Source organism: Cupriavidus sp. 05L310 (genome assembly GCF_056398185.1).
The window spans coordinates 1-112,627 of record NZ_JBFTOX010000017.1 but is presented as its reverse complement, the minus strand read 5'-3'; the positions used below and the strand labels follow the sequence as shown (position 1 = coordinate 112,627).

At 65.0% G+C, this 112,627-nt stretch carries 99 protein-coding genes, 1 tRNA gene and 1 pseudogene (1 of these 101 cut by a window edge); 56 read left to right on the top strand and 45 right to left on the bottom strand.

The window, feature by feature from the left end; translation table 11 throughout:
* The 5 genes from AC1DS6_RS14795 to AC1DS6_RS14775 all read left to right on the top strand — a co-directional run.
* A protein-coding gene (locus AC1DS6_RS14795) for an ArsR/SmtB family transcription factor (RefSeq protein WP_045239210.1) crosses the window boundary here: on the top strand, window positions 1-262 show its 3' portion. The gene continues 23 nt to the left of window position 1, outside the view; only the last 262 of its 285 coding nucleotides appear in the window; the start codon falls outside the window, past its left edge; the stop codon is at window positions 260-262.
* A 159-nt stretch (window positions 263-421) separates the two neighbouring features.
* Window positions 422-1,030, top strand: coding sequence for a 2OG-Fe(II) oxygenase (locus AC1DS6_RS14790; RefSeq protein ID WP_477102657.1), 609 nt, complete (start codon window positions 422-424; stop codon window positions 1,028-1,030).
* Between the two features lie 63 nt (window positions 1,031-1,093).
* Window positions 1,094-1,810 carry a Crp/Fnr family transcriptional regulator gene (locus AC1DS6_RS14785; RefSeq protein ID WP_441626454.1) on the top strand — a complete coding sequence of 239 codons (717 nt, stop codon included), beginning with the start codon at window positions 1,094-1,096 and terminating at the stop codon, window positions 1,808-1,810.
* A gap of 612 nt (window positions 1,811-2,422) precedes the next feature.
* Window positions 2,423-2,641, top strand: coding sequence for a hypothetical protein (locus AC1DS6_RS14780; protein ID WP_441626452.1), 219 nt, complete (start codon window positions 2,423-2,425; stop codon window positions 2,639-2,641).
* Window positions 2,642-2,776: 135 nt separating this feature from the next.
* On the top strand, window positions 2,777-3,631 hold the full coding sequence (locus AC1DS6_RS14775) for a LysR family transcriptional regulator (protein ID WP_441626450.1): 855 nt from the start codon (window positions 2,777-2,779) through the stop codon (window positions 3,629-3,631).
* Window positions 3,632-3,643: 12 nt separating this feature from the next.
* Here the strand turns inward: AC1DS6_RS14775 and AC1DS6_RS14770 are convergent, their stop codons facing one another.
* Window positions 3,644-4,648 (bottom strand): zinc-dependent alcohol dehydrogenase family protein, encoded by a 1,005-nt coding sequence (locus tag AC1DS6_RS14770; RefSeq protein WP_477102656.1) that lies wholly within the window; start codon window positions 4,646-4,648, stop codon window positions 3,644-3,646.
* Window positions 4,649-5,037: 389 nt separating this feature from the next.
* Here AC1DS6_RS14770 and AC1DS6_RS14765 point away from each other — a divergent pair, with 389 nt between their 5' ends.
* From AC1DS6_RS14765 to groL, 3 genes are all read left to right on the top strand, one after another.
* Window positions 5,038-6,186: a YebO family protein gene (locus AC1DS6_RS14765; RefSeq protein ID WP_477102655.1), complete on the top strand. Its 1,149-nt coding sequence runs from the start codon at window positions 5,038-5,040 to the stop codon at window positions 6,184-6,186.
* 364 nt (window positions 6,187-6,550) lie between these two features.
* Window positions 6,551-6,841, top strand: a complete 291-nt coding sequence (groES, locus tag AC1DS6_RS14760; RefSeq protein WP_006160236.1) for a co-chaperone GroES — start codon at window positions 6,551-6,553, stop codon at window positions 6,839-6,841.
* 40 nt (window positions 6,842-6,881) lie between these two features.
* The gene (groL, locus tag AC1DS6_RS14755; RefSeq protein ID WP_150988476.1) at window positions 6,882-8,525 is read left to right on the top strand and encodes a chaperonin GroEL; all 1,644 of its coding nucleotides are present in this window, start codon (window positions 6,882-6,884) and stop codon (window positions 8,523-8,525) included.
* Between the two features lie 132 nt (window positions 8,526-8,657).
* Here the strand turns inward: groL and AC1DS6_RS14750 are convergent, their stop codons facing one another.
* The 14 genes from AC1DS6_RS14750 to AC1DS6_RS14685 all read right to left on the bottom strand — a co-directional run bounded on the left by AC1DS6_RS14750 (window position 8,658) and on the right by AC1DS6_RS14685 (window position 22,081).
* Entirely contained in the window at window positions 8,658-9,446 is a 789-nt protein-coding gene (locus AC1DS6_RS14750; protein ID WP_477102654.1) for a metallophosphoesterase, read from the bottom strand.
* Between the two features lie 118 nt (window positions 9,447-9,564).
* Window positions 9,565-10,236, bottom strand: coding sequence for a methyltransferase family protein (locus AC1DS6_RS14745; protein WP_477102653.1), 672 nt, complete (start codon window positions 10,234-10,236; stop codon window positions 9,565-9,567).
* A 50-nt stretch (window positions 10,237-10,286) separates the two neighbouring features.
* Window positions 10,287-11,777 carry a vWA domain-containing protein gene (locus AC1DS6_RS14740; protein WP_477102652.1) on the bottom strand — a complete coding sequence of 497 codons (1,491 nt, stop codon included), beginning with the start codon at window positions 11,775-11,777 and terminating at the stop codon, window positions 10,287-10,289.
* Window positions 11,778-11,797: 20 nt separating this feature from the next.
* Window positions 11,798-12,430 (bottom strand): TadE family protein, encoded by a 633-nt coding sequence (locus tag AC1DS6_RS14735; protein ID WP_477102651.1) that lies wholly within the window; start codon window positions 12,428-12,430, stop codon window positions 11,798-11,800.
* Entirely contained in the window at window positions 12,430-12,891 is a 462-nt protein-coding gene (locus AC1DS6_RS14730) for a TadE/TadG family type IV pilus assembly protein (protein WP_477102650.1), read from the bottom strand. Before AC1DS6_RS14730 ends, AC1DS6_RS14735 begins: the two co-directional genes overlap by 1 nt.
* Before the next feature lie 57 nt (window positions 12,892-12,948).
* Entirely contained in the window at window positions 12,949-13,905 is a 957-nt protein-coding gene (locus tag AC1DS6_RS14725) for a type II secretion system F family protein (protein WP_477102649.1), read from the bottom strand.
* Window positions 13,906-13,954: 49 nt separating this feature from the next.
* The gene (locus AC1DS6_RS14720; RefSeq protein ID WP_477102648.1) at window positions 13,955-14,929 is read right to left on the bottom strand and encodes a type II secretion system F family protein; all 975 of its coding nucleotides are present in this window, start codon (window positions 14,927-14,929) and stop codon (window positions 13,955-13,957) included.
* A gap of 31 nt (window positions 14,930-14,960) precedes the next feature.
* Entirely contained in the window at window positions 14,961-16,316 is a 1,356-nt protein-coding gene (locus tag AC1DS6_RS14715) for a CpaF family protein (protein WP_477102647.1), read from the bottom strand.
* 64 nt (window positions 16,317-16,380) lie between these two features.
* Entirely contained in the window at window positions 16,381-17,592 is a 1,212-nt protein-coding gene (locus AC1DS6_RS14710) for a CpaE/TadZ family protein (protein WP_477102646.1), read from the bottom strand.
* Window positions 17,593-17,667: 75 nt separating this feature from the next.
* Window positions 17,668-17,976, bottom strand: coding sequence for a hypothetical protein (locus tag AC1DS6_RS14705; protein ID WP_477102645.1), 309 nt, complete (start codon window positions 17,974-17,976; stop codon window positions 17,668-17,670).
* A 38-nt stretch (window positions 17,977-18,014) separates the two neighbouring features.
* Window positions 18,015-19,943, bottom strand: coding sequence for a type II and III secretion system protein family protein (locus AC1DS6_RS14700; protein ID WP_477102644.1), 1,929 nt, complete (start codon window positions 19,941-19,943; stop codon window positions 18,015-18,017).
* Window positions 19,944-20,009: 66 nt separating this feature from the next.
* Window positions 20,010-20,861, bottom strand: a complete 852-nt coding sequence (gene cpaB / locus AC1DS6_RS14695) for a Flp pilus assembly protein CpaB (protein ID WP_477102643.1) — start codon at window positions 20,859-20,861, stop codon at window positions 20,010-20,012.
* Between the two features lie 396 nt (window positions 20,862-21,257).
* A complete protein-coding gene (locus tag AC1DS6_RS14690) occupies window positions 21,258-21,785 on the bottom strand; it encodes an A24 family peptidase (protein WP_477102642.1) in 528 nt (175 codons plus the stop codon).
* 107 nt (window positions 21,786-21,892) lie between these two features.
* A complete protein-coding gene (locus AC1DS6_RS14685; protein WP_477102641.1) occupies window positions 21,893-22,081 on the bottom strand; it encodes a Flp family type IVb pilin in 189 nt (62 codons plus the stop codon).
* Between the two features lie 1,261 nt (window positions 22,082-23,342).
* Between AC1DS6_RS14685 and AC1DS6_RS14680 the strand changes: the two genes are divergently transcribed.
* Window positions 23,343-24,431: a YjgN family protein gene (locus AC1DS6_RS14680; RefSeq protein WP_477102640.1), complete on the top strand. Its 1,089-nt coding sequence runs from the start codon at window positions 23,343-23,345 to the stop codon at window positions 24,429-24,431.
* A gap of 77 nt (window positions 24,432-24,508) precedes the next feature.
* A complete protein-coding gene (locus AC1DS6_RS14675; RefSeq protein ID WP_441626412.1) occupies window positions 24,509-25,669 on the top strand; it encodes a M48 family metallopeptidase in 1,161 nt (386 codons plus the stop codon).
* Here the strand turns inward: AC1DS6_RS14675 and AC1DS6_RS14670 are convergent.
* Window positions 25,666-26,670 (bottom strand): LysR substrate-binding domain-containing protein, encoded by a 1,005-nt coding sequence (locus AC1DS6_RS14670; RefSeq protein ID WP_441626411.1) that lies wholly within the window; start codon window positions 26,668-26,670, stop codon window positions 25,666-25,668. The genes AC1DS6_RS14675 and AC1DS6_RS14670 overlap by 4 nt on opposite strands.
* Before the next feature lie 77 nt (window positions 26,671-26,747).
* On the opposite strand from AC1DS6_RS14670, the gene AC1DS6_RS14665 reads away from it, so the two are divergent.
* From AC1DS6_RS14665 to AC1DS6_RS14655, 3 genes are all read left to right on the top strand, one after another.
* On the top strand, window positions 26,748-28,052 hold the full coding sequence (locus tag AC1DS6_RS14665; protein ID WP_477102639.1) for an MFS transporter: 1,305 nt from the start codon (window positions 26,748-26,750) through the stop codon (window positions 28,050-28,052).
* A gap of 192 nt (window positions 28,053-28,244) precedes the next feature.
* Window positions 28,245-30,542, top strand: a complete 2,298-nt coding sequence (locus AC1DS6_RS14660; RefSeq protein ID WP_477102638.1) for a spermine/spermidine synthase domain-containing protein — start codon at window positions 28,245-28,247, stop codon at window positions 30,540-30,542.
* 49 nt (window positions 30,543-30,591) lie between these two features.
* Window positions 30,592-31,560, top strand: coding sequence for a phosphatase PAP2 family protein (locus tag AC1DS6_RS14655; RefSeq protein WP_477102637.1), 969 nt, complete (start codon window positions 30,592-30,594; stop codon window positions 31,558-31,560).
* Window positions 31,561-31,599: 39 nt separating this feature from the next.
* Here the strand turns inward: AC1DS6_RS14655 and AC1DS6_RS14650 are convergent, their stop codons facing one another.
* The 3 genes from AC1DS6_RS14650 to AC1DS6_RS14640 are packed head-to-tail and all read right to left on the bottom strand — an operon-like array spanning window position 31,600 to window position 33,612.
* The gene (locus AC1DS6_RS14650) at window positions 31,600-32,103 is read right to left on the bottom strand and encodes a TPM domain-containing protein (RefSeq protein ID WP_441626407.1); all 504 of its coding nucleotides are present in this window, start codon (window positions 32,101-32,103) and stop codon (window positions 31,600-31,602) included.
* Between the two features lie 6 nt (window positions 32,104-32,109).
* Window positions 32,110-32,976 carry a TPM domain-containing protein gene (locus AC1DS6_RS14645; RefSeq protein ID WP_477102636.1) on the bottom strand — a complete coding sequence of 289 codons (867 nt, stop codon included), beginning with the start codon at window positions 32,974-32,976 and terminating at the stop codon, window positions 32,110-32,112.
* Between the two features lie 15 nt (window positions 32,977-32,991).
* Entirely contained in the window at window positions 32,992-33,612 is a 621-nt protein-coding gene (locus AC1DS6_RS14640; protein WP_441637096.1) for a LemA family protein, read from the bottom strand.
* Between the two features lie 436 nt (window positions 33,613-34,048).
* Between AC1DS6_RS14640 and dapA the strand changes: the two genes are divergently transcribed.
* Window positions 34,049-34,969 carry a 4-hydroxy-tetrahydrodipicolinate synthase gene (dapA, locus tag AC1DS6_RS14635; RefSeq protein WP_441637094.1) on the top strand — a complete coding sequence of 307 codons (921 nt, stop codon included), beginning with the start codon at window positions 34,049-34,051 and terminating at the stop codon, window positions 34,967-34,969.
* A 44-nt stretch (window positions 34,970-35,013) separates the two neighbouring features.
* Here the strand turns inward: dapA and hemL are convergent, their stop codons facing one another.
* Window positions 35,014-36,303, bottom strand: coding sequence for a glutamate-1-semialdehyde 2,1-aminomutase (hemL, locus tag AC1DS6_RS14630; RefSeq protein WP_441637092.1), 1,290 nt, complete (start codon window positions 36,301-36,303; stop codon window positions 35,014-35,016).
* Window positions 36,304-36,518: 215 nt separating this feature from the next.
* Between hemL and AC1DS6_RS14625 the strand changes: the two genes are divergently transcribed.
* From AC1DS6_RS14625 to AC1DS6_RS14600, 6 genes are all read left to right on the top strand, one after another.
* A complete protein-coding gene (locus AC1DS6_RS14625; protein WP_006159034.1) occupies window positions 36,519-36,689 on the top strand; it encodes a rubredoxin in 171 nt (56 codons plus the stop codon).
* 419 nt (window positions 36,690-37,108) lie between these two features.
* Window positions 37,109-37,609 carry a response regulator gene (locus AC1DS6_RS14620; RefSeq protein WP_441637090.1) on the top strand — a complete coding sequence of 167 codons (501 nt, stop codon included), beginning with the start codon at window positions 37,109-37,111 and terminating at the stop codon, window positions 37,607-37,609.
* 32 nt (window positions 37,610-37,641) lie between these two features.
* The gene (locus tag AC1DS6_RS14615) at window positions 37,642-38,010 is read left to right on the top strand and encodes a response regulator (RefSeq protein ID WP_035859363.1); all 369 of its coding nucleotides are present in this window, start codon (window positions 37,642-37,644) and stop codon (window positions 38,008-38,010) included.
* Between the two features lie 57 nt (window positions 38,011-38,067).
* Window positions 38,068-38,637 (top strand): chemotaxis protein CheW, encoded by a 570-nt coding sequence (locus AC1DS6_RS14610; protein ID WP_441637088.1) that lies wholly within the window; start codon window positions 38,068-38,070, stop codon window positions 38,635-38,637.
* Between the two features lie 62 nt (window positions 38,638-38,699).
* A complete protein-coding gene (locus AC1DS6_RS14605; RefSeq protein ID WP_477102635.1) occupies window positions 38,700-40,868 on the top strand; it encodes a methyl-accepting chemotaxis protein in 2,169 nt (722 codons plus the stop codon).
* A gap of 70 nt (window positions 40,869-40,938) precedes the next feature.
* On the top strand, window positions 40,939-47,133 hold the full coding sequence (locus AC1DS6_RS14600) for an Hpt domain-containing protein (RefSeq protein WP_477102634.1): 6,195 nt from the start codon (window positions 40,939-40,941) through the stop codon (window positions 47,131-47,133).
* Between the two features lie 529 nt (window positions 47,134-47,662).
* Here AC1DS6_RS14600 and AC1DS6_RS14595 read toward each other — a convergent pair.
* From AC1DS6_RS14595 to AC1DS6_RS14585, 3 genes are all read right to left on the bottom strand, one after another.
* A complete protein-coding gene (locus AC1DS6_RS14595) occupies window positions 47,663-48,967 on the bottom strand; it encodes an MFS transporter (RefSeq protein ID WP_441631119.1) in 1,305 nt (434 codons plus the stop codon).
* A gap of 186 nt (window positions 48,968-49,153) precedes the next feature.
* A complete protein-coding gene (locus AC1DS6_RS14590) occupies window positions 49,154-49,396 on the bottom strand; it encodes a hypothetical protein (RefSeq protein ID WP_035859752.1) in 243 nt (80 codons plus the stop codon).
* The gene (locus AC1DS6_RS14585) at window positions 49,389-50,825 is read right to left on the bottom strand and encodes an aldehyde dehydrogenase family protein (RefSeq protein WP_447429303.1); all 1,437 of its coding nucleotides are present in this window, start codon (window positions 50,823-50,825) and stop codon (window positions 49,389-49,391) included. The genes AC1DS6_RS14590 and AC1DS6_RS14585 overlap by 8 nt, the downstream gene beginning before the upstream one ends.
* 188 nt (window positions 50,826-51,013) lie before the next feature.
* Between AC1DS6_RS14585 and ppa the strand changes: the two genes are divergently transcribed.
* Both ppa and AC1DS6_RS14575 read left to right on the top strand, forming a co-directional pair.
* A complete protein-coding gene (gene ppa, locus AC1DS6_RS14580; protein ID WP_035859760.1) occupies window positions 51,014-51,541 on the top strand; it encodes an inorganic diphosphatase in 528 nt (175 codons plus the stop codon).
* Between the two features lie 195 nt (window positions 51,542-51,736).
* Window positions 51,737-52,291, top strand: coding sequence for a cytochrome b (locus AC1DS6_RS14575; protein WP_441631114.1), 555 nt, complete (start codon window positions 51,737-51,739; stop codon window positions 52,289-52,291).
* 29 nt (window positions 52,292-52,320) lie between these two features.
* Here AC1DS6_RS14575 and AC1DS6_RS14570 read toward each other — a convergent pair whose 3' ends face one another.
* The gene (locus tag AC1DS6_RS14570) at window positions 52,321-53,487 is read right to left on the bottom strand and encodes a GNAT family N-acetyltransferase (RefSeq protein WP_441631112.1); all 1,167 of its coding nucleotides are present in this window, start codon (window positions 53,485-53,487) and stop codon (window positions 52,321-52,323) included.
* Window positions 53,488-53,795: 308 nt separating this feature from the next.
* Between AC1DS6_RS14570 and glnK the strand changes: the two genes are divergently transcribed.
* The gene (gene glnK, locus AC1DS6_RS14565; RefSeq protein ID WP_441631110.1) at window positions 53,796-54,134 is read left to right on the top strand and encodes a P-II family nitrogen regulator; all 339 of its coding nucleotides are present in this window, start codon (window positions 53,796-53,798) and stop codon (window positions 54,132-54,134) included.
* A gap of 72 nt (window positions 54,135-54,206) precedes the next feature.
* Here glnK and AC1DS6_RS14560 read toward each other — a convergent pair whose 3' ends face one another.
* The 3 genes from AC1DS6_RS14560 to trxB all read right to left on the bottom strand — a co-directional run bounded on the left by AC1DS6_RS14560 (window position 54,207) and on the right by trxB (window position 56,652).
* Window positions 54,207-54,848, bottom strand: a complete 642-nt coding sequence (locus tag AC1DS6_RS14560) for a trimeric intracellular cation channel family protein (protein WP_441631108.1) — start codon at window positions 54,846-54,848, stop codon at window positions 54,207-54,209.
* Window positions 54,849-54,861: 13 nt separating this feature from the next.
* The gene (locus AC1DS6_RS14555; RefSeq protein WP_441631106.1) at window positions 54,862-55,536 is read right to left on the bottom strand and encodes a Smr/MutS family protein; all 675 of its coding nucleotides are present in this window, start codon (window positions 55,534-55,536) and stop codon (window positions 54,862-54,864) included.
* Window positions 55,537-55,704: 168 nt separating this feature from the next.
* Window positions 55,705-56,652 carry a thioredoxin-disulfide reductase gene (gene trxB, locus AC1DS6_RS14550; RefSeq protein ID WP_441631104.1) on the bottom strand — a complete coding sequence of 316 codons (948 nt, stop codon included), beginning with the start codon at window positions 56,650-56,652 and terminating at the stop codon, window positions 55,705-55,707.
* A gap of 170 nt (window positions 56,653-56,822) precedes the next feature.
* Between trxB and AC1DS6_RS14545 the strand changes: the two genes are divergently transcribed.
* The 4 genes from AC1DS6_RS14545 (at window position 56,823) to AC1DS6_RS14530 (ending at window position 61,585) form a co-directional block, all read left to right on the top strand.
* Window positions 56,823-59,150 carry a DNA translocase FtsK gene (locus AC1DS6_RS14545; RefSeq protein ID WP_441631102.1) on the top strand — a complete coding sequence of 776 codons (2,328 nt, stop codon included), beginning with the start codon at window positions 56,823-56,825 and terminating at the stop codon, window positions 59,148-59,150.
* Between the two features lie 131 nt (window positions 59,151-59,281).
* The gene (gene lolA, locus AC1DS6_RS14540) at window positions 59,282-59,920 is read left to right on the top strand and encodes an outer membrane lipoprotein chaperone LolA (protein WP_045237963.1); all 639 of its coding nucleotides are present in this window, start codon (window positions 59,282-59,284) and stop codon (window positions 59,918-59,920) included.
* 8 nt (window positions 59,921-59,928) lie between these two features.
* On the top strand, window positions 59,929-60,351 hold the full coding sequence (locus tag AC1DS6_RS14535) for a hypothetical protein (RefSeq protein WP_441631100.1): 423 nt from the start codon (window positions 59,929-59,931) through the stop codon (window positions 60,349-60,351).
* A gap of 199 nt (window positions 60,352-60,550) precedes the next feature.
* Window positions 60,551-61,585, top strand: a complete 1,035-nt coding sequence (locus AC1DS6_RS14530) for a Fe(3+) ABC transporter substrate-binding protein (RefSeq protein ID WP_276286312.1) — start codon at window positions 60,551-60,553, stop codon at window positions 61,583-61,585.
* 49 nt (window positions 61,586-61,634) lie between these two features.
* Here AC1DS6_RS14530 and AC1DS6_RS14525 read toward each other — a convergent pair whose 3' ends face one another.
* Window positions 61,635-62,300 carry a hypothetical protein gene (locus AC1DS6_RS14525; RefSeq protein WP_441631096.1) on the bottom strand — a complete coding sequence of 222 codons (666 nt, stop codon included), beginning with the start codon at window positions 62,298-62,300 and terminating at the stop codon, window positions 61,635-61,637.
* Between the two features lie 219 nt (window positions 62,301-62,519).
* Window positions 62,520-64,172, bottom strand: a complete 1,653-nt coding sequence (locus AC1DS6_RS14520; protein ID WP_477102633.1) for an ABC transporter permease — start codon at window positions 64,170-64,172, stop codon at window positions 62,520-62,522.
* Between the two features lie 201 nt (window positions 64,173-64,373).
* On the opposite strand from AC1DS6_RS14520, the gene AC1DS6_RS14515 reads away from it, so the two are divergent.
* The 6 genes from AC1DS6_RS14515 (at window position 64,374) to AC1DS6_RS14490 (ending at window position 70,378) form a co-directional block, all read left to right on the top strand.
* Complete coding sequence (locus AC1DS6_RS14515; protein WP_477102632.1) at window positions 64,374-65,474, top strand: ABC transporter ATP-binding protein; 1,101 nt, start codon at window positions 64,374-64,376, stop codon at window positions 65,472-65,474.
* Window positions 65,475-65,571: 97 nt separating this feature from the next.
* Window positions 65,572-66,621, top strand: coding sequence for a TRAP transporter substrate-binding protein (locus AC1DS6_RS14510; RefSeq protein ID WP_477102631.1), 1,050 nt, complete (start codon window positions 65,572-65,574; stop codon window positions 66,619-66,621).
* Window positions 66,622-66,728: 107 nt separating this feature from the next.
* Window positions 66,729-68,090 (top strand): replication-associated recombination protein A, encoded by a 1,362-nt coding sequence (locus AC1DS6_RS14505; protein ID WP_441631088.1) that lies wholly within the window; start codon window positions 66,729-66,731, stop codon window positions 68,088-68,090.
* Between the two features lie 157 nt (window positions 68,091-68,247).
* Window positions 68,248-69,552 (top strand): serine--tRNA ligase, encoded by a 1,305-nt coding sequence (gene serS, locus AC1DS6_RS14500; RefSeq protein ID WP_441631086.1) that lies wholly within the window; start codon window positions 68,248-68,250, stop codon window positions 69,550-69,552.
* Between the two features lie 79 nt (window positions 69,553-69,631).
* Window positions 69,632-69,721, top strand: a tRNA-Ser gene (locus AC1DS6_RS14495).
* Between the two features lie 66 nt (window positions 69,722-69,787).
* Complete coding sequence (locus AC1DS6_RS14490; RefSeq protein WP_477102630.1) at window positions 69,788-70,378, top strand: recombinase family protein; 591 nt, start codon at window positions 69,788-69,790, stop codon at window positions 70,376-70,378.
* Between the two features lie 11 nt (window positions 70,379-70,389).
* Here AC1DS6_RS14490 and AC1DS6_RS14485 read toward each other — a convergent pair whose 3' ends face one another.
* Entirely contained in the window at window positions 70,390-70,680 is a 291-nt protein-coding gene (locus AC1DS6_RS14485; protein WP_477102629.1) for a hypothetical protein, read from the bottom strand.
* A gap of 389 nt (window positions 70,681-71,069) precedes the next feature.
* Window positions 71,070-71,927, bottom strand: coding sequence for a rolling circle replication-associated protein (locus AC1DS6_RS14480; protein ID WP_477102628.1), 858 nt, complete (start codon window positions 71,925-71,927; stop codon window positions 71,070-71,072).
* A gap of 633 nt (window positions 71,928-72,560) precedes the next feature.
* On the opposite strand from AC1DS6_RS14480, the gene AC1DS6_RS14475 reads away from it, so the two are divergent.
* The gene (locus AC1DS6_RS14475; RefSeq protein ID WP_477102627.1) at window positions 72,561-72,863 is read left to right on the top strand and encodes a hypothetical protein; all 303 of its coding nucleotides are present in this window, start codon (window positions 72,561-72,563) and stop codon (window positions 72,861-72,863) included.
* 160 nt (window positions 72,864-73,023) lie between these two features.
* Here AC1DS6_RS14475 and AC1DS6_RS14470 read toward each other — a convergent pair whose 3' ends face one another.
* From AC1DS6_RS14470 to AC1DS6_RS14440, 7 genes are all read right to left on the bottom strand, one after another.
* Window positions 73,024-74,262, bottom strand: coding sequence for a zonular occludens toxin domain-containing protein (locus AC1DS6_RS14470; protein WP_477102626.1), 1,239 nt, complete (start codon window positions 74,260-74,262; stop codon window positions 73,024-73,026).
* Window positions 74,259-74,576 (bottom strand): DUF2523 family protein, encoded by a 318-nt coding sequence (locus tag AC1DS6_RS14465; protein WP_441601616.1) that lies wholly within the window; start codon window positions 74,574-74,576, stop codon window positions 74,259-74,261. Before AC1DS6_RS14465 ends, AC1DS6_RS14470 begins: the two co-directional genes overlap by 4 nt.
* The gene (locus tag AC1DS6_RS14460; protein WP_477102625.1) at window positions 74,576-75,961 is read right to left on the bottom strand and encodes a virulence factor TspB C-terminal domain-related protein; all 1,386 of its coding nucleotides are present in this window, start codon (window positions 75,959-75,961) and stop codon (window positions 74,576-74,578) included. The genes AC1DS6_RS14465 and AC1DS6_RS14460 overlap by 1 nt, the downstream gene beginning before the upstream one ends.
* Window positions 75,962-76,159: 198 nt before the next feature.
* Window positions 76,160-76,408, bottom strand: coding sequence for a major capsid protein (locus AC1DS6_RS14455; protein WP_477102624.1), 249 nt, complete (start codon window positions 76,406-76,408; stop codon window positions 76,160-76,162).
* A gap of 3 nt (window positions 76,409-76,411) precedes the next feature.
* Window positions 76,412-76,642, bottom strand: coding sequence for a phage coat protein (locus AC1DS6_RS14450; RefSeq protein ID WP_477102623.1), 231 nt, complete (start codon window positions 76,640-76,642; stop codon window positions 76,412-76,414).
* The gene (locus AC1DS6_RS14445) at window positions 76,642-76,863 is read right to left on the bottom strand and encodes a hypothetical protein (protein ID WP_477102622.1); all 222 of its coding nucleotides are present in this window, start codon (window positions 76,861-76,863) and stop codon (window positions 76,642-76,644) included. Before AC1DS6_RS14445 ends, AC1DS6_RS14450 begins: the two co-directional genes overlap by 1 nt.
* A gap of 247 nt (window positions 76,864-77,110) precedes the next feature.
* Window positions 77,111-77,437 carry a hypothetical protein gene (locus AC1DS6_RS14440; protein WP_477102621.1) on the bottom strand — a complete coding sequence of 109 codons (327 nt, stop codon included), beginning with the start codon at window positions 77,435-77,437 and terminating at the stop codon, window positions 77,111-77,113.
* A gap of 150 nt (window positions 77,438-77,587) precedes the next feature.
* Here AC1DS6_RS14440 and AC1DS6_RS14435 point away from each other — a divergent pair, with 150 nt between their 5' ends.
* The 3 genes and pseudogenes from AC1DS6_RS14435 to AC1DS6_RS14425 all read left to right on the top strand — a co-directional run.
* Entirely contained in the window at window positions 77,588-77,839 is a 252-nt protein-coding gene (locus tag AC1DS6_RS14435) for a hypothetical protein (RefSeq protein ID WP_477102620.1), read from the top strand.
* 147 nt (window positions 77,840-77,986) lie between these two features.
* Entirely contained in the window at window positions 77,987-78,856 is an 870-nt protein-coding gene (locus AC1DS6_RS14430; protein WP_477102619.1) for a DUF1653 domain-containing protein, read from the top strand.
* A gap of 3 nt (window positions 78,857-78,859) precedes the next feature.
* Window positions 78,860-79,660: pseudogene (locus tag AC1DS6_RS14425) on the top strand (phosphatase PAP2 family protein); the annotation flags it as partial.
* A gap of 157 nt (window positions 79,661-79,817) precedes the next feature.
* Here the strand turns inward: AC1DS6_RS14425 and paeA are convergent.
* Both paeA and AC1DS6_RS14415 read right to left on the bottom strand, forming a co-directional pair.
* Window positions 79,818-81,131: a polyamine export protein PaeA gene (gene paeA / locus AC1DS6_RS14420; RefSeq protein WP_441631082.1), complete on the bottom strand. Its 1,314-nt coding sequence runs from the start codon at window positions 81,129-81,131 to the stop codon at window positions 79,818-79,820.
* 95 nt (window positions 81,132-81,226) lie between these two features.
* Complete coding sequence (locus AC1DS6_RS14415) at window positions 81,227-82,180, bottom strand: LysR family transcriptional regulator (RefSeq protein ID WP_441631080.1); 954 nt, start codon at window positions 82,178-82,180, stop codon at window positions 81,227-81,229.
* 132 nt (window positions 82,181-82,312) lie between these two features.
* Between AC1DS6_RS14415 and AC1DS6_RS14410 the strand changes: the two genes are divergently transcribed.
* From AC1DS6_RS14410 to AC1DS6_RS14395, 4 genes are all read left to right on the top strand, one after another.
* Window positions 82,313-83,575: a D-amino acid dehydrogenase gene (locus AC1DS6_RS14410; protein ID WP_441631078.1), complete on the top strand. Its 1,263-nt coding sequence runs from the start codon at window positions 82,313-82,315 to the stop codon at window positions 83,573-83,575.
* 98 nt (window positions 83,576-83,673) lie between these two features.
* Window positions 83,674-84,585 carry a glutamate/aspartate ABC transporter substrate-binding protein gene (locus tag AC1DS6_RS14405; RefSeq protein WP_441631076.1) on the top strand — a complete coding sequence of 304 codons (912 nt, stop codon included), beginning with the start codon at window positions 83,674-83,676 and terminating at the stop codon, window positions 84,583-84,585.
* A gap of 142 nt (window positions 84,586-84,727) precedes the next feature.
* Window positions 84,728-85,525, top strand: a complete 798-nt coding sequence (locus AC1DS6_RS14400) for a transporter substrate-binding domain-containing protein (RefSeq protein ID WP_441631074.1) — start codon at window positions 84,728-84,730, stop codon at window positions 85,523-85,525.
* A 107-nt stretch (window positions 85,526-85,632) separates the two neighbouring features.
* Complete coding sequence (locus AC1DS6_RS14395; RefSeq protein ID WP_441631072.1) at window positions 85,633-86,292, top strand: amino acid ABC transporter permease; 660 nt, start codon at window positions 85,633-85,635, stop codon at window positions 86,290-86,292.
* A gap of 974 nt (window positions 86,293-87,266) precedes the next feature.
* Here the strand turns inward: AC1DS6_RS14395 and cphA (AC1DS6_RS14390) are convergent.
* Entirely contained in the window at window positions 87,267-89,837 is a 2,571-nt protein-coding gene (gene cphA / locus AC1DS6_RS14390) for a cyanophycin synthetase (protein ID WP_441631070.1), read from the bottom strand.
* Window positions 89,838-89,857: 20 nt separating this feature from the next.
* Window positions 89,858-92,494, bottom strand: coding sequence for a cyanophycin synthetase (gene cphA / locus AC1DS6_RS14385; RefSeq protein ID WP_477102618.1), 2,637 nt, complete (start codon window positions 92,492-92,494; stop codon window positions 89,858-89,860).
* A 240-nt stretch (window positions 92,495-92,734) separates the two neighbouring features.
* Between cphA (AC1DS6_RS14385) and AC1DS6_RS14380 the strand changes: the two genes are divergently transcribed.
* Window positions 92,735-95,035: a cyanophycin metabolism-associated ABC transporter gene (locus AC1DS6_RS14380; RefSeq protein WP_441631067.1), complete on the top strand. Its 2,301-nt coding sequence runs from the start codon at window positions 92,735-92,737 to the stop codon at window positions 95,033-95,035.
* A 14-nt stretch (window positions 95,036-95,049) separates the two neighbouring features.
* A complete protein-coding gene (locus AC1DS6_RS14375; protein WP_441631065.1) occupies window positions 95,050-95,520 on the top strand; it encodes a cyanophycin metabolism-associated DUF1854 family protein in 471 nt (156 codons plus the stop codon).
* 45 nt (window positions 95,521-95,565) lie between these two features.
* Here AC1DS6_RS14375 and AC1DS6_RS14370 read toward each other — a convergent pair whose 3' ends face one another.
* Window positions 95,566-96,426, bottom strand: a complete 861-nt coding sequence (locus AC1DS6_RS14370; RefSeq protein WP_441631063.1) for a hypothetical protein — start codon at window positions 96,424-96,426, stop codon at window positions 95,566-95,568.
* A gap of 461 nt (window positions 96,427-96,887) precedes the next feature.
* Between AC1DS6_RS14370 and AC1DS6_RS14365 the strand changes: the two genes are divergently transcribed.
* The 6 genes from AC1DS6_RS14365 to AC1DS6_RS14340 all read left to right on the top strand — a co-directional run bounded on the left by AC1DS6_RS14365 (window position 96,888) and on the right by AC1DS6_RS14340 (window position 102,251).
* Entirely contained in the window at window positions 96,888-97,481 is a 594-nt protein-coding gene (locus AC1DS6_RS14365; RefSeq protein ID WP_441631061.1) for a TetR/AcrR family transcriptional regulator, read from the top strand.
* Between the two features lie 151 nt (window positions 97,482-97,632).
* Window positions 97,633-98,022: a hypothetical protein gene (locus AC1DS6_RS14360; protein WP_441631059.1), complete on the top strand. Its 390-nt coding sequence runs from the start codon at window positions 97,633-97,635 to the stop codon at window positions 98,020-98,022.
* A gap of 7 nt (window positions 98,023-98,029) precedes the next feature.
* Window positions 98,030-99,154, top strand: coding sequence for an ABC transporter permease (locus tag AC1DS6_RS14355; RefSeq protein ID WP_477102617.1), 1,125 nt, complete (start codon window positions 98,030-98,032; stop codon window positions 99,152-99,154).
* 10 nt (window positions 99,155-99,164) lie between these two features.
* On the top strand, window positions 99,165-99,914 hold the full coding sequence (locus AC1DS6_RS14350; RefSeq protein ID WP_477102616.1) for an ABC transporter ATP-binding protein: 750 nt from the start codon (window positions 99,165-99,167) through the stop codon (window positions 99,912-99,914).
* Window positions 99,901-100,815 carry an HlyD family secretion protein gene (locus AC1DS6_RS14345; protein WP_477102615.1) on the top strand — a complete coding sequence of 305 codons (915 nt, stop codon included), beginning with the start codon at window positions 99,901-99,903 and terminating at the stop codon, window positions 100,813-100,815. Before AC1DS6_RS14350 ends, AC1DS6_RS14345 begins: the two co-directional genes overlap by 14 nt.
* 32 nt (window positions 100,816-100,847) lie before the next feature.
* Window positions 100,848-102,251 carry an efflux transporter outer membrane subunit gene (locus tag AC1DS6_RS14340; protein ID WP_477102614.1) on the top strand — a complete coding sequence of 468 codons (1,404 nt, stop codon included), beginning with the start codon at window positions 100,848-100,850 and terminating at the stop codon, window positions 102,249-102,251.
* An 885-nt stretch (window positions 102,252-103,136) separates the two neighbouring features.
* Here AC1DS6_RS14340 and AC1DS6_RS14335 read toward each other — a convergent pair.
* Both AC1DS6_RS14335 and AC1DS6_RS14330 read right to left on the bottom strand, forming a co-directional pair.
* Window positions 103,137-103,694, bottom strand: a complete 558-nt coding sequence (locus tag AC1DS6_RS14335; RefSeq protein ID WP_477102613.1) for a hypothetical protein — start codon at window positions 103,692-103,694, stop codon at window positions 103,137-103,139.
* Between the two features lie 246 nt (window positions 103,695-103,940).
* Entirely contained in the window at window positions 103,941-104,495 is a 555-nt protein-coding gene (locus tag AC1DS6_RS14330) for a hypothetical protein (protein WP_477102612.1), read from the bottom strand.
* Between the two features lie 1,549 nt (window positions 104,496-106,044).
* On the opposite strand from AC1DS6_RS14330, the gene AC1DS6_RS14325 reads away from it, so the two are divergent.
* The 7 genes from AC1DS6_RS14325 (at window position 106,045) to AC1DS6_RS14295 (ending at window position 111,960) form a co-directional block, all read left to right on the top strand.
* Window positions 106,045-106,359, top strand: coding sequence for a helix-turn-helix transcriptional regulator (locus tag AC1DS6_RS14325; RefSeq protein ID WP_477102611.1), 315 nt, complete (start codon window positions 106,045-106,047; stop codon window positions 106,357-106,359).
* Window positions 106,360-106,408: 49 nt separating this feature from the next.
* Window positions 106,409-106,798 (top strand): hypothetical protein, encoded by a 390-nt coding sequence (locus AC1DS6_RS14320; RefSeq protein ID WP_477102610.1) that lies wholly within the window; start codon window positions 106,409-106,411, stop codon window positions 106,796-106,798.
* Between the two features lie 392 nt (window positions 106,799-107,190).
* Window positions 107,191-107,379, top strand: coding sequence for a hypothetical protein (locus tag AC1DS6_RS14315; RefSeq protein ID WP_477102609.1), 189 nt, complete (start codon window positions 107,191-107,193; stop codon window positions 107,377-107,379).
* Entirely contained in the window at window positions 107,372-107,689 is a 318-nt protein-coding gene (locus AC1DS6_RS14310; RefSeq protein WP_477102608.1) for a thioredoxin domain-containing protein, read from the top strand. The genes AC1DS6_RS14315 and AC1DS6_RS14310 overlap by 8 nt, the downstream gene beginning before the upstream one ends.
* Window positions 107,686-108,051: a hypothetical protein gene (locus AC1DS6_RS14305; protein WP_477102607.1), complete on the top strand. Its 366-nt coding sequence runs from the start codon at window positions 107,686-107,688 to the stop codon at window positions 108,049-108,051. Before AC1DS6_RS14310 ends, AC1DS6_RS14305 begins: the two co-directional genes overlap by 4 nt.
* A gap of 113 nt (window positions 108,052-108,164) precedes the next feature.
* On the top strand, window positions 108,165-111,086 hold the full coding sequence (locus AC1DS6_RS14300; RefSeq protein ID WP_477102606.1) for a DUF927 domain-containing protein: 2,922 nt from the start codon (window positions 108,165-108,167) through the stop codon (window positions 111,084-111,086).
* Between the two features lie 118 nt (window positions 111,087-111,204).
* Entirely contained in the window at window positions 111,205-111,960 is a 756-nt protein-coding gene (locus AC1DS6_RS14295; RefSeq protein WP_477102605.1) for a DUF4393 domain-containing protein, read from the top strand.
* The last annotated feature ends 667 nt before the right edge of the window (window positions 111,961-112,627 follow it).

The following is a 112,627-nucleotide window of genomic DNA, read 5'->3' as shown; positions in this document are numbered from 1 at the left end:
ACTGACCTACGCGCTGCTGGCGGTGCCGGCGCGCGCCGCCATCTGCCGCGCGCTGCTGGATGCGGGTGACGCTGGCATGCCGGCCTCCGAACTGGCCGTCGTGGCCGGGCTGAGCCTGCCGCGCGCCAGCCATCACTTCCAGGAGCTGACGCAGGCCGACGTGCTGGCGCTCATCATCCGGGACCGGCAGGTGATCTATGCACTCAAGGCACGGCGCGCGGTGAGCCTGGCGCTGGAGTATCTCGACAGTAGCGGACTCTAGTCGCTCCCGGCCCACACCAGTTGTTCAGCCGGCGCCGGTCAAGCTGTCCGGCGCAGGATGCGTGCCGAATTCGCGCGCCGTCTCGCGGGCAAGCGCGTGCGGCGCGCTTTGGTTTTTTGTCTCGTTGTTTATGTTGTTCCGTATTGAAATCAGGTATCTATGTCCGCACTGGAAAGTCTGTTTGTCGCCCTCGAAGAGCGGGGCTGGGCTGTTTCCGACGACCTTATCGACAGCACGCTGGCCGCGCGGCTGCATGACGAGAGCCGCGCTGCGTGGGAGGCCGGCCTGTTCCACCCGGCCCGGATCGGGCGAGGCGAAGAGACGGCACGCGACGCCGGCATTCGCGGCGATTCGATCCTGTGGCTCGACGATGCGCCTGCCGGCACGGCCAGGCAGGATTTCCAGGCGTGGGCGGTGGACTTTCGCGCGGATTTGAACGCCAGGTACTTCCTGGGTTTGAAGCGCGAGGAATTTCACTTCTCTCACTATCCCGTGGGCACGGCCTACAAGAAGCACATCGACCAGCATCGTGCGACCCTCCACCGGAAGATTTCGCTGGTGCTGTATCTCAATCCGCAATGGGACGAGCACGACGGCGGCGAACTCGCTCTCTACGCCCGGGACGGCGATGCCGCCGCACTGCACCGCGTGCTGCCGAAGCGCGCGCGGCTGGTGGTGTTTCGCAGCGACCTGGTCCCGCATGAGGTGCTGCCCTGCCACAAGACCCGCTGGGCGCTGACCGGCTGGTTTCGCACCGATCCCGCGTAGAACGCGCTTTATGTTCCAGGGGCTGCCGTCCCGCCAGCAAGTGTCCAATCCGAGCCCATGCACATGAGCCCACACCCGCAGTCGCACGAAGGCCATGCCGCCGCCAGCGGGCAGTTTTCCGCCGGGCTGGAAGCCCTGCTCAGATCGCATGCCATGCGCCGCCAGTTGGCGAAGGGCGAGGTGCTGTTCACCTACGGCTCCAACCCGGATGCGCTCTTCTGCGTCGAGCGCGGCGCCATCAAGGTCAGCAGCACGGCGCAAAACGGGCGCGAGGCTGTCCTCAGCCTGCTCGAAGCGGGGCAGTGGTTTGGCGAGGTCTCGCTGTTTATCGATGCGCATCGCGTGTACGACACCCGCGCCGCCGAGGCGAGCGAAGTGCTGGTGATTCCCGCGGCCACCTTCCATGCGCTGATTGCACGGGAACCGCGCTTGCTGATGGAATTCACGCAACTGATCTGCCGGCGCTACCGTAGCGCGCTGGAATGGATCGATGAGGTGATCCTGATGCCGTTCCCGGTGCGCCTGGCGCGGCGCCTGCTTGCCGTCGAGCACGCGCACGCGCTGTCGGCGCAAGGCATGCAAACGCAGGGCGGGCGCCCCGCGCTGAAGCTGTCCCAGGAGGAGCTGAGCCACATGCTCGGCGTGTCTCGCCAGAGCGTCAACCGGCAACTCAAGGACTGGGAGAAGCAGGGGGTGCTGCGCCTGGAATACGGACGCCTGATCCTGTGCGACAAAGCAGCGCTGCAGGCCATCGGCAGCGAGGCCGCGCCGGCACCATAGGCGTGGGCGGCATGGGCGGCATGTGCGGTGCGCATCCGCAACCGGCATCGCGCATCGTCGCAACATTGAAATAACCGGCGGCTAAGATCCGGCGGGGCCAGCAGATACTTCTCCCTCACGGGGATGGCAGGTTTTTTGACGAAATCCGTGTCTGCCTGGCCCCGCCCTCCTTGCTGTTGCGCGCTATTTCGAAGATGGGAGTTGCGCGCCGGCCTATTGGCGATCGTCCGCGGTCCCGGGATTGTTGCGTTTTCTGACGGTTGTTTTATTGCACCGCAAAATGTGTCCCGTTGGCCTTTATATAACGCGATACGGTATCCAGCGCCTATAATTATTGTGCGTCGCAGCAGTTCGCATGCGACCCTCGGAAGCCAGGATGGAGCGCGGCACGAAGCCACTGGTTTTCCGTCCTCCCGGCTTGTTCATGCATGCGCGCATGGCCACTACACGCCATGGCAGTGCCGGCGGCCTGCGTGTGCCGGTTTCCATCGCCCATCGCCGCAATGTGACGCCCGCCGGTCTCCACAAGACCCGTTCCGCGGCCGTGGCCGACCATCCGGACCTTGGCCGTCCATCAGCAATTAGCGATCAACAATCAGCAAGAGGAGCGCAATGTTGCCGTGTGAGCGATGCGAGCGCCAGGCCGGCAGGCCAGGACACCTGCCGCCCCACCCGGACCTGGAGGCCGCGCGGACAGACGCGCCGGCGGTGGGTGGCGCGGCCTATGTCTATCGATGCCGCCAGTGCGGCCATACCATGGTGCTGCGCAGCCCCAGCCCGGAAGTGCCGGACTATTGGGCGCTGGGCGGCGACGAGGCGCCCAGCGCCTGAGCGCCTGTCGGCAGGGCCGCCGCTCACCCTGTTGTTGGCGCCGCGGCGCCGTGCCATCATCGCGCAGCCGCGGGCGATGTCCTTGCCGCGCCGCATTCAACTGCCTCTCAACTTCAAGGCCGGCAAATTCCGCAGATGGATTGGAGCGATATCAAAGTCTTCCTGGCGATTGCCCGCGCCGGCACCCTCGGCGGCGCCGCGCGCATGACCGGGCAGACCCAGCCGACCATGGGGCGCAGGCTCAAGGCGCTGGAGGAGGCCGTCGGGCACGCCTTGTTCCAGCGCACCAGCGAGGGTTTCGTGCTGACCGACGAGGGCGCTGCCGTGCTCGCCCACGCGGAGCGCATCGAGGAGGAGGCCATTGCCTTCGAGCGCCAGTTGTCGGGCCAGGCGCGGGAACTCGATGGCATGTTGCGGATTTCGTCGTCGGACTGGTTTGGCGTGCACATGCTGACGCCAGTGATCGCGGACTTTATCCGCGCCCATCCGCGCGTCGCGGTGGAACTGGTGACCGATGCGCGCCTGCTCAGCCTGGCACGCCGCGAGGCCGACCTGGTGTTCCGCATCCGCGCGTTCGACGAACCCGATGTCGTGCAACGCAAGCTGATGCAGATGGACTACGCGCTCTACTCGGCGCCCGGTGTGGCGCCGCCGCGCCCCGGCGATGGCGAGGGCCATGCCCTGCTGACCCTGGATACCGGCCTGGCCGACCTGCCCGACGTGGCCTGGATGCGCAAGCTCCTGCCCGGGGCCAGGGTGGCGTTCGGCAGCAACAGCCGCGAGGCGCAGGCAAAGATGTGCGCGGCCGGCGCCGGGCTGGCGGTATTGCCCTGCCTGCTGGCCGAGCGCGTCGGAGGCCTGCAGGCCATCGATATGGGCGAGCCGCCGCCGCGGCGCGATGTATGGGTCGGCTATCACCGCGACCTGCGCCGGCTCGGACGGCTGCGTGCCTTCCTCGATGCCACCATCGAGCGCCTCGGCGGTGGCTAGCGCGGCGCGCGCTCAGTCCTTCGCAATTTCCACCACCAGCTTGCCGCTGGCCGTACCGTTTTCGATGGCCTGGTGCGCTTCGATCGCGTTGCCGAGATGCAACTCGCGCGGGTCGAGCCGCATGGTGAGCTTGCCGGCTTCGGCCAGCCGGGTGGCTTCGCGCAGGATTTCGCCATGATGGGCGCGGCCCTTGCCGGTCAGCAAAGGCATCAGTGTGAACACGCCCGAATACGTGGCGGCGCGGAACGACAGCGGCGCCAGCGAGTGCGTGCCCCAGCCCAGGCAACTGACCACATGGCCGCCATAGGTGCGCGCGGCCCGGAAGGCACTGTCCAGCACCGCGCCGCCCACGGTGTCGTAGACCACGTCGAAGCCTTCGCCTGCCGTATGTTCACCGACATACTGTTCGACCGATGCCGTCGCGAAGTCGATCGCGGTGGCGCCATAGCTTTCGATGATCTCCCGATGGCGGGCCGATCCGGTGGCATAGACCTGCGCGCCGAGCGCGCGTGCGATCTGTACCGCGATGTGCCCGACGCCGCCCGCACCGCCATGCACCAGCACCTTCTGCCCGGCCTGCACCCGCGCCCGGTCGACCAGGCCTTCCCACGCGGTGATGAACACCAGCGGCAACGCGGCGGCTTCGCGCATCGATAAATTGACGGGCTTGGGCGCCAGCAGGTCGGCATCCACCGCCGCGTACTGCGCGAGCGAGCCTTGCAGGCCGCCCACGCCGCCGGTCATGCCATAGACCTCGTCGCCGGGGGCAAAGGCCGTCACACCCGGTCCGACGGCTTCGACCACGCCAGCCATATCCAGCCCCAGCACGGCCGGCAAGGGGTGGCGGGCGTGCGCCGCATTGCCGGCGCGGATCTTGGTGTCGAGCGGGTTGACGCCGCTGGCGAGGATGCGCACCAGCACTTGGCCGGGGCCGGCCTCCGGCCTGGTCAGCCGGACGGTCGAGAACGGCGAGCCGGCGGCTTCGACGATGAGGGCCAGCATGGAGGCTTGTGACATGGTGAACTCCCGAAAGGAATGTCGTGGGTTGGTGTCACCATTCTTGGTTATGCGCAAATTTTCGTAAATCAACTAATTTGCACATGTTTCATGCGTATCTGCATGACTGTGGGTGCGGCTCGGGGCTGAATCAGGGCGTTGCCGCTCAACCTCACGCCTCCGGGCACAGGCTTGCGTGCGGAGGCAATCATTCGGACTTGCACAGGCATGGCTGACTCATCACCCGCGTACGTCCTGTCATTCTGTTGATCCCAATCAAACTGTCCCGTGTACCGCCTCCTACCGTTACCTTGCGGCGCGTCATTCCCGCGTTGCCTGCGGTGTTTCGGGGGGCGCCGATTCGCATTACAGTATCCAGGGGCGTGAATGGAGCAATGAGTGCAATGAGGATGAGGTTAGCGATTTGGCTCGTAGTGATAGCCGTTCTGTTGCCGGAGGGGGCCGTCGCCGTCGACTTCGGCAGCAAGGGCGGGCCTGAGCCTGCCAACATCGACAAACTGACCGATCTCCTTCGCGAGGATCCCTATGATCTGGAGTTGCTGATCAGTTTTGGCACCTCCAAGGGCGGGTCGGCTGGCCATCTCGCCTTGGCGATCCGGGACGATGCGCCTGGCGACGATCTGGTCTACTCGGCCAACTTCTATGCCGACCGTACACGTAAGCACCAGAGCGGCTTCTACACCTCGGATCTGATGGTTGGCATCCCGAAGAAAGAGTACTTGTTCAAGACTGTCTCCTCGATCGCGGAAACGGCCTCGTTTGGCCTGGACTTCGGCGAGATCTACAAGCGCTCGGTCATCGGCGTGCGCGTCCGTGGCATACCGGCCAGCGACAAGGAGGCCTTGGTGGCTTACTTCAGGCGCATCAATGACGACTATCACCAGCGCGCCAGGAATACCGAGTATCACCGCGGCGAGATCAAGTACGACTACATGCGCCTCAACTGCGCCAAAACCGTCGGCGCCGCATTCAAGTTCGGGGCGGGCTACAAGGACCTGGAGGTCACCAGTGCCAAGGTCCTGTCCGGACGGCGGGTGGTGGCGGCCGCCACGGCCAACCTCCCCACCGAGATGGCGATGAAGCTCATCAAGGAGTGGGGCAAGCGCGGGTACGGCATGGACGTGGTGCTGTACAAGAAATACGGCGGCTCGACCTATATGGATCCGCACGAGGACGAAAAGGTGGCCTTCAAGGACCTGCCCAATCGTTTCCCCTCGGTCCTGTCCATGGATTTCCGCAGGGAGCAAGGCGCCTACGAGGACTTCGACAACCTCTTCGCCATGTATCTCCTCTACAACCTGGGCAAGTACAGCGTACGCGTGAACGAGCAGACGAGGCTGCTTGAGATTGAGAAGGACAAGCGACCAATGGCCTACCCGGAGGCAGCCAGACTTGCCACTCAGAGCGCCAGGTCGGACAGCGAGAATTTCCGCCGCCGCATCCCGTTTAGCCAGAGAGGGACAAGGATCGGGGAAACGCCGGATAACACGCACCTCTACGATTTCACTGACAAGGATGCCAGGACGGCGAAGCCCTAGAGATTAAAGCCACAGTCAGCCAGTCCACATGAAATTCCATGGTTGCCTCCCGGCGGCGCCAGCGCGCGGCTGTGCCGCCATTCCTCATAAGCCTCTGTATTTAAATGAGAATCTTGAAAGCCTGGCTGCGCCTCTGGCTGCGCGGGTTCAAGGTTGAACGAACTTCGGCATGAAGAATTTTGCCGGAGGAAGGGTAAACACGTATCAAGTCGCTGACTTGAAAACGTAAACCCCCGTCCCTATAATTAGCACTCGTCGGGCATGAGTGCTAACAGGCCTCGCCCGGCGCACCAATTCTGCTGGCCGTTAGTGCTGGCGGCCAATTTTGTGAACCTGAAATCACTTTTTGTACCAAGGAGTCCGTATGAATCTGCGTCCTTTGCACGACCGCGTGATCGTCAAGCGTCTGGACAATGAAACCAAGACCGCTTCCGGCATCGTGATTCCCGACAATGCTGCCGAAAAGCCTGATCAAGGTGAAGTGCTGGCCGTGGGCCCCGGCAAGAAGGACGACAAGGGCGCTTCGATCGTCCTCGACGTCAAGGTGGGTGACCGCGTGCTGTTCGGCAAGTATGCCGGCCAAGCCGTGAAGGTGGATGGCCAGGAACTGCTGGTCATGCGCGAAGAAGACATCATGGCTGTGGTGAACAAGTAATCCACGCACCCCATTCGTACCGATTTAGGAGATTCAGAACATGGCAGCTAAAGACGTAGTATTCGGCGACGCCGCCCGTGCCAAGATGGTCGAAGGCGTGAACATTCTCGCCAACGCAGTCAAGGTTACCCTGGGCCCGAAGGGTCGTAACGTTGTGCTGGAGCGCAGCTTCGGCGGCCCGACCGTGACCAAGGACGGCGTGTCCGTGGCCAAGGAAATCGAGCTGAAGGACAAGCTGCAGAACATGGGCGCGCAAATGGTCAAGGAAGTGGCTTCCAAGACCAGCGACAACGCCGGTGACGGTACCACCACCGCAACCGTGCTGGCCCAGTCGATCGTGCGCGAAGGCATGAAGTACGTTGCCGCCGGCATGAACCCGATGGACCTGAAGCGCGGCATCGACAAGGCTGTGGTGAACGCGGTCGAAGAGCTGAAGAAGCTGACCAAGACCACCACCACCAGCAAGGAAATCGCCCAGGTTGGCTCGATCTCCGCCAACAGCGACGAAGTGATCGGCAAGCTGATCGCTGAAGCGATGGACAAGGTCGGCAAGGAAGGCGTGATCACCGTGGAAGACGGCAAGTCGCTGGCCGACGAACTGGAAGTCGTGGAAGGCATGCAGTTCGACCGCGGCTACCTGTCGCCGTACTTCATCAACAACCCGGAAAAGCAAGTTGTCGCCCTGGACAACCCGTTCGTGCTGCTGTTCGACAAGAAGATCTCGAACATCCGCGACCTGCTGCCGGTGCTGGAGCAAGTGGCCAAGTCGGGCCGCCCGCTGCTGATCATCGCTGAAGACGTCGAAGGCGAAGCCCTGGCGACCCTGGTGGTGAACAACATCCGTGGCATCCTGAAGACCGCCGCTGTCAAGGCTCCGGGCTTCGGCGACCGCCGCAAGGCCATGCTGGAAGACATCGCCATCCTGACCGGCGGCGCAGTGATCGCCGAGGAAATCGGCCTGACGCTGGAAAAGGCAACCCTGCAAGAACTGGGTCAAGCCAAGCGCATCGAAATCGGCAAGGAAAACACCATCATCATCGACGGCGCCGGCGACGCAGCCTCGATCGAAGCACGCGTGAAGCAGATCCGTGCCCAGATCGAAGAAGCGACCTCGGACTACGACCGTGAAAAGCTGCAAGAGCGCGTGGCCAAGCTGGCCGGCGGCGTTGCAGTGATCAAGGTTGGCGCAGCCACCGAAGTCGAAATGAAGGAAAAGAAGGCACGTGTGGAAGACGCACTCCACGCAACCCGCGCAGCCGTGGAAGAAGGTATCGTCCCCGGCGGCGGTGTGGCCCTGCTGCGCGCTCGCGCTGCCATCGCCAACCTGACCGGCGACAACGCTGACCAGAACGCCGGCATCAAGATCGTGCTGCGCGCCATGGAAGAGCCGCTGCGCCAGATCGTGCTGAACGCTGGCGAAGAAGCTTCGGTCGTCGTGGCCAAGGTCATCGAAGGCAAGGGCAACTACGGCTACAACGCCGCCACCGGCGAGTACGGTGACCTGGTGGAAATGGGCGTGCTGGACCCGACCAAGGTGACCCGCACCGCGCTGCAGAACGCTGCTTCGGTCGCTTCGCTGATGCTGACCACGGATTGCGCCGTGGCAGAACTGCCGAAGGACGAGTCGGCTCCGGCAATGCCGGGCGGCATGGGTGGCATGGGCGGCATGGACGGCATGATGTAAATCTGCCGGCCTGCCAACCTGGCAGCCTGCTTTATCCGCATTACCTGTAGTAACAAAAACCCCCGCTGGCGCGAGCCGGCGGGGGTTTTTGCTTGTGCGCCGGTTGCCGCGCGGGCGACCGCTCCGGCGGCGTCAGAGTTCCACCGTGTAGCACCAGTCGAAAGCCGGGTTCTCCAGTTCGCCGGTCTTGCGGCGCACATAGCCGCGTGGGTTGCACACCACGCGGGCGTTTTCGAGGCGGTAGTCGAACCCTGTATGGGTATGTCCGTGGACCCACAGGTCGGCCTGCGCGATCAGGTCAGGCCGGCGCGAGATAAAGCCGCTGGAGACCAGGTCGTGGGAAAAGCGCGGGTCGAGGCTGCCGAGATCGGGGGCGTGGTGGGTCACCACCACCGTCTTGCCTTCGAAGGGCGTGGCGAGTTGCACGGCCAGCCAGGCGCTGGCCGCCTCGTGCCGCGCCAGTGCGTCGGCGGTGGTGAAGCGGCGCCGCTGGCCGTTAGCGTCCTCGACCTCGATCAGGCGATGGTCGACCATCACGCCGGCGCAGGCCAGCATCGACTCTTCGCGCCGGGCGGTGCCGAACAACGCGTAGTCGGTCCACCAGGTGGTGCCGATCACGCGGACCGGATTGCCCGCGAGGCTATCGAAATGGGCCACGGTATCGTTGAGCACCCGCACGTGCAGCGCCTCGCGGGCGGCTTCTTCCATTGCCGCATCCACCGGCCCGAAGGCACTCTCGTAGTATTCGTGATTGCCCGGCACATAGACCACCGGCCCGGAAAAAGTGCGCGCGGCCCAGTCGACGCCGGCACGGCCGTTGGCGATATCGCCGGCCAGCACCACCAGGTCGGCGGGGCAGGCGGGCACCGCCGCCGGCACATCGTGCTCGAGGTGCAGATCGCTGAGGATGCGGATTCTCATGCTGGCTCCATGCAATCCGTGCGCTGGCTCCGGGCACGGTTATGCGTGGATTCTTCAGAAAAGAGCGGGCCCGGTCAAGGCCGGGCTGTTAGGCGAACGCCAGGCACGGGCCCTGCGCTCAGAACAGACCCGGCAAGATGCGAAAGCGTACCTTGTCCCGATACGAACGATACGCGGGATCGTCGGACAGGAGTTTTTCCTCGCGCGCGACCCGGACCCCCTGCAGTACGAACTGCCCGGCATAGACAAGCAGGTTCTGCAGCCCAAAGTTCACAAGGAGGAAGCCGATGTCTGCAACGAGGTAGCCAAGATAGATCGGATGCCGCACGAAGCGATAAGCGCCGCGCGACACAATCCCGCGATTGGCGGGCAATATGCCGAACGACAAACGTAGCGACATCTTGGCGAAGATCTGCCACGCAAGCCCCGCGATCTGTAGCCCGGCACCGACCGCTTCGGGCACGATCCGCGTACCCGGAGCGAGCTGGACGGCAAGGAAGTAATAGCTGCCGCACAGCGAGCAGAGTATGGCGACAGGACTCCAGTCACGCCGGGCAGGTATCCGTACTATCAGCGACAGGCCAACCGTCAGGATCTCCGCCACCACGATGAGCAGCAGAGTAATACGCGTCGGGTCGGCGAGCCAGTGCTTGATCGCCACGCAGGCGAACATCACCAACAGGAACGCGGTACCGCCTCGCAGGCAGATCTCCAACGCTGCCTCGCGAAAACGCAGCAGCATCGGCACCACCGGCTCCCTCACAAGCTGGACGGTTTTACTGTCGAACATGATGCCCCTCGGGTTCCACTGCCAGTTGGCCCAATGCGCTGCGGAAACGCCTACTTGGAAATTCGCAGGATTTCTGATGCGAGTTTCGAAAAACACGGCTTGAGACCGCTGATGTTGGCGGCGTAGCAATAGATGCCCGCGGGCTGCTTGCTGTTGTACAGAGTGGCATCCGGTGTGTTCGCCATGTTCTTCAGCAGCGCTTCGTTGAAGCCGCCATTGCCATCCAGGCCGAGGGTGAAGATGTACACGTTGTTGTCGCGCAAATAGGACGCCATCTCCATCGCCACGTTCTGTGAAGCGTTACCGAGGTTCGTCGCGTTAAAGGTAGCCGCCACCGGCAAACCGGAGTTGGTGTTTGCCTCGCTGCCGACCACCTTGAACTTCAGCGTCGGATTTGTCTCCTGGCGTACGTCATAGGTCGGTGTCATGGCGGTCGGCCCGTAGGCGACAGTCGTGGTTGTTTGTGTATAGGTCCCTGCCTTGTTGCCGTTCCCGAGGCTTCCCGAGGTGTCGGTTGATGAACTCATCGCACATGGGCTCGGCATGGAAGCGGACTGCTTGTCGGGGTAATACAGTCCCGTGGGCGGGTTCGATGAGGCGCTGGCGCCCCCCGCGCAGGTCTTGTTGGCATTCACCGTGTTGCTGGTGTTGTTGACGGTCTGGGTGGTCGTGCACGTCTTGTTTTTGCCGTTGGTGCAGGTGACGACGTTGGTTGTCGTAGTCACGTCCGTGCGGGTACCCATGTTGTAGCTGGCGGCCAGCGTATTGGGTTCGCCATCCGAGAAGAACACGACAACGCGCAGGCTGGAACGGTTGGCCGTCGGAATCAAGTCGAGCTGCGCGCGCGCCTGGTACAACCCTTCCGCATAGTTGGTGGTGCCACCACTGGTCAGCTTGCTGATCGTGCTCTCCATGGTTGTGCGATCGAAGCCGCGCTGCGTCGTTTTGATTGCAATATCGGACACCGCACCGGCCGAAAAATGTACCAGGCCCACCCGGTCCTCGGTCGGGCTGAACTGATCCAGGAACGTGTTGGCGTTGCTCTTCACCGTGCTCCACACCGGGCCCATCGACCCCGACGAGTCAATCACGAAAATCAGGTCGAGATCCTTTCGGATCGACTGTGAAGTGGCGGCAACGGCGATATTGCTGAAGCCGAGCACCTTCATCAGCGTCAGCGGCATGGTTGCCGTCGCGGAAACCCCAATGGTGACTGCGCCAAGGGTTGGGGTGTCGAACTGTACCGAGGTCGTATCCAGCGTCGGTGTCGCACGCAGGTAGCCTGTGGGGAAGTTGGTGTTGAAGAAGTCCTGGGCGGCCTGTCGGGCGTTCGCGGTCTGGTCGGCCTGCGTACTGCCGCTGGTGACCGCCCTCGCTGCGGCGACGGCGGCGGAGTCGACTGCTGCGTTCAGCCTGGCCTTGATCACGTAGGCCATGCCAGCATCAATGGCGAGCCCGACGGTTCCCAGCAGCGCGATCATTAGCGCGGCAGCGATGAGGGTGATTTGTCCCCGCTGCTTGCCAGCATGTTGCTTCCTCATGGTTGCTCCTTGCCGTTGCGTCAGAATGAGGTGGCCGAATACAAATTGGGGCCGATATCCGGCATCTTCAGCACACCCATCGTCAGTCCCTTGAAGAACATGTCGAAGTTGTAGTAGGACTCGACCACGAAGACGATTTCGCCGTCGTTAAGCAGGCCGGCCATCGCATTAGCCGTGGGCGAGGAGGTGCCGCCGGTGGGCAGGCCGCTGCAGCTTCCGTCGCTCGCCCATGAGCCGCTGCCGGTGCCGCAGTTCCACACCTGGCTCCCTGGTACCGTGCCGCCCAGGGACCAGCCGCCTGTCCAGCGATACTGCTCAAGCACGATATTGCGCACGCAGCCTTTGCCGGCGCAGGTCTCGGCATTGCCCATGATCTTGGTGATGTAGATCATGCCGCGCTGGCTCATCTTCAAAGGCGGCGTGGTCTGGGCCAGCGTGTTCATGATGACCTGCGGTGTATAAGCCGAACTGCGCGAAGCCAGGTTGGCGCCCTCGCGCGTAAGGTTGACCAGGATCAGATTGGCCTGGATCGCCCGCGCGAAGTCGATCACCGGTAGCGTAAGGAAAATGAAGATGGGCAGCAGGATGCCGAACTCGATGCTGGCGATGCCGCGCGCGGCGCGCCTGCGGGGCAGTGGGCGGGTGCGTTTCATCAGAAGGCCTCGTTGCGCATGGTGGCAGCCACGCTGAAGTTGTACTTGCCGCCCGTGGATTTGAAGAAGGCTGCGACCATCGGCGTGAGCAGCGGCCACGAGCAGTTGACTTCGATCACCACGATGTCGCCGGCGCCGCCAAACATGCTGTTGCCATTGCTCTGGCTGGTACCGTTGACCCAGGTGCTGACCGTGGCGTTTGACATGTCGTAGACGCCCAGCGAACTGTCATGGATTTTCGCCAGCACGGCCTGGTAGCGCTGTGGCGAACTGCTCTGCCCGGTGATGGCGTAGCGTGCCCCTTCGCGCACGGCATGCTGCATGGTCAGATTGGCCCACATCATCGCGCTGAAGTCGACGATGGAGAACAGCAGGAGGAAGAAGAGCGGGGCCACTAGCGCAAACTCCACTGCGCTGGCCCCCCGCTGCCACCGTGATCTCTTGATTCCCTGGGTATGCATGGCTTAACCCCTTGTCTGTTCCTACGCTGCCGGTCTGGAGCACATGGCTTGTTCCCGTCAGCCGGAAGTACCCATCATGTAGGGGAACAGCGATCGATAGAACTGAATGGCGGGGGAGCCGAGCAGCACGACAAACAGCGACGGAAGGATAAAGAAGATCAGCGGAAAGAGTAGCTTGACAGAGATTTTCGCTGCACGTTCCTCGGCGTACTGGCGCCGCTTTACGCGTAGTGTATCGGCATGCACGCGTAGCGAATCGGCGACGCTGGTGCCGAAGCGGTCGGCCTGGATCAGCATGCTGACCAGCATGTCGACGTCTTCCACGCCGGTGCGCAGCGCGAGGTTGCGCAGTGCCTTCTCCCGCGAAAGGCCAGCGCGCAGTTCCAGCACAAGCAACTCGAGCTCCTCCGCCAGCGCGCCTTGCTGGCCGCGCAGTTCGTCCACCACCTTGAGCAGCGCCGCGTCGAGCGCGAGTCCTGCCTCGACACATACAGTGATCAGGTCAAGGGCATCGGGGAAGGTCTCGAATATTTGCTGCTTGCGTTGCGAGACGCGCCTGCGCAAGACCAGGTCAGGCAGGTAGAAGCCGGCAATGGCGATGGCCAGAAGGGCAGTGGGCAGCAGACGGGGGTTGTCCTCGCTGATTACTCCGCCCGTCAGCAAGAACAGCAGCAGCGGGAACGCCAGGGCCAGCGCCGTCTTCGCGGCAAAGTAGAGCGGAATGGCAGAGGAGTTGCGCCAGCCGGCGTTCATGAAGCGCGTGCGCATTGCGGAACCGTCCCAACCCTCCTTGGGTACCGCGAGCTTGGCCAAGGGCTTGGACACACGTTCCAGCTTGTGCATCCAGTTGTCCTGCAGCACTGACGGCGTACCGTCGCTGCCGGTAGCGGCCCTGGTTACCTGGGAGATGCGCCGCCGCAGTTCGTCGCGCTGCAGCAATGTCATGGCGGCCAGCGTTATGCCAAAGGCTAGCAGGAAAGTGAAGACCAGGATGAGAATTTGCTCGAGTCTCATGATTATGCTGGGCGGCGCCCATCCTCTTTCATGTTGGAACCGGCTATGCCTAGACGTGGATGCGTACGATCTTGCGCATCCATATCAGGCCAAGCATCATCAGGCCAACGGCATAGCCCACGATCCACGGGCCTACGGGATCTGTCGCCAGGGGCGTGAGGAACTCCGGGTTAAGCAGATACATTGCGCCAGCCAGGCCAAAGGGCAGCACCGACAGGATCACGCCGGAAAGGCGGCCCTCGGCCGAAAGCACGCGGACCTGGCCCATCAGCTTCATCCGCTCGCGGATGATGTGGCTGACGTTGCCGAGGATCTCCGCCAGGTTGCCGCCGGACTCGCGCTGGATCAGTACAGCGATCACCAGGTAGCGCAGGTCGGGCAGTGGCGCGCGGGAGGCCATGTTGTTCAAGGCGTCCTGCATCGAGGCCCCATAGTTGATCTCGTCGAAGGTAAGACGGAACTCGGCGCCCAGCGGGTCTGGCAATTCATCGCCGGCCATGTCGAGCGCACTGGAGAAGGAGTGGCCGGCACGCAGCGCGCGGCTCATCAGGTCGGCTCCCTCTGGAAGCTGTGCTTCGATCTGCTGCAGCCGACGGGTGCGGCGCTTGTTCACGAACCAAAGTGGTACCGGCAGCCAGCAAAGGGCCGCGACACTCGCCGGCAGGGCGGGCACGGCCAGGAATATGGCCGTGAGATACAGCGCCGCCGCGGGCAGCAAGGTGAAGCCGAGGAAGGTTGACACGTTCCAGTAGAGGCCGGACTGCATCAGCAACTGGTCCAGCGCGCGGACGCGCGGCAGCTTGCGCAGCAAGTTCGCGACGAACGCCGAACGGCTGAGCGTGCGTTCCTTCATGATGGACGAAGGCTCATGCTGCCAGGCCGCCTCTGCCACAGAGCGCAGGCGACGGCCCAGGCGTCGCGCGCCGGTGCTGTGCTTGCCTTGCCACCACAGGTAGGTGGTGACGATCAGCAGCACGATGGCGATGAAGAGCGCGAGGGCGAAGCCAGCGAGGGTTGTGTTCATGATTTGATCTCCTGCGCAGAGGGCGGGTGGCTCATACCTCGAAGCGGAGTGAGGGCTCGAACAACCGATCCGGCAAGCTCAGGCCGAAGGCCTGCAGGCGTTCGCAAAAATGGGGTCGCACGCCGGTGGCGCAGAAATGCCCTTTGACACGCCCCTCCGTATCCACTCCCGTGCGCTTGAACGTAAAGATCTCCTGCATATTGACGATGTCGCTTTCCATGCCGGTAATCTCCTGCACGCTCATCAACTTGCGCCTGCCGTCGGTCAGCCGCGACACCTGCAGGATCACGGTGATGGCCGAAGTGATCTGCTGCCGCATGGTCTTGGGCGGCAGCGATAGGCCGGACATGCTGACCATGTTTTCGAGCCGGGTCAGTGCGTCGCGAGGCGTGTTGGCGTGGATGGTGGCGAGCGAACCTTCGTGCCCGGTGTTCATGGCATGCAGCATGTCGAGTGCTTCGGCGCCACGGACTTCGCCAAGGATGATGCGGTCCGGGCGCATCCGCAGCGCGTTCTTGACCAGCGCCCGCTGTGTGATCTCGCCTTTGTCCTCGATATTTGGCGGCCGTGTCTCCAGGCGCAGCACGTGGTCTTGCCTCAACTGCAGTTCCGCCGCGTCCTCGATGGTGACGATGCGTTCGCTCGCCGGGATGAAGCCCGATAGGATATTGAGCATGGTGGTCTTGCCGCTGCCGGTGCCGCCCGAGATGAGGATATTCAGCTTGGCCTTGACCATGGCTTCGATCAGTTGAGCCATCGGTGGCGTGAGCGTCTGCAATTCCACCAGATCCTTGACCATCAGCGGATTGACGGAGAAACGCCGGATCGACAACAGCGGGCCGTCTACCGCCGAGGGCGGGATAATGGCATTGACACGCGAGCCATCGGGAAGCCGAGCGTCCACCATCGGGCTGGATTCATCGATGCGCCGCCCCACGCGTGACACGATCTTGTCGATGATCTTCATCAGGTGGGCGTCATCGTGGAAGGTGACGGCCGTCAGTTCGAGCTTGCCGCGGCGTTCCACGTAGACTTGTTTTGACGTATTGACCAGGATGTCGGAAACGGTGGGATCGCTGAGCAGCGGTTCTAGCGGTCCGAAGCCCAGCATCTCATCGCGCACGTCCGATACCAGGCGCTTGCGTTCGGTCTCATTGATGGGCACGTTGCGCTCTTCGATAATGCGCTCGACCATCAGTGCCAGTTCGCGGCGCACCTGCTCCGGCGTGAGGCGCTGCAGCTTTTCCAGTTCCACACGCTCGATGATGGCCTCGTGGATCTCAATCTTTAGCTGCTGGTAGGCGGCATTCGCGGTGGTGCTGACGGGGCCGACCCGCTCTGCCACGGTCTCGCCGGCCTTTTCAATGAGTTGTTCGCGCAGTGACATATTGATTCTCCGCAGGGCGCCGTGCGCCTATGATCGTACCGGGCTGAGCGTTGCCGCCGCGTGGCTATGCATGCTTTTCGATGGACTGGACTTGGGTGGCCCGGCGGTTGCGATGGCCCAGCAGCTTTTGCAGCAGGCCCTCCTTCTTCTTCACGGCACTCGGGTAGACGCCATCGGCCATCTGCAGCAACTCGCGCGAGATCGGGTTGCGCTCGGCCAACTGCAGTATGGGCACGCCCTGGTTGCTCGAGTCTCGGGCCGCCTTTGGATCGGACGGCAGCATGTGCGCAATTTTTGCGCCAAGCGTGTCTTCCATCGTGCGCAAGCTGACTGCCGAATGCTTCTCGTACTCGTTGATCACGATGTACAGGCGGTCGGACGGGTAGCCTAGCGAGTGAAATATCTCCATCAGGTGCCGTCCGGCGCGCAGGTACGGCAGACTAAGCTGCATGACCGGATAAATCCTGTCGCTGTGGTCCAGCACCATAATCGTGGAAGGGTTGATGTCCTGGCCGACGTCGAAGATGATGACGTCGTATACCGGTCTCACCAGGTCGAGGATGCTCTCGATATGGGCAGCCTTGATGTCTCCCGCTTTCACCGGGTCGCCGGCACCAGCGATGACATCAAAGTTCGGATGCGCGTGGGTGATGCAGGCGTCGAGCAGGGCAAGGTCCAGCCGGTCCACCTGCTGGCAAATGTCCGTCAGCGTAGCCGGAGGTGCCTTGTCGGTAACCAGGAAGGCGGCATCCCCGAACTGCTGAACCAGGTCCACGAGCAGCACGCGCTTGCCGTGGTTGGCTGCGATGGCATAGCCAAGGTTGGCCGCAACGAACGTGGTGCCGCTCCCGCCTTTGCATGAGACGAAGGTCAGCGTGCGGGCCTCCGTCTCGGTGCCTCCCTGCGATTTGACGGCCAGTCGTTCCAGCTCCTCATTGAATTCGCGCGAATCCAGCGGCCAGCGCAGTACGCTGCGAACGCCCATTCGCATGGCGCGCATCAGCAGCTCAGTGGATGGCGACGGCGTGACCAGGATGCAGGGAACATCGCCGGGTTCGGGAAAGCGCTGGCGCAAGCGCTCCAGCACGTTGATGCTGAAATCGTCGGCCAGCAAGATGAGGAAGTCGGATGGGTGGATCAGCCCTGCCATGCCGAGCGCCTTCTCCGGGTCGGCGCAGACCAGTTGCACCTGCCGGTGCGTGATGACCTGTCCTGCCATCGCGGACATCTGCCGGGCCCGCGTCTCGTCGGCCGAGACCAGAATGAGCTTTGCCATCTCGATTTCTCCCAAATTTCGGTTTGCCTTGGCGGCATGCGGCGGTGTCCTGGGCCGGCGCGTGCCGCCACGCGGTCAGGGCGCGGAGCCAGAGGCCGAGCTGCCCACCCCGACCGCGTAGGCATTGCTGTCGACTGGCGGATTGCGGAACGATGTGTTGTAACGGTCCATGGCGTAGGTGGCGCTGCGTGCGTCGACGCCGGTCACCGGGTCCGTGTTCATCGAGGCGTCCGGGTTGAGCGTCTGCATGGCGCGCACGGTCCGCACGGCATCGCCGAAGCGCGTGTCATACACCGGCGTGGTGGTCATGCAGCCGGCCAGGCCGGCGACGAGGGCGACGGCGGCAAGCCGGGTGGAGGTGGCAAGGAGGTTCCGGATCTTCATGATATTCCCCTGTTCATTGCGGTCCGCCGGTACCGGGCTCACAGCGCGGAGCCGGAGGCCGGCGCTGGCGCCGCGGCTGCCGTGGGCAAGGGCGCGTCGGCGGTTGCGGGTGATGCCGTGTCGCTGCCGGTCCTTGTCGGCAAGGCATTGCTCGAAGGCACGAGGGCGCGGGCCGCGGCGGTGTCGCGGCCACTGCCTGCGGGCGAGGTGCTGGTGGTCGGCGCGACCGGGGCAGGTGCCATCGGTGCGGTCGGGGCACCAGTCGGTGTCTGCGGAGCGGGCATTCCCGGCGGCATGCCCTGCGGATTGTCGACCACAGGATGGCCTTCCATGTTGCCGTTGATGAAGACCTCGCCGCGAGTCGATGGCCCGAAGGAGTCGGTCGGCATCGGGAAGTTGGCCGGCAGCGGCTTGACCAGGCGAGGCGTGACCACGAACAGCAGTTCGCTCTTGTCCTGCTGGAAGTTGGTGCTGCGGAACAGGTTGCCCAGCACAGGCAGCTCGCCTGCGCCCGGCAGCGCCTTCAGGCTACCCGTGACGCTGCTCTTGATCAGGCCGCCAATGGCAAAGCTCTGGCCGTCCATCACCTGCAGCGTGGTGGACGCGCGGCGGGTCGTGATCAGCGGCAGGATGGTGGTGCCGGCAAGGTTGGGCGCGGTGAGCGCTACCCCGGTCGGCGAGAGCTCGGAGACTTCCGGGGCCACCTTCAGGTTGATGCGCCCGTTGGCAAGCACGGTTGGCGTGAAGCGCAGGCCGACACCGAAGGTTTCCTCTTGCAGGGTGATGGTGGTACCGCCGGCGCTGGAGGCTTGCGGCACTGGTATAAACACCTTGCCGCCTGCGAGGAAGCTCGCCTCCTGGCCGCTGATGGCCATCAGGTTGGGTTCAGCCAGGATCTTGAACAAGCTGTCGCCCTTCTGCGCATCGATCTGGAAGTTGAAGGGCAGGTTGTTCGACTTCATGCCGGAGATCACTCCCGCGCCGCCGGAGAGAAAATTGGCCAGCAGGCCAAAGGTCCAGCTGCCGAAGGCGCCGTTCAGGTTGGCTGCGGCGCCGAGTTGGTCGATCAGCGTCTTCGACACCTCAGCGACCTTGACTTCCAGCATCACCTGTTGGGGCGAGTCCACCGTCATCATATTGATGATGCGTGGACTGCGCAGCGGCTGCCCGCCGTTGGCGCCGGCGCCGAGCATGCCGAGTCCGCCCATGCTGGTGCCGGCCATGGCCAGCATCGGATTCTGGCCCACGGGGGCGCCTATCTGCTGCTGCGGCGCTTGCAGCGGGCTGCGGGTCTGCCGCGCGACGAAGGCGTTGGCGATGTCGATTACCATCTGCGCCACAGTGGAATCGGGCACGTTGCCGCTCAACACCAGGCTATCCGCGGCAGAGGCGACACGCACCTGCCTGGCTTGGGGCAGCAGTTCGTGCAAGGTCGACTGCAAGCCGCCGGGGTCTGCGCCCACGGTCACATCAATCACCGTGCAACCGCCGCTCTTGCCCTGCACGATCATGTTCGTCGTGCCAACGTCCAGGCCGAGCAGGTAGAGGGTTTGTGGCGACACCAGCATGGCTTGCACCACGCTGGGGTTGCCTAGCGTGCGTGTACGAACGGGCTCCGGCAGAGACAGCATGCGGGACTTGCCGACCGGCACGATCACCTGTTGTGGCTCGCGCGCTGCGCTGCTGCAGTTGGGTCCGCGGCTAATGCCGGTATCGCTGGGTGGCGGGGGTACGCTGGCCGCGCCAATGGTCAATTGGATCGGGCCGTTGGCGGCCAGCTTCATGGCCTGCGGATTGGCGGCTGCCGGCTGGCCGGCAGCCGCGGCATCGGCTGCCTGGGCTTGCTCGCTGGCCAGCCAGATGCTGGATAGCGACAGCACGGCCAGCGTGATGAGGCTCCGTCGTGTGGGGCCGCTGCGAGCCGCGCAGGTGCGAAGGCTGCCCTCCTGGTGGTGGTATCGGTCCATTTGAATTCCCCCCGGTTGTTGACCCTGGTGAAGGGGTCGGCAATTTGCAATCTCAACGTCTGTGCATCAGAAGCATTCTTGGTTTTGCTGCATGCCACTGATGACGCCTACACAGTTGGTGGCGATCTTCTTTTCCGTTATGCGGTGCACGACCTGGACGGCTTTGGCCACCACCGGCACGGCCACGGCGGCTTTGATCACGGGTTCGTTGAGGAGGCTGCGCTTGGTGGCGCCCGCGGTGTCGACGGGGCGCGGATCGATCTGGTTGCGCAATACCAGCGAGAGCGTGCCCACGCTGCGCGCCAGATCGAGCTTCTCGGCTTCGTCGGGCGAGACTTCCAGCGTCACGGCGTTGACCACCTTGGGCTTGGTCTCATCGCGATTGACCTCCTGCGCGATGGCAAGGACCAGGATCTTTTCCAGCACGATCTTCGAAATGGACTGCTCGTTTTGCGCCGAGGCATCACCCTTGTTCGCATCTTTCTGGGTGTTCACGATGATGTCGACGAAGCTGCCGGGCAGTGCGAAGCCCGCTACGCCAACCACGTCGTTGACGCGCACGGTGATGGCGCGCTTGCCTTCGGCGATCACCGCCGAGAGTCCGCCGCGGGTGCCGACGGGCGTTAGCTTGGATTCCAGGATGGGCTCGCCACGCATGACGCTGGATTTGGTCACTCGCCCATCGATCAGCTTCTGCTCGGTCAGGGCTCCCGGCGGCAGGCTGTCGCGCGGCCAGTCGACGGTCTTGACGAACTCCGGAGCGAGCCGCTGCCCCAGATTGATGTCCGTGGCTGCCACCACGACCTTGGTCACGCTGCCGGAGCTTTGCTGCATCATCCAGCGCGAGGCCAGCACGACCGCGGCCAGGCCGGCCAGGGCCGCCACCAGCAGCATCACGATTGCGCGTACGTTTCTCATTTGATGGTCCTCCCCAGTGTGAATCGCGGCATCGGCGCGGCCAGGCTAGGCACGAGCGCGCCCCCTTGGCGGCTACGCCAAGCTCCATGTCTTCCAAACCGTGTGGCAGTGTTCAGTGGCGGGCGAAAATGCAGTGTCCCTGGCGGCGAGGTCGTCGGTCACCCAGCCGCGTGTTGACGCCGGTCTTTTCCTGCTGGCGCGGGACTTGTCGTGCTCCACGTGATGCCGCCAGTGGCAGGGTGTTGCGAGCTTGCCGAGGTGTCTTGCACCGGCGCCGCTGCGCAGGCGCGGATGAGGCCGAGACAGCCGATGTGTGCTCGTACATGATTCTTCTCTCCCTTTCCGGCCCGCTCGCGGGGCCTGTGTACTTATGTTCTGGGCACACCGATCCGCGCTTCAGAGCGTGCCTGTCATCACCAGTAGTACGCCCCCGGCCAGCGCCACGGCGTAGGGCAGGCGCGCAGTTGTCTGCGTTTTGGCCGTGTCTGCCGCGGTGGCGCGCCAGCTGAATGGCAGCCACAGCAGCAGCGCGGACAGGCCCGCGAGGGTCTGGCGCGCGTTTTTGCGCGCCACCATGATGGCCAGCGCCATCACGCCTCCGACCAGAAAGCTCGCCAGGACAATCTGTAGCGCCGGCTGTACGCCCACGAAGGCACCGATGCTAGCCATGAGCTTGGCGTCGCCGGCGCCGACGGCGCCCGCGAGATAGAGCACCAGGAACGGAGCCAGTCCGGCAAGAGCGCCAGTTAGCCATGCGCGCGAGCCGCCGCTGGCGCCATGTTCGAAAACCTGCAGCAGGAGTGCCGCGAGCAAGCCCGTTGCGACCAGCCAGTTGGGAATGCGGTGGCTGCGCAGGTCACTGGCGGCGGCAATGGCGACCATGACCAGCACGAGTCCAGATGCGACGGGGTCGAACGTGCTCATGGCTCTATCCTGCAAAAAGTACAAGGGGCACGAAAATTGCCGTGGTAGCAGCGCTGGCACGACCCAACCGGCTTCAGGAGCCGGCTGGGCCGTGATGCTGCTTTCGATCACGTGGCGGCAGTGCCGGTCAAGGCGTTACTGATATTGGTCCAGATGGTGCCGACCGCACTCTTGACCGTCGGGCCTGCCACGATCATGGCCAGCGCCACGAATGTGAGTAGCAAGGCATACTCGATGCCAGCGGCGCCATCTTCGTCACGGACAAAACGCTTGATGCCTTCGAACATGGTGTTCATGTCCATCTCCTTCACGTCATGGTTTAAAGGGGAAAAAGCGCCCGCTGAAGATCGGGCACAGGATTCGGCTGGAAGTGCCAGCCATGGCCAAGACAGGGGGGATTCCTCGATGACGGGTACACGCTGGCGCTACAGCGGTCTAGGAACCGCTGTCTCCCCGGTGCGCAACTCGACAAGGCGGGCCTCCCAGCTCCACCATGTTCCAGGGAACCCGTCAGGCTGGCGTGCCAACCATCTGGTCCTCACCTGGCGCGTTGCCGTTTCTTGCGGCTTATTGCGCCTTGGTAGGTGCCGCGGGCCGATTCTTTTCCTCCCTCAGGAATCGGTCCCGCGCCTGAAAATGCTACAAGACTGCTTGTGATCGTCGCGCCGGTGCTTTGCCTTCCACCGTGTGCGGCGTGGGCCATGGATTCTTAAAATTTGCGCTGACCCAGCGCCAAACCTCCCCGCGAAGCAGTTGCCTGTCACGGCCACCACCCCACCCCCCGTTCAAGTCTTTGTTCTCGTGATGTCTTTGCTGGCGGTTTGCACCCCCTTGGCTTCGGCATCCTCGGCGTACCGTGCTTGTCTGTTCCGGTCGCTCTGGTCTTTGTAACGAGCATAAGAGCGACGAACGTGCCAGTCGACCTAAGTTATTGATTACATTGGTGATGTTTTTTTGCCACTTGTTACATCTTCGATTTCTTGTAACAGGATGTTTCCTTGGTGTTACTGCCTTGCACCCGTCTTGCGTGCACTGCAATATGGCGAGGCTGCAAAATAGTGATGTTTTCATGGCCTGCAGGCTTTGTCAGGTGCATCAATAGACGCATATGATGTGTTTGCCGGTCATGCCCCGGCAGCGGGATGAGGGTAAGTGCGCAGGGCGTGGCGGGTGGTGGAGCAGCCGCCGCACGACCGTATGAATGGTTGCAAGCGTGATACAACGCAGTGCAAATAGCTTATGCACGCCAAAGCACATGGCTTGCCCGGACCGTAGCTTTGCCGTGCGGCGCGCGTGCCGGAAGGGGCGCAGGCGACAAAAGATGTAGCCCGTGTGAGTTACGAATGTTGACCGGCTCACATTGGCACGGCGCGTTCCTCGCCTAGTTGGATGAGGGGGGAACTTCCTGCATTCCGGGCCGGCTACGATCGAATTGGTTGCATTCCTGATACATTGCTGGCCGCAATGCGGGGATGAGGAATATCGTGCGCACGGCTTACAAGCAAATGTGATTCGCCGGCGTCATGCCAATTGCAGATTTCACGGGAGAGAACAAGGATGCAGCAAGACAACAACGCGTTTCAGCCGACGGCAGGCGAAGCACCCGCAGCGCCGGTGCCTGCTGGCCAGCCGCGCCCCCTGCAGTTCGAGTTCATCGGCTCGGGTTCCGAATATTTCCGTATCTGGATCGTCAATGCCTTGCTGAGCATCGTCACGCTGGGCATCTATTCGGCCTGGGCCAAGGTTCGGACGATGCAGTACTTCTACCGCAACACGCGGCTGGACGGCGCCAGCTTCGACTACCACGGCCGTGCCTCTGCCATCCTCAAGGGCCGCGCCATCGTGTTTGGCCTTGCCGTGGTCTTCCAGCTCAGCAGTCATGTTTCCCCCTTCCTGGCCGTGGCGCTGGGCCTGGCGCTGGCAGCGGTGTTCCCGCTGCTGCTGGTGCGCTCGCTGCGCTTTCGCATGGCCAATTCCAGCTACCGTGGCTTGCGCTTTGCCTTCACCGGCGGCGACGCCCTGGCTTACAAGGTCTTCCTGCTCTGGCCCGTGCTGAGCGTGTTCACGCTGTATGCGCTGGCGCCGCTGGCGCATCAGCGCTTCAAGCAGTACCAGCATGACAACACCCGCTTCGGCACGGCGCCCTTTGGTATTGACGCCACCGCGGGCGACTTCTATGGCGTCTATCTGCGCGCCTTTGGCATGATGCTGGCCGTGGTGGCGGTGACGTCGATTGCCGGCGCTTTGCTTGGCAACGCGATAGGCGTGGCGCATGGCGCGCCGTTCCTGGCCATTGGCATGGCCGTGATCGGCTTCTACGTGGCGCTGATGGCGGTCGGCCCGTTCTTCATGGCCCGCCTGCAGAACCTGGTGTGGAACCACACCACGCTGGCGCCGCACGCGTTTCGCAGCGAGGTCAAGGCGAGCCGGCTGTTCTTTATCTTCGCAACCAACATGATCGCCAATGTGCTGACGCTGGGGCTGTTCATGCCGTTCGCGCGGGTGCGTTCGATGCGCTACCGTATCGAGTGCATGACCATGCTCGCAGCCGGGCCGCTGGATGCCTTCGTGGCCGGCGAGACGCAGCAGGTCGGGGCGCTGGGCGATGCCGCGGTGGACTGGTACGACATCGACATCGCACTCTGAGCGCGCCGGGCACCTTGATACCCCCTGGCCGCCATGATCATTCTTACCACCCGGTTCACTCCGATCCCAGGACCCTGATGCAGGCTTCTGCCCAAGCACCGGCCGCCGCCGCGGTTGCGGCCACTTACTTCGACGGCCGCTCGTCGCGCGCCCATGCGTGCTTGCTATCGATCGAAGGGCGCGACGCGGTGTTGCGCGAAGCGGATGGCTCGGTGCTGCGCCGCGCGCCGCTGGCGGCGTTGCGCGTTTCCGAGCGGGTCAGGCGCGCGCCGCGCCTGGTGACGTTTGCCGACGGCGCCTTCTGCGAGGTCACGGACCACGCCGGCTTTGCCGCGCTGCTGGCGGCCAGCGGCCACCGGGAGGGCTGGGTGGTGAGGGCGCAGAACAGCTGGCGGCTGGCGGCGCTGTCCGTGCTGGGTCTGGCCGCGGTGCTGGTGGCGGGATATTTCGTGGTGTTGCCGTGGGGCGCCGGCGTGGTGGCGCGCAGCGTGCCGGCTGCGCTGGAGGCGCGGATTGGCGAAGCCACGCTGGGCAGCATCGACGGCGGCCTGCTCAAGCCCTCGGCCCTGCCGGTGGCGGAGCAGGAGCGCATTCGCGCCGGCTTCGCCGCGCTCAGGCGCCCGCCCGATCCGGACCACCAGTACCGCATCCTCTTTCGCCGGGGCGGCCAGCTCGGGGCCAATGCGTTGGCCTTGCCGGGCGGCACCATCGTGGTGACCGACGAACTCGTGAAGCTGGCCGGCCCGGGCGCCGGCCTGATGGGCGTGCTGGCTCACGAGGCGGGCCACGTGGCCCAGCGCCATGGCCTGCAGCAGGTGCTCCAGGCCTCGGCCGTGGGTGCGCTGGCGGCGTATTTCTTCGGCGATTATTCCAGTGTGCTGGCGGGGGTGCCCGCCGCCATCCTGACCCTGCGCTATTCACGCGAGCACGAGCGCGACGCGGATGCGTACGCGGTGGAGGTCATGCAGGAGAACCGGCTGCCCGTGTCGGCGTTCGCCGACGTGCTGCAAGCGCTGGAGTCCGCGCATGAGCAGCAGGCGGAGGACGAGGCCGCCAAGGCCGGGTCCGGAGGGCAGGGCGGCGCGTCGGCCGCCTCCGCCGAGCGGGAAACCAAGCGGGAGCGGCGCAGCCGCCGCGCCGCGGAGGATGCCGGCAACGACGACGATGGCGGCAGCTTCTTCTCCACCCATCCGTTGACGCGAGAACGGATCGAAGCGCTGCGCGCGGCGGGGCGCTAGTCCCCGGACGAAGCCGCCACCTGGCCTTGCAGCCAGCTGTGAAACTGCAGGATCGCCTTCTCGCGCGGATTGCCTTCGCGCCAGGTGACCCAGTAGTGCAGGCTGGACGGGATGCTAGTGGTGCCAAGCTGCACCAGTTCGCCGCTGGCGAGGTAATCGTGGGCCAGTTGCAGGCGGGCCGTGGCCACGCCAAGGCCCGCCACCGCCGATTGCAGCATCATGCCCGCGTCCTGGAAGATCGGCCCGCGCTCGGGTTCGGTGCCAGGCAGGCCGGCGCTTTCCAGCCAGTCGCGCCAGGGCCGCAGGGCGAAGCGCAGCATCGGCAGGCGCGGCAGGTCGGCCAGCGTGAAGCCGGGATAGCGCGCCAGCAGCGCCGGGCTGGCGACGGCGATCACATGGTCCTCGATCAGGTTGTGGCAGGCAAAGCCGGGCAGGTCCACGCGCTGGTGCCAGATGCCCACGTCCACCGAGTACGGATCGGGCGGCGTGATCTCGGCGTGTAGCCGCAGGTGCAGGTCGAGTCCCGGCTGCGCCGCATGCAGGCTCGGCAAGCGGCGGATCAGCCAGGCGTTGGCGAGATCGGCCATGACGCTGACCTCCAGCCGCACTACCTGCGGGGCGCCGCCATTGCTGGCCTCGCGCAGCCCGTCTTCCAGTTCGCCAAGCCCGTCGCGCACGCGCTGCGCCAGCCGCGCGCCCACATTGGTGGGCATCATCAGGTGGCCGGTGCGCTGGAACAGCTTGGTACCCAGGTTGTCTTCCAGCGCGCGGATATGATGGCTGATGGCGCTGTGGGTCAGCGCAAGCTCCTCCGCCGCGCGCGAGAAACTGCGGTGGCGCGCCGCTGACTCGAGCGCGCGCAAGGCCTGCAGCGCGGGCAGGTGAGGCAGGCGCTGGGCGCGGTGCGGCTCGGGCGGCGGGGCCAGTCCGGCGGGTTCGTCGTGCCCGGCGGGCTGGACCGGCAGGCCGGCCTGGGAGGCTTTTGGGTGTTTGGAGGTCATTGCCGTCAAATTCTACTCACAATTGCGGCGGGTATCTTTCGTTGGTGTTGCGCCGGGCGACTGGCGACAATGCAGACATGACTTCTGCTTCCTCATCCTCCTCTTCCGCCTCTTCCGCCTCTTCTGCCACCACGCGGGCTAGCGCTCCCCCGTTAGCCGCCGCACGCTGGCGCGTGCTGTGCATTTTTTCGCTCGGTTTCCTGGTTTCCTATATCTTCCGGGGCGTCAACCTAGGCTTCGCGCCCCACCTGACCCGCGAGATGGGCCTGGGTGCAGCCGATCTGGGCCTGCTGACCAGCTTCTATTTCCTGGGTTTCGCCTGTGCCCAGTTGCCGGCCGGGCTGCTGCTCGACCGTTTCGGCCCGCGCCGTACCGAGGCCGCGTTGCTGCTGGCTGCCGTGGCGGGTGCCTTGGTATTCGCCTCCGCGCCCAATATGGCGGCGCTGGCGGCAGGGCGCCTGATGATCGGGGTTGGCGTTTCGGTTTGCCTGGGCGCCGCCATCCAGGCCCTGTCGATCTGGTTCCCGCTGTCGCGCATGCCCTTGCTCAATGGCGTGGTGATGGCGATTGGCGGCCTCGGCGCCGTAGTGGTCGGCGCGCCGCTGGCTTGGCTGCTGTCCTGGACCGACTGGCGCACGGTCAGCTACGGCCTGGCCGCGCTGACGCTGGCCATGGCAGCGCTGCTGTGGTTCGGCGCCCCCGATACCAGCCGCGCCGGCAAGCAGCGCCTGGCGGATCAGTTGCGCGGCACCTGGCAGGTGTTCCGCAATGAGCGCTTCCTGCGCGTGGTGCCGCTGGCATTGCTTAACCAGGGGGTTTTCCTCGCGGTGCAGACCCTGTGGGTGGGGGCGTTCCTGCGTGACGTGGCCGGCTATTCGCCGGAGCAGAGCGCGCGCCTGGTGTCGGTCATCGGCTTTGCCATGATGGGCGGCTGCGTGTGTGCCGGTTGGGCCGCACGGCATCTGGAGCGCGCCGGCGTGAGCCTGTACACCTTCGCCGGCGCCGGCATGAGCGGGTTCATCGTGATCCAGTGCCTGATCATCGCCGGCGCGCCGCTGCCCCCGGCGCTGACATGGGCGGCCTACGGCGTATTCGGATCGAGCGGCATCCTAGCCTACGCCGTGCTGGCGCGCAGCTTTCCCGATGCACTGATCGGCCGCGCCACCACGGCGCTGACCTTGACCGTGTTCCTGGCGACGTTTGCCTGCCAGGTCGGGGTGGGGCTGGTGCTAGACCTGTGGCCGGCAACGGGCGGCCAATATCCCCGGCAGGCCCATCTCGCGGTATGGTGCGGCCTGGTGGCGCTGCAGGTGGCGGCGGCAATCTGGTATGCGACGGGCCGCAAGCGCGCGGCCGCCGGCCACGCGGCATCGGCGCAATGACCTCTATATAGACAGGCTGGACAGACGCCGCCCCGGCGTCGCGCGCTGGCCCGCAAGGCCATGCTAGTCCATTGGGATGACCCCCCGAAAAGCCGATCCCGGATCGGGACGCCATGACATACAGTGGCTCGAAAGGCTTTCCGGCAGGCTCGGCGGTACCTGACCGGAAGGTGAAAACGGGAAGGGGGTCCCATGAAACTGAGCAATCCGGTTGCTGGCGCCGTGCCGGCGGCCGCCCTGCCAGAAGACATTCGCATGGCAGCGGCTGGCGCACAGGCCTTGCGCTGGCGACGCACCCTCTGCGTCCTGTTTTTCTTCTCCGGATTCCCGGCACTGATCTATCAGCTGGTGTGGCAGCGCGCCCTGTTTCGCATCTTCGGCGTCAATATCGAATCGGTAACGATCGTCGTCACCGCCTTCATGCTGGGGCTGGGACTCGGCAGCCTGGCAGGCGGCTTGTTGTCGAGGCGGCGCGGCCTGGCGCTGCTTCCGCTGCTGGCCGCCATCGAGTTGCTCACCGGCGCCTTCGGCCTGGTGTCGCTCGACGTTTTCGACCGGGTGGGGGCCTTCGCACTGGGCTTGCCGCTGAGCGCGACGGCGGCGCTTGCACTGGCGCTGGTACTGGTGCCGACCTTGTTGATGGGCGCGACGCTGCCGCTGCTCGTCGGCCAGCTTGCCCGCCGGTCCGGCAATGTGGGCAGTTCTGTCGGGCTTCTGTACTACGTCAATACCCTGGGTGCCGGCGCGGCCTGCCTGATTGGCGCTTTCGGGTTGTTCCCTTTTCTCGGCATGCGGGCCACGGTGTACGTGGCAGTTGCCATCAATGTCACGGTGGCGTTGGGGGCCCTGGTGGCGCACTGGCGCGCAGGCGATGGGCGTGATGGTGTTGCGCCCATCGCGCAGCGGGCGGCGGCTGCCGCGCCCGTCCTGCGCTTTGGCGCGGTGCTGGTACTTGCCTGCGCCGGTGGGGCCATCTCGTTGTCGTACGAGATCTTCTTCTTTCGCACGATGTCCTATGCCACCGGGGGCAACGCCTCCGCATTCGCGCTGACCCTTGGCATCTTCCTGATCGGTATTGCATCGGGAGCGCGCCAGGCCGGGGACTGGTGTAGTGCCGCGGTCGGGCATGGCATGCGCAGGCTGGCTGGCGGGATGCTCACGGCCAACCTTGCGGGTCTGCTGTTCCTGCCCCTGCTGGCGCATCTCGCCGTGCCCGGGATCGTGTTGCTCTGCGCCATGTTGCTGGTTGTGTTTCTGGTCGCGCGAGGCTGGGGCGCGCTGCTGCCGTGTCTGGCCCATTGGGGTGTCGCGGCCGACCACCGGGCGGGCATGCGCACCGCACTGTTGTATCTCGCGAACATCGTCGGCTCCGCCTCAGGCAGCATACTGACCGGCTTCATCCTGATGGAGCATATCAGCCTGGTTGGCATTGGCGTGGCGCTGGTATGCGCCGGGCTTTCATGCGCCGTCCTGCTGAACGCATGGCTGCCGTTGTCGCGGCAGACGCGGCGCTGGCATGCGGGCGCTGCCGCCGCGCTGTGGGTGCTGGCCGTGGTGGCGCTGCCGGTGTCGAGCCGCGGCGTGCTCGAGGCGCTGCTGTGGAAGGATGCGCCGGACCCCAAGGGACCGTTTGCCCACGTGATCGAGAATCGCAGCGGCATCATCGCTGTGGACCGCGAGGGCGCCGTGTACGGCGGCGGGATGTATGACGGCCGTTTCAATGTCGACCTGCGGAATGACACCAACGGCATCATCCGGCCCTATGCACTGAACCTGTTCCAGCCGCACTCGCGCGATGTTCTGATGATTGGCCTCTCGTCCGGTTCGTGGGCGCAGGTGATCGCCAACAATCCCGAGGTGCGCTCGCTCACCATCGTGGAGATCAACCCTGGTTATGTCGACCTGGTGGCGCGCATGCCGGCCGAGGCCTCCGTGCTCAGCAATCCCAAGGTGCGGATCGTGACCGACGACGGGCGCCGATGGCTGCGCATGCATCCCGAACGGCGCTTCGATGCCATCGTGTCGAACACGACCTGGCACTTCAGGGCCAATACCACCAATCTATTGTCCATGGAATTCCTTCGCCTGGCCGACGCGCATCTGGCTCCGGGGGGCGTCCTCTACTACAACACCACCGATTCGCCGCGGGTCCAGCGCACGGCTTGCCTGGCATTCCCGCACGGCGCCCGTTTCAAGAACCACGTCGTAGTATCGCGTGCGCCGCTGGCATGGGATTTCGAGCACTGGCGCAAGACGCTGGCCGCCTATCGCATCGACGGCCGCCCGGTGCTCGACGCAGGCGGCGGCCACGATCGCCGCATCGTGGATGGCATGCTGGGCGAGTGGAAAGCTGCCCAGGACAGCGGTGAGGCTGGGCGCTCCAATGTGATAGAGGGATGCCCGGGCATCCTGGCTCGCACGGCAGGGCTGCCGGTGGTTACCGATGACAACATGGGCAGCGAGTGGCGTCATTTGATGGGGCTTGATTGAGGACCGCCTAATCGGCGGTGCCGCACGCTGGCCGGCACGGGGAGGCAGCATGACATCGGATAGCAGGCTCTGGACGCGGGGCGATACGATAAGGTGGGGACTGGTCCTGCTGTTGCTGGCCGTCGAAGCGCTGTGGCTGAAAAGCAGCGGCAGGACAATCGGCGCGCAGGGGCTCGAGGGGCGGTTGCAAGCCTTCGCCGCGCTTGGCGCGATAAGCGGCTTCCTCGTCCTTGTGGCCAGCCGCCAGTCATCGCGCAGGCTGCGCATCGGTGAACTGGCCGTGGCGATGCACAGCCTTTGCTGGCTGACGGTGTTCATGAGCAGCATGTGCGTGCTTTCGTATTTGCTGGTCACGCTGGCGCCGCCGCTGATCGATGGCCAGCTTGCCGCCACGGATGCCGCGCTGGGTTTCCACTGGCCGGCCGTGCATGCCTGGGTACGTGCGCGGACCGAGCTGAGCGAAGCGCTGGACTGGTGCTACAACTCGGGTCGGATGGAGCTGTTTCTGGTTCCGTTGGCGATCGCCTTGTTTGGCCCTGTAGCCAGCTTGCGGGAGTTCCTGTCCGGCCTGTTCATCTCGTTGTCACTGGTGCTGCTCGTGTCGACGCCGTTCCCGGCAAGCGGCGCTTATCACTATTTCGGTGGCGTGTCGGCGGCGGAGCTGGCGCAGACGTCCCACTTCATTCCCCTGCGCGACGGCACGCTGCGTGTGTTCGATCTTGAAGCGGCGCAGGGCCTGGTTTCGATGCCATCGTTTCACACGGTCATGGGGCTGCTGTTCATCCAGGCGATGTGGTGGTCACGCCTGGCGCTGATCGTGGTGTTGCCGTTCAATGTCGTGATGATCCTGTCCACGCCGACCCAGGGAGGCCACTACCTGGCCGACGTACTGGCAGGCGTGGCCGTGTGGGCGATCACGGCGGCGCTGGTGCGCGCGTTGCGGCGCGCAGGCAATCCACTGCAGTGGGTTGCGGCAATACCGCTCGTGCCTGCAGGCAGGTTCGGGCGGGCGCGCTGAGCGGGATGCGCCGCGGCGCCCGCTTCATCGCGCCGCGCGCTACAGCATGACCGGCCGGTCGTCGAGTTCGTTGGGATTGGGCCGGTCGCCCGCGGGGAAATGCACAGCCAGCAGCTGATGGATCTTCTCCACCGCCGCCAGCACAGGCCTGACCGACAGCTCCCGCGCCAGCCCGCTCGCCAGCTCGTCGCAGATCGCGCGCCAGGTATCCGGGCCCACACGGGCATCGATGCCGCGGTCGGCCAGAAGTTCGACCGCGTGATCGGCCAGGTTGATATACAGCAGCACGCCGGTATGGCCTTCGGTGTTCCACACCTCCAGCGCACCGAACAAGGCGCGTGCGCGCTCGCGCGGGCTGACGCCCGAGAAGGCTAGCCCCACGGGCAGGCTGGATTCGATTACCACCCGCACTTCGCCACGATGCTGCCGTTCGCCGGCGCGTACCGCCTGCTGCAACTGTTGCTGGGCTTCGGCGGGGAAGTGCTTGCTGGCGGCACCGGGGCGCGTGCCCAGGTGGCGCAGTGCGCGTTTGAAATGGGGCATATGCCGTTACCAGTTGCCGGAGGCGCCGCCTCCGTCGAAGCCACCACCGCCGCCGCCACCGAAGCCGCCACCACCACCACCGCCTCCGCCTCCGCCTCCGAATCCACCGCCGCCGCCACGTCCCCAGCCGCCGCCCCCGAGACCGCCAAGGGTGCCGCCCAGTCCGCCGGCCGCAGCATCCCAGCCGCGCCCGCGCGTCACGATGCGCGAGCCGCCCGAGCGCCGTGCCGCGGAGATAAAGAAGAACAGGATGATGGCAAGCGGGAACAGCACCGGCAGCCAGTCGGTCCACGAGCCGCTCTGGGCCGGCTTGCCACCGGCCTGCGGGCCCGGCAGGGCCTCCTTGTCGATGGTGGCCTGGATGGCCGATACGCCGGCCGCGATGCCGCCGTAGAAATCGTTCTGGCGGAAATGCGGCGCCATCACGTCTTGCAGGATGCGCTTGGACATCGCGTCGGTGAGCGAGCCCTGCACGCCGCGTCCCACCTCCAGGCGCATCTTGCGCAGACCGGGCGGATTGTCCTTGGCGATCAGCAGGATCACGCCATCGTCGATGCCTTTGCGCCCGGCGCGCCAGGCGTCGGCCACGCGGATGCTGTAGGCGTCGATCGGCTCGGGCTCGGTGGTCGGCACCATCAGCACGAAGATCTGGCTGCCGCGCTGCTGCTCGTACTCGGCCAGCACGTTCTCCAGCGCGCCGCGCTGGCTGGCGCTCAGCGTGCCGGTGAGGTCGGTGACCCGCTGCGTGAGCGGCGGCACCACCACGAAGCCGTCGCCGGCGGCCATGGCGGGCGGCGCCAGCAGCGCGCCCAGCCACAGCATCAGCGCCAGCATGGCGGCCGTCCAGCCACTGCGCTCAGGGAGATGCGGCATAGCCATCGGTCCGTATCAGAACTTCACCGCCGGCGGCGCTGAGATGGCTTTCTCGTTTTCCACCGAGAACGACGGCTTGACCGGGTACTTGAAGACCATCGCGGTCAGGTTGGTGGGGAAGCTGCGCGCCAGGATGTTGTAGTCGCGCACCGCGGCGATGTAGCGCTGGCGCGCCACCGTGATGCGGTTCTCCGTCCCTTCGAGCTGCGACTGCAGGTCGCGGAAGGAGGCATCGGCCTTGAGCTGCGGATAGTTTTCCGACACCGCGAGCAGGCGCGACAACGCGCCGCTCAGCTCGCCCTGGGCCTGCTGGAAGCGCTTGAACGCTTCAGGATCGTTGAGCGTCTCGGGCGAGACCTGGATGCTGGTAGCCGCGGCGCGGGCCTTGGTGACCGCCTCGAGCGTCTCGCGCTCATGCGTGGCGTAGCCCTTGACGGTGTTGACCAGGTTGGGGATCAGGTCGGCGCGGCGCTGGTACTGGTTGATCACCTCGCCCCAGGCCGCCTTGACGGCCTCGTCCTTGGTCTGGAAGTCGTTGTAGCCGCAGGCGGACAACAGGCTCGCGCACAAGGCCAGCATGAGCCAGCGCAAGACGGACTGCCCGGAGGACAGGGACAGGGGAAGGGATGCGCGCATCGAGGACTCCGGAATTCGTGGAATTACCAGTGTAGCGCAGGGGCCGGCTGGGCAATCAAAATGACTTGGGGGTGGCTTGACGGCGGCATGGCCAGACGGGTAGATTGTCGTCTCTGCCGTGGTTGCGACGGCGGTGTCCGCCGGGCGCCGTGCCGCATCACCATCCAGCCCGAACCTGCAATGCGCGCCTTTTCGATGATTTCCGCTCCTGCTTCCGCTGCCTCGCAGCGGCAGGTGCCGGCGCGCGCCAAAGCCAAAAAACAGCCGCTCGTCTGACCGGGGCGCTGTTCCGTCAGATGAGCGACGGAACGGCACCTGCGCACAGGCGTACAGGGGGCGAGGCCAGGTTCATGCTTTCCCACTGCCCACGCGGGCTCATCTGCCACCCGGCGCACTTCTGCACGGTTTTATTGACCGGTCGCACAGGAGTGATCCGATGCAAGCAGTTCAACAAGCACAGCAGCAAGCACAACAAGTATTTTCTGGAATCTGGCTGCCGCTGGTGACGCCGTTTGCCGGCGGCGCCGTCGATCATGGCGCGCTGGCCCGGCTAGTGGCGCGCTATGCCGGTAGCGGCATCGCTGGCTTCGTGGTGTGTGGCAGCACCGGAGAGGCGGCTGCCCTCGACGAAGCGGAGCAACTGGCCGTGCTCGACACCGTGCTGTCCGGCGCCGGCGCCTTGCCGGTGATCATGGGCGTGGCGGGCAGCCAGTTGAAGCAGGTGCAGGTGCGCGTGCGCCGCCTTGCCGAGCGGCCGCTGGCCGGGCTGCTCGCGCCCGCGCCTTACTACGTCCGCCCGTCGCAGGCGGGCCTGCTGGACTATTTCCATGCGCTGGCCGACAGCGCCGCCGCGCCGCTGGTGCTGTACGACATTCCCTACCGGACCGGCGTGAAGCTGGAGACGGAAACCATCCTGGCGCTGGCCACCCATCCGAATATCCGTGCCATCAAGGACTGCGGCGGGGACTACCACGGCACGCAGTCCGTGATTGCGGACGGACGCCTCGCCGTGCTGGCGGGCGAGGATCACCAGGTGCTGGGTACGCTGTGCCTGGGCGGCACGGGCGCGATCATCGCGTCGGCCCACCTATATCCGGAACTGTTCGCGGCGCTGGCCAGGGCAGTGGCCGGGCAGCGGCTGGACCCGGCGCGCCGGATCTTCCATGCCTTGATGCCGATGATCCGCCTGCTGTTCACGGAGCCCAATCCGGGTCCGCTCAAGGCCATGCTGACGCGGGAGGGATGGCTGCGCGATGAGTTGCGCGCGCCGATGACCCCCGCCAGCGCAGGGCTGCAGGCGGCACTGGCGCAGGCCTGCGAGCAGATCGGGGCGGCTGCGCCCGATCTGCTCGGCTGAGCCGCGCCCAGCCCCAGGGCGGGGCGGTCGCGGCCGGCGAACCCTCAGGCCGCGAAGGCCTTGCGGGCGGCGTCGATGGTGGCGGCCAGGATGGCGTCGTCGTGCTGCGCCGAGACGAAGCCCGCCTCGTAGGCGGACGGCGCCAGGTAGACGCCTGTATCCAGCATGGCGTGGAAGAAGCGGTTGAAGCGGGCCGTATCGCACTGCGTGACTTCGGCGAAGCTGCCCGGCACGCCCTCGCGGAAGTACAGGCCGAACATGCCGCCGATGGCGTCCGCGGCGAACGGCACGCCGGCTTCGCGGGCAGCCGCGGCCAGTCCGTCGGCCAGCTTGCGGGTTTGCGCGGCGAGCCGGTCATGGAAGCCCGGCGCCTGGATCAGCTTGAGCGTGGTCAGCCCGGCCGCCACCGCCAGCGGGTTGCCCGATAGCGTGCCGGCCTGGTACACGCCGCCCAGCGGCGCCAGGCAGGCCATGATGTCGCGCCGGCCGCCAAAGGCCGCCGCCGGCATGCCGCCGCCGATCACCTTGCCCAGGCAGGTCATGTCCGGCGTGATGCCGTAGTGCGCCTGCGCGCCGCCCAGCGCCACGCGGAAGCCGGTCATCACCTCGTCGAAGATCAGCACCGCGCCGTACTTGGTGCACAGCGAGCGCATCGCTTGCAGGAAGGCATCGCTGGCGCGCACCAGGTTCATATTGCCGGCCACCGGCTCCACGATCACCGCGGCGATTTCGTCGGCATGCTTGATAAAGGCTTGCTCCAGCTGCTCGACGTTGTTGTATTCCAGCACCATGGTGTGCTTGGTCACGTCGGCGGGCACGCCGGCCGAGGAGGGCGCGTTCTTGGTGGTGTCGGCAAAGGTCAGCAGGCCGGACCCCGCCTTGACCAGCAGGCTGTCGGCGTGGCCGTGGTAGCAGCCCTCGAACTTGACGATCAGGTCGCGCTTGGCAAAGCCGCGCGCCAGGCGCAGCGCGCTCATGGTGGCCTCGGTGCCGGAGGAAACCAGCCGCACCTGCTCGATCGACGGCACCAGCTTGCAGATTTCCTCGGCCATCTCGATTTCGGCTTCGGTCGGCGCCCCAAAGGAGAAGCTGAGACCAGCGGTCTCCTGCACCGCGCGCACCACCTCGGGGTGGGCGTGGCCGACGATCATCGGGCCCCAGGAGCCGATATAGTCGATGTAGCGCTGGCCATCGGCGTCCCACATGTAAGCGCCCTCGGCGCGCGTGATGAAGCGGGGGGTGCCGCCCACCGAGCGAAAGGCGCGCACGGGCGAATTGACGCCGCCCGGAATGGTTTGCTGTGCGCGGTCGAAGAGCTGCTGGTTACGAGACATGGCTTTGCGTGAAATCAAAAGCGGGAGAAACGCGTTCTATCAGGCAGCAAGTTACGTGGAAAATGCCGGCAAAAGAGTCGAAATGCGAGGCATTTGCCGGGTAACGTGCGCGAACACGGCGTATTTGGCCCGAATCGTACTTGCCCTGCTGGCGCCGGCGGCGCCGATTCGGTACCATCTGGCCCTGAATTTTAATGGAGAGTGACTGTACCGTTATGGAATACAAGACCTGGATGTGCCTGATCTGCGGGTGGATTTACGACGAGGCCACCGGCGCGCCCGAAGACGGCATTGCCCCCGGCACCAAATGGGAAGACGTGCCCATCAACTGGACCTGCCCGGAATGTGGCGCGCGCAAGGAAGATTTCGAGATGGTGGCCCTGTAAAGCTGCCGCATCGTACCGCGCAAGCCGTTCGTCGCCCGCCAGGTCAGGCCGGCCGGCGTGATTTGGCAATGCGGGGGCATGACGCGGCCGTGACGAACGCCGCCGGCCCGCCGTAGCGCGTCGCGTCAATGCGACAGATCGGGCGGGGCTGCCCCGGTTTCCGGATTGACGGCCCCACGGCGACTTGTCACACTCTGTTTCAAATTTGAAAATCCATCCCTTAGGGGGGTGGACCTTGGCAGGCGCGGGTACCACGCGCCGCCGTTTGCCGCGTACCGGGTCACCGGTCCGGCGCGTTTTCGGGAATCAAATCGTTTTTGTTTCGGGGGTCCGTCGGGGCAGGCAGCTGCGCCGCGCGGAAGTTCTCAAGTGAATGCCGGCGCTTTCCCCCTGGGAAGCACGCTGGTCGCGGGAACGAGATGCGGGTCGCTCAACTACAAGAAAGCATTCGGGTCAACGCCGAGGTCAGCGGCGCGGTCGAAACTGGCGTCAGCGCCAGCGGCGTTGCTGCGCCTGCGCCGGCGCGCCGCAAGGTGCTCGTCATCGACGATTCCAGCACCATCCGCCGCACCGCCGAGATCTTCCTGTCCCAGGCAGGCTGCCAGGTGCTGCTCGCCGAAGACGGCTTCGAGGCACTCGCCAAGGTCGGCGACATGCATCCGGACCTGATCTTCTGCGACATCCTGATGCCGCGCCTGGATGGCTACCAGACCTGCGCCCTGATCAAGAAAAGCCCCCGATTCCATGCCATCCCGGTGATCATGCTGTCCTCCCGCGACGGCGTGTTCGACCGCTCGCGCGGCCGCCTGGTCGGCGCGCAAGACCATCTCGCCAAGCCGTTTACCCGCGAGTCGCTGCTGCTGGCGGTCGATGCCTGCGTGCCGCGCGCCGCCGCCGTGGCCAGCCCCTTGCCGGCTTGAGCGCATATCAAGGCGCATATCAAGGAATATTCATGACTATCAGCAAAATCCTTATCGTTGACGACTCCCCGACCGAAGCCCTGTTCATGTCCGACCTGCTCGGCAAGAAGGGTTTCAAGGTGTCGGTGGCCGGCAATAGCGACCAGGCCTTCGCCCGGCTCGAGAAGGAAGCCTTCGACCTGATCCTGATGGACGTGGTGATGCCTGGCCAGAACGGCTACCAGGCGACCCGCGCGATCAAGCGCGACGACCGCTTCAAGGACATTCCCGTGATCATGTGCACCAGCAAGGGCCTGGACACCGACCGCATCTGGGGCATGCGCCAGGGCGCGGCAGACTACATCGTCAAGCCGGTCGACGGCGAAGAACTGCTCACCAAGATCGCCGCGCTGACCCACTGAGCCAGGCGCCGATCCTGCACCCGCTCCCTCCCTACGCCTATCATCCGGACCTAGACCATGAACGCGCCGCGCCAGGACCTCCGTGCCCGCCAGACCCGGCTGCAGGACTACCAGGCCATGCTGGCCCGCCGCCTGCGCGAGGCGCGCAACCTGCCGGCGGTGGACAGCTACCTGGGTTTGCAGGTAGGCCAGCGGCACTGGCTGCTGCCGTTGCCGCAGACGGGCGAGGTGCTGGAGATGCGCCAGCCCAGCCGCGTGCCGCTGACGCAGTCCTGGTACACGGGACTGGTGAATGCACGCGGCAGCCTGCTGGGCGTGATCGATTTCGGCCTGTTCTGCGGCGAGGGAGCCACCGCGCTGCAGCCGGGCAGCAAGATCGTGGTGCTGTCGCGCCAGGTGGAGCGCGCTTGCGGCATTCTTGCCACGCGCGTGATCGGGCTGCGTCATGCAGGCGACCTGTCCTTGCCGGCGGAGTCCGCGGACCGGGCGCCGGCTCGGCAGGAGGCGGCGCCGGAGTGGGAGGGCGCCCGTTTTGCCGACCGCGACGGGCGTGACTGGCAGGTGCTCGACGTGCGCAGGTTGCTGGCGTCTCCGGCCTTCCTGCAGGTGGGCCGGCAGGCCGCCTGAGCGTCGCGCGGGCATGCCCGCTGCAACAAATCAAAATCGAAAAATAACGGACAGAGGGTGCTATGGGCTTCAAGATGTTCAACCTGGGTCGCCAGGCACAGGTGGTCAGTGCCGCCGAACCGGCGGTGAATGCCGCCGCCGCGCCTGGCACGCGTAGCACCCCGGCCCGGCGGTTCTCGGACAGGCTTTCCCGCCTCCCGTTTGCCAGCCAGCAACGCGCGCTGACCGCGGGCGTGGTGCTGTCGCTGACCGCCCTGCTGGCCTCGGTGTATTTCGACAACCGTGAAGCCAACAACGGCGCCGCGCAGATCGAGATCGCGGGCGACATGCTGATGCACTCCCAGCGCCTGGCCAAGGCGGTGCCGGTGGCCCTGCTGGGCAATGCGCAGGCCTTCACGCAGCTGCGCCAGTCCAAGAGCGAACTCGCCGGCGACTTGCAGGCGCTGCAAAACGGCAGCGACGCCAAGCACGTGCGTGCCACCGGCGGGGCGGCCGCGCCGTTGCTGGAAAAGGCCATGGAGTCCTGGCAGCGCACCGAGAAGAGCGCTGGCGACGTACTGGCCCAGCAGCCAACCCTGACCACCATCGGCCAGACCCTGCAGATCTTCAACGCTTCCAACCCGGAACTGCTGGAAAGCGCCGAGCAGGTGGCGGCGATCAAGCTGCAGAGCGGCGCCAATGCGCGCGAGGTGGCTGCCTCCGCGCAGCTGGTGATGCTGACGCAGCGCCTGGGCAAGAACCTCAACGAGTTCCTGGCGGGCGAAGGCGTCAATCCGGAAACCGCGTTCCTGCTGGGCAAGGACACCAATACCTTCCGCGAAACCCTGGACGGGCTGATGAACGGCAGCGAAGCGCTGCGCTTGTCCGCCGCCGGCGATGCAGAGACCCGCGGCTACCTGCAGCTGCTGTCGCAGCGGTTCGACGCGGTGCAGAAGACCACCCAGACCATTCTGCAGAACCTGCCCGGCCTGATCGCCGCCAAGCGCGCCCAGCAGCAGATCTTCAATGACAACGAGGCGCTGCGCGGCGAACTGTCCGCGCTGCAGGCAGCCTATGCCGAAGGCGCGCGCGTGCGCCCGCTGACGCTGGGCGCCACCGTCGTCTCGGCCTTGCTCACGCTGCTGTTCCTGGCTGGCCTGGCCGCGCTGTACCTGCGCGACTCCCGCGCCCGTACCCTCGAAGCGGAGGCCCGCGAACGCGAGGCGGAAGCCCGCCGCCTGGACGAAAAGCGCAACAACGACGCTACCCAGAAGGCCATTCTGCAGCTGATGAACGAACTGCAGGACATCGCCGACGGGGACCTGACCAAGCAGGCCACCGTGACCGAGGACATCACCGGCGCCATCGCCGACTCGGTGAACTACACGGTGGAGGAACTGCGCGAACTGGTGGGCCGCGTGCAGCAGACCGCCGGCGAGGTGACGCAGGCATCGAGCCAGGTGCAGGACACCTCGACCGAGCTGGTCGCGGCGTCGGAAGAGCAATCGCGCCAGATCCGCCAGACCGGCGAATCGGTGGTGGAGATGGCGGATCGCATCACGCAGGTGTCGCGCGGCGCGGCGGAATCCGCCAACGTGGCGCGCGCCTCGCTGGCCGCGGCCGAGCAGGGCCAGCACGCGGTGCAGAACGCCATCGTCGGCATGAACGACATCCGCGAGCAGATCCAGGACACCTCCAAACGCATCAAGCGCCTGGGCGAATCGTCGCAGGAGATCGGCGAAATCGTCGAACTGATTTCCGACATTACCGAGCAGACCAACGTGCTGGCGCTCAACGCCGCCATTCAGGCCGCATCGGCTGGCGAAGCCGGGCGCGGCTTCTCGGTGGTGGCCGAGGAAGTGCAGCGCCTGGCCGAGCGCTCCGGCGAGGCAACCAAGCAGATCGGCGCGCTGATCCGCACCATCCAGACCGATACGCAGGATGCGGTGCACGCCATGGAGCGCAGCACGCAAGGCGTGGTGGAAGGGGCCAAGCTGTCCGACAATGCCGGCGCCGCGCTGGTGGAGATCGGCCGCGTGTCGCGCCAGCTCGCCGAGCTGATCGAGCAGATTTCGCAGACCACCTCGCACGAGGCGGGGCTCGCCACCGCGGTGGCTCGCAATATCGAAGGCATCTTGCATGTGACCGAGCAGACTTCCTCGGGCACGCGGCAGACCGCACTGTCGGTGCGCCAGCTGACTCTGCTGACCGAAGAGCTGCGCAACTCCGTGCTGCGATTCAAGATCGCCTGACGGGTTACGCAAGGGCCGCGCGAGCGGGCCACGGGCCGGCGCCACCGCATTGGACGCATTGGAAGCAGTCATGTCATTGAATTTCCCTGTCTCGCGCGAGGCCGCCGGCTCCGATCCGGCCGTGCAGGATCCACTGGCGCCGATGCCCTTTGCGGCACGGGACCTGTCCGTCGCTCCGCCCGCCGCCCCGGTAGCGCGCGACCTTTCCGTGCTGGCCTGGCTGGCGCCGAGCCTGCGCGCCGCGCTGGACGATGCCGCGGCCGAACTGGGTCATTACGTCGATGAAGTGCAGCAGGCGCCCGAAGCGCTGGGCGCGCGGGACACCACCTCGCTGCGCCTGGCGGGGCAGCATCTGCACCAGGCCGCGGGCGCCGTGCATATCGTTGGCCTGCGCGGTGTCGATCCGTATTGCCAGGCGTTGCGCCGGCTGCTGGAAGGCATCGACGGCGGGGCAGTCGCCGCCGACGCCCAGACCTTGGCCGCCTTCCGCCTTGGCGTGCAGGCGCTGGCCGAGTACGTCGATGACCTGATGGTCGGCGACGATGAAGATCCGGTGCGGCTGTTTTGCTCCTATGCCGACGTGCTGGGCCGGCTCGGCGAGGACCGCGTGCACCCTGCCGACCTGTGGGTCGACGAACTGCAGATGCTGCCCGGCATCCTGCTGCCGACGCGCATGGCCTCCACCGTGACGCGCGCGCGCCAGCGTTTCGAGGGCGCCTTGCTCAAGGCGCTGCGCCTGCCGGTGCCATGCTCCGAACCCAGCCTGTTGCGCGAAGCGTATCTGCCGCTGGAATCCGCGCTGGAAGACGTGCGCGCGAGCGAACAGGAGCTGCGCCGCGCCACCGATCACCCGGACCGCGGCGTGTGGCACGTGCTGGCGCTGGTGTTTGGCGCGCTGGCCCACGGCCTGCTGCCGTCGGACCTGCTGGCCAAGCGGCTGGCGGGGCGTGCGCATCTGCTGCTGCGCCAGTACCTGCAGGGCCAGGTGCGGGTGCCCCAGGCGCTGCTCAACGATGCCGTGTATTTGCTGGTCACCACGAGCAGGATGCCGGCCGCCAGCGAGCCGGAGAGCGCGGCCGTGCTGGTGCTGCGCTCTGCCATCCGCGAGTGCATGCAAGCCTTCCGCATCGACGCGGCGCATGCGTCGGCGCATGCCGATTTCCGCGTGCGCTACTACGGCTGGCTCGACCCGATCGATACGCACAACCTGCAGCAGGCGGCCGCCGCGCTCGAACGGGCGGCGGGCGCCGGCGCGGAATACATTGAATGGCAAAACGCGCTGGCGGTGCTGGCCGAAGCCGCGCAGCCGCTGGCCCAGCCGGCGTTGCAGCGCTGCCTGGATGCCGCCGCGCACCCTGCGCTGCAGGTCCGTTCCGGCGATGACAATCTTGGCGGCATCGGCGCCATCGCGCTGTTCCTGGGGCGTGCGCTTGCCTTGCCGTGGCGTGTGCATGGCAGCACCGGCCATGCCGCGGCGGCTGAATTCGCGCACCGTTGCGATGAACTGGCCTCGCATCTCGGCGAGCGCCAGCGCGGCGACCAGGCGACGCCGCCCCCGCGCTGGCTCGCACAGATGGTGGACCAGGCGCGCGCGCAACGCTTGCGCGAGGCCGCGGTCGCGCAGTTGCGCGGCCATCTCGACAGCGGCGAATCGTGGCTCGATGCCTATGACCGCGACGCCGCCCGCGCCGAGGCCGGCGCACACCTGCGCGATGCCGAGCGCGCGTTCGTGGCGCTGGCCGGCACGCTGGAGCAATTGCGCGACGCCGGCGCGCTGCCCGACGCGCTGCGCGCCGACGCGCAGGCGGTAGCGATGGCATTGGAGCGCGTGATGCCAGCCCTGGAGTGGCTCGCTGGCGCCCGCGCCACGCAAGTCCCGGGCGATGCCGCTACCGGTGCGGGCAACGAGGCCCACGCCGCGAGCGAGCGCGCCGCCCGGCTTGCCGCGATCGCCGGCGAACTCGGCGCCGTGCATGCCTTTATCGATGCGCTGGCCTTTGGCCGGAGCCCGGCGGCGGAGGTGCGGGACGAGGCCGCCAAGGCTGACGGCCAGGCCGTGCAAAGCGGCGCCGTCTCCCACGCGGCCCTGCTTGCCAGGGCGCGCGCGGCTGCCAGCGATGCCGTGCGCCACCCGGCCGCCGCCGACGCGCCCGAGGTGAAGACGCTGCGCGCGGCGCTGCAGGCCATGAATGAACAGGCCGCCATCGACGATGCTGCCGCTTTGCGCCGCCAGGCCATCGAAGCCACCACCCAGCTCAATGCCTGGCTGGCCGGTTCCCACGGCGCGGCGGAGCGGCTGGTGGTGGCGCTGGCCGATGCGCTGCCGGCCGGTGCACCGGGCGCACCCGCGATGCCGGCTGCGGCCGGGGATGCGCAGAAGAGCGAGAAGCCCGAGAAGGCAGATGCGGCCGGCATCGATGCCGAACTGCTCGACATTTTCCTCAGCGAATCCGTCGAGGTGCTGGGCGAGGTCGCCAGCGATCTCGACGGCGGTCTGCCGGCGCTGCAGGATGCCGATACCATCAGCCGCCTGCGGCGCGCCTTCCATACGCTGAAGGGTTCCAGCCGGATGGTGGGCCTGCACCGCTATGGCGAGGTGGCCTGGGCCATCGAGCAGGTGATGAATCTGTGGATTGCCGAGGCACGCGCCCCCGCGCAGGCCCTGCTGGACCTGTTGTTGCGCGCCCACCAGGAGCTTGCCGGCTGGGCCCAGGCGCTGCGCGGCGATGCCGAGGCGGTGCACGATGCCGCCGGCCTGCTGGCCGTGGCACAGTCCGTGCGCGCGGGCGAACAGCCGGAGCCGGCATCGGGCCATGACCTTGTGGCGCCACAGTCCCTGGATGCGCAGAGCGGGCAGGTGCAGCAAGGGCAGGCAGAACCGGAACCGGAAACGGAGCCGGAACAGGAGGCACAGGCCGGTCTTCCGGCGGCCGGAGCCGGCGACGATGCCAGCGCCGGGGCGGACGCCAAAGTCATTCCCTTCCGTTTCGCCAGCACGCCCGCGGAGGAAAACGATCACTACAAGCTGATCGGCCCGGTGCGTATCAGCCTGCCGCTGTACAACGTCTACCTGCAGGAAGCCGACGACCTGATCCGCCAGTTCGCCACCGATGTTTCCGAGTGGCGCCACGAAGGCCGGCCCTGCCCGAGCGAGCTGGCATTGCGCGTGGCGCACACGTTGCAAGGCAGCGCGTCCACGGTCGGACTGGAGCCGGTGCGCGCGATTGCCGAGGTGCTGGAGCGCCTGATGCTGCAACTCGGCGCGCACCCGGTGGCGATGCACCCTGGCGACTTCCGCCTGCTGGAGCAGGCGGTCGAGCGCGTGCGCGGCATGTTGCACCAGTTTGCCGCCGGCATCTGGCCGGCCGCCGACGAAGCGCTCTGCCGCAGTCTCGCCGAGTTGGGCGAGCGTGCCATGGTGCGGCCGCGGCTGGCGATGCCGGCGGCGCCGGAGTTGCCGCCCGAGGCGGAGGACGCGCCGGTTGCGCTGTTGTTCGGCAAGCTGGCGCCCGCGGCCAATGCCGGCGCGCTGTACGATGCCGCCATCACGGTATTGGATACGGCGGGTGTGGATGCCGGTCATGCCGATGCGGCCAACACGGGCGAAGCTTCCTTCTTCGCGCATGCCGACACCGGCAGGATCCCGCCGGCGCCCGGCGCCGCGGATGTGCATGAAATCGCGGGCGCTGCGCACCCGCTGGCCGATGAAATGGCTGCGGAAGAATCCCTCGATCCGGCGCTCGTCGAGATTTTCCTGGAAGAGGCGCACGGCAGCCTCCCCGAACTGGGCAAGCTGCTGCGCGGCTGGGAGACGGCGTCCGGCGATGGCCGGCACGCCAGCCACGCTGGCCTGATCCTGCGCGCCTTGCATACGCTCAAGGGCAGTGCGCGCATGGCCGGCGCGATGGCGCTGGGCCAGGCAGCCCACGAGATGGAGACCCTGCTCGACGCCGCCGTGCGCGCGGATCGCGTCGGGCCGGTCTTGTTCGTGCGCCTGTATGCCTGGTACGACCGCATCCTCGCGCATAGCGAGGCGCTGCAGGCTGGCCGCCTGCTGCCGGTGGACGATGCCGACCTGATCAACGCCCTGACCGGGCTGAACAGCGCGCCGGCGGCGCGGGCCCCGGCGGACATGGCCGGCACGCCGGTACCCGCCCAAGATGCACCACAGGATGCCCCGCAAGGTGGTGGCGAGGGCAGCCCGGCGCCGTTGGCGCGTTCCGCCGTACAGCCCTGGCTGCAAGCCGGGCCCGTGCGCCCCGTGGTGCCTGCGCCGGGCGACGCGCTGGCGCCGGCAGCGGACGCCGGCGAACGCCAGCGCGCGCTGGTGCGAGTCCAGGCCCGCACGCTGGATACGCTGATCACCGACGCCGGCGAAGTCGGCGCAACGCGCGCGCGGCTGGAAAGCGAACTGGATGCGATGCGCAGCTACCTGGGCGAACTCAACGACAACGTGGCGCGCTTGCGCGGCCAGTTGCGCGAGATCGAGATCCAGGCGGAGTCGCAGATGGCCTCGCGCATCGCCGACGCCCAGCACAAGCAGGAATTCGATCCGCTCGAGTTCGACCGCTTCACGCGCTTCCAGGAACTGACGCGGATGATGGCCGAGTCGGTCAACGACGTGGCAACCGTCGAGCAGAACCTGCAGCGGGGCTTTGACCGCGCCACTGGCGACCTCGATGCGCAGGCCCGCCTCACGCGCGGCTTGCAGCGCAGCCTGATGCAGGCGCGCATGGTGCAGTTCGACGCGCTGGCCGAACGCCTGTACCGCGTGGCGCGGCAGGCCTCCAGCGAGACCGGCAAGGACGTGCGCCTGCTGATCAAGGGCGGCACCGTGGAAGTCGACCGCTCGGTGCTGGACCGCATGGCCGGCCCGATCGAACACCTGATCCGCAATGCGGTGGTGCATGGCATCGAGGCCGCCGAGGTCCGCCGCGCCGCGGGCAAGCCGGCCGCCGGCGCGCTGACGCTGGAAGTGCAGCAGGAAGGCAACGAGGTGGTGCTGCATTTCGTCGACGATGGCGGCGGCCTTGACCTCGCCCGCATCCGTGCACGGGCCATCGAGCGAGAGCTGCTGTCCCCGGACGACGACGCGGGCGATGCGCGGCTCACGGAACTGATCTTCGCCCCCGGCTTCAGCACGGCCGATAGCGTCTCGGAACTTGCCGGGCGTGGCGTCGGCATGGACGTGGTGCGCGCCGAGACCGTGGCGCTGGGCGGGCGCATCGCGCTGGCCACGCAATCCGGACAAGGCACCCGCTTTACCGTGCACCTGCCGCTGACAACCGCCATCACGCAGGTGCTGCTGGTCACGCTGGGCGGCCGGCCGTTCGCCATCCCGAGCGGCATGATCGACCAGGTCCAGCAATTGCGCTCGCAAGGGCTGCTCGAAGCCTACAACCAGGGCAGCCTCGACGTGCCCGGCGGCGCGGTGCCGTTCCATTACCTCGGGACGTTGCTGGAGGAAACGCCCGCGATTGCCGCGGGCAAGAAGTATTCGCCGGTGGTGGTGGTGCGCAGCGGCGCCGAACGCATCGCCGTGCACGTGGACGAAGTGATCGGCAACCGCGAAGTGGTGGTCAAGCACATCGGCCCGCACCTGGCGCGCCTGGAAGGCATTGCCGGCGCGACCACGCTGGGCGATGGCGAGATCGTGCTGATCTACAACCCGGTGGTGCTGGCGCAGCGCTTCGTGCGCGAACGCGGCGAGGCGGCGCGTCCGCGGATCGCCGATCTCACCTACCTGGCGCAACAACCGGCGCAACTGGCGCAACCGGCGCTGCTGGGCGCGGTGGCTGAACTCTCACACGGCGAAGCCGCGCCGGTGCAGGGCCTGGGCACGCAGCCTACCGTCATGGTGGTGGACGATTCGCTGACCGTGCGCAAGGTCACGCATCGCTTGCTGACACGCGCGGGTTATCAGGTGGCGCTCGCGCGGGACGGCGTGGATGCGTTGCGGCAGTTGCAGGAGATGATGCCGGATGCCATGTTGGTCGATATCGAGATGCCGCATATGGATGGCTTCGACCTGACTCGCAATGTGCGGGCGGATAGCCGTACCGCGCATATGCCGCTGGTGATGATTACCTCGCGCACGGCGGAGAAGCATCGCCGCTATGCTGCGGAGATCGGTGTCAATGTCTACCTGGGCAAGCCGTATAACGAGGATGAGCTGCTCACTACGTTGCATCAGTTGCTGGGTGAGCGTGCGGCGGGGACGGCGGGGTCGGTGGCGCAGATGTTGGGGGAGGATGCGGGGAATTGAGGTGGGGGGCTTGGCGTCAAAGACTTAAAGCCTTAAAGCCTAAAAGCCTAAAAGCCTAAAAGCCTAAAAGCCTAAAAGCCTAAAAGCCTAAAAGCCTAAAAGCCTAAAAGCCTAAAAGCCCTAAAGTCAAAGGCGGTTTCACCACCCCTGCGGGGCGGCGACCTACTTTCTTGTCTTTCCAAGAAAGTAGGCAAAGAAGGCGCGCCGGATGGGGCGACCCCCCCTCGTCGGCAGACAAAAAGAGCGGCCGGGACCCAAACTCGCATCGCCTTAAGGCGATACTCAAACATGGGTCCCTCTTTTCCGCTCTTTTTGCCTGCCGACTAGGCGCCCCATACGGCCTGGTACACCTTGACGGCTCGCTTCGCATCGCGCCGGGGTGCGGACCGCCCTTGGGGGCGCTCCGCACGGCTACACCCATCGTGATCCGGCTCTATCGCTCTTCCTTGCCGCTGGTTTGCTCTCCCGCTTGCGGGAGAGGGGACGGGAGAGAGGGTGGGCGCTTGATGTGGCGCCCGCCCTCAAATTCCTACTTGTTCACCATCCGCGCCGGCACCGACAGCGTCAGCGCCGCGCCTACCACCAGACACGCCGCCAGCAGATACATCCCGGAATCCGTGCTTTGCGTGAGGTCCTTCAGCCAGCCTACCGCATACGGGCTGATAAAGCCTGCCAGGTTGCCCAGTGAGTTGATCAGCGCAATACCCGCCGCGGCGCCGGTGCCCGCGAGAAATGCCGTGGGCAGACTCCAGAACAGCGGCAGCGTGGTCAGGATGCCGATGGTGGCCAGCGTCAGTCCGAGCAGTGCCAGCACTGTGTTGCTGTGCCATTGCACCGACAGCACCAGCCCAAGCGCGCCGGCCAGCGCGGGAAGGGCGATATGCCAGCGGCGCTCGCGCGTGCGGTCGGCGCTGTAGGCCACCAGTATCATGCCGACCACCGCGCAGCCATAGGGAATGGCGGTGAGCAGGCCGATGTCCAGCGGGCTCTTCACGCCGGTCTGCTTGATGATCGTGGGCAGCCAGAAGCTGACGCCGTACAGGCCCATCACGAAGCAGAAGTAGATCGAACTCATCAGCCAGACACGCGGGCTGGTCAGCACCTGGCTGACCGGCGCGTCTTCCTTGTGCATGTCCTCGTTGGCGATATTGCGCTGGAGCAGGGCCTTCTCTTCATCGTTCAGCCACTTGGCGTGGACGATGCGGTCGTCGAGGTAGGCCAGCACCACCAGCCCCACCAGCACCGACGGGATGCCTTCGAGCAGGAACATCCATTGCCAGCCCGACCAGCCGTTGTGGCCGTCGAAGGATTGCATCACCCAGCCCGACAGCGGCCCGCCGATCACGCCGGCAAGCGCAACCGCAGTCATGAAATAGGTGGTGGTGCGCCCGCGCCGATGCGATGGGTACCAGTAGGTCAGGTAGAGGATGATGCCGGGGAAGAAGCCAGCCTCGGCGATACCAAGCAGGAAGCGCAGCACGTAGAACATCGTCGGCGTGGTGACGAACATCATCGCCGCCGAGATCAGCCCCCAGGTGATCATGATCCGGGCAATCCAGATGCGCGCGCCCACCCTGTGCAGGATCACGTTGCTGGGCACCTCGAACAGGAAGTAGCCGATGAAGAAGATGCCCGCGCCCAGCCCGTAGACGGTCTCGCTGAACTGCAGGTCGTTAAGCATCTGCAGTTTGGCAAAACCTACGTTGACCCGGTCCAGGTAGGCCACTACGTAGCAAAGCAGCAGGAAGGGAACGAGACGCCAGCTCACCTTGCGGTAGGTGGCATCCTCGAAGGTGGGGTCGGCTGCGCCGCTGTGTACCGCGGTTGTTGTCATGCTGTCTCCTCTGGGATTTACTCTCTGTGATTGCACGATACCGCTGGATGAGGGGCGCCGCCTGCTACATGCGGCCCCCCGCGTTGAATGCGATGGCCGCACCGGTGCCACCGCCTTGCGCGGGCAGGGCGGCCGGCAAGCGTGCCGTTCGCGGCAACGGTGCCGGGCTCATGTTGGAGCGGCCTGCTAGTGCGCGAACGGGCCGCGGCCGCGCAGCGCGTTGGCGACCATCATCAGCGCGAGCAGGAAGGGCAGGGCCACATAGAGGCACCAGTGCACGCGGTCGCCCACGGTGTCGCCCCACTTGCGCTTGAAGACCTGCAGGCGCGGCATGGCCGAGGGGTTGGTGGCGCGTTTGTTTCTGACATGCCACGCCATCCAGAAGAAGAAAATGGCGAACGCGACCGACAGGAAGTTGATATTACCCATGTTGTATGGCGATGGTTTTCAGTGTGGTGAATCCGTACAGGGCTTCGAAGCCCTTCTCGCGGCCGTGGCCGGACTGCCCGCTGCCGCCGAAAGGCAGTTCCACCCCGCCGCCGGCACCGTAGTTGTTGATAAAGACCTGGCCCGCGCGCAGCTTGTGCGCCAGCCGCAGTTGCCGTGCGCCGTCGCGGGTCCAGACGCCGGCGACCAGCCCGTAGGGGGTGCCGTTGGCGAGCGCGATGGCTTCGGCCTCGGTGTCGAAGGGCGTTGCCGCCAGCAGCGGCCCAAAGACTTCTTCCTGCGCCAGCCGGTGCGCCGGCGGCACGTCGCGGAACAGCATCGGCACCTGGTAGTAGCCGGATTCCGGCGCTTCCGCCACGATCTGTCCTTGCGCCATCGCGGTAATGCCGGCGTGCTGCGCGTCGGAAACGAAGTCCCATACACGCTGTTGCTGCTTGCGGTTGATCAGCGGGCCGCATTCAAGGTCCAGCTCCGATGGACCCACGCGCAGGGACTCGAACACCGTGGCAAGGCGGTCGAGCACGGCATTGTAGAGCGGGCGTTCCACCAGCACGCGGCTGCCCGCCGAGCAGGTCTGGCCGGCGTTCTGCACGATGCCGTTGACGATGACCGGCACCAGCGCATCGACATCGGCGTCGGCGAACACGATCTGGGGCGACTTGCCGCCCAGTTCCAGCGTGACCGGCACGTGGTTCTCGGCTGCCATCTGCGCGATCAGCTTGCCGGTCTGCGGCGAACCGGTGAAGGAGATGTGGTTGATGCCGGGGTGGCGCGCTAGTGCGGCGCCGGCTTCGTGGCCATAGCCGGTGACGATATTGAGCGCGCCTTCGGGCAGGCCGGCCCCGGCCGCCAGCTCCGCCACCCGCAGCAGCGACAGGCAGGCGTCCTCGGCGGGCTTGACCACGCAGGCATTGCCCGTGGCCAGCGCCGCGCCGACGCTGCGCCCGAAGATCTGCAGCGGGTAGTTCCAAGGGATGATGTGGCCGGTCACGCCATGCGGCTCGCGCACGGTCAGCACGGTGAAGCCCGGCTGGTAGGGAATGGTCTGCCCGTGCAGCTTGTCGGCCGCGCCGGCGTAGAACTCAAAGTAGCGCGCCACGGCGCGCGCGTCGGCGGCAGCCTGGCGCAAGGGCTTGCCGGTGTCGCGCGCTTCCAGCGCGGCGAGTTCGGCTTCATGCTCGATCAGCGTCAGCGCCACGCGGTTGAGCAGGCGTGCGCGCTCGGCGGGCGCCATGGCGCCCCAGGCGCCTTCGGCGGCCTGGCGGGCGGCGTGGACGGCCACATTGATGTCGACCGCGTTGCCGCGGGCGATTTCGGCGAAGGGCTCGCCGCTGGAAGGGTCGAATACCTTGATGCGCATGCCGGAATCCGGCGCGATCAGGCGGTTGGCAACGAAGTGCTGGGCGTGCATTGAAATGGCTCCGGCTGGATGCGACCGTCAGCCTGTGGCTGTTAGTGCGCCTGTCGATGCGTCATTGGGACAATTCAGCATTATCACTCACCGCGCGAGGCGCGCAAGGCACGTGGCGTCAGGCCCGGGTCAGCTTCGAACCGCTATAATGCCCGCCATCCTCAAACACAGGCATCTGGAGAGCAAGCATGAGCTTCAACCTCGTTTCCCCCGGCAAGGACATCCCGAACGATTTCAACGTCATCATTGAAATCTCCGCCCAGAGCGATCCGGTGAAGTATGAAGCCGACAAGGAAACCGGCCTGCTCTTCGTCGACCGTTTCATCGGCACCGGCATGCGCTATCCCGCCAACTACGGTTTTGTTCCGCAGACCCTGTCGGGCGACGGCGACCCCGTCGACGTGCTGGTGCTCTCGCCGTTCCCGATCCTGGCCGGTGCCGTCGTGCGTTGCCGCGCGCTGGGCATGCTCAAGATGACCGACGAGTCGGGTGTGGATGCCAAGCTGATCGCCGTGCCCCTGGACAAGCTGTCGCCGGCCACCGCCTTCATGAAGGGCCTATCCGACGTGCCGCAGAACCTGCTGGACCAGATCAAGCACTTCTTTGAGAACTACAAGGCACTCGAAGCGGGCAAGTGGGTCAAGGTGGAAGGCTGGGCCGGCATCGAGGAAGCCCACAAGGAAATCACCGACGGCGTGGCCAACTACACGAAGTAAGCCTTCGCCGCCCCGGGCGGCGCGCCGCAGGGTCGGTCATGGCCGTTTCCCGCGCCTGGCTGAACCGCAGCTGAACGAACCCCGCCACGGCGGGGTTTTTTGTTGCGTCGGGTTTGATGGAGGCCAAAGACACCATGAAGCCTGTGGGTTAAGCTCCAATCACAGAACAACTCGGCAGAAAGACTGCCAATCCCCATGTACGTTACCTCTTCGAAGCCATCCGCGACGGTTCGCTATTCCGGTCTGGCGGTCTTCTTCCACTGGGCGGTGTTCCTGCTGATTGCCACCGCGTACGCCGCGATCGAACTCAAGGGCTTTACCGCAAAAGGCAGCGCCGCCCGCGCCCTGTCGATGTCGGTCCACGAGTGGGCTGGCGCGCTGGTGATTGTGCTGGCGGTGCCGCGCCTGCTGTGGCGCCTGATGGGCGGGGCGCCGGCGCCCGAGCCCGGCCCGCGCTGGATGCATCTGCTGGGCGGCGCCATGCACCTCCTGCTTTATCTGTTTATCTTCATACAGCCCGTGCTGGGCCTGCTGGCCCTCAACGCGGGTGGCCACCTGATGACGCTGCCGGGGCTCGGCATCGAACTGCCCTCGCTGGTGGCGCAGAACGCGGACCTGAAGGATGCCCTCAAGGAAATCCATGAAACGCTGGGTACCGCCTTCTACACGGTGATCGGGCTGCATGCGGTGGCCGCGCTGTTCCACCACTACATGCTGGGCGACAACACGCTGCGGCGCATGTGGCGTTGACGCGGCAAGCCGGCCAGCCATGGCCGGCTTCAGCCGCGGGCAAACGGCGTGCGGTCGTTGAGTTCGTCCAGGTAGGCGTCGATGCCCTGGCGCTCGCGCACGAGGAAGCGCTCGACGGCATCGGCGAAGGACGGATGCGCCAGCCAGTGGGCGGAGCGGGTCGCGACCGGCAGGAATCCGCGCGCCATCTTGTGTTCGCCCTGCGCGCCGCCTTCGAAGGTGCGGATACCCTGCGCGATGCAGAATTCCAGAGGCTGGTAGTAGGCGGTCTCGAAGTGCAGGCATGGGTGGTGCTCAAGCGCCCCCCAGTAGCGCCCGAACAAGGTGCTGCGTGCGGGGTCGCCGTCGTAGACCACCAGGGAGGCGGCGATCGGCTGGCCGGCACGCATGGCCACCACCAGCAGCAGGTTCTCCGGCATGGCGGCACCGATGCGCCGGAAGAAGTCCAGGTTCAGATAGGGCGTGGAATGATGCTCGCGGTAGGTCTGGCGATAGCAGCGATGGAAGAAGCGCCATTCGTCGTCGCCGATCTCCGCGCCCCGCAACTGGCGGAAGGTGATGCCAGCTTCCGCCACGCGGCGCCGTTCGGCGCGGATGTTCTTGCGCTTCTTTTGCGAGAGCGTGGCCAGGAACGCCTCGAAGCTCTCATAGCCCGGGTTGGTCCAGTGGAACTGCACGCCATGCCGCATCAGCATGCCGGCGTCTGCCATCAACGCGGCCTCATGCTCGTCCGGGAAGAGCACATGCAGGGATGACAACTGGCTTTGCTCCGCCACCGCCAGCGCGGTTTGCAGCAGGACACGGCGCGCGCCCACGTCCTTGGCCAGCAGCCGCGCGCCCTGGACGGGCGTGAAGGGGATCGCGGACAGCAGCTTTGGGTAGTAGGGAAGGCGGTGCTGCGCATAGGCGTCGGCCCAGGCCCAGTCGAACACGTATTCGCCATACGAGTGCGATTTCGCGTACAGCGGCATGGCCGCCACCAGGCGCTCGCCGCCGCCTTCGTGCGGAGCCCACAGGGTCAGGTAGCGCGGGCTCCAGCCGGTTTCGTCGCAGGCGCTGCCGCTGGCGTGCAGGGCGTGCAGGAAGGCGTGGCGCAGGAACGGCGTGGCGCCGGGCTGCGCCGCCACCAGGGCATCCCATGTGGCCGCCGGCAGCTCGGACAGATCGAAAACGATCTGCGTGCGATAATTCTCCATCCGCTCGTGTTCCTGTCCGCCTTGTGCCGCAGCCGCCCCTGGGGGGCTTGCGTCAGGGTGGTCCGGTCCCGGCTTGCAAGATTCAGACTGCATTGCGCTAGATCCGCTCATCATTTGCCTGCTGCCGACGCCTCGGTGGCGCCGGCCAGGGCCTTGTTCCGCCATGGCTGTCCGCGCCGCGCGAGCTTTGCGCGGGCGGCAGGGCCGGTTGAGTCTACCGGAAATGGCGCGGTGCGGCAGGCAACATCCGGCAACCCGCCGGGCAGGCTAAACTCTCTCACTAACCAACGACTATATAAGGGGCCAAAATGAAGCAGATTACCGCCATCATCAAACCGTTCAAGCTGGACGAAGTGCGCGAGGCGCTGGCTGACATCGGCGTGACCGGGTTGACGGTAACCGAGGTGAAGGGCTTTGGCCGCCAGAAAGGGCATACCGAGCTGTACCGCGGCGCCGAGTACGTGGTCGATTTCCTGCCCAAGATCAAGATCGAGGTCGTGGTTGCCGAGAACCAGCTCGATACCGTGCTCGACGCCATCGTCAAGGCGGCGCACACCGGCAAGATCGGCGACGGCAAGATCTTCGTCACCGAGATCGAGCGAGTGATCCGCATCCGCACCGGCGAGCAGGACGAGGCCGCCGTCTAAGCGCTCCGCGCAGGCAATTCAGCACCGGCGCAATCCTGGCGGTCCCGGGGGAGGGGCGCCCGGATTGCCCGGCTAGCTCGGCAGCTTCCAGCCGAAGCGCACGCACAGCAGGCGCGTCGCCGTGATGGTGATCGCGCCCGCGAGCAGGGCCAGTTCCTGCTCGGCCCGCACCCAGGTCAGGCCGACATAGACCCAGCAACCGACAAAGGCACAGGTGGCATAAGGCGACCTGTCGCGCAGGATCATCGGCACCTCGTTGCACAGCACATCGCGCACCACGCCGCCGAACACCGAGGAAATGATGCCCATCATGACCGCCACGGTAGGCGTCATCTGCGCCACCAGCGCGAGCGACGTGCCGGTGACGGAAAACAGCCCGAGGCCGATCGCATCGGCCGTGATCATGGTGCGCTCGGACGCCACCCGGCTGACTACCCGCAGCACGAACGAAGCGCCGAGCGACATGACGAAGATCAGGATCACATAGCCTTCGTGGTCGACCCAGTAGAAGGGCCGGCGGTCCAGCAGCACGTCGCGCACCGTGCCGCCGCCGAAGGCGGTGGCGAACGCCACCACAAACGTACCCACGGCATCGAAGCGCTGCTTGCGCGCGTCGACCACGCCGGAGACGGCGAAGGCGAGCACGCCCACCACTTCCATGACATGCAGGATCAGGGGCAACCGCCCCATCAGGAGATCGAGCGGCAGATGCATCGTGCGCGCGGCCTCAGGCGTGCGGCTGGCGCAGCAGCACCATCAGCGCGCCGGAGCCACCCTCGGCACCGCGCGCCTGAACGAAGGCCAGCACTTCTTCCTTCTGTACCAGCCAGCTGCGCACCTTGCCCTTGAGCACCGGCGTCTTGTCCGGCGAGCCGTTGCCCTTGCCGTGGATCACGCGCACGCAGCGCACGCCGCGCTTGACCGAGCGCCGCACGAACTCGGCCAGCACCTCGCGCGCTTCGTCGCTGCGCAGGCCGTGCAGGTCGATCTTGTCCTGGGGCACCCATTCGCCGCGGCGCAGCTTCTTGACCACGTCCATGCCGATGCCCGGCCGGCGGAACGACAGGGTTTCATCGGTATCCAGCAGGTTCTCGACGTCGAATTCGTCGGAAAGCGATGCGGCCAGCACGGCCTTGTCGTCCAGCTGGGTTTGTACCGGTACCGGCGCGGGGTGGCGCGGCGTGGGCGTGATGCGGTTACGGTCGCGCAGGGCGCTGACGTTGCCCACGCTGCTGCGGAAGACGTCAGCCTCCTCGCGTGCGCGCTGGGCGACGCTTTCCGCCTCGCGGCGTTCGGCTTCGCGCCGCTCGGTGTCAGCCTTGAGGGATTCGCGCAGGCCAGCCAGGTCGGTCAGGCCGAAGCGCTTGGGCGGGCTGGCGGGTTTCTTTGCGCCGTGCGTCATGGAATTCTCCGGGGTGCTCGGCGTGATTATAAAGTGGGGGGAGGTAGTGCAGACGGGCGGGACTGGCGTCGCGCCCAAGGGCTCGCGCGGCCATTTATCCGGGCGCCCGCGGCACGGTGATCGCTGTGCGCAGCGAATCACAGTGCGGCAGGTGCCGGGGGCAGGCGCTTACTGCAGCGCTTCCACGTAACGCTGGGCGTCCAGCGCTGCCATGCAGCCCGTGCCGGCGCTGGTGATGGCCTGGCGGTAGATGTGGTCCTGCACGTCGCCGGCGGCGAACACGCCGGGGATGCTGGTAGCCGTGGCATCGCCGGCCAGGCCGGTCTTGGTCACGATATAGCCGTTGCGCATGTCGAGCTGGCCCTCGAACAGGTCGGTATTGGGCTTGTGGCCGATGGCGATGAACACGCCCGCCAGCTTGAGTTCTTCGGTCTTGTCGCCCTGAGCATCGCGCAGCTTGACGCCGGTCACGCCGGATTCGTCGCCCACCACCTCGTCCAGCACGGTGTTGTAGCGGATTTCGATGCGGCCTTCCTTCTCGCGCTGGAGCAGGCGGTCGACCAGGATCGGCTCGGCGCGGAATTTGTCGCGGCGGTGGATCAGGGTGACCTTGCTGGCGATATGCGACAGGTAGAGCGCTTCTTCCACCGCGGTATTGCCGCCGCCGACAACCGCGACTTCCTGGTTCTTGTAGAAGAATCCGTCGCAAGTTGCGCAGGCCGACACGCCGCGGCCCATGAACAGTTCTTCCGATGGCAGGCCGAGGTACTGGGCCGAGGCGCCGGTAGCGATGATCAGCGAATCGCAGGTGTATTCACCGGCATCGCCGACCAGGCGGATCGGGCGTTCGGTCAGCTTGGCGGTATGGATGTGATCGAAGATGATTTCGGTGTTGAAGCGCTCGGCATGCTCCAGGAAGCGCTGCATCAGTTCCGGGCCTTGCACGCCGTTGGCATCGGCTGGCCAGTTTTCCACGTCGGTCGTGGTCATCAGCTGGCCACCCTGGGCCAGGCCGGTGATCAGCACCGGCTGGAGGTTGGCGCGGGCCGCGTAGACGGCAGCGGTATAGCCGGCGGGGCCGGAACCGAGAATCAGCACTTTTGCGTGTTTGGCCATGATGCTTTCCTATGGCTGGTGCGCCTTGGTGCGCGCCAGCGTGAATCGAAACCAGCATTATAAGTGGACCGGCGTTTGCTCACTGTTGCAAATTCCAATGGGAGCGATAGCCCCGGCCAAGGTTAAAATGGCCGGCAAACCAAACTTCACACGGTAACCCAGACCCAGGCATGGCCCGAGCTACTACGACAACACGTACCGATCCATCCGCGCTGCCCTCGCGCATCGGCAAGCTGCTGGGCGAAGTGCGCTGGTTCCTGTTGCTGGCTGTCACACTGGCCTTCGTCTGCATCCTGGCCAGCTACAGCAAGGCGGACCCCGGCTGGTCGCACGCCAACCAGGTGGCCGACATCCACAACCTGGGCGGCCGCGTGGGCGCCTGGATGGCCGACGTGCTGTTCTTTATCTTCGGCTTCTCCGCCTACTGGTGGGCGGTGCTGTTGGTACGCCGCTGCTGGCGCGGCTGGCGCGCGCTGACCGCCGAGCTGCCCGAGCGCAACGGCGAGGCGCGCCAGGGGCTGGTGGTGAGCTGGATCGGCTTTGGCCTGTCGCTGACCGCCAGCATGGGCCTGGAAGCCATCCGCATGTATCCGCTGCGCTCGGCGCTGCCGCGCGCCCCCGGCGGCGTGCTGGGCGACCTGCTGGGCGGCTGGATGCAGATGGCGCTGGGATTTACCGGCGCGACCCTGCTGCTGCTGCTGACGCTGGCCATCGGCCTGTCGCTGTTCTTCCATTTCTCGTGGCTGTCGGTGGCCGAGCACATCGGCGGCTTTGTCGAGAACCTCTTCCTCGGCTTCAAGGCGCGCCGCGAGAGCAAGCAGGACCGCATCATCGGCGAGGCGGCCAAGGTCGTGCGCACCGAAACCGTGGAAGTGCAGCGGGTCAAGATCGAGGAGGCGGCGCCGGTGCAGATCGTGCGGCCGCAGGCGGTGCCCAAGCACGAGCGGGTGGAGCGCGAGAAGCAACAGCCGCTGTTCGCCGATATCCAGGACTCCGACCTGCCGCCGCTGGCGCTGCTGGACCCCATCCCGACGCACCAGGAAACCGTCAGCGCCGAGACGCTGGAATTCACCTCGCGCCTGATCGAGAAGAAGCTCAAGGATTTCGGCGTCGAGGTCAAGGTGGTGGCGGCCTACCCGGGTCCGGTCATCACCCGCTACGAGATCGAGCCGGCCACCGGCGTCAAGGGCAGCCAGGTGGTCAACCTGGCGCGCGACCTGGCGCGGTCGCTGTCGCTGGTTTCCATCCGGGTGGTGGAAACCATTCCCGGCAAGGTCTACATGGGGCTGGAACTGCCCAACCCCAAGCGCCAGACGGTACGGCTGTCCGAGATCCTCGGCTCGCAGGTCTACAACGAGAGCGCATCGAACCTCACCATGGCGCTGGGCAAGGACATCGCCGGCAAGCCGATGGTGGCGGACCTGGCCAAGATGCCGCACTGCATGGTGGCCGGCACCACCGGCTCCGGCAAGTCGGTGGGCATCAACGCCATGATCCTGTCGCTGCTGTACAAGGCCAAGGCAGAGCAGGTTCGGCTGATCCTGATCGACCCCAAGATGCTCGAAATGAGCGTCTACGAAGGCATCCCGCACTTGCTGTGCCCGGTGGTGACGGATATGCGCCAGGCCGGCAACGCCCTCAACTGGGCGGTCGGAGAGATGGAGCGGCGCTACAAGCTGATGAGCAAGCTCGGCGTGCGCAACCTGGCCGGCTACAACAAGAAGATCGACGAAGCCGCCGCGCGCGAGGAGAAGATTCCCAACCCGTTCAGCCTGACCCCGGACGCGCCCGAGCCGCTCGAAAAAGTGCCGATGATCGTGATCGTCATCGACGAGCTGGCCGACCTGATGATGGTGGTGGGCAAGAAGGTGGAAGAGCTGATCGCGCGTATCGCGCAGAAGGCCCGCGCCGCCGGCATCCATCTCGTGCTGGCCACGCAGCGGCCGTCGGTCGATGTGATTACCGGCCTGATCAAGGCCAATGTGCCGACCCGCATCGCCTTCCAGGTCAGCAGCAAGATCGATTCGCGCACCATCCTGGACCAGCAGGGCGCGGAGGCGCTGCTGGGCATGGGCGACATGCTCTACCTGGCGCCCGGCACCGGCTTGCCGATCCGCGTCCACGGCGCCTTTGTTTCCGATGAGGAAGTGCATCGCGTGGTCGAGAAGCTCAAGGAAGGCGGGGAGACCAACTATATCGAGGGCATTCTCGAAGGCGGCGTGGCCGAGGGCGACCTGGGCGGCGACAGCATGGGCGGCGGCGCCGGCATCGGCGGTGGCGGCGGCGAGGCCGATCCGCTCTACGACCAGGCCGTCGACGTGGTGCTGAAGAACCGCCGCGCATCGATCTCCCTGGTGCAGCGCCACCTGCGCATCGGCTACAACCGCGCCGCGCGGCTGCTCGAGGACATGGAAAAGGCCGGCCTGGTTTCCGCCATGTCCGGCAACGGCAATCGCGACATCCTGGCCCCGGCCGGCACCGCCCGCGAAGAAGAATGAGCCGCCGCGCGTAACATGCTGTTACGCGCGAAGCACATGGTTGCGGAATCCGCCATGCGCCCAGGGCTCTAACCGGACAGGCGGCGCTGCCGCATTGGCGCCGCCCCCCCTCCACCAAGCAAGGACAAACCATGCGAATCCGCATTCTCGTGTCGGCATGTGCCGCGGCAGCCATGCTGTCGCTGGCGGCAAGCGCGGCCATGGCTGCCGGCACCGACCAGCTCCAGGCCTTCGTCGCGGGCGTCAAGAGCGCCAGGGGCGAGTTCACCCAGCGCCAGGTCAAAGGGCAGGGCGACAGCCTCAAGGTGGCCAGCACCTCCAGCGGCACTTTCGCGTTTTCGCGTCCGGGCAAGTTCACCTGGCGCTATGTCAAGCCTTACGACCAGCTGCTGCAGGCCGATGGCCAGACGCTCTACATCTACGACAAGGACCTGAACCAGGTGACCGAGCGCAAGCTCGACGGCGCCCTGGGTTCGAGCCCCGCCGCGATCCTGTTCGGCAGCAATGACCTGGAAAAGAACTTCGCCGTGAAGAACGGTCCCACCCGCGACGGCGTAGAGTGGATCGAACTGACGCCCAGGTCCAAGGACACACAGTTCGAACGCATCGGCATCGGCTTCAAGGCCGGCAACCTGGAGGCGATGGAATTGCGCGATGCGTTCGGCAATACGACGCTGCTGACGTTCAGCGCGATGCAGAAGAACCCCTCGCTGCCCGCCGACACCTTCCGGTTCACGGTGCCCAAGGGCGCCGATGTGTTGAAGCAATGAGGCCTGCCATGATCCGAGCTTCCCTCTCCCGGCTGGCCCGGCGCCGTGGCGGCGCCGTCGCCGGCATCGCGGTGGCCGTGCTGCTCGCCGCCTGCGCGGGCCAGAACGGCGCCAGCAAGCATTTCGATGTCGATGCCTTCCTGCGCGCCTCCGACACCGCCTTGCCCGAAGTGCTCGCCAATCCGGATTTCCTCACCGCCACGCAGGCAAGCGCCAACGATTGCGCCGCGTTGCTGCAATCGACCAGCAGTGGCGTGCTGGAAGACCTCCACCCAACCGGCAGCGGCCGCGGACCGGCCTGGCTGCTGCATCCGGCGGGTTCTCCGGGCAAGGTCTGGCTGGTCGTCAGCAAGGGCAGCGGAGAACGGACCTGCCATGGGCCGCTGCCTGCCGATGCCATGAAAGTGCTGGTGGAGCGCGCCGGCGCCTGAATCCGGGTGGCGGGGCGAGGCACGATGGTGATGCCGCGTAATGATCCGGCCTGAATGGCCCCGCCCGGGGCCTTCCAACATTACAACGTTGTAACTTGACCTCCGAAATAGGAATGATTATTGTTCCTTGTTCGTCTTGTGTGAGGATGCTTCCACTGCACCTCCAGGGCGAAGCAGAACATCATCCAGGGGGAGAGTCATGACCGTATTCCGTCACTTGCTGCCGCGCGCCGCCGCGCTTGCCGTGTTGGCGCTGCCGCTCGCCGCGAGCGCACAGGAAAAAGTGCTGAACCTTTACACGGCACGCCATTACCAGACCGACGAAGCGCTCTACGCCAATTTCACCAAGCAGACCGGCATCAAGATCAACCGCATCGAAGGCCAGGAAGACCCGCTGCTGGAGCGCATCAAGAGCGAGGGTGCGAACAGCCCCGCCGACGTGTTCATCACGGTCGACATCGGCCGCCTGTGGCGAGCCCAGCAGGCGGGCGTGTTCGCGCCACTCAAATCGAGCGTGCTGGACTCGCGCATTCCCGCCAACTACCGCGACCCGAACGGCGACTGGTTCGGTTTCTCGGCGCGGGCCCGCGTGATCGCCTACAACAAGGCGGCAGTCAAGCCCGGCGACATCAAGAGCTATGAAGACCTGGCCGATCCCAAGTGGAAGGGCAAGCTGTGCATCCGTTCCAGCGGGCACGTCTACAACCTGTCGCTGATGTCCAGCCTGATTGCCCACGATGGCGAGGCCAGGACGGAGCAATGGACGCGCGGTGTGGTGGCCAACCTGGCGCGCGCGCCCAAGGGCGGCGATACCGACCAGCTCAAGGCGGTGGCCGCCGGCGAATGCGATATCGCGGTCGCCAATACCTACTACATCGCCCGCATCCTGAAGTCGGCCAAGCCCGAGGACAAGGCCGTGGCGGAGAAGCTGGGCGTCGTGTGGCCCAACCAGGCCAGCCAGGGCGTGCATATGAACATCTCTGGCGGCGGCATGCTCAAGCATGCGCCCAACAAGGCATCGGCGCGCGCGTTCCTGGAGTACCTGGCAAGCGACGAGGCGCAGCGCTATTTTGCCGATGGCAATAACGAGTGGCCGGTGGTGGAAAGCGTGAAGATCAGCAATCCGGCACTCGAAGCCATGGGCAGCTTCAAGGCGGACAAGATCAATGTTGCTGAGTTGGGCAAGTACCAGCCGCAAGCACAGAAGGTAGCGGACAAGGCTGGTTACAAGTAAGCGCGGTCTGACTGGGCGGGACGGGAATGGCGGCGCAAGCCGCCATTTTTCATGCGGGGGCCTTCTGCTTCGGCTGCAAGGCGCCCGCGGCCTTGTTTTCCCCGCTTTCCAGGCGCCGGAAGCGCAGCTTTGCGCCACGCTCCCTGTGCTTCTCGAAGGTCAGTTTCAAGTGCTCGCGCCGCCGCGTGTGCGAGTGGCCCAAGGTGCCATCCGCGTACGGCAGCTTGGCCACCACGGCGCCTGCGGTCTGGCGTGCCAGCAGCACGTCCAGTGCTTGCCGCGCGCGCACCTGGGCGTGCAGCATCGCGTCGGAGGGATTGGCGCGGGCGCGCGCCTGGTCGTAAGGCAGCATGACCGGGCCGGCCAGTTGGCGCAGTGCCGCGCGGATGTGCGGGCTGTCCAGCCCGGCCTCATGGAGGATCCAGGCAGCGTCGTGGCGCAGCCATGGCTCGGGGTCGCGGAGCTTGCGCAGCAGGGCAAGCGAGATATCGGTCTGCAGGTAGCCGTGCGCGCGCCTTACCGCGTTGAGCGCGATGCGCCTGACATGGGAATTATCGTGATCGAACAGGTCCGCCACCACGCGCTCGACCATGCCTGGCTTTTCCAGTTGCTCCGCCAGTTGGCCCGCCAGGGCGATTTCCTCGACGGCGCTGACCCGGTCTTGCGGGTTCAGCCGGTTCAGCTTGAACACGAGCATGCGGTAACGAAGCTGCATAACACTCTCTGAAGTCGCTGCGAACAAGTGCCGGGCAACGATTGCGGGCGGCACAGTCATGATGCGGCGCGAAGCACGCCAGCGGCGGGGGCAGGCCGCCCGGCACGCGCGGGAAGGGGGCGGCGAGCCGGGGCGCAGCTTCGGACTAGTGAGATATCGGCAATACGTTGAAGAAATTTAGGAGTATTCGCACCTGTTTCTGCAGGCGATCCCTGTGGGTTACTCCCGCGCCTCCCGCCGTATCGAGCGCGACAGCAGGATCACCGGCAGCAGGCCCACCGCCACGATCACCAGCGACGCCGTGGCGGCTTCGGCAAGGCGCTCGTCGGATGCCAGATTGTAGGCCTGTACCGCGAGCGTATCGAAATTGAACGGCCGCATCACAAAGGTGGCGGGCAACTCCTTCATGACATCGACGAAGACGATCAGCGCCGCGGTCAGCAGGCTGCCACGTAGCATCGGCAGGTGCACGCGCCGCAACGTGGCGCCGGGGCCGTGGCCCAGGCTGCGCGATGCCGCATCCATGCCTGGCGTGATCTTGACCAGGCCAGCGTTGACGGTTTGCAGGGCCACGCCCAGGAAGCGGACCAGGTAGGCATAGACCAGCGCGGCAATGCCGCCGGTCAGCAAGAGCCCGGCCGACCATCCCAGATGCTGTTGCAGCCAGGACGAAACGGCATTGTCCAGCCGCGCCACCGGCACCAGCACGCCCACCGCCACCACCGAGCCGGGCAGGGCATAGCCCATGCCGCACACCCGCGTGAGCGCGCGCAACAGCCAGCCCCGGCCGGCGGCAATGCCACGTCCCGCATAGCCGATCAACAGCGCGGCCAGCACGGCTACCAGCGCGGTGACGCTGGCCAGCAGGAAGCTGTTGCGCACCAGCCCTATAAAGCGCGGCCCGAACTTCGCATCGCCCTCGGCCAGCGCCATCTTGCACAGCATCAGCGCCGGGATGGCAAAACCCAGTAGCACGGGCAGCACGCACACCAGCAGCGCCAGCGCGGCCCGCCAGCCATGCAGCCGGTAGGCCGGAGCGCGGCGCTGGCCGCCGTGCACGCGGGCACGGCCGCGGCTGATGCGTTCGGCCAGCAGGATGCCGATCACGAACACCAGCATGAAGGCGGACAACTGGGCCGCTGCGTTCTTGTCGCCCAGCGAGAACCACGCGCGGTAGATGCCGGTGGAAAAGGTCGGGATGCCGAAGTAGGCCACGGTGCCGAAATCGGCCAGCGTTTCCATCAGCGCGAGCGCGGTGCCGGCGACGATGCCGGGGCGCGCGAGCGGCAGCATGATGCGCCATACGCTGCCCCAGGTGCCATAGCCAAGCAGACGCGCCGCCTCCAGCGTGTTCAGGGTTTGCTGCAGGAAGGCCGCGCGCGCGGTCAGGTAGACATAGGGATAGAGCACCAGCGTGAACAGCGCGATGGCGCCGCCCAGCGAGCGGATATCCGGAAACCAGTACTCGCGCGCGCGCCAGCCGGTCAGCTCGCGCAGCCAGCTTTGCACCGGGCCCGCGAACTGCAGCGCATCGGTATAAGCGTAGGCGATGACATAGGCGGGCATCGCCAGCGGCAGCACGAGGGCCCATTCCAGCCATGCCCGTCCGGTAAAGCGGTAGGTGCTGACCAGCCAGGCGGTGGGTACGCCGAGCAGCAGCACGCCGGCACAGACCCCGGCCAGCAGCCACAAGGTATTGACCACGTACTCGGCCAGCACCGTGTCGGCGAGGTGCCGCCAGGTGTCGCCGCTGGGCGTGAGCAGGCTGCTGGCCACCTGCGCGATCGGCAGCGCGATCAGCAGTGCGGCCAGGCCGGCGACTAGGGCGAGGGGGTGCAGGCGGCTGGTAGGGCTGGGTCGAAGCAGGCTCATTCGGTGGCGGCTTGGATGACTGTGATGGTGCGTGGGAGGATGAGGCCCGCTGGCAGGCCCGGTCGGACGATCCCGGCAGGGACGCCCGGGGCCAGCGTGATTCGAGCATGGTGCTTCGATAGCCGGGCCCAGCATTCTAGCAATGCATGCAGGGCGGCCTGCATACATGCGCGGCACACAGATGGGCCCGCCCTCCATATAATGCTCGGCATGCCAAGCCACCCGCTTCCCAATTCGTCCGAGCAAGCACGAGCCGACACCGTGATCGTGGTTGATCGCATCCATCATGGATTCGGCGGGCATGCCGTCGTCAACGGCCTGTCCTTTACCCTGGCGCGCGGCAGTATCGCCTGCCTGCTCGGGCCCAGCGGCTGCGGCAAGACCACCGTGCTGCGCGCAATCGCAGGGTTCGAGCCGTTGCGCGAAGGGCGCATCCTGCTCCAGGGGACGGTGATGTCGTCGCCGGGTTTTGCCGTGGCGCCGGAGCACCGTCGCATCGGCATGGTGTTCCAGGACTACGCCTTGTTCCCGCACCTGAGCGTGGCCGACAACATCGCCTTCGGGCTGCATGCCATGCGCCGCGGCGAACGCGCCGCGCGGGTCGGGGAGATGCTGGCGCTGGTGGGGCTGGCCGGCTCCGGCGGCAAGTTTCCGCATGAGCTGTCGGGCGGCCAGCAGCAACGCGTGGCACTGGCGCGGGCGCTGGCGCCGCGTCCCGAATTGCTGCTGCTCGACGAGCCATTCTCCAATCTGGATATCGAACTGCGCGAACGCCTGAGCCTGGAGGTGCGCGACATTCTCAAGGCTCAGGGCACCACCGCCATCCTCGTCACGCACGACCAGCACGAGGCCTTCGCCATGGCTGACGAGATCGGCGTGATGCATGCCGGCGCGATCGAACAGTGGGACAGCGCGCACAACCTCTATCACCGGCCGGCCACGCGCGTGGTTGCGGACTTCATTGGCCAGGGCGTGCTGATGCCGGGCCGTCTCGCCAGTCCGCACGTGGTCACGCTTGAGCTGGGCACGCTGCAAAGCCGTGAGCCGCTTGGCGTGCCGCCCGCCACCACCGAGGTGGACGTGCTGATTCGCCCCGACGATATCGTGCATGACGACGCCAGCCCGTTGCAGGCCGAGATCCTGCACAAAGCCTTTCGCGGAGCCGATATCCTGTACACGCTGCGCCTGGCTGGCGGCGGGCAGGTGTTGTCGCTGGTGCCTTCGCACCACGATCATGCGCTCGGCGAGCGCATCGGCATCCGTGTGGAGGTGGAGGATGTCGTGGCGTTCCGGCGCGGCTGAGTGTACGCCGGCGGGCATTTGGCAGCTCGCTTGCCCTTCTTGTCGGTCCTTTTGGATACGACGGCTTCACTACCCCACGACCCCAGGACTTTCCACCATGTCTGCTTCCCTGAAGCGCGCGTCCCGGCCGCTGCGCCGTCAACTGCTGCGCGGCGGCGTGCTGCTCACCCTGCTTGCCTGTGGCGCCGGACAGGGCTGGGCGCAGCCCGCCGCCACCCCCACGGCGTGGCGCATGGCCACCGAATATCCGGCCAGCGCCATGCCGGGCGAAGGGCTGGCCACGTTCGCCGAAGAGGTGAAGACGCGCACGGCTGGCGCCATCGAGGTGATGCCCAGCTTCGATGCCAGCGCGGGCGTCAAGTCCGCGCAGATGCCCGCAGCGGTGAAAGAAGGGCGGCTGGAGGGCGGGGACGCCTTCGGTGGCGCGCTGGGCGCGGTCGATCCCCTGTTCCTGCTGTCTTCGCTGCCTTTCGTCGCGACCTCGGTGGAGTCCGCCCGGCGCCTGGCCGAACTGGCCCGCGCGGATTACGCACGGGCCTTCGAGGCGCAGGGGCAGCATCTGCTGTATGTCACGCCGTGGCCGCCGACCGGGTTGTGGTCGCGCAATCCGGTCGCTACGCTGGCCGACCTGCGCGCGCTGTCGGCACGCACCTACGACGAGACTTCCACCGAGGTCATGCACGCTGCCGGCGCGCAGGCCACCAGCCTGTCCTTTGCCGACGCCATGCCGCGCCTGAAAGACGGTTCGGTCAACGCGGTGCTGTCCTCGGGCGACGGCGGCGCGGGGCGCAAGTTATGGGATTACCTGCCCAACTTCACGGCCATTGGCTATGCCATGCCGCTGTCCTTTACCACGATCAACGCGGCCGCTTACGCGGCCCTGCCGGGCGCGTTGCGCGCCGCCGTGGATGCCGCCGCGCAGGCTACCGAGCAACGGCAGTGGACGCGCCTGGGTACCCGGCTGGAAGAGAACGCCGCGCGCATGCGCGCGAACGGCGTGACCATCCAGGCAAGCCCTGCCGCGGCCGTGCAGCAGGCACTGCGCGAGGCCGGCGCGGGGGCGGTAACCGCGTGGCGCGCGCGCGTGGGCAGCGCGCGGGCCGGCGTGCTGGATGCCTTCATGCGCAACGAGCGCGCCGCGCGCTAAAGCGCTCGCCCGAGCGGGCCGCCACGCGCGATGGTCTACACTGTCAGGTTCCGAGGCGCAGCGGTTCGCACCGTGCGCGCCTGCCCCGACATAAAGGCCTGAATACCGTGGCGGACACGCTGTTTTCCGAAGCTCCCGATCGTTCCCTACAACCCCTGGCCGAGCGCCTGCGCCCACGCAACATCGACGAGGTGATCGGCCAGCAACACCTGCTTGGCGTCGGCAAGCCGTTGCGGGTGGCGTTCGCATCCGGCGAGCCGCACTCCATGATCCTGTGGGGCCCGCCCGGTGTGGGCAAGACCACGCTGGCGCGGCTGATGGCCACGGCCTTCGATGCCGAGTTCATTGCGCTGTCGGCAGTGCTCTCGGGCGTCAAGGACATCCGCGAGGCGGTCGAGCGCGCCGAGCAATACCGCGCCCACGGCCGGCGCACGCTGGTCTTCGTGGACGAAGTCCACCGCTTCAACAAGAGCCAGCAGGATGCCTTCCTGCCGCACGTGGAAAGCGGGCTGTTCACCTTTATCGGCGCCACCACGGAGAACCCGTCCTTCGAGGTCAACGGCGCCTTGCTGTCGCGCGCCGCGGTGTATGTGCTCAAGAGCCTGGATGACGATGAGCTGACGCAGTTGGCGCGCCGCGCCGGCGAGGAACTGGGCGGCCTGCAGTGGGAGGACGAGGCGCTGCAGCTGACCGTGGCCTCCGCCGATGGCGACGGCCGCAAGCTGCTCAACAATATCGAGATCGTGGCGCGTGCCGCGCGCAGCGCCGGCGCGGCCATCATCGACAAGGCGCTGCTGGGCAGCGCCTTGTCGGAGAACCTGCGGCGCTTCGACAAGGGCGGCGACGCCTTCTACGACCAGATCAGCGCGCTGCATAAATCGGTGCGTGGCTCCGACCCGGACGCCACGCTGTACTGGTTCTGCCGCATGCTCGACGGCGGCGCCGATCCGCGCTACCTGGCGCGCCGCATCGTGCGCATGGCATGGGAAGACATCGGCCTGGCGGATCCGCGTGCCGCCCGCATCACGCTTGACGCGGCCGAGACCTACGAGCGGCTGGGCTCGCCCGAAGGCGAACTCGCGCTGGCGCAGGCGCTGATTTACCTCGCAGTCGCGCCCAAGTCCAACGCGGGCTACAACGCCTACAACGCCGCGCGCGCCTTCGTGGCGAAGGACAAGTCGCGCGGCGTGCCGGTCCACCTGCGCAACGCCCCGACCAAGCTGATGAAAGAGCTGGGCCACGGCCACGCCTACCGCTACGCGCACGACGAGCCGGAGGCCTATGCTGCCGGCGAGCATTACTTCCCCGATGACCTCAGGCGCCAGGGCTGGTACCAGCCCACCCCGCGCGGGCTGGAAGGCAAGATCGGCGACAAGCTGCGCCACCTGCGCGACCTCGATGCGCAGTGGCAGCGGCAGCAGGGCAAAGGCAAGGGCAGGGACGAAGGCGGCGAGGGCGGGGCGCAATAGCGCGCATCGACAGCGCCGGGCGGGCCGTCGTCGGGAACAGCGGCCGAAGCGCGTGCCTGTTCCCCGGCCGGTGGTTCGGCGCTTGCGCCGGCCAGTACAGTAAAATGGCGGGTCCGCCGGCATGCCGCTGGCCCATGCACCTCCCCTCATACGCAACATGCTAGACATCCAGCTGTTCCGCAAAGACATCGACGCCGTGGCGCAACGCCTTGCCACGCGCGGATTCCAACTCGACGTAGCGGCCTTCCAGGCACTCGAAGCCGAGCGCAAGCAACTGCAGACCCAGACCGAGGAACTGCAGGCGCGCCGCAACAGCCTCTCCAAGCAGATCGGCATGCTCAAGGGCAAGGGCGAAGACGCCTCGGCGGTGATGGCCGAAGTCGGCGGCATCGGCGATACCCTCAAGGCATCGGCCGCGCGCCTGGAAGAAATCCAGGCCCAGCTCTCCGAAATCCTGGAAGCCATCCCCAACCTGCCGCACGAGAGCGTGCCGGTGGGCCGCGACGAAACCCAGAACGTGGAAGTGCGCCGCGTCGGCACGCCGCGCAGCTTCGACTTCGAGGTCAAGGACCACGTCGACGTGGGCGAGCGGCTCGGACTGGATTTCGATACCGCGGCCAAGGTTACGGGCTCGCGCTTCTCCATGCTGCGTGGCGGCGTCGCGCGCATGCACCGCGCGCTGGTGCAGCTGATGCTCGATACCCACACGCTGGAGCACGGTTATACCGAGATGTACGTGCCGTACATCGTCAATGCCGCATCGATGCGCGGCACCGGCCAGTTGCCCAAGTTCGAGGAAGACCTGTTCAAGGTGCCGCGCAAGGTTGGCAGCGAAGAGGGCGAGCGCCTCGAGAACTTCTACCTGATCCCCACCGCCGAGGTGCCGCTGACGAATATCGTGCGCGACGCCATCGTGGCCGGCGACAAGCTGCCGCTGCGTTTCGTTGCCCACACGCCTTGCTTCCGCTCGGAAGCCGGTTCCTACGGCAGGGACACGCGCGGCATGATCCGCCAGCACCAGTTCGACAAGGTCGAACTCGTGCAGGTGGTGCAGCCCGAGCATTCATTCGATGCGCTGGAACAGCTCACGGGCCATGCGGAAGCCATCCTGAAGAAGCTGGACCTGCCGTTCCGCACCGTCGCGCTTTGCACGGGCGACATGGGCTTCGGCAGCACCAAGACCTATGACCTCGAAGTCTGGATCCCCGCGCAGGGCACGTACCGCGAGATCAGCTCCTGCTCGAACATGGGCGACTTCCAGGCGCGCCGCATGCAGGCCCGTTTCCGCGCGGGCCAGGGCAAGCCGGAGCTGCTGCACACGCTCAATGGCTCGGGCCTGGCCGTTGGCCGCACGCTGGTGGCGATCCTGGAGAACTACCAGAACGCCGATGGCTCGGTGACGGTACCGGCCGCATTGCAGCCGTATCTGGGCGGCCTGACGCGCCTGGGCCCCGAGGCATAAATTTTCGCCGCCGGGGGCTTGCGGTTGGAGCGGGATTTCCTCTATAATCTTGTTCTTCGCGACAAGCGACCCAGTTACCGGAGAGGTGGCAGAGTGGTCGAATGTACCTGACTCGAAATCAGGCGTAGGTGCGAGCCTACCGTGGGTTCGAATCCCACCCTCTCCGCCATATAAAAAACGTGCTCACCCGGGCCGTTGATAGACTGACGCAAACAACAAAATTTGCAACGGTCAAATGCTTGTAGGATACGCCCGGGTTAGTACGCAGGAACAAGAAACACACGCTCAAACCGACGCACTGCAATCAGCAGGCGTCGGTTTTATTTTTTCTGAAAAGCGGTCCGGTGGCAGCATGAACCGCAGACCAGCGCTCGAGGAAATGCTCACCAAGATCGGTCCAGGCGACACAGTGGTCGTCTACAAGCTGGACCGCATCGCGCGGTCACTGAAGGACCTGTTGGTCATCATCGAACGCATCGAGGCGTGCGGTGCGCAGTTTCGAAGCCTGACCGAGCACATCGACACGCGCTCGCCAGCTGGCCGCATGATCTTTCAGATCGTTGGAGCTTTCGCAGAATTCGAGCGGGAACTGATCCGGGAGCGGACGAAAGTCGGCATGGCAGCAGCCATGCGACGCGGCGTGAAGATGGGTAGGCCGACAGCAATGACGCCGAAAGACGAAGAGGAATGCCTGCGTCTATGGTTCAGCGGGAACCACACCCGCACGTCACTAGCCAAGCGATACGGCACCCACCTAAGCAGCATCAAGCGTGCGATTAAACGCCACAATGAACGCATACAGCTGAGCCTACTGGACGCAGCGTAACACGACCGCCCTTAACAGCTGCGCGCGACTATTTCCTCTTGCACCTGCATCAACTGCGCACGAACCGAATCCTGTTCAAGCTTCCAGCCGGTCCGCCGCAGTTGATCAAGCAACATTTGCTGATCGACCATCAGCCTCTGACACCGGCCCGGCGAATACGGAACGGATTGAACAGTCTCGGTAGTAACCTTCCCATCGGAACGCGTCGTAGTAGTTGTCGTCGTCGTGACGCTATACGACTGTGCGCCAGCGATACCGGATTGAATTGAAAGGCAGACGAAGCCGAAAAGAAAATAACGCATTTAGCGACCCTTGCTGTGACCCTATCGCAAACATATCACAGTCGAACAGACAGGCTACTGAACGCGGCTCAGCGCTTGCGCAGTAACTGGGAGCGCAGGAGCTTAGCGAATACCTCATTGCGTGTAACGTCCTTGAACTTGAGATAGTCGTTCAAGGACTCGACCAACTCCGCAGGCAATTCCACCGTCACCGATACGAGCTCATGCCTCGCACGGTATGCCGCTTGTCTCTCAGCAGCAGTCATCGCATTGCCTGTAGGCGGACGCCCGCGCTTGCGTTTCACCGGTACGAGCTCACCAGTCACCTTATCGCTAGCGTCACGCATAACAACCCCCTCGCTTTTAGGAGTCTTAATTATCGTCACACGTTACGATAATTACAAGGCATATCACACCGACTTTAAGTCAACCGGCCTAGTAGCGCTCATCCAGTACTGACTACCGTCCCGCGTCACGAAACAGCGTATGTCCTGAATGGCGAATTCCTCGCACAGCGCATACATCGCATCACGTACAGCGTCGATCACCGAGGGGCATTCAGTCTGCAGGAGATATGTGGTCGCCTGAGGCACGTTGATACCCCGAGACGTGAAGTAACGTTTTTTGTTGAAGACGTGTTTCTCAAGGTCCTTGCCGATGTATTTGGCGATATACCCCGCCAACGCATCCAGGCGCCACTGCTTACCGAAATGCCCATCCTTGGGTGCCCTGATGTGGCAGTAGCCGTTGCCACGACCACCCACAGCCTTGAGCCAGCAACGCCGAGCCAGATGCAATGCAGCCCGGCCTGACACCGCTACGTGCATGTGCCACGCACCACGTTTCTGCAACTCAGGGACCGCGATGTAGTGGAACTGCGCATGCTTCGCCATGAGGCGGCGGAAAACGTCCCAGATGGCCATAAAGCGGGCGATATCAGAGATGCATTCACGCGTAGTAAGGGTGACCATGTGAGTAGCCCTGACCGACTTCACACGCAACCGGATATTCTTGCGCGCAGCCTTTGCAGCCACCCGCATGTTGCGATCCCGGTTTTCATTTTCCTCATCCCCGCGCTTGCGGCGAGGAAGGGCTCGAATCTCATCGATGCGCTTGCGGACAGCCTTTGTGTAGCCGTAGAACTCCACGCTTCCATCATCGAAGGACCGGACCCGACCAATCACATCATCGCGGAAAGGGCTGTAACCTTCAGTTTCACTATCACGCTCGATAGATTCATCATTTTCTACTATCATAGATGCACGCATGGCGAGTGTCCTAAACGAGTCGCTGTGTACGGGCCGGGAGTGCTGGTAACACTCGCCGGCCTTTTCTTTTGTCCGCTACCCGGAGAGCCGCGCCGGTAGTGGATTTACGTTAAGTCTTATTACTACAAGTAGGGGCGCCCTTCGGGCGCCCCGTGCCCTCGCTAACGCTCCGTCCCGTGGCGCCCGAGCTTGCCCCGCTGATTCGTCATTAGCCCAACGTAATCCACCGCTGGACGCGATAGGCGGGCCGTGGCGCGATTCTTTTGCTCGCGGGTAGGCAACCCCACACCAACATCAAAAGATCGATCAGAACGCTTCGCGTTAGCGGCGCTCGCCGCGCGGCATCTCCGGTCAGCCATCCGAGCGTCTCCAGTCCGCTGAGCTCGTCGTCCCTTGATCGACCATATGTCACTCGCTTCGAACTTTCGCGGCATAAACGGGTGACCTCCCAATTGCGAAAAGGCCGCAATCGGGCCCCTCCCATTTATTCCACGTTTCGAAGCGAGCGCCATAGCATGGTCGCGGGACGACGAACTCAGCGGACTGGAGCCGAAGCAGCTTCGGCAGGCTTCCCGGAGACGAATACGCCGGGACTCAGAATCTAGCGGCCCGGTGCCTTTCAAGGACAACACCATGAACCAACTGACCCTCTCACTCATCGGCGGCGCCTGCAACGCACCGCTGTGGTTCGCCCTCCCGCGCAAGCGTCGCAACGTCAAAGGCCGCTTTGCTTTCGCGCCCTGGAAGCAACTCGCGCTCAAACTGCCGATTCGCAAACTCATCCGCAACACCTCACATTTCATTTGGACCCGCCCAGACGGCAAGCAGTTTGTCTGCCGTACCATCCGCTCCCTTGTCGCCCGCGTCATGGACTACGATGGCGCGATGCTTCGTGGCTTGCTCCCCATGGCCGAGCGCCTCAAAACCAAGCGCTAGGCGCAATTTTGTGCCGCATCGAGACCAAAATTCGACAACCAGGTCGTCGGAAATCGTCTTCGATCGTGGCAACTTATTGCGCGAGCCACCAAAAACTAAAGGCTATCGCGGACACCGTCTCCACCTTCGAGCAGCCGCGCCCAACCGGCATTGGGGCAATTCAACGCTTCGAATTGCGAGGGTCTTTGACCACGCCCTCATCCTCTCCAAACGCCTCTAAGTCAACCGCCGTCAGCCGCCGCGAACCGAGTCGCCCAGTCGCCGCCATGGGCACCACATACTGTGGAACCACCTCAACACGCCGCGCCGAATCGCTCGCTGGAACACCCACAGGAGCCTGTACCGCAGTCTGCTGTACGCCAGATGCAGGCGCAGCACCATCGGCATCAAACGCCATAAAAAAGCCGTCCTTGACAATCTGCAGGCACTGCCCATCCGACACGGTCAAACGCGTGCCCTGCTGGCTGTAGCACGCACAACCATGCTTGACCTGAACACACGCCACTGGCACCGGCACGCGCTTCGGTTTCGTGAGCTCGTCATACACCGGCGCGGTGTAATCCAAACCTGCCACACGCGGCGCGTACTGCTGCACGTATTGCTCCGGCGTAAGCGGCCCGCTTTGCTGCTGCGTACCAGGAGCACCGGGACCACTGAGCACCGCCGAAGGATTCGCGACCTTCTTGGTCTCAGGCTCAGCCGCGGCTGATTTCTCTGCAGCCGGATGAGCGAGGTTCCACAGCAGCTTGCCACCCGCCCCAAGCGCCGCCAAAACCACGAACGGCAGCACAAACATGAGCTTGTACTTAAGCGGCAGCTTTTTCTTATGCGTATGAGCCTCAGCCGACTTGTACCACTCGAAAACATGCTTGGGATACGGAAACGACGACCGTTGCGCGCGCTTCAGATTGGCATTAGTCGGGTCCTGCACCTTCTGCATCTTGAACACGTCCGCCGCCTGCCGTCCGAACTGGCGGATCAGGTGGACATGCTCCCCGGCCAACTTCTTGATGTGGTTGTCGACCAACGACGGGTCCTGCGTCATGAAGAACAGATCGAAGCCTTTGTGCCGATGCGTCTCCAATTCCTGCACATGGATCGGAGGCGCCGACGACGACGGGCGTGGCTTCATGACCTTCTGCACCTCATCAATCACGATGATCGACTTGGGCGGACATTCGTGCCACTTCGTTGGATCTTCAAGCAGCTGCCAATCGAGAGTGAGCTCAGGAATACCGTGATAGAACACCGGCCGGTTTTCCTGCTTACGCATCTCCTCCACAAAGAACAACGTGTACAGGCTCTTTCCGTTGCCCGGCTGGCCCGTTATCAAGGTCAGCAGAGGCGAGCCGAAGAAGCCGGATTGGCGCAGCCAGGACAGTATCGGGCGATGGATCATTTGGAGATAATTTTCCGCAGAGAGCCGCCGGTGAGCCCGTTGAGCGTGGCCCGGATCAGTAGCGTCGTGACGATCAAATTGAAGCAGTAGGGCACCTGCAGCACGCCCAGCACGCCCAGAATGTTCCAGGGAAGATCACCCATTGCGAGCAACTTGTCCTTGAACAGCTTAGTCAATGCCCCGAGCATCAAATCGATGCCCGTGAAGCTGGCGAACCCCAGGCCAAGCGCCACCAGCACACGGCCCACCAGAGGCACGACGGCCCGAGCCAGCATCGCGACGATAGCGGCGGCAAACGCAGTGATAAACGGCATTAGAAAGCCCCTTTCAGCATGTAGGCACACAGCGCCAGCGTGCCCAAGATATTGAGCGTGCCGAACAGCTTGCCCATGTCGCACAGCGGCGCCGTACTGATCGTGATGTGTGTAGGCGCGATCCAGACAATGCCCGGCAACGAGATGTCCACGTCCGGGATGCACTTGGCCACCACGCCCATGCTGTCGACCGCCGCATACTTGTCCTTCATGCTGACCTCAGTAGCACCGCTAGGCGTCGGCAAAGTACTCGCCTGAGGGTCTTGCCCCGTCGTCAGCTGAACGCCATACGCGGTCGCGTCATCCGTCTTCTGCATATCGCACCGTGACTTCCACTGCTGCTGAACCATCATGCATTGGATGGCATCACCGCTGCAGCTCGGGGGCGTGTTGCAATCATCGCCACCGCTCGCCGTGTTATCGAGCGATTTCTTGCACACCGGATCGTTCGGGTTCTTGCTGCAAAACGAGTCCTTACTCTCCGTGTTGGCATCCGTCTTCGTGGTCGTGGTCGGCGTGCCCCCACCAGCAGGCGTCGTTGTCGTAGTAGTTACAACATTGGTCGTCACGTTGTTGTTATTGACGGTCGTGGTTGTCGCAGTACTGGTCTGAGTCGTGGAGCCATCCGGATTCGTGGTAGTCACCTTGCCCGCAGTCGCGTTATCGGTCTGCACGCACTTCACGCAGATTGACACGCCATTGACGGTCCCGGTACACATGCCCGCCGAGCATTTGATCGGCTGATCCTGCACCGGATCAGTCGCGCCAGCAGGATTCCCGCTGCACACCTGACCCGTGGTCGTCAGCGGCCCCATGAACTGATATTCCCACTTGCCCGTGGTCAGGTTCTTACCGCCAACCCGCCCCGAGGCAATCATGCCGCAGCCGCCAGACGTGCCCGTCATGGGAATGCAGAAATTGACACCCGCCGCCAATTGAGCGTCTGACGTCACCGTATAGTGGTCCGCATTGGAAGTTTGGCCGGCAGCCGGACACGTCGGAGGCGGAGGCCCGCACTGATCCGACAGGGGCTTAGACGTATTGGGAGCAGAACCATCCCCGCACATAGTCCCAACATAAATATCTGCATACGCATAGCCGTTCGGCTGAAAACACATCGTGTCGTTCTGCGCCGGACCCACCCCCGGATAGCCCTGCGGATTCAGCGCGGCACACGCAGCCGCCTTAGTAGTAAACCACGCCGAAAACGTAAAGGGAGAAGCCTGCAACCGCACCCGATACATCGTTTGTGGTGCAGCAGCATAAGCATCAGAAACCCAACTCAGGCCAAAGGCACACAGAGCCAAGGTAAGACACATCGCACGAATCGCGCGAATGCTTAAGCAGCCCAGCACAGCCCGAAAGAGAGAGAACGACCAGCGCATAAATCAGCCCCCGGAGAAGAGAATCCATCCTGCCCCCAACAACGCAACCAACACGTAGTAACCCGCCATGACGCACCCCTAAATTAACGTCACATGTAACGCAAAATCTACGACGAAAACGACGCACAGAACCTGAAACGAAAACGGAGGCCGAAGCCCCCGTCAGAACAGCCGGGGCTAACCCCGAAGCGATCCGAATTACTTGATCGCCGAACGCACCCAGGTGTAGCAAGCCACGGTTGCCTTGACGCCGAGAGTCGCAACACCGATTGCAGCCACCGCAGCCACGCAACCCACGATGAACGTGACAATGCTGGACGTATCCGGCGGAGTGATGCCGGTATCAGCATGAGCGGACACCGCACCGCCCACCGAAGCACCTGCAACCATCACCTTCTGAGCGGACCGAGCTGCCAGAGCCTTAACTGCGCTGAAATTCTTCTTCATTTTTCATTCTCCCTGAGGTTCAAAGAACCGACCCATTGGCCGGAATATCCACGCGGCGGCCCACACCAACATGATCGCCGCGCCAATCATCGCGCCATCCGACATGGACAACGGTGGCAGCGAATGCGACAGCGCCCATTCATCTTTCGTCACCAGCAGGTACCCATCGCAGGCCAAGGCGTCGCCCTGAATCTGCTGCAGCTGGCCCGAGACAAATTGAACGCACAAAGCCATTACAGACCCCTTTTTTCCCGCCATACCCGTGCTGACAACTCACGGACCTTTTTTGCGTTTGCTGCGTCGACCTTTTTCGCCAGCACTTCCCCAATGTGCTCCCACACATTTTTCGTGAGGTTGTAGACGAAGCCCCCGAGCATCGCCCCCGCGATCACGGAGAACACCGAAACCGTGACCAGATTCGCTACTTGCTCCCACCCCAGAGGCGAGATATCCATCACCATTCCCCCATCAAACCGCCGAGCTCTTCAAGCGAGAGCACAAGACCCAACGACACAAGCCGAGGAAAGGTCGGCGCACAAGCCGGATAGCGCGTCAGCAACTCCGCAATGTCCAGGTGGCAGCGGAAGCTGTTACGCAAGCTTCTGAGCTCCCCCAACACGCTTTGGCGATCTTCTGGCGCCATGCTTGACCCCCTCGTAAACGAAACAGAGGCCGGCGAACCGGCCTCATGCAGATGGCCAACTAGGCCGCGATCTTGTCTTTCACCGGCTGTGCCACCGGACGCCCATTGAGCGGCTTGAGCTCCACGATTTGCGCGATGAGCTCACCCTCGCGGCTCACACGCAACTTGAAATCGGCCACGTACTCGCCAGGAACGGTGTCCTTGAGCGTTTCCGACACGTTGACGCGGCCGACATGGACGGTCTCAGTGATCTTGCCCAGCGCATCGGGCACACCTTCGGTCAGCATGCATTGCGCGTCATATAGGGTGTACGGACGACCAGTCTTGGAACTGATGCCACTGCGGACGTTGATAGCGAAAACGGTCAGTTTTTGGGTTGCAGACATATGAGCTCCGACGAATGAGCGATGAATTTGGATGGCCGGTTTACCCGACGTTGTTTACGGCCTACACTTCGCTTGAGCCATTCGGACTAAGTCCGTTTGGACAAACGAAGATTAGTCCGAATGGACAAGGTGCACAATTAGGAGTTTTCTATGAGCTACCAAGAACTGATAGCCAGAGCGCTGAAAGGTCGGAGCGTGAACAGAGCCGCGAAGGACTTTGGCGTTCCGCAGAAAACTTTCGACCGATACACCAAAGGCGAGCGCCTACCAGACTTCCACACCGCCTGGCGCTTAGCCGAAGAAGCAGGCATGGACCCCAAGGAAGCGTTTCAAATGCTAGCCGACGAAGAAGCCCGGCGAAGTGGGAAGGGGTTCGAAAAGGACCCTCTCCGCCAGCAGTAAGCAAAGCCCCACGATTTTTCACGGAGTCGTGGGGCTTTTGCATTGGGGGTGCGGAATCGCGCTGCCCGCATCATGGCGCGAGCAGCCCAAGCGGTCTCGCGCAGTCAATGCACTATCATGACGCTGCTCCGATTCGAACAGCCGCTCATGACCCAGCCTTCTTTCCCGCCCTCCACTCAAGCCCAATCCGGCGCCGATTTGCCTTCCGGCTATCTGCCGGACATGCCTTATCGCCACTACAAAGGCGGCGCCTATGCCATCGTCGGCCTCGGCGTGATCGAGTCGGACATGTCGCAGGTGGTGGTGTACGAGTCGATGCGGGACCGCTCCCGGTTGTGGGTGCGTCCGCTGGATGTGTTCGCCGAAAACGTGGCTACGCCACAAGGCACGCAGCCGCGTTTCGCACTGGACTGGCCGGCGGCGCTGGGCTGCCTGGACTTCCTGCCGCGCGCGACGGTGTTGCAGGTGCTGGCTTGCTACGACGCGCCTTACCGGCACTACCATGATCGCCGGCATGTGCTGGAGATGTTTGAAGCCGCGCAGGCGCGCGGTGTGGCACTGACGCCCGCGCAAGCGCTGGCGGTGCTGTTTCACGACGCGGTCTACGTGCCGGGCTGCGAGCATAACGAAGCGGCCTCGGCCGCGCTGATCGAGACCATGGTCGTCGGCGTCGATGCCGCGGTGACATCGCTGGCCGCGCGCATCGTGATGGATACGTGCGGGCATCGCGCCTCGGTGCCCGAGTCGGAACTCGTGCTGGATCTCGATCTCTGCCGTCTGGCGGCGTCACCGGCGGACTTCGGTGCCTGGACCACCGCTGTGTTCGAGGAAAACCGTGCGCTGCTGGCTAATCGCACCGGCCTGGACGGCGATGCCCTGTTCGCGGCCTTCCTGCAGCGCAGGATCGCTTTCCTGCAAGGCCTGGCGCAGCGCGCGCAGCTCTTCCTCACGCCGGCGTTCGCCGATTGCGAAGCGCCGGCACGCGCCAATATCGCGCGCATGGCCGCGGGAGGCTGACCGATGCCTACCGCTTCCTGGCTCACGCCGGCGACCGCGCTGGGCGTAGTGGGCCTGCTAGCCTTGTTTGCGCTATTGCTGCTGTGCTTGGTGCGCGGCTTGTTGCTGGTCATCCGCCCGCTCGTGCGCCGGCTCGATGCCGCGCGCCTGCGTGGCCGCGATGCGCTGCACGCGCGTGCCGGCCGGCAGTGGCCGCGCGTGGTCCGCATGCTGGAGCGCGATATCGCCGAACTGCTCCTGCTGGCGCTGGGCGGGGTCTTGCTGCTGGCTTGCGCGGGCGCTTTATTGTGGCTGGGCGAGTCCATCGCCGAGGGTGCGCCGCTGGTGCAAGTGGATCAGGCCGTGTTCGCGCAACTGCGCGCGTGGCAGCAAGGGTGGCTCGATACGGCCATGGTTGTGCTGACCGAACTGGGTGGAGCGCGAGTTTCCGTGGCGGTGGGCGTGACCGTGTTTGGCTGGCTGGCGTGGCGCCGTGCCTGGGTGGCGGCGGCCTACTGGGTGGGGGCGCTGGTCGGTGCGCGCGCTTGCGTGATGGTGCTCAAACTGGCGCTCGAGCGCAGCCGTCCTGCCAGCATCTACGGCGGCCTGGAGTCCTTCTCCTTCCCCAGCGGGCACGCCACCAGCAGCATGGTGACCTATGGCTTCCTGGCTTTCCTGCTGTGCTTGCGCCAGCCGTGGCGCGCCCGGATCCCGGTGATTGCGCTGACCGCGGTGACGGTGGCGCTGATTTGCCTGTCGCGGCTCTACCTTGGCATGCACTGGCTGTCCGACGTGCTGGCCGGTTGCGCGCTCGGTTTTGCCTGGATCGTGCTGCTGGGTACCGCCTACGCGACCCTGCACGCGCCGGAGCGCCTTGCGCCGCTACGCCTGGGCGTGGCCGCTGCTGCGGCGGTGGTGGTGGTTGGCGCCTGGATCGTGGCGTTCCAGTTGCCCACCACGGTGGAGCGTTATCGCCGTGCGCTTACGGCTGGAACGGTTCCGCCGGTGGCAGCCGCGAGACCAGCAACTGATCGATCTTGTGATGGTCGATATCCACCACTTCAAAGCGGAAACCCGCGGCCTCGATGGATTCCGACTTCTTCGGGATGCGCTTGAGCGTGTAGATCACCAGCCCGGCGGCGGTATCGACGTAATCCTCGCCGGGCAGCTCGTCCAGCTCCAGCGCCTTCTTCAGGTCCACCAGCGGCGTGAGGCCGTCGACCAGCCATGAGCTTTCGTCGCGCCGCACGATCTGTTCGTCTTCGGTGGAGTAGATGATGTTGCCCATCAGCGCGCCGACGATATCGTCGAGCGCGACGATGCCGACCACCAGCCCGTACTCGTTCATCACCACGGCAAAGTTCTGGTGCATCTCGCGAAAGCGCGTGAGCGACTCGGTGAGCGTGAGCGTGTCCGGGATCACCAGCACGTTCTTGTCGTGGTGCTTGCCGATATTGCCGATGTTGCCGATCACGCCGGTGGAATCGTCGGCGAGGAACATCTGCAGGATGTCCTTCGAATCGATATAGCCCAGCACGTCGTCGAGGTTGTGCCCGCACACCGGGTATTGCGCGTGCGGGTAATTGACCAGCTTGCGGCGCAGGCTGTCGGCGGGTTCGTCCAGGCCGATGTAGACCACCTCGTCGCGCGGCGTCATCACGGCGGTGACGCTCTTGGCATCGAGCTCGAACACGTTCTCGATCAGGTGAATCTCGTGCTTGTGCAGCACGCCCGCTTCCGCCCCGGCGTCGACCATGGCGGCGATGTCTTCCGAAGTGATCTGGTCGATATGCTTGGTGGGCACGCCGAACAGGCGCAGCGTGGCGTCGGCGGCGCCGTTGAACACATAGACGAGCGGCTTGAAGATCTTGATCAGGGTCAGCATCGGGTCGATCACCACCAGCGCGCACGCTTCGGGGTACGTCATGGCGATGCGCTTGGGGATCAGGTCGGCGAACTGGATGAAGAGCAGGGTGACGATCAGGAAGGAGCCGACATTGGCGATGCGCTGCGTCGCGACGGCGTCCAGGTAGGGCAGCAGCGCGGCCTGCACCAGGTCGGAGACATGCTTCTCGCCGACGATACCCGCCAGGATGGCCACGCTGTTGACGCCGATCTGCACGATGGTGAAGAAGTTGCCCGGCTCCTCCTTGAGCAGCATGATCTTGGTGGCACGGCGGTCGCCACGCTCGGACAGGGTCTGCAGCTTGGTGCGGCGCGAAGCGGTCAGCGCGATCTCGGATATCGAGAAGAAGGCGCTTACCAGGATGAGGAGAAGCAGGGTCAGGGCGAACATAGGTTTGGGAAAGCACCGTTCAGGCGCTTTGATGATGGTGCACGGCGCACGGTACTGTCAAATTCCTCAGCTTCCATAGAGGACGGCAAAAGGGCTCATTTAGGGGCGTGCTCGAAACTGACCGCCGGCGCCTCCAGCCGCTGCGGCAGCGCAGCAGCCACCTCCCGCGCCGCGGCGGCAAACTGCTCGCGCATATCGTCGGCCAGGCTGGAGCTGCCGCGGTGGCTGGCGCGCAGCAACTGGATCTCGAACGACAGGGCGGGCTTTACCTCGTGCAGCGAGACGCGCTCGGGGTTTGCGCCCAGCGCGGTGTACTGGTCGAGCAAGGTTAGGCCGAGGCCGGCATCGACCAGGGCCAGTGCCAGCGAGTAAGTCTGGACTTCCAGCGTGGAGCGCGGCTCAAGCGCGTTGCGTGCCAGCGTCTGGCGCACCAGCAGGCCGAGCGAACTGTTGTCGTCGTAGGCGATGAAGGGGCGTTCCACCAGCCGGTGCATCGGCACGTCGGCCCGGCGCCCGCGCGACGATAGCGGCTCGCCCCGAGGCACCGCCAGCAGCATCTGCCCGCCGGCCACCGGCTCGCTGGAGATGGCCTCGTGGCGCGGCGGCGAGAAGGCAAAACCCAGGTCGATCTGGTTGGCCAGCAGCCCCTGCACGATCTCGTCGGTGTGGTGGGTCAGCACCTGAACCTGGGTCTCGGGATGGCGCGCGCAGAAAGCGCGTACGGCAGGCACCAGCAAGGGGCTGGCCAGGCTCGGCGTGGCCGCCACACGCAGGCGGCCGGCACCTTTGTGGCGCAGGCTTTCGGAGACGCGCCGCACCCGCTCGATCTCGCCATAGAGCCGCTCGACATCACCGTAGAGCGCGGTGGCCTCCGGCGTGGCCTGCAGCCTGCCCTTGATCCGGTCGAACAGGCGAAATCCGAGCGTGGCCTCGGCATGCTGCAGCACGCGCGTGACGACAGGCTGCGAGACATGCAGCAGGCGGGCCGCCTCGCTGACGGTGCCGGTCAGCATGACCGCACGAAAGACCTCGATCTGGCGCAATCGCATCGGGTAACGGATGGTGCCTGGGGAGCACCTATAGCCTAAAGACATATTCTTGCACGTATTCGCATTGGGCAAGGCTGGCTGCTTGGTCTAACCTTCGTCGGATCGGATTGGACCGGGGCAGAGAGGCGGACGATGAAGGTTGTGATCGTGGGGGCGGGCGTGATCGGGATGAGCGCCGCGTGGCGGCTGGCAGGCGACGGGCATGAGGTGACCGTGCTGGAGCGGCACGGCGGCCCCGGCGAGGAAACCAGCTTCGCCAACGGCGGGCAGCTCAGCTACAGCTATGTCGCCCCCCTGGCAGGCCCGGGGGTGCTGGGCAAAGTGCCTGGCTGGCTGCTGCGTCCCGATTCGCCGATGCGCTTCCGGCCCTCGGGGGACCCCGCGCAGTGGCGCTGGCTGGCTGCGTTTGCCCGTGCCTGCAACGCCGCCACCAGTGAAGCCACCACGCGCAAGCTGCTGCGCCTTGCCTTTTACTCCCGCGACCTGATGCAGGCTTTCGTCGACAGCCAGCCGGCGGAGTTCGGCTTCGCCCGGCGCGGCAAGCTCATTGTGCATCGCGATAAAGACAGTTTCGAGGCAGCCTGCCGCCTGCTCGACTATCAGGCCAGCCTGGGCTGCGAGCAACAGGCGCTGGACGGCGATGCGTGCGTGGCGCTGGAGCCGGCGCTGGCCGGCATGCGCGGCGAGATCGCCGGCGCCATTCATACCCCGAGCGAGGAAGTGGCCGATTGCCATCGCTTTTGCCTGGCACTGGCACAGTTGCTGCGCGGCAGGCCTGGCGTGTCGCTGCGCTTCGGCGCCAGCGTGCTGGGCATCGAGTGCGAAGGCGACCGTGTGACCGGCGTGCGCACCGCGTCCGGCATCGAGCGCGCCGATGCGGTGGTGGTGGCCGGCGGCATCGGCAGCGTGGCGCTGCTCAAGCCGCTGGGCCTGCGGCCGCCCTTGTGGCCGCTCAAGGGCTACAGCATCACGGTGCCGATCGCGGATGGCGCCAGCGCGCCGCATATCAGCATCACCGACTTTGCGCGCAAGATCGTCTATGCCCGCATCGGCAATACCTTGCGCGTGGCCGGCATGGCCGATCTGGTGCGGGCGGACACCGTCATCGACCGCGCGCGGATCGCCACGCTGGCCGGCGAGACGCGCGCACTGTTTGGCGACATCGCGCCGCGCATGGAACCTGGGCAGTTGCAGCCATGGGCCGGCCTGCGTCCGGCTACGCCGAGCGGCCTGCCGATGGTGGGGCCTTCGCGCCTGCGCGGCTTGTGGCTTGATATCGGCCACGGCGCGCTCGGCTTCACGCTGGCCATGGGCAGCGCGGGTTTGCTGGCCGATGGCCTGGCAGGGCGCAAGCCGGTCATCGAAGCCGGGGATTTCGCCGCGACGCTGGCCTGAGCCCTAGCGCCGGCGTTGCAGTTTTGTTTGCGTCAAGGCGCAGAGACGTCACCACCTCAATACTTCACGAGCCGTCACCAACCCAAGGAGAAAGCGATATGCAATCCAACGTTCGTCCCCACCGATTCTCCCGCTGCCTGCTGGCTGCCGCCATGCTTGCGTGTGCCGCCGGCGCGGCCATCGCCGACGATGGCGAGACGCTGCGCAAGATCAAGGATACCGGCGTGATCTCGCTGGGCTATCGCGAGTCGTCGATCCCGTTCTCCTATACCAATGGCAAGGACGTGATGGGCTACTCGCACGAAATCCTGCTGCAGATCGTCGACAAGGTGAAAACGCAACTGCAGATGCCCAACCTGCAGGTCAAGCTGGTCCCGATTACCTCTCAGAACCGCATTACGCTGGTGCAGAACGGCACCATCGACATCGAGTGCGGCACCACCACCAACAACCTCGAGCGTCAGAAGCAGGTGGCGTTTTCCAACAGCCTCTTCGTCTACGGCCTGCGCATGCTGACGAAGAAGGACTCGGGCGTGAAGGACTTCCCGGACCTGAAGGACCGCAACGTGGTGACCACGGCGGGCACCACCGACGAACGCCTGCTGGTGAAGATGAACGGCGAGAAGGGCATGAACATGAACCTGATCAGCGCCAAGGATCACGGCCAGTCCTTCCTGATCCTGGAGACCGGCCGCGCGGTGGCCTTCGTGATGGACGAGCCGCTGCTGTACGGTGAGCTGACCAAGGCCAAGAACCACGGCGAGTGGACGGTGGTAGGCACGCCGCTGCAGACGGAGAACTACGCGTGCATGTTCCGCAAGGACGATCCGTCCTTCAAGAAGCTGGCCGATGGCGTAATCGCCGGGCTGATGACCAGCGGCCGCGCCGAGCAGCTCTACAAGAAATGGTTCCAGTCGCCGATCCCGCCGCGCGGCATCAATCTCAACTATCCGCTCTCGGCCGAGATGAAGGATCTTTACGCACAGCCTAACGACAAGGCGTTCCAGTAGGCCAGGCCGGCGCGGGCAGGGCGAATCGTTATTGCTGTGCAACGGGAAGTTGCGGTAGGCTCAATGCAGGTCTACGCTCCTGGTGGGCCAACCCTTGGCGGCGCGAATGCGGTTCGCGCCGCTTGTGCTGACTGGAGAACATATGCGATCGCTTCGTACTGGCTGCCTCGGGGCACTGCTCGCCGTTTCGCTGCTGGCAACGGGTGCCGCCGTGCAGGCCGCCGACCTGCTCGACACCGTGAAGCAGGCCGGCGTGCTGAAGATTGGCCTGGAGGGTACCTATCCGCCGTTCAACTACCGCGGCGGCGGCAACCAGCTGGAGGGTTTCGACGTCGACGTGGCCAAGGGCGTGGCGGCCAAGCTCGGCGTCAAGCCGGAGTTCGTCACCACCGAGTGGAGCGGCATCATTGCCGGGCTACAGGCTGGCAAGTTCGATGTGATCGTCAATCAGGTCGCGGTCACACCGCAGCGCAAGCAGGTGCTGGATTTCTCCACGCCTTATGTCTATTCGGCAGCGCAGCTGATCCAGCGCAAAGACGACAAGCGCCAGTTCAAATCGCTCGATGACCTGAAGGGCAAGAAGCTCGGGGTGAGCCTGGGCAGCAACTACAACGAGCTGGCCAAGTCGGTGGCCGGCATCGACGTCAAGACCTATCCCGGCGCACCGGAGTACCTGCGCGACCTGGCGGCGGAACGCGTGGACGCCGCGCTCAACGACCGCCTGATGATCGGCTACCTGATCAAGACGTCGAGCCTGCCGCTGCGGCCCGGCGCGATCGTCGAAGGTGGCAATGCCGAGGTGGCGATCCCCTTCCGCAAGGACAATCCGAAGTTCAGGCAGGCCATCGACCGCGCGCTCGACGAGATGCGCAAGGACGGCAGCCTCGGCAAGCTCTCGGTGAAGTGGTTCGGCGCGGACGTGACCAGGCCGGCCAAGTAAGCGCGGGTTGCGCCTGCCGGGCGCGAGCCTGTCAACCGGGCGTTGTGACGTTGTGATGCTGCCATGGCCGCCCTCGTTGCCGTGGCCGGCATGCTCCAGGGCCTACCATGTCCGCTCTCCAGCTTGTCGCCGATTCGCTGCCCGTGCTGATGCAGGGCATGTTGCTCACCATCAAGTTTGCCCTGCTGTCGATGGTCTTCGGACTGGTGATCGGCACCGTGGTCGCCCTGATGGGCATCAGCCACCGGCGTGTGCTGATGGCCATCGCGCGGGTCTATGTCAGCATCATGCGCGGCACGCCGCTGCTGGTGCAGATCTTCGTGGTGTACTACGGGTTGCCCGGCATCGGCATTGCACTGGAGCCCACGCCGGCCGGCGTGCTCACGCTGAGCCTGAACGTGGGGGCTTATCTTTCCGAAAGCATGCGCGGCGCCATCCTTGGCATCCCGCGCGGCCAGTGGCTGGCGGCTTATAGCCTGGGGCTGACCCAGGGCCAGACGCTGCGCTACGTGGTAGGGCCGCAGGCGTTGCGGCTGGCGGTGCCAAGCCTGTCGAACAGCCTGATCAGCCTGATCAAGGACACCTCGCTGGTGTCGGTGATTACCGTGACCGAACTGCTGCGCACGGCGCAGGAGGTGATAGCGGCAACCTACCAGCCGCTGCCGCTTTATCTTGCGGTGGCTGCGATCTACTGGATGCTCAGTACGGCGTTGTCGCAGGTGCAGCGGCGGCTGGAGCGGCGGTTGTCGCTGCCGGGGAGGCATTAGGGGGTAGGGGGTAGGGGGAGGTGGTTTTTGATTTTGGCGGTGTTGGCGTTTGCACCCAATAGCCATACGACATCGCCCTGCGAGGTTGGTCGCTGTTTCTTTTTGCGGCGATGGTTGTTGCACCCAAGTGCGTACGACATCCCCCTGCGGGGGATGCCGGTCACTCTTCTTTGCTTCGGCAAAGAAGACTAACGAGAAGAAAGCCGACCCTGCCGGGGGCAGAGCAATCGCGGGTGCAAGGGACAGGAGATTCGTCGTACGGCTACAGTTCTGCTGGCATCTGCCGGTACCGGTTTGAGCGGCCACGAATCTGCCAATTTCCAGGATTCGTGGTGTGGCCCCCGGTAGCGGAATCCTTGCCCATTCGACCATCTACCGTTACCGGCGCGAACCACCACGACACATCGCCCGCCAATGGTTTCGTAGTGGGGCGGGCGCGGTGGTCAAGGTTTCGGGCTTTTCAAAGCGGTGCCACCGCGCCCACGACGGAACCGGTGCGCTTGCAACTTCGTGGCCGCCCACTTCGCGCGCGACAGACGGCTTGTAGCATGTGATGTCCGCTACCGGGGGCCCCACCGTGAATCCCGGAAGCTGGCAGATTCGTGGCCGCTCAAGCCGGTACCGGCAGAAGCTCGCCGGAACTCCGGGCCGTACGACGAAACCACCGAGCCTCATAGGCCTGATTGCTCTGCCCCCGGCAGGGTCGGCTTTCTTCTCGTTAGTCTTCTTTGCCGAAGCAAAGAAGAGTGACCGGCATCCCCCGCAGGGGGATGTCGTACGCACTTGGGTGCAAAAACCATCGCCGCAAAAAGAAACAGCGACCAACCTCGCAGGGCGATGTCGTATGGCTGTTGAATGCAAGAGCCAACGCCGCTCAAAGAAGCTACGCCGCGCCCCGCAGCACGAAAGCAAGAAAGCAAGAAAGCCAGCCGATAAGGCTGGCTTTCTTGTTTACCGCGAGGCGACTCCCACCCTCACCCCTGGGCAATCCTCTGCTCGATATGCCCCAGCGCTTCCTCCACCTGGTCCACCAGGATCAGGCAAAGGTCGCCCGGCTGCAGGTGCGACAGTGCGGTATCGATGGCGAGGAATTCCCCACGGATCTCCTCAATCGCGCTCGCGCGCCTGGCGCCTTCCAGGCCTTCGCGCAGCAGAGCCAGTACTTCGCCGTCTTCCCGGCCGCGCTGGCACTGGTCTTGATACAGGATCACCTCGTCGAATACACCGCCAAGAATCTCCGTCTGGCGGCGGATGTCGACATCGCGGCGGTCGCCCGCGCCACTGATCACCACCGAACGGCGCTTGGCCGGCATGCCCTCGATGGCGTTGCACAGCGCCTGGATCGCATCCGGGTTGTGGCCATAGTCGGCGATCAGCGTCGCACCCTTGTAGTCGAACACATTGAAGCGTCCGGGCGCATTGGCTGCGTCGTTGACGAACGTGGCGAGGCCACGGCGGATCACATCCCAGTCGATGCCGAGCGCCCAAGCCGCGGCCGTGGCGGACATGGCGTTCTCGACCTGGAAGCCGATGGTGCCGCCGCGCGTCAGCGGGATGCCCGACAGCGCAATGCGAACCTGGTTCTCGCCTTCGGCGGCCACGATATGGCCGTCCTCGACGTACACCACGCGCTTGCCCTGCGCGCAGTGCGTGGCCATCACCGGATTGTTCAGGTCGGCCGCGAAGAAGGTCACGGCGCCGGGGCAGGCGTCCGCCATGCGTACCACCATGGGGTCGGCTGCATTGAGCACCGCCATGCCATGCGGCGCCACGTTTTGCACGATGACGCTCTTGAGCACGGCGAGATCTTCCACGGTGCTGATGTAGGACAGCCCGAGGTGATCGCCTTCACCCACATTGGTGACCACCGCCACGTCGCAGCGGTCGAAGGCCAGGCCTTCGCGCAGCAGGCCGCCGCGCGCGGTCTCGAACACGGCGGCGTCCACGTCGGGGTGCATCAGCACATTGCGGGCGCTGCGCGGGCCGCTGCAGTCGCCGGTATCGATGCGCTCGCCCTTGATGTAGACGCCGTCGGTGCCGGTCATGCCCATGCGCAGGCCGCTGGCGGCGAGCAGGTGGGTGATCAGGCGGACCGTGGTGGTCTTGCCATTGGTGCCGGAGACCGCCACCACTGGGATGCGGCCATCGTCGCCGTCGGAGAACATGGTGGAGATGATGGCCTCGCCCACCGCGCGGCCCTTGCCGTAGGAGGGCTGCAGATGCATGCGCAGGCCCGGCGCTGCGTTGACCTCGACAATGCCGCCTGCCTGTTCCTCGAACGGCTTGAGCACGGTCTCGCAGACCGCGTCGACGCCGCAGATGTCGAGGCCGACCATGCGCGCGGCGGCCACGGCGCGCGCGGCCATTTCGGGGTGGACGTCGTCGGTGACGTCGGTGGCGCTGCCGCCGGTGGACAGGTTGGCGTTGTTACGCAGCACCACGCGGGTGCCCTTGGGCGGCACGGAGTCCGCCGTCAGGTTTTGCTTGGCCAGCGTAGCCAGCGCGATATCGTCGAAGCGGATCTTGGTCAGCGAGGTAGCGTGGCCCTCGCCGCGGCGCGGGTCGCGATTGACTTCCTCGACCAGCTCGCGCACGGTGTGCTTGCCGTCGCCGGTGACCTGGGGCGGGTCGCGGCGGGCAGCGGCGACCAGGTGATTGCCCACCACCAGCAGGCGGAAATCGTGACCGGGGATATAGCGCTCGACGATCACGTCGGAGCTGATGTCCGCAGCCACCTCATAGGCGGCGATGATTTCCTCGCGGGTGCGGATACGCACCGCCACGCCCTTGCCCTGGTTGCCGTCGCGCGGCTTGACCACCACCGGCGCATCGATTTCCTGCGCCACGGCCCAGGCTTCGTCGGGATCGGATACCGAGCGGCCCATCGGCACCGGCACGCCGGCCGCGTGCAGCAAGGTCTTGGTGAGTTCCTTATCCTGCGCGATCGATTCCGCGACGGCGCTGGTCATATCGGTTTCGGCGGCCTGGATGCGGCGTTGCTTGCTGCCCCAGCCGAACTGCACCATGCTGCCTTGCGTCAGGCGACGGTAAGGAATGCCGCGTGCCACGCCCGCATAGACGATGGAGCCGGTGCTCGGTCCCAGGCGCAGGTCTTCGTCGAGCTCGCGCAGGCGATGCAGCGCGTCGGCCAGGTCGAAGGGCACGTCGTCGCGCGCGGCGCGGCACAGCGTGGCGGCCAGTTCCATCGCGAGGCGTCCGACTTCCTCCTCGCTGTACTGCACCACCACCTGGTAGGTGCCGGGTTCCACGGTAGGCGCGGTGCGGCTGAAGCTGACCGGGCAGCCGGCCTCCGCCTGCAGGCGCATCGCCGCGCATTCCAGCGCGTGCGCCAGCGACACCACGCCTTCGTTGTCGTCGGGCCGCAGCGGGCCCACCTCGGGAAAGCGCGCGCGCAGGCGCTCTTCGAAACCGGGCAGGTCGGCCAGGGTGTGGGCCTCGTCGGAGCACGATACGATGGCTTCGATGGCAGTGTGGCGACACCACAGGTTGGGGCCGCGCAGGGCCCGGATACGTGAGACTTCCATGAAATCAGTTTCCTTCCGGATCAGGCGCGGCGGCCCGGTTGGCCCATCCACTGGTGCACCAGATCGATGGTCGGCAGCGTCGATGCCTCATCGCATTGCAGGACCAGCAGGTCGCCGGCCACGACTTGCGCGAGCGCGGCCTCGATGGCCTGGCGGCGCGTGCCTTCGTCGATGATCTTGGTCACGCGGCGGCCTTCGTAAAGGCCTTGCTTGAGCAGCGCGCGCGCTTCGGCATCGGGCAGGGCGCTGTTGACGGAGCGATCCTCGCACAGGAAGACGCGGTCGAAGGCGGCGCCCAGCACCTTGCCTTGCTTGACCATGTCTTCGTCGCGTCGCTGCACGCCGGCGCCATACACCACCACGCGCCGATCGCTCGGGAAGCGTTCCAGCGCGGCCACCAGCGCTTCCAGCGCCGGGGCATTGTGGGCGTCGTCGATCACCACGGTGGCGCCGTTGCGCTCGAACAGCGTGAAGCGGCCGGGCGCATCCACCTGGCCCACATCGAAGGTCACCACGCCAGCGCGGATCAGGTCGTTTGAGATGCCAAGCGCCCAGCCGGTGGCGACAGCCGCCAGCACGTTCTCGACCTGGAAGGCCACCCGGCCAGCATAAGTGAGAGGGATCGCCGCCACGTCGGTCAGCGGCGTCTCGCGGCTGCCGGTGGCGAGTACTACCTTGCCGTCGCGCACATAGACCGCGCGGCGTCCGGCCGCGCGATGCGCGGCAATGGCGGGGAGGTCCGCGGACAGGCCGAAGAAGATCACGTCGCCGTCGCACAGCTCCGCCATCTCCACCACCAGCGGGTCGCGCGCGTTGAGCACCGCCACGCCGCCGTCCAGCACCACGTCGACTTGCGTACGCAGCACGTTGTACATCTTCTCGACTTCTTCGACGTAGTACTGGCCGAGATGGTCGGGCACATCGATGTTGGTCACCACGCCGACCTGGCAGCGGTCGTAGGCGAGGCCTTCGGACAGGATGGCGCCGCTGTCGTTTTCGAGCACGGCGGCATCGACGGCGCGGTTCATCAGGATGCGATGGGCTGCGTCCCAGTTGGCGCGGTCGCCGCCCTGGACCTGGCGGCGGTCGAGATAGAGGCCGTCGCTGCAAGCCAGGCCGGTGTGCTTGCCGGAGAGTTGCAGCAGGCGCGCCACCAGCTTGGCCACCACGGTCTTGCCGTTGGTACCGGTGATGCCGACCACCGGAATGCGGCCGTTGTCGTCGCCTTCGCCGGCCGGGAACAGGTGATCCACGACGGCACGGCCCACCGGGCGCGCTTCGCCGTTGGAGGGCTTGAGGTGCATCAGCAGGCCAGGGCCGGCATTGACCTCGACGATGGCGCCGCGCTGCTCGGCGAGCGGGCGCGAGATATCCTGCGCCACCAGGTCGACCCCGGCGATATCCAGGCCGACCACGCGGGCGGCCAGGGAGGCATGCGCGGCCACGCTGGGATGCACGCGGTCAGTCACGTCGAAGGCGACGTTGCCGTTGCGCTGGATCAGCACGTGCTTGCCTTCGGGCGGCACGGATGTGGCGTCGAAGCCCTGGCGCTTGAGCTCCAGGCGCGCGGCCGAATCCAGCCGGACCTTGTTGAGCGGGTGATCTTCGGTGCTGCCGCGGCGCGGATCGGAATTGATCTGCGACTCGATCAGCTCGTCGATGGTCGACTTGCCATCGCCGGTCACGCTGGCGGTCTCGCCCATGGCGGCGGCCACCAGGCGGCCGCCCACCACCAGCAGGCGGTGTTCGTTGCCCGGCACGAAGCGTTCGACGATGACGCCGCTGCCTTCGTCGATGGCCACGCCGTAGGCGGTCTCGACTTCCTCGCGGGTGGTCAGGTTGGTGAACACGCCGCGGCCATGGTTGCCGTCATAGGGCTTGACCACCACCGGCAGGCCGATGTCCTCGGCGGCGTCCCAGGCGTCGGCGGCACTTTCCACCAGCCGGCCTTCGGGCACGGGCACGCCGCATGACTCCAGCAGGCTCTTGGTCAGGTCCTTGTCGCGCGAGATGCTCTCGGCGATGGCGGCGGTGCGGTCGGTCTCGGCGGTCCAGATGCGGCGCTGGCGGCTGCCATAGCCGAGTTGCACCAGGTTGCCCTCCGACAGGCGCAGGGCAGGGATGTCGCGGTCGTCGGCAGCGTCGACGATGCAGGCGGTGCTCGGGCCCAGGCAGTGCTTGTCCACCAGGCGGCGCAGGTGGTCCACCGTCTCCTGGACGTCGTAGGGGCGGTCCCCGATGGCTGCCATCACGAGGTCGCGGGCGGCGAACAGGGCCGCACGGGTGACGTCCTCATGCCAGGCCCGCACGATCACCTTGTAGACACCGCGGATCGGGGTCTCGCGCGCCTTGCCGAAGCCGCCGGGCATGCCGGCGAGGTTTTGCAGCTCAAGCGTGACATGTTCCAGGATGTGGCCAGGCCACGTGCCTTCCTTGAGCCGCTGCAGGAAGCCGCCGCGCTCGCCGATACTGCAGCGATGCTCGATCAGCGAGGGCAGCCATGCCGACAGGCGCTCGTAGAACCCCGGAATCGTGTTGGAGGGAAAATCCTCCAGTTCCCCGATATCGACCCACGCCTCCAGCACAGGCCGATATGTCCACATATTCGGGCCGCGCAGCGACATGACATCGAAAATCTCAATGTCCTTCTTTTTCATTGATTTAGCTTGAGGCAGTGGGCGAGTGCCCGAGAAATAGAAGCCTAACCTTTCAGTAACGTTACAACGGTCAGCCGGTTGACTTTCTTGATTAAAAAGCGATTGTGCAGTGCATCAGGGACGCCCGTGTGTTTGGCCTTATGTATACTGCGGGCAAATCGGCGGGCCGCCATGGTGCGCCCGCCTTAAATTGTTTCAAGTTATGTCCATAGCCCAGGGACGCAGCATGCCGTACCAACGATGACCCAACCTTCCTTGCCCGTGATTGACAGCGACGCCCCGAACGAGCCGTGGCGTAACGAAATCGGCACCCGCCTGCAACCCGGCGAGGCCGTCCTGGCCTGGCTGGAAGTCGACCTAGACGCAAAGCTGCATTTTACCCAAGGCTGGGTACTTGTGACGGATCGTCGCTTGCTGGCGCGCATGCCGGGGCAAAAAGACTGGCAGGAATGGACGATCCAGCCCGGATTATCGCTGCATCACGCCGATCACGCCGGGGTTGGCACGCTTGAACTGCACGACAGTGGGCGATTACTGGCCACCTGGCGCTACACGCTCGGCCACAACCCGGCCGCGCTGCGCCTGATCGACCAGTTCCACGCGCAGTGCGACCTGTCCGGCTCGGGCCGGGGAGGGCTGGCCGAGGCCGATGTGGAGGCGGTCTGCCCGACCTGCAAGGCACCCCTGCCGCCGGACGACGACCAATGTCCGCAATGTAGCCGCGATCTGGAGACCCCGCCGTCGACCTGGGCGCTGCTGCGCCTGTGGCGCTTTGCCAGGCCGTACCGGTTCCAGTTGCTGGCCGGCTTCCTGCTGACCCTGCTGTCCACCGCCGCCACGCTGGTGCCGCCGTACCTGACCATGCCGTTGATGGACAACGTGCTGATCCCGTACCAGAACGGCCTGCCTATCGACTACAGCCGGGTCAAGCTGTACCTGGCCGGCCTGCTGGGCGCGGCGCTGGTGGCATGGAGCCTGGGCTGGGCGCGGACGTACCTGCTGGCGCGGGTGTCCGAGCGCATCGGCGCCGACCTGCGCACGACCACCTACGAACACTTGCTGCGCTTGTCGCTGGAGTACTTCGGCGGCAAGCGCACCGGCGACCTGATGGCCCGCATCGGCTCGGAAAGCGACCGCATCTGCGTGTTCCTGTCGCTGCACCTGCTGGATTTTGCCACCGATGTGCTGATGATCGTCATGACGGCGGCCATCCTGATCTCCATCAACCCGTGGCTGGCATTGGTCACCCTGGTGCCGCTGCCGTTCATCGCGTGGATGATCCATCTGGTGCGCGATCGTTTGCGCCACGGCTTCGAGAAGATCGACCGGATCTGGTCGGAGATCACCAACGTGCTGGCCGATACCATTCCCGGCATCCGCGTGGTCAAGGCCTTTGCCCAGGAGAAGCGCGAGGTTGAGCGTTTCCGCGAGGCCAACCGGCACAACCTGGCGATCAACGACCGCGTCAACGCCGTGTGGTCGCTGTTCACCCCGACCGTCACGCTGCTGACCGAGATCGGCCTGCTGGTGGTGTGGATCTTCGGCATCTGGCAGGTTTCGCACAACGCGATCACGGTCGGCGTGCTGGTGGCCTTCCTTACCTATATCAGCCGCTTCTACACCCGGCTGGATTCGATGAGCCGCATCGTCTCGGTCACGCAAAAGGCCGCCGCCGGTGCCAAGCGCATCTTCGATATCCTCGACCACGTATCGAGCGTGCCGGAGCCCGTGCGGCCGGCGCACCTGGAGCGCGTCGAAGGCGCCATCGAACTGCGCGACCTGGGTTTCCGCTACGGCAATCGCGCCGTGATCCGAGGGCTTAACCTGTCGATCAAGCCGGGCGAGATGATCGGCCTGGTGGGGCACAGCGGCTCCGGCAAGAGCACGCTGGTCAACCTGATCTGCCGCTTCTACGACGTCTCCGAAGGCGCAATCCGACTCGATGGCGTCGATATCCGTTCGCTGCCGGTGTCGGAATTCCGCAGCCATATCGGGCTGGTGCTGCAGGAGCCGTTCCTGTTCTTCGGCACGATTGCCGAGAACATTGCCTATGGCAAGCCGGGCGCCAGCCGCGAGGAGATCATCGCCGCCGCGCGGGCAGCCCACGCGCATGAGTTCATCCTCCGGCTGCCGCATGGCTACGATTCGCTGGTGGGCGAGCGAGGCCAGGCGCTGTCCGGCGGTGAGCGCCAGCGCATCTCGATTGCCCGCGCGCTACTGATCAATCCGCGCATCCTGATCATGGATGAAGCCACCTCCTCGGTCGATACCGCCACCGAGAAGGAAATCCAGAAGGCGCTGGACAACCTGGTGCAAGGCCGTACCACCATCGCCATCGCGCACCGCTTGTCCACGCTGCGCAAGGCGGATCGCCTGGTGGTGATGGACCGTGGACAGATTGTCGAAGTGGGCGGCCATGAGGAGTTGCTGGCGCGCGAAGGCGCCTACTACAAGCTCTACCAGGCGCAGGCCCGCAACGTTGACGCCGATGCCGAGGCGGATCTCGATGCTGCCGCCGCGGTCACCGTCACCGTGCAATAAGGAAGGGAGGCCCTATGCAACAAGTCGATTTCAAGCTCTCCCGCAATGCCTTTGGGCGCCTGGTGATGACCACGGCGGATGGGACCGTGCATGAGGGCGTAGTGCCCGTGCGCGCTTTCCCGATCGCCGCGCCGGACGATGGCGTCGGCATGATCAGCGCCGACGGCCGCGAACTGGCGTGGCTGCCTCGCCTGGACACCTTGCCGGTCTCCGTGCGCGAGATGATCGAGGCCGAACTGGCCAGCCGGGAATTCATGCCGGAGATCCGCCGGATCCGCTCGGTGTCGACCTATGCCACCCCCAGCACCTGGGATGTGGAGACCGACCGCGGCCGCACCTCGCTGGTACTGCGCGGCGAGGAAGACATCCGCCGCCTGGCTGGTTCCACGCTGCTGATCTCCGACAGCCACGGCATCCACTATCTGGTACGTAACCTGATGGGCCTGGACAAGGCCAGCCGCAAGCTGCTGGACCGTTTCCTCTAAGCCGCACGGGCGTGCCATTCAGGGCGCGATTGCCGCGCCCTGGCATCAGTGCTTGCCGGTGAAGAGGAAGCCCACCTCGCGATCGGCCCGCATCGCGAACAGATAGAGCTGGCCGGGGGTGGGCAGGCTATGCGTGGTGGTCGGATCGTAATAGGCCACGCCGCTCATGACGGTATTCGGATTGCGGCAGGGCGGGCCGCCCAGTGTAATGCTGACGTTGTAGACCTTGCCCTGGCGGCGCGGCGTGGCGCTGCCCGTAAAGCTGCAACCCGTGCCGCCGTCGACGGTGAACTTGCCGTTGGCATCGATATCCAGCCGCGCGAATCCCGGGCCAAGCCCGGTGGTATCGATCACCTCCGTCGCGCCGTAGTACGTTCCCTTCAACCCATCGGCCGTGGCGATGTAGTTGTAGTCCGTGCTGTAGGTGGTGTTGACCGTCGCGACGCTGCCGTTGCGGTAGTTGAGTTGCGCCTGCAGTGCCGTGCCTGGCGTGTAGGAAGCGGCCAGGTTCGCTGCCGTGAGGCTGTAGCCCACGTCCACCAGGTTGAAGTCCCGTCCGTTGTTGTTGGTGGTGAGCGCGCCATTGCCGGAACTATAGTTGCCGGTCACCACGCCGGACGGTACGTCCGGTACACCTGCCCTGGCGTAGAACGCGTAATAGACATTCTCGTCGAGGACCAGGATGTTGAACCGTTCGTTGGCGACGGTAGTGCCGGTGTAGATGCCCGTGCCCAGCGCATTGGTGTCCGGAGCCGGTGGAACCACCGGGACCGCCGGGACCGCCGGTTCAGCGGGGACAGTGGCCGGTGGGGTCCGTATGATCGCCAGTCCGCCATCGTTATCCCCCGATCCGCCGCAGCCCACGAGAACCAGCGCGAAGCCGGCTGCCCCAATCGTTCTTTTCATTTATACGTTGCCCGTTCCGGTGAACCCGGGCGGCGCTGGCGCCGCCTTCCGGTTGTCGAAAAAAAAAGTGGACTGTAACAGCTGATTACAAATTAATGCAGTAGACGGCAGAGGGGTGCCGCGGTGCTTGCGCGTTCCGAAATCGGCTGGCATCGGGTATATGCCTCGCGAAAAAGACGCCCGCACAGGAACTGGCGGGCGCTGGAGGGCAACTGATGGCCGGGAGGGTGATTCCCCCGACCTGGAAGGTCGCCTCCTGGGAGGCGATCTGACCAGATGATGCAGAGAATCATTGCCAATGTGAATCAGACGGCTCTTAATTTCGCAGAGAGGGTGCAAAAATTCTGGGCGAATACCGCGCGTATTCGCAAGACATGGCGGCTGCGGCAAGTCCGCGGCGGACAGTTGACATCGCTCCGAATGTCCATATAATGCGACGGATTACTCCGTTTATTACAATCATGGCCAGGACGAAGGACGAACAGCTTCACGCTCAGCGCCGGGACGACATCTTGCGGGCGGCCGCGCGCACCTTCAAGACGAAGGGATTCCACTCCGCGCGTACCGAGGACATCTGCGCCGAGGCTGGACTGAGCGCCGGGACCGTGTTCAGGCATTTCGGCAGCAAGCAGGAAATGATCATGGAGATTGCCGCCCGCGAGTTCGCGCGTTACCAGGGCGAGGTTCGCCAACTGGCGAGCAGGGAAGGGCTTGAATGGCTCGGCCAGGTAGATGCGGCAGGGCTGGCGGCGGTCCTCGCGCCCTCCGAGTACGACCTGGGCGCGGATAGCTGGCTGGAACTACAGCGCGATCCGGAATGGAACGAGAAGGTGCTGGCCTTTGACCGGGACTTGCGCCAGACCCTGACCATGGAGCTAGAACGGGGCCAGCGTGAGGGCTGGGTGCGAGCCTCGCTCGATGCGCGCGGCGCTACCAACCTGATCCTGGCCATGTTTTCCGGCCTGGGGTTCGACCGCGACACGGGCATCGAAATCGATATGCAGGCCACGGCCACCGCAATGGCGGATTTCTGCCGCGTCTATATCTTTGCCTGATCCCGCGGGACGGCCCACGTAACGGCAGCTGATTAAAGCGATATCACAGCATATGCAAGTATTCCTGGCATTTCTCAAAACCGGACGGATTACTCCGTTTATTATTGGATCACTCCTTCTCCTGGCTTGCGGTCATGCCAGGCCAGTGGGCATGGCGGGGCAGTGGACCTTCCTGGACGACGGCACGGTCATCGACATCCGACCGTGTCCGGACGTGCCGGGAAATGCCTGCGGCATGATCGTGCAGCCGCCCCGGGCCGCTTACCGGCGCAGCGAGGCAGAGCTCAATAAGTTGTGCGGCGCGGTGCTGGTCGATGGCCTAGTGCCGCAAGAGAGCAAGGATGGGGACGCGCCCATGCTGATTGGCCAGATCGCCGATCCCGAGACGCTGCTCGGTGGCACAGCCGTCAGCCGCCATCCGGTCGATATCAGCCAGGCTTCCGCGCACCGGGCGCTGGTCGAGGTGCGGGGCCCGCTCGGACTGGTGGTCGAGCGATACACCCTGATCCGCCGCATTGCCCCGGCGCCTCGTTGCGAGTGAGGCAGGCATGGTTTCCCTTGCTCGTGCCACCCTCGTCCATGAATGGCGGCGCTACCTCGCCGCCGTGCTCGCCATCACCTTCGCGGGCCTGCTGATCGTTGTGCAACTAGCGCTGCTGCTGGGGCTGTTCGGCTCGGTCGCGGCGGTAGTCGACAAATCCGGCGCCGAGCTGTGGATCGGCTTTCGCAACACGCAAAGTGTCGATCTCGGCCGGCCGCTGGGGCGCGGGAGCGATGCGCTTGCCTGGTCCCATTCCGGTGCCGGCAGGATCGAAGCCTATACCACCGCATACGGCGACCTGAGGCGCCCGGACGGGGTGCCGGTAGCGGTGCTGCTCCACGCCATGGATGTGTCCGGTGCCGGGCTCGTTTTTTCGCGGCTGCTCACGCCGGCTGAGCGGACGCTGCTGCGCGAGCCCAATGCCATCATCATCGACGCTGCCGACATGCGCAAACTGGGCGCGCAGGTAGGCACCGCGGTTGAGATCAATGGCCGGCGGGCGCGCATCGCCGGCGTTGTCGAAGGCATACGCTCCGTCGGCGGCGTCAATGTACTGGCCTCGTTCGCGACCGCGCGATACCTCGCTCCGGAAACCGCCGAGCAGGCTGCCTTCTACCTGGTTCGGCTCAAGCCGGGATTCGATGCGCACAAGGTGGCCGCCGAGATCTCGGACAAGGCGCGATTCCCACGCTACAGCGTCTGGACGGCAGATACGCTTTCCACGCAGTCGCAGGCTTACTGGCTGCTCGAGTCGGGCTCGGGGATCGGCACCGGGTTTGCATCCCTGCTGGCCCTGGTGGTGGGCATGGTCATAACCAGCCAGACGCTTTCAGGCGCCATCCTGGCCTCGGTCAAGGAGTTCGCCGCGCTGCGCGCGCTAGGCGTACCGCACAAATCGCTGCGGGCCATCGTGGTTGAGCAGTCGCTCTGGGTCGGGGTGGCCGGCCTGTTCGCGACGGGGATATTCACGTTGCTGATCGCATGGCTGGGCGATGCCTTGCGGATTTCCATGCGGTTTCCCGCCTGGATGCTGGCAGGCGCCAGCGGGCTGCTGCTTGCGATCGCCATCGTTTCCGGGCTGCTCGCGCTAAGGCCGTTGGGCCGCGCCGAGCCGGCATCACTGCTTCGTTGAGGGGGAACCCATGCCCATCCAACCTTCACTCGCCAGTCGCGGCATCGCCAAGGCGGTCACGGTCGGCAAGATCACGCAGCAGGTGATCAAGGACAGCAGTCTCGAGATTTATCCGGCGGCGTTGACGCTGATTGTCGGGCCTTCGGGATCGGGCAAGAGCACGATGCTGTCGATGATGTCCGGACTGCTCAGGCCGGACACCGGCCAGGTCTTTGCACTGGACACCGAACTGTGGACGCTGGATGAAGCGGCGCTGGACCGGTTCCGGCTGGAGAACTGCGGCTTTGTCTTTCAGGGCTTCAACCTGTTCGGGGCGCTCACCGCGTTCGAGAACGTGCTGCTGCCCCTGCAGTACCTCGGCGCGCGTGGCGCAACGGCGGCTGCGCGAGCGCGGCGCGTGCTCGATGAAGTGGGGCTCGGCCATCGCAGCCACCTGCGGCCCGCCGAGCTTTCAGGGGGAGAGAAGCAGCGCGTGGCCATTGCCAGGGCGCTGGTCAAGAACCCCCGGCTGATCTTTGCCGATGAACCGACGTCAGCGCTGGACAAGACCAACGGAGAGATCGTGATCGACCTGCTCAAGAGGATCGCCGCCGAGCATGGCGCAACGGTGCTGGGAGTCACCCATGACCCCCGCCTCCTGTCGCATGCCGACCGCGTCATCGAGCTAGAGGACGGCATCGTCATCCGTGATCGGCGACAGCGTGGGCGGCCGTCTGCAAACAACCTCGCGCCAGAGGAGCGCAAACATGAATATGCATAGTCCGATTCGCCTGCCGAAGGCTTGCTGGCTCGTTGCCGCCGCGCTGTGGCTGGGCGCATGCGGCCATGAAACGCCAGGTGCGCCAACGTCCGCCCGGCATGGCGTCCCGGCGGGCGCGCTTGCCAGCGCCAAGGGGCGCGTGGACATCGAGGGCGGCCCGGTGCGCCTGGCCGCCAGGCGCGACGGCGTGATTGCCCGCGTCATGGTCGAGGAAGGCGATCGAGTGCGGGCTGGCCAGTTGCTGGCAACGCTGGACACGGAGATCGCGGTGCGCGGCCTCGCTCTGGCCCGCGCCGAAGTCGGGCAAGCCGTCCAGGAACGCAACAAGGCCCGCGTGGAACTCGGGGCTGCCGAGCGCGAGGCCAGGCGGCTGCAGCCGCTTGCCGATGACGAGACCATTCCGCGCCAGGAACTGGATCAGGCCAGGGACCGGCGCGCCAGCGCGGCGGTGGGCTTGCTTGCCGCCGAAGCCGCCATCGTCACGGCAGGCGCGAGGCACGCCATCGCTGAGCGCGAAGTGCAGGAGCGGTCCATCACGGCACCGCTCGACGGCCAGATCATCCAGCGGCAGGCGCGGCCCGGCAATGGCGTCAGCACGCTCAATGTCACGCCGCTCTTCCTGTTCGCCCCGGATGTTGGCCGCATCGTTCGTGCCGAACTGGAAGAGCAATACATCCCGGGCATCAAGACGGGAGGTCCGGCGGAAATCATCCTGGAGGCGGATCCCGCACGGCGGTGGCGCGGCAAGGTGCTGCGCGTTGGCAGAATCGTCGGGCAGCGAAGCGCGGGCGATGACCCCGCCGAAAAGCAGGACAACCGTGTCGTAGAAGTCGTCGTCGCGCTGGATGCGCAAGACTTGCTTATTGGCCAGCGCGTGGTGGTGCGCTTCCTGGCGAGCTGAGGAGGAACAGGATGCACCGAATCTGCATTGCCATGCTGGCGCTTTCGTTCCTGTTGGCCGGATGCGTGCCCGGCACGGTCTCGCCAACGCGTCCCGCGCCGCCAGCCCAGCGGTGGTCCGGCCTTGTCACCGAAGCGAGCGGGTTGCCCGATGCCGCCGAAGCGGCGCTGCCCGCCGATTGGTGGACAAGCCTCGGCGATCCCGTTCTGAACGGCCTGGTGGATGTCGCGCTCGACGACAGCCTGGACTTGCGGGCAGCGGCCGCGCGGGTCAGGCAGGCACACGCCTCGGTGGATGCCGCGCGTGCAAACAGGATGCCGCGCCTGGACCTGAACGTGAACGCGGAGCGGGGGCGTATCCAGCAATCCGCGTTCCGGGATGGCGAGGGCGGTCAATTTCGCGTGCCACCGTACCGGAGTTCGCACTTTGGCACGCAACTCGCCGCCAGCTACGAAATCGATCTGTTTGGCCGCCTGGCGCTTGCGCAGGGCGAGGCCGGTGCCCACGCCGATGCGACGCAGGCGGATCGCCGCGCGGTGCGGCAGTGGCTGATTCATGACGTCGTACGCACCTACGCCGATGTCCGTCTGGCCGACGCGCTACGCCAGGATTTGCTGCTGGATCTGCAGCTTGCCCGCAAGCTGACGGCGGACGAATCCGGTCGGCGCGAGGCTGGGCTCGCAACGTTGGCCGCCGTCCGGCATCGGGCCGATCTGGTGACGCAGCGGCAGCAGTCGTTGGTGCAGGTTGAACAAGATCGCCACGACGCCATCTCTCGCCTGGCGGTGCTGTTGGGTCGTGCGCCATCGGAACTGCAACTGGAGGCGCAGGACGGATATCTCGGCCGGATGGCGCTCACCGGGTCCCTGCGCGCCGACATGCCCGCTTCGGTGATCTCCAGCCGCCCCGATATCGATGCGGCATGGCACCGCGTAGTTGCCACCAGCATGGCCGCCGAGCGGATACGGCGCGAGCGCTACCCCACGCTCACGCTGACAGGCACGTCGGGGTTCCTGAGCCAGTCTCTGGGCCGGTGGCTCAGTGGCGATGCGCTTGGCTGGGCACTCGGATCCGCGGTACAGATGCCCTTGTTCGACGGGGGCAGGCTGCGGGCCCATGCCGCCCACGCGACCGCGACTGCCGAAGAGCAGGAAGCAGCTTACCGCAGGACGGTGCTGGCCGCGTTGGGCGAGGTGGAGGTCGCGCTCGGGGCCGTAGCCACCGCCAGCAGGCAGCGCGAAATCGCGGCAGCCGGTCTCGCACGGCGCGCGGCTGACCAAGCCGCGGCCAGGGCTTTGGTCGCGGCGGGGACAAGCGCGCGCGATGCCGCCCTACGGGCAGACATGGCATGGCTCGACGCGCGACGCGAGCTCACCGTGCGCCAGCACGAGGTGCTTGTCAGCTGGGCGTCGGCGCACAGGTCGCTGGGGCGGTAAGCGTCGCCCATTTCTTTAGTGCGATGCGAGATTCGCACTAACGCCATGGTTCCTGGTATCTCCGGATTATGGCGGCCGATTATAGGCAGTCCACCAAAAAGAAAAACCCCCGAAAGGCGTCGCGCCTTCGGGGGTTTGGGTAGTCCCGGGATTATCCGGGACTGAATATTGGTGGGCCGGCGTCAATCGAATAGTTGCCGGAAAGTGGCTGTGATGGCCGATCCTGATTTCTGGTTGTCGAAAGTTACCCCCAAAGTTACCCCCAAACTGGGCACGCTGCCCCTCCCGCGAGGTTCAGTGCGACGCGCGCCCGCCTGTCGAACGACCGGTGGTGGGCGGTGTTGCGTGGACGCTGCGCCGGCTCGCTGGAAAAGCTAGCCGCAAAAACGCTTGGTGACAATGGTGACAGGGTAGGGGATCGGCCGGAAAGCCATGCCTGTCAACGGTTTCAGTGTCACCAACTATCTTTGTGTTTTTTGGTGACACACATATATTTTGGTGACAAAGTTGGTGACAGTTCCAAATAGAGCACGGTGGCATCAGGCTTGGCGGGCCGTTTCTGCCCGCAAACCCGCTTGGCGCCGTGATATTTGCGTTTCGCGTGCGCCCGTGCTACGCGCGGCAGGCGGAGCCGTACTTGCCCCCTTGCTGGTGCTAGGCGGGATGGTCCGGGATGTAGCGCGAGGAAAACCCCCCCCCCCGTGGCCGCCCCACGGCTCGGGTGCCCATGCGATATCGCCCTCAAAAGATTGGCAATGGGTCAGCATGAGCGGTGTCGTGGTCGGGCCGGCCTGGCGCCAATCACTGTTATGTCAACCAGCCCGGCAGAGCACGCCCTAGGGCCGGCGCCTGCGCTTGTTCCAGTCCCGCCGCTTCTACGCTTCGCTATTGGTCATCCCACCGCTCTTCCTTTCGCCGGGCGAGCTGTGCCTCAAAGGCGGCCGCGTCGTGGAACCACAGCGGGCTTAAGCCATCGAGTCCACCGGCGAAGACCAAGTCCTGGAAGACGCTCGCAACTTCATCTGGGGTCATGCTGGGGTCGTCTGGAATGGCGGCGTCGGGCGAGAGCAGTTCATCCAGATCCATGCTCGGAAGCAAATTGGTCAGGGTCCAGCCTGCGGCATAGGGCCGCCCAAACTCGTCTACCCCAGCCGGCACGTATGCCACGCCGATTCCTAGTGCATCCCATCGTAGGACGGCCTTGACCAGGGAGGCTTTGGTCGGCGCGAATAGCCAGCCGTCATCGCCCAGATAGGTATCGCACGTCCATCCTTCTTCCACGGCGTACGGCAACTGCGCGCCATGGCTGCGCCAGAATTCCTCCTGCTCGTGCAGGGTGGGAAGTACGACAAAGAGCGCGCCATTCTGCAGCGGTGTGTGTTCTGGATAGGTGATGTCGAAGGGTCGGCGGATTGCCTTCACTTGAGTTCCTGAGTTGGACATGGCGAGATCTCCAGAATGGGGTGGCACGTCAGATCGGCTGTCTAGGCTTGGGGGGTTCGACATGGGCGTATTGGGGCAAAGACCGGGCAATTGGGGCATCCTCGGACGGTAAGCCATAGATGGAGGCCGTAAAAGTACCGAGTAATGCATTCGTGGATGGATTTTTGTGGATAACATCGGCAATGTGCTGTTTGCCAGACCCGGTCTATGCCCCAATGGAACCCGCCCGGTCCTTGTCGAGCTTGCCTAGTCGTCGCCATATGTTGAGCGGCGGGCAACGCGTTCCTCGTGCGCGCAAACCAGCATGGCCTCGAACGCCTCGGGTTCATAGAAACGCAGTCCGCCCGATTCGTCGCGCAGTTCGTCAAAGATCAATTCCTGGAACTGGGCAGTCACCTGTTCGGGCGTCAGCGCGGGATCATCCGGGACATTTCGGCGAGGGGATAGCCACTCCATCAGCGGTGAGGTGCCAGGTAGAGAGCCCGTGAGCGCCCAACTGCCGTCATAAGGGCACCCATAGATGACACCGGGCGGGTCATAGGCAACGCCAAGGCCGAACGCATCCCAACGCAATACCGTCTGGACCAAGGCGACCTTGGTGGGCGCGAAGATCCACGCGCGGTCGTCGAGGAACACGTTCCCTCCCACGGTGCTTTCCTGGGCGGCAAACGGCAGATTGGCACGATTTTCGCGCCAGAAAGTGCCGAGTTCTTCCAGCGTACTTAGCCTGACAAACACCGCGCCTCGATCTAGAGGCGTTCGCTCCGGGTAACGGATATTGATTGGGTAGTGAGGATCCAAGGCTTGCTCCTTGCAGTTGATTTGGCGGGGGCGAGATAAGCCATCAAGCCATTGCGTTATGGCGTTATGTTTCGTTACGTTACGTTACGTTATGGATGTTTCGAAACGCCGGTAGTGTGGGTGGAGTTGCACCACCATTCCTTGTGCACCAATAGCTTTGATTGCGCACACTGGCGACGATAGAATCGCACACTGCGAGGCCTAGGGCGGCCACCCGAAAGCCGGATTCCTTCACCAGCTGGCCTCGCATCCCCTGAAGGGCATTGGAAGGAATGCGCAAGGTAGCCGTCTGGTCGAAAGACTGTCGGTCCCATCTGCGCTCCGAAGCGGAGGGAAGGCACGTGGCTAGGCTGCGATATTGGCGCTCATTGCGTGTCAGTTTTGAGCGATCACTGTTCGAGTTGGATGACGACGGCTCTACAGAGTGGCTAGAGTGGCTCGACGCATGGGGCACGAAATTGCTCGTCCGTGGCGCCGCGCCGATGGGACGCTGCCGGCCTGGCGGCGCTACGCAGAGCTTTACCGGGCAAGCTGCTCACGGCCTTTTTATTCTTGCTCATGCCGCGTATGACCTATTGGAAAACGACTGTGGCATCTCGCTCGATGATGCTGGTCTGAATCGAGCCGTCTGCGAAATGACGTGGTGGCGTGACGAATTTGCTCGCATGGTCACGCAGGACCACTGTTTCGCAGAACAAGCTGCTTCGTCCATCGTTCAGGGGGGGCTTCGAGATAGGGATTACTCGCTGGGTTCCGCCGCGTTAGCGTTTGGGCAGGCGCTAGGAGTAACCGACGAGCGGTGGCGTGTCGAAGCGCAGCGACTGAAAGCAGCCATCCCCGACGCGCGACTCTTCTTGTGCCGCATGTATTGCGTGGCTAGCCTCGTGTCTATTGACGACGCGATACTTATGCTGCAGCGGGGAAATGCGCAGGGCGCCGTCCGACTAGCGATGGAGGCCACAGAAAACTATAACTCCGCGTGCATGGCCCTCCGCCCTTATGAGAATCGGATGGTTACGCTTCGTGAGGTTGCCACGGCCGGCGGCAAGGCTCGGCATCGGGATAGTCTAAAGGACAAGCTTTTTGTCTACGATTGCTGGCAAGACTGGCGAAGCGGGAAGCGGAGATATCCGTCTGGAGCGGAATTTTCCCGGGATATGCACTCCAAATGCGAACACATTAAGAGTGTGGGGACCATTGAGACTTGGATTGCCGGTTGGGCCAAGGGGAGAGGCATTCCGGAGGCTTGACAATGTACCAGAGGCCTCGCAATGGACTGTTCAGGCCAGCCGCTCGGCACGCCCAAAGGGACCCCTAAACGACACCCGCCCCCGGTCCCGGCATCTCGCAGCCAGCCTCGGCGCTTGGCTTTGTCAATACCCGGTCAGCTAGCTCAACGGCTATCGAGCAAGCTGGACGCACCGTCAACAAGCTCGCTCCCTCGTCTGCCGGCTTAGGCGTCTTTCTTGACGCATTGGCGAGCCTCACACTGGATTCGTACCGCTTCGGCGGGTCCCATCCCGCACCAGCGGGTATTACGAGGCCAGATATGAACGAAAGAGAGCGACAAACCCGACAACGCGCGGGCCTGTCAATTCATCACGCGGCAGTGCCAGCGCCGGCCGAATACGTGCGCACTGAACCCACCGGAAGCCCGGCCGAGGCGGCTGCATTGCGTAGCGGTCCGCTGTGGCGGCTGCCGCGCGTGCTGGAGTACACCAGCATTAGCAAGTCGCAGTGGTACCGCATGATGGCGGCCGGCGATGCGCCGTTGCCCGTGCACCTGTCCGAGCGTTCCCGCGCCTGGTACTCGTCGGAGGTATTGGCCTGGGCTGCCTCGCGCTCTAAATGTGGTGCAGCATGACGCGCCTGGTTCCCTTCGGCGATCAGGTGGGCTGCCAGCGAGAGGGAGCGTGAACGCCATGCCGCGTAACGTAAATCTTGGAAAATCTGGCGCCGCGGCCGACTCTGCACCACTGCTGACGGGTGGCTGTCAGCTGTTTGCCATCGTGGAGGCATTGGTTGAGGTGGCTGTGGCGGATGCACCTGGCGCACTGGGCACGCGAATCTTGCCGGAAGCGCTGCGGCGCCCACTCGATCAACTGCGTATTCGCAAAATGTTGATGCTGTGCCGGCAATCCGGCGCATCGCGTGCGTGGCTGGTGGGCCGATTGCGCATCCATGCGACGGAGGAGCCCGGCCTCTTGGCGCCGGCCTGCGTCACGCCGCAAGGCAACTATTGCTGTCGCGGCGCCTGCCTGGCGGGCAAATCCGCGCTGGCCATGCAGGGGGAGCTGTTGTGAGCGCTTTCGCTAGCCACTTGCGCCTTGTGGCCATGTCAGCCGCCCTGACGCTCGCCCGCTGCGGCCCAGAGCCCCTTGCCCTGGTGCTGGCCTCGCAGGCCTCGCCGGCGTGGGCCTTCGCCACGATGGCCAGCTCGCGCTATACTGTGCCCGTCGCTGCAACCACAGCGGCCGGGCGTGAGAACCCGAGTTCCATAGGCGGACGACCGCCTACTTTTGGCGGCTTTTTTTCGTCTGTCTGCTCCTGCGCGCTTACTTCTATGGCGGGCCGGGCGGGGCAGCCGCAAGGCTGGCCGGTTTCCTATGGGCCGGATTCTCACCCTCGCTGTCAGGCCTGCCACCACTCATGTGAGAATGAGCGGCGGGCCTCCACCACCATAGGAGGCCGCACTATGCGCCAGTCTTCGCTCGCCCATACCGGGCAATCCCCCCTTCCCGAAATCCTCGCTATCGTCCGCGCCGCGTTGCGTGATGCCGTTTCCGCGCCTACTGACCGCGAATCGCTCGATGTCGCCGGCGCTGCCCTTGTGTCCATCGCTGACCGCGTGCGTGCCCTGCAAGCGGAGGTGCGCCATGCATAGCACTATCAAACCCGTTCCGAGCGTCGCCGCTGCCGACGCCCTCGTTACCATGCAGAACCCGTTCGGCCAGGTGCGGGCTGCGCTAGTTAGCGTCGGCTTTGCGGTTGATGAAAGCTCCGATCCGCTCTTGCTCGCTGAGCTGCACGGCGAGGCCGGTCAGGTTTCCTTTGTTAGCCTGCCAGCGTTGCTCGCCCGTGCCGCGCACGTGGTAGGTATTGAGCGCCTGGTGGCTGCGGTGGAGAGCGGCAAAGTTCGCCTGGTTGGCAATGATCGCCAAATCTGGAATGGCTTTATGGGGAGCTGGCAATGAGCGCAATGAACCGTACCAAGACTGCCGTGATTCCTGCCATTGCGCACGCGCCGGCACGTGACGCCTTTGTTGGCCTTCAGTATCAATGGGCCGTCGACCTGGGCATTGAGACTGCGGATGGCTGCTTGCAGCAACTTGGTGAAATCCCGCTGCACGTTTTCGTACCGGGTTGCGCAATGAGCTTTCGAGCTTCATTGCAGCGAGCGGGGGCAGAGGCAGGGCAAGCGGTACCCGCAGCCGAGTTAGTGGCGGCCGGCGACGCTTTCGTATCGGGGCTGCTGGGTCGGTTGCAGCAGTACTTGCTCGCGGGGTTTGGTGGCCGGATGAGCTCCGGCCCGGGCACTGCTGCGCACCTGCACTAGGAACAAAACACCGTGAATGAACTTTACATGCTGGCCCGCTGCGGGGTCGGCGGGGCGAACTCGCCCCTACGAATTGACGAATGGGTGAATCCTCAGGGAGGGGGCGAAGCCTGATGCAATACGAACACACACCAGACAAGATTCGCGCCGCCCTGACCCATATCCCCGCTGATGACCGGGAGCGCTGGGTTCGCATGGGCATGGCCCTCAAAAACGAGTACGGCGACGATGGCTGGCCTCTATTCAACGAGTGGAGCGAATCCGCGGCGAACTACGATGCTGCCGCAGCTAAGGCTACCTGGAAGAGCTGCAAGGCTTCGGGTGGCGTGGGCATTGGCACGCTGCTGCGCGACGCCATGGCATTGGGCTTCGATCCTAAGCGGTTTGGCCCGGCGCCGGCCTTGTCGAAAGAAGAGACGGCGCGCCGCGATGCCGAGCGCAAACAGCGTGAGCTGAGTGACAAGGCAAAGCAGGAGGGCGAGCAGCGCCAGGCTGCTGCCAAGGCTGCGGAGTTGTGGGAGGCGGCGGCCGAGTCGGGCAGTTCGCCCTATCTCAAGCGCAAGGGCGTGGAGGCCCACGGCCTGCGCTTCGCCAAAGGCTGCATCCTGGTGCCGGTGCGTGATGCTGCTGGCCAGTTGTGGAATCTGCAGCGGATCTACGGCAAACCGCTGAGCGGCGGGAATGACAAGATCTTTTTGAAGGGTGGCCGCGTGTCAGGCTGCTATCACGTGATTGGCACGCCGGATGCGACCGGATGGCTGCTGGTGGCCGAGGGATATGCTACGGCAGCGACGTTGCACCAGGTGTGCGGCTTGCCGGTGGTGGTCGCCTTCAATGCGTCGAATCTGCGGCACGTGGCAGAAACCATGCGGCGGCTCTTCCCGGATGTGCAGTTGCTTATCTGCGCCGATGATGACCGGGCCACCGAAGCTGAGACGGGCAAGAATCCGGGGCTGCTGGCGGCCAAGGACGCCGCGCGGCGGGCACGTGGTCAGATGGTGGCGCCGGCAGGCTTGCCAGACGATGGCAGCGACTTTAACGACCTGGCCCGCGCTTCTGGAACTGATCAGGTGCGCCAGCAGCTTGAGACAGCTATGCGGTCACAGCTTTCGGAGGTGGCCGCAGCGGGCTGCAGTGATAAGGCTGCGGCGAGCCAGCAGGCAGCCGCTACGCGCGACGCAAAGGTGCAGGGCGGGGGTGAGGTGGCCGCCACCAAAGCGAAAGCGCCTAAGGCCGCTAAATCGGCCCGGTCGGCTGGCCGCGGATGGTTCGATGCGGACGAGAAAGGGGTTTGGCATCACGGCTTTAGCGACCAGGGCGACCCGTTGCCGCCGTACTGGGTCTGTTCGTGTCTCGATGTCGAAGCCAAGACCCGCGACGAACACAATGGAGAGTGGGGTTTTCTCCTGGTGGCCAAAGATGCAGATGGCCGCCCAAAGCAATGGGCAATGCCGGCGCGTATGTTGGCGGGCGATGGGACGGAATACCGGGCGACGCTGCTTTCCATGGGCGTCAAAATTGCACCAGGCTCGAAGGCTAAGAACTATCTGACAACCTACATTCAAACGGCGGAAACGGAGGCACGTGCACGGTGTACGGATCGCATTGGCTGGCACGGCGGTGCATTCGTCTTGCCAGATCGCACTATTGGTGAGCAAGAAGGCGAGCGGGTGATATTCCAATCTGCAGCTGGTGTCGTGTCGCAGTTCAAGCAACGTGGCACGCTCGATGAGTGGAAAACGCAGGTTGCGGCGGCGTGCGTCGGAAACACGCGGCTAACCTTCTGCGCCTCTGCGGCGTTTGCAGCACCACTCCTGCATCATGCCGGCTTGCAGTCGGGCGGCTTTCACCTGGTAGGGGATAGCTCCAGCGGCAAGACAACGGGTTTACGCGTCGCGGCCTCAGTGTTTGGAGGGCGTGACTATGCGCGGAGCTGGCGTGCGACTGACAACGCCTTAGAACTGACCGCTGCGCAGCATTCGGATGCGCTGCTGATTCTGGATGAGATTGGGCAGGTCGATCCGAAAATCATAGGGGATACCGTCTACATGCTGGCCAACGAGGCCGGCAAGGGTCGCGCCACTCGCACTGCCACGGCGCGGCCGGCGCTCACGTGGCGGCTGCTTTTCTTGTCCGATGGCGAGATCAAGCTATCTGATCACATGGCAGAAGCGGGAAAGACTGCGAAATCAGGGCAGGAGATTCGCCTTGCAAATATCCCGGCTGACGCTGGTAAGAAACTTGGCGTCTTTGATCACCTGTGCGGGTTTGCATCGGGAAAATCGTTGTCCGACCACCTGCAGGAGGCAACGCGAAGTTATTACGGCGTTGCCGGTATGAGCTTTATTGAATGGGCTGTGGAGAACCAGGATACGTTGGCAGAGGATCTCCGGCAGGGCGTCAATGATCTGGTCAATGAGTGGGTGCCTGACCGCGCGCATGGGCAAGTATTCCGTGTTGCTTCCCGCTTCGCCCTGGTGGGCATGGCGGGGGAGTGCGCCTCGTCAGCAGGATTGACCGGTTGGCCGGAGGGCGGGGCGCTTGATGCCGCCCGCGCCTGCTTTGAGGCGTGGCTTTCTGAGCGGGGCGGGGCCGGCAGCGGCGAGCACAAATCAATGCTCCGGCAGGTGCGCAGCTTCCTGGAGCTGCACGGCGATGCGCGTTTCACCTGGGTGAATCGTGCGGCGGATGATCACAAGCCAAATACGATGAGTCGAGCGGGTTACAAGCGGCTGGTAACGGGCAACGGAACGCCGATCAACACCAATACTGACTACCTGCGCGAGTTTGGCGACAAGATGAGCCATGAGGCGGAGGAGGCCTCCGCGTGCGAGTACTTCATCCAACCTGAGGTGTGGCGCAGGGAGGTGTGCAAGGGCTATGACCCGAAGGCAGTGGCTGCTCTGTTGATCGCCATGGATGTGCTGCAGCACGAAGAGAAGAGCGGGCGGCCAGACAAGCTGATGCGAATACCCGGTGTGGGGCGAACGCGCGTGTATTGCATTTCCTCGGGGCTATTCGAGCTGGATGTGTGACCTTCATCCTAAGGGCGAACTGGCCTGTTCTTCATTGAAGTATGATCTTCGATATTGGCGGAGAGGTGTCGTACAGCCTTGATATCCTTCGCCTCACGGTCCCGAAGAGGAGAGGGCAATGGTAGACCCTGTTAGTGTCTTGAAAGCAGTGCCGGCGGAGGTTGCAAAAGAGGTTTATAGCGACGCGGTTGGTGGGGCTTTACGTGAGGTGGGGAAGATGGGAGTGGACGCCGTTAAAACGATACGTCTCGCGCTTTTCCCGTTGCAATTCACCGCCGCATTTCAGGATCGTGTTGCCAGCTATATCAATGCGGCTATTCGCAAGGTGCCTGCCGAGAGTCGAATTGCACCGGTTGAGTCGCTAGTCTTGCCAATTGCTGAGAAGCTCCGCTATCAAGACGAGGGGAGCGTTCTTACCGAGATGTATGTTGAGTTGCTTGCTCGTGCGATGGACCGAGAGCGTGTCGGTGAAGCGCACCCGGCATTCGTCCATTTGATTGGTCAACTTGCTCCGGATGAGGCCGCATTCATCGAGCAGCTTGCGGTCAGGAATCCGAGCGCGTACATCCTCGTAAATGCCTCGCCATCCAAGCTGCTTGATGCCGTCGAGAGAGTGCGGGTCGTATCTGTTTCTCAGCTAAGCGGTGCTGATCAATTGTTTCTCAATGGGTGTTGGTTGCAGCCTGAGGCACTCGCTCAGCCAACGCTCTTTACGACGTATCTTGAACACCTAGTTTCGCTCGGGCTAGTGCGCTACACGAATAGGTACGACAACTTTGAGCACGATTCGCTAGAAGGGCATCGCTACTGGTTTGTGGAGCTCACAGAGTTTGGTAGGCTCTTTCATAGAGCCTGTCTGAAGAGGGAATCCTAACCATCTGGCGCTTCACAGCGCGGAGCGCTGCAAGGTGCGGCGCCCCTTTGGGTCCCACTATGCAAGATCGAACTAGATCGGGTGGTGCTCCGCCAGCAGGCCCGCAGCGGGCGACAGGCTTGCCGCTCGATGCCGACCAGGTGGTGACGCCCTACGTCCCGCTCAGGCGAGCGGTGATGGCCTGCAGCGTGAGCGCCTGACGGTGCGGCGGCGGCCTGCCACCCGGCGCGGCAGCGCCGTCCACCTTATCGAGCAGTCGGAGTCGATCCGTCTGGATGACTGGCGCGAGGGCTTCGATATTCCCTATTGAGCGGGGTCTTGCCAGCGGCTTGATGCTCGTCGCCCTCTGCCTTTGGAACTCCCTCCCAACGGTGATGCGCCGGCAGGACCTACAGCGRGCCGCAGGCTCGCCGCTCGCTGCCGACCAGGTGGTGACCGGACTGCGTCCCGCTCATGCGTGCCGTGGTGGCCTGTAGCGTGAGCGCCTGGCGGTGCGGCGGTGGCGGCCCGGTGGAGGCGCTATTCGCGCGGCGGTCGGCGAGCTGCTGGCCAGCTCCAAGACACGCGTGCCGGCGGCGTGTCTACCGCTCGATGCCAGCGGCCTGCCACCCGGCGCGGCAGCGCCGTCCATCATCACGATAGATCGGGCGGTGGTGCACCGGTAACG

Excerpts from the sequence above, each read along its gene's own strand:
- AC1DS6_RS14740 (WP_477102652.1), bottom strand. The coding sequence starts at position 11,777 with ATGAGGAAGCAACATGCTGGCAAGCAGCGGGGACAAATCACCCTCATC.
- AC1DS6_RS14300 (WP_477102606.1), top strand. The coding sequence starts at position 108,165 with ATGCAATACGAACACACACCAGACAAGATTCGCGCCGCCCTGACCCAT.
- AC1DS6_RS14440 (WP_477102621.1), bottom strand. The coding sequence starts at position 77,437 with ATGTCTGCAACCCAAAAACTGACCGTTTTCGCTATCAACGTCCGCAGT.
- AC1DS6_RS14605 (WP_477102635.1), top strand. The coding sequence starts at position 38,700 with ATGGGCTTCAAGATGTTCAACCTGGGTCGCCAGGCACAGGTGGTCAGT.
- hemL (WP_441637092.1), bottom strand. The coding sequence starts at position 36,303 with ATGTCTCGTAACCAGCAGCTCTTCGACCGCGCACAGCAAACCATTCCG.
- paeA (WP_441631082.1), bottom strand. The coding sequence starts at position 81,131 with ATGTTCGCCCTGACCCTGCTTCTCCTCATCCTGGTAAGCGCCTTCTTC.
- AC1DS6_RS14345 (WP_477102615.1), top strand. The coding sequence starts at position 99,901 with ATGAATATGCATAGTCCGATTCGCCTGCCGAAGGCTTGCTGGCTCGTT.
- AC1DS6_RS14655 (WP_477102637.1), top strand. The coding sequence starts at position 30,592 with ATGACATCGGATAGCAGGCTCTGGACGCGGGGCGATACGATAAGGTGG.
- AC1DS6_RS14415 (WP_441631080.1), bottom strand. The coding sequence starts at position 82,180 with ATGCGATTGCGCCAGATCGAGGTCTTTCGTGCGGTCATGCTGACCGGC.
- AC1DS6_RS14535 (WP_441631100.1), top strand. The coding sequence starts at position 59,929 with ATGATCCGAGCTTCCCTCTCCCGGCTGGCCCGGCGCCGTGGCGGCGCC.
- AC1DS6_RS14310 (WP_477102608.1), top strand. The coding sequence starts at position 107,372 with ATGCATAGCACTATCAAACCCGTTCCGAGCGTCGCCGCTGCCGACGCC.
- AC1DS6_RS14480 (WP_477102628.1), bottom strand. The coding sequence starts at position 71,927 with ATGCGTGCATCTATGATAGTAGAAAATGATGAATCTATCGAGCGTGAT.
- AC1DS6_RS14570 (WP_441631112.1), bottom strand. The coding sequence starts at position 53,487 with ATGGAGAATTATCGCACGCAGATCGTTTTCGATCTGTCCGAGCTGCCG.
- AC1DS6_RS14675 (WP_441626412.1), top strand. The coding sequence starts at position 24,509 with ATGCAGGCTTCTGCCCAAGCACCGGCCGCCGCCGCGGTTGCGGCCACT.
- AC1DS6_RS14335 (WP_477102613.1), bottom strand. The coding sequence starts at position 103,694 with ATGTCCAACTCAGGAACTCAAGTGAAGGCAATCCGCCGACCCTTCGAC.
- AC1DS6_RS14620 (WP_441637090.1), top strand. The coding sequence starts at position 37,109 with ATGCGGGTCGCTCAACTACAAGAAAGCATTCGGGTCAACGCCGAGGTC.
- AC1DS6_RS14705 (WP_477102645.1), bottom strand. The coding sequence starts at position 17,976 with ATGAAGATCCGGAACCTCCTTGCCACCTCCACCCGGCTTGCCGCCGTC.
- AC1DS6_RS14450 (WP_477102623.1), bottom strand. The coding sequence starts at position 76,642 with ATGGCTTTGTGCGTTCAATTTGTCTCGGGCCAGCTGCAGCAGATTCAG.
- AC1DS6_RS14455 (WP_477102624.1), bottom strand. The coding sequence starts at position 76,408 with ATGAAGAAGAATTTCAGCGCAGTTAAGGCTCTGGCAGCTCGGTCCGCT.
- AC1DS6_RS14670 (WP_441626411.1), bottom strand. The coding sequence starts at position 26,670 with ATGACCTCCAAACACCCAAAAGCCTCCCAGGCCGGCCTGCCGGTCCAG.
- AC1DS6_RS14370 (WP_441631063.1), bottom strand. The coding sequence starts at position 96,426 with ATGAAAAGAACGATTGGGGCAGCCGGCTTCGCGCTGGTTCTCGTGGGC.
- AC1DS6_RS14610 (WP_441637088.1), top strand. The coding sequence starts at position 38,068 with ATGAACGCGCCGCGCCAGGACCTCCGTGCCCGCCAGACCCGGCTGCAG.
- AC1DS6_RS14720 (WP_477102648.1), bottom strand. The coding sequence starts at position 14,929 with ATGAACACAACCCTCGCTGGCTTCGCCCTCGCGCTCTTCATCGCCATC.
- AC1DS6_RS14475 (WP_477102627.1), top strand. The coding sequence starts at position 72,561 with ATGAACCAACTGACCCTCTCACTCATCGGCGGCGCCTGCAACGCACCG.
- AC1DS6_RS14665 (WP_477102639.1), top strand. The coding sequence starts at position 26,748 with ATGACTTCTGCTTCCTCATCCTCCTCTTCCGCCTCTTCCGCCTCTTCT.
- AC1DS6_RS14595 (WP_441631119.1), bottom strand. The coding sequence starts at position 48,967 with ATGACAACAACCGCGGTACACAGCGGCGCAGCCGACCCCACCTTCGAG.
- AC1DS6_RS14600 (WP_477102634.1), top strand. The coding sequence starts at position 40,939 with ATGTCATTGAATTTCCCTGTCTCGCGCGAGGCCGCCGGCTCCGATCCG.
- serS (WP_441631086.1), top strand. The coding sequence starts at position 68,248 with ATGCTAGACATCCAGCTGTTCCGCAAAGACATCGACGCCGTGGCGCAA.
- AC1DS6_RS14375 (WP_441631065.1), top strand. The coding sequence starts at position 95,050 with ATGCAACAAGTCGATTTCAAGCTCTCCCGCAATGCCTTTGGGCGCCTG.
- AC1DS6_RS14340 (WP_477102614.1), top strand. The coding sequence starts at position 100,848 with ATGCTGGCGCTTTCGTTCCTGTTGGCCGGATGCGTGCCCGGCACGGTC.
- lolA (WP_045237963.1), top strand. The coding sequence starts at position 59,282 with ATGCGAATCCGCATTCTCGTGTCGGCATGTGCCGCGGCAGCCATGCTG.
- AC1DS6_RS14615 (WP_035859363.1), top strand. The coding sequence starts at position 37,642 with ATGACTATCAGCAAAATCCTTATCGTTGACGACTCCCCGACCGAAGCC.
- AC1DS6_RS14525 (WP_441631096.1), bottom strand. The coding sequence starts at position 62,300 with ATGCAGCTTCGTTACCGCATGCTCGTGTTCAAGCTGAACCGGCTGAAC.
- AC1DS6_RS14715 (WP_477102647.1), bottom strand. The coding sequence starts at position 16,316 with ATGTCACTGCGCGAACAACTCATTGAAAAGGCCGGCGAGACCGTGGCA.
- AC1DS6_RS14515 (WP_477102632.1), top strand. The coding sequence starts at position 64,374 with ATGCTCGGCATGCCAAGCCACCCGCTTCCCAATTCGTCCGAGCAAGCA.
- AC1DS6_RS14685 (WP_477102641.1), bottom strand. The coding sequence starts at position 22,081 with ATGAACACCATGTTCGAAGGCATCAAGCGTTTTGTCCGTGACGAAGAT.
- groES (WP_006160236.1), top strand. The coding sequence starts at position 6,551 with ATGAATCTGCGTCCTTTGCACGACCGCGTGATCGTCAAGCGTCTGGAC.
- AC1DS6_RS14395 (WP_441631072.1), top strand. The coding sequence starts at position 85,633 with ATGTCCGCTCTCCAGCTTGTCGCCGATTCGCTGCCCGTGCTGATGCAG.
- AC1DS6_RS14350 (WP_477102616.1), top strand. The coding sequence starts at position 99,165 with ATGCCCATCCAACCTTCACTCGCCAGTCGCGGCATCGCCAAGGCGGTC.
- AC1DS6_RS14680 (WP_477102640.1), top strand. The coding sequence starts at position 23,343 with ATGCAGCAAGACAACAACGCGTTTCAGCCGACGGCAGGCGAAGCACCC.
- AC1DS6_RS14315 (WP_477102609.1), top strand. The coding sequence starts at position 107,191 with ATGCGCCAGTCTTCGCTCGCCCATACCGGGCAATCCCCCCTTCCCGAA.
- AC1DS6_RS14560 (WP_441631108.1), bottom strand. The coding sequence starts at position 54,848 with ATGCATCTGCCGCTCGATCTCCTGATGGGGCGGTTGCCCCTGATCCTG.
- cpaB (WP_477102643.1), bottom strand. The coding sequence starts at position 20,861 with ATGAGAAACGTACGCGCAATCGTGATGCTGCTGGTGGCGGCCCTGGCC.
- AC1DS6_RS14775 (WP_441626450.1), top strand. The coding sequence starts at position 2,777 with ATGGATTGGAGCGATATCAAAGTCTTCCTGGCGATTGCCCGCGCCGGC.
- AC1DS6_RS14485 (WP_477102629.1), bottom strand. The coding sequence starts at position 70,680 with ATGCGTTATTTTCTTTTCGGCTTCGTCTGCCTTTCAATTCAATCCGGT.
- trxB (WP_441631104.1), bottom strand. The coding sequence starts at position 56,652 with ATGGCCAAACACGCAAAAGTGCTGATTCTCGGTTCCGGCCCCGCCGGC.
- AC1DS6_RS14710 (WP_477102646.1), bottom strand. The coding sequence starts at position 17,592 with ATGGCAAAGCTCATTCTGGTCTCGGCCGACGAGACGCGGGCCCGGCAG.
- AC1DS6_RS14700 (WP_477102644.1), bottom strand. The coding sequence starts at position 19,943 with ATGGACCGATACCACCACCAGGAGGGCAGCCTTCGCACCTGCGCGGCT.
- AC1DS6_RS14555 (WP_441631106.1), bottom strand. The coding sequence starts at position 55,536 with ATGACGCACGGCGCAAAGAAACCCGCCAGCCCGCCCAAGCGCTTCGGC.
- groL (WP_150988476.1), top strand. The coding sequence starts at position 6,882 with ATGGCAGCTAAAGACGTAGTATTCGGCGACGCCGCCCGTGCCAAGATG.
- AC1DS6_RS14295 (WP_477102605.1), top strand. The coding sequence starts at position 111,205 with ATGGTAGACCCTGTTAGTGTCTTGAAAGCAGTGCCGGCGGAGGTTGCA.
- AC1DS6_RS14470 (WP_477102626.1), bottom strand. The coding sequence starts at position 74,262 with ATGATCCATCGCCCGATACTGTCCTGGCTGCGCCAATCCGGCTTCTTC.
- AC1DS6_RS14545 (WP_441631102.1), top strand. The coding sequence starts at position 56,823 with ATGGCCCGAGCTACTACGACAACACGTACCGATCCATCCGCGCTGCCC.
- AC1DS6_RS14690 (WP_477102642.1), bottom strand. The coding sequence starts at position 21,785 with ATGAGCACGTTCGACCCCGTCGCATCTGGACTCGTGCTGGTCATGGTC.
- AC1DS6_RS14765 (WP_477102655.1), top strand. The coding sequence starts at position 5,038 with ATGAGGTTAGCGATTTGGCTCGTAGTGATAGCCGTTCTGTTGCCGGAG.
- AC1DS6_RS14640 (WP_441637096.1), bottom strand. The coding sequence starts at position 33,612 with ATGCGCGCATCCCTTCCCCTGTCCCTGTCCTCCGGGCAGTCCGTCTTG.
- AC1DS6_RS14410 (WP_441631078.1), top strand. The coding sequence starts at position 82,313 with ATGAAGGTTGTGATCGTGGGGGCGGGCGTGATCGGGATGAGCGCCGCG.
- AC1DS6_RS14520 (WP_477102633.1), bottom strand. The coding sequence starts at position 64,172 with ATGAGCCTGCTTCGACCCAGCCCTACCAGCCGCCTGCACCCCCTCGCC.
- AC1DS6_RS14575 (WP_441631114.1), top strand. The coding sequence starts at position 51,737 with ATGTACGTTACCTCTTCGAAGCCATCCGCGACGGTTCGCTATTCCGGT.
- AC1DS6_RS14325 (WP_477102611.1), top strand. The coding sequence starts at position 106,045 with ATGAACGAAAGAGAGCGACAAACCCGACAACGCGCGGGCCTGTCAATT.
- AC1DS6_RS14400 (WP_441631074.1), top strand. The coding sequence starts at position 84,728 with ATGCGATCGCTTCGTACTGGCTGCCTCGGGGCACTGCTCGCCGTTTCG.
- ppa (WP_035859760.1), top strand. The coding sequence starts at position 51,014 with ATGAGCTTCAACCTCGTTTCCCCCGGCAAGGACATCCCGAACGATTTC.
- AC1DS6_RS14305 (WP_477102607.1), top strand. The coding sequence starts at position 107,686 with ATGAGCGCAATGAACCGTACCAAGACTGCCGTGATTCCTGCCATTGCG.
- AC1DS6_RS14435 (WP_477102620.1), top strand. The coding sequence starts at position 77,588 with ATGAGCTACCAAGAACTGATAGCCAGAGCGCTGAAAGGTCGGAGCGTG.
- dapA (WP_441637094.1), top strand. The coding sequence starts at position 34,049 with ATGCAAGCAGTTCAACAAGCACAGCAGCAAGCACAACAAGTATTTTCT.
- AC1DS6_RS14510 (WP_477102631.1), top strand. The coding sequence starts at position 65,572 with ATGTCTGCTTCCCTGAAGCGCGCGTCCCGGCCGCTGCGCCGTCAACTG.
- AC1DS6_RS14380 (WP_441631067.1), top strand. The coding sequence starts at position 92,735 with ATGACCCAACCTTCCTTGCCCGTGATTGACAGCGACGCCCCGAACGAG.
- AC1DS6_RS14590 (WP_035859752.1), bottom strand. The coding sequence starts at position 49,396 with ATGGGTAATATCAACTTCCTGTCGGTCGCGTTCGCCATTTTCTTCTTC.
- AC1DS6_RS14430 (WP_477102619.1), top strand. The coding sequence starts at position 77,987 with ATGACCCAGCCTTCTTTCCCGCCCTCCACTCAAGCCCAATCCGGCGCC.
- AC1DS6_RS14585 (WP_447429303.1), bottom strand. The coding sequence starts at position 50,825 with ATGCACGCCCAGCACTTCGTTGCCAACCGCCTGATCGCGCCGGATTCC.
- AC1DS6_RS14355 (WP_477102617.1), top strand. The coding sequence starts at position 98,030 with ATGGTTTCCCTTGCTCGTGCCACCCTCGTCCATGAATGGCGGCGCTAC.
- cphA (WP_441631070.1), bottom strand. The coding sequence starts at position 89,837 with ATGGAAGTCTCACGTATCCGGGCCCTGCGCGGCCCCAACCTGTGGTGT.
- AC1DS6_RS14530 (WP_276286312.1), top strand. The coding sequence starts at position 60,551 with ATGACCGTATTCCGTCACTTGCTGCCGCGCGCCGCCGCGCTTGCCGTG.
- glnK (WP_441631110.1), top strand. The coding sequence starts at position 53,796 with ATGAAGCAGATTACCGCCATCATCAAACCGTTCAAGCTGGACGAAGTG.
- AC1DS6_RS14750 (WP_477102654.1), bottom strand. The coding sequence starts at position 9,446 with ATGAGAATCCGCATCCTCAGCGATCTGCACCTCGAGCACGATGTGCCG.
- AC1DS6_RS14645 (WP_477102636.1), bottom strand. The coding sequence starts at position 32,976 with ATGCCGCATCTCCCTGAGCGCAGTGGCTGGACGGCCGCCATGCTGGCG.
- AC1DS6_RS14460 (WP_477102625.1), bottom strand. The coding sequence starts at position 75,961 with ATGCGCTGGTCGTTCTCTCTCTTTCGGGCTGTGCTGGGCTGCTTAAGC.
- AC1DS6_RS14490 (WP_477102630.1), top strand. The coding sequence starts at position 69,788 with ATGCTTGTAGGATACGCCCGGGTTAGTACGCAGGAACAAGAAACACAC.
- AC1DS6_RS14360 (WP_441631059.1), top strand. The coding sequence starts at position 97,633 with ATGGCGGGGCAGTGGACCTTCCTGGACGACGGCACGGTCATCGACATC.
- AC1DS6_RS14770 (WP_477102656.1), bottom strand. The coding sequence starts at position 4,648 with ATGTCACAAGCCTCCATGCTGGCCCTCATCGTCGAAGCCGCCGGCTCG.
- AC1DS6_RS14405 (WP_441631076.1), top strand. The coding sequence starts at position 83,674 with ATGCAATCCAACGTTCGTCCCCACCGATTCTCCCGCTGCCTGCTGGCT.
- AC1DS6_RS14730 (WP_477102650.1), bottom strand. The coding sequence starts at position 12,891 with ATGCATACCCAGGGAATCAAGAGATCACGGTGGCAGCGGGGGGCCAGC.
- AC1DS6_RS14465 (WP_441601616.1), bottom strand. The coding sequence starts at position 74,576 with ATGCCGTTTATCACTGCGTTTGCCGCCGCTATCGTCGCGATGCTGGCT.
- AC1DS6_RS14625 (WP_006159034.1), top strand. The coding sequence starts at position 36,519 with ATGGAATACAAGACCTGGATGTGCCTGATCTGCGGGTGGATTTACGAC.
- AC1DS6_RS14660 (WP_477102638.1), top strand. The coding sequence starts at position 28,245 with ATGAAACTGAGCAATCCGGTTGCTGGCGCCGTGCCGGCGGCCGCCCTG.
- AC1DS6_RS14445 (WP_477102622.1), bottom strand. The coding sequence starts at position 76,863 with ATGGATATCTCGCCTCTGGGGTGGGAGCAAGTAGCGAATCTGGTCACG.
- AC1DS6_RS14650 (WP_441626407.1), bottom strand. The coding sequence starts at position 32,103 with ATGCCCCATTTCAAACGCGCACTGCGCCACCTGGGCACGCGCCCCGGT.
- AC1DS6_RS14735 (WP_477102651.1), bottom strand. The coding sequence starts at position 12,430 with ATGAAACGCACCCGCCCACTGCCCCGCAGGCGCGCCGCGCGCGGCATC.
- AC1DS6_RS14790 (WP_477102657.1), top strand. The coding sequence starts at position 422 with ATGTCCGCACTGGAAAGTCTGTTTGTCGCCCTCGAAGAGCGGGGCTGG.
- AC1DS6_RS14785 (WP_441626454.1), top strand. The coding sequence starts at position 1,094 with ATGAGCCCACACCCGCAGTCGCACGAAGGCCATGCCGCCGCCAGCGGG.
- AC1DS6_RS14780 (WP_441626452.1), top strand. The coding sequence starts at position 2,423 with ATGTTGCCGTGTGAGCGATGCGAGCGCCAGGCCGGCAGGCCAGGACAC.
- AC1DS6_RS14365 (WP_441631061.1), top strand. The coding sequence starts at position 96,888 with ATGGCCAGGACGAAGGACGAACAGCTTCACGCTCAGCGCCGGGACGAC.
- AC1DS6_RS14725 (WP_477102649.1), bottom strand. The coding sequence starts at position 13,905 with ATGAGACTCGAGCAAATTCTCATCCTGGTCTTCACTTTCCTGCTAGCC.
- cphA (WP_477102618.1), bottom strand. The coding sequence starts at position 92,494 with ATGAAAAAGAAGGACATTGAGATTTTCGATGTCATGTCGCTGCGCGGC.
- AC1DS6_RS14745 (WP_477102653.1), bottom strand. The coding sequence starts at position 10,236 with ATGTTCGACAGTAAAACCGTCCAGCTTGTGAGGGAGCCGGTGGTGCCG.